Below are 113842 nucleotides of genomic sequence, written 5' to 3' on the forward strand. Positions count from 1 at the left end.
TCTCAAGACGTGGGAGAGTAGGTCACCGCCAAACCTAGCGAAATTCCCAATAACTCTCGACGATCGTCGCAAAATCCAAACCAACAAAACACAACGCCCTAGGATAGTCATCCCAAGGCTGGCCAGTATCGAACCGCGCCGAAATGCCAAAGGTCCTTAAGCCAGACTGACCCACCCAAACGGATCCGGACCAAGTTTTCCCAAAGGTCCGCGCATCGTGCACCCCCCGGCTATGTTCGGGACTGATCCCAAATCCGGACTTGGCAAACCCCGTTCCCGACGGATACTTTTGCGAAAGTTCAATCCTCTTGCGGCCCGCGGGTGCGGGCTCAACCGGCTCTCGGTTGCCACCGGCAAGCGGTTTTGGGTCGCACTGGAAACGAATGGATCAGGCATGACCCGCACCTCCCTTCTTGTATTCATGGCCATTTCTATCCTGACAGCACCCGGCAGGTCTGTCGCCGAGACCAGCCAACAGGCTCTTGTTGACAGCGGCAACCGGCTTGCAGCGCTTTTGCGCGCAGGTCGCAGTGTGATCTCGGAAAACCAGGCGCTGATCAATGACCCCGACATCGCCGACAAGGGACTTACCCCGGAGGTCTTCCTCGATCAGGTTGTCGCGGTCTTCGAGGCGCGCAATGGCGCGCCGCCGCTCGGGCCTGATCTGACCGAGATGCAGGCGCGCCTGACCGAAGCCCAGCTTGCCGCAATGGCGGGCGTGATCGCCGATGCGCAGGGCCTGATCAATACCGAGGGGTTGGGGTTCAAGGGCTTCATCCCGGCGGTTTTCGCGCGGCTGACCAACGAACGCTTCGGCGAGGCGGTGGGGGGGCTGGCCAGCGTCAAGGTCACGGCGCCGCCCGAACTGGTGCGCAACCGTACCGCACGTCCGGACCCCTGGGAAAAAGCGGTGATCGTGGAACGGTTCCTTGCTCCCGACTGGGTGAAGGGCGCGGCCTATTTCGAGGAAACCGACGGGGCCGACGGGCCGGCCTTTCGCATGTTGATCCCGGAGTATTACAGTCCCTCGTGCCTTAGTTGCCATGGGCAACCGAAGGGTGAGGTGGACGTCACGGGCTTTCCCAAGGAGGGCGGAGCCGAGGGCGATCTTGGTGGTGCGATTTCCATCACGTTGAAGCCTTGAGCCCGACCTCGACCCTGCGCCGGATCACGGCGAACCGGATCCCCTGGCGCATCGGGTCGCTGACCGCGATCCTGCTCGGCGCGCTTGTGGTTTCGACCCTTGTCGTCGCGCTTGAATTCACCGCCAATCAAGGGCGCATTGCCGAGGCCACGCAACGGTTCCACCGGCTGCAGATCGCCGCCGAGGCGGAACGAAATTTCGGTGCAATGCGGTACTGGTTGACCGAACTGGCGGTCAGCCTGCTGACTCTGTCCGAGACAAAGGCGCACGAGGCCCGTGACAGGCTTGAATCGAGCCTCGAAAACCTCGGCAGCTTTGCGCCGGAAACCGCCGGGCAAATCGGCAGCGCGGTCGATGGCTATTGGGACACCTCGATCGCTGCGGTCGACGCCTATACCGACGGCAACCGGATCATCGGCAACACGCTCGGGGCGCAGGCACGTCAGCAAGGCGCGGCGGTGAACGAGGCTTTTACCGCGCTGGTCAACGACCTTGCCAGAGAGGCCGACGCCGCCAATGCGGTGTCGGCCGAGGCCTCGCGCGCGGCCAAGACCCGGGCGGTGCTCGTCTGCCTCGCCATTGTCGGACTCGGCGCGTTGCTGACGGTTCGGGTGCTGCGCCAGATCCTCGGTCCGCTGCGCCGGATCAATGCTGCGATGTCCGATGTCCAGGAGGGGCGCCCACCGCAGGATCTGCCTCCCGATGGCCCGGACGAATTCGGCCGTCTGGCGCATACCTTGCGCGATCTCTACGAAACCCAGCAGGCGCGCCGCCAGCTTGAAGCGGCGGCGGCCGAACAGCGGCGCACCGTGGTGACGGCAATCGAGACCATCCCGGACGGCTTTTCGCTCTACGATGCCAATGACCGGCTGATGCTGCGCAACCAACGCTTCCTCGAGATGTTCCCTGCCGCGGCCAACCTGCCCGAGGGGGCAGGCTATGGCGATTTCCTCGATGCAGCGATCGCGACCGGAGAGGTGGATCTGGGCGATCGTGACCCCGGCGCCTGGAAGGCCGGACGAATGAAGATACATGCCGATCCGGCCGGATCGCGCAAGGAGATGCCCTATGCCAGCGGCTGGATGATGGTCACCCGGCGCAAGACCCCCGATGGCGGCACGGTCTGTGTCTATTCCGACATCACGGAACTGCGCCGGCGCCAGACCGAACTGGAGGTTGCGCGGGCGGAGGCAGAGGCCGCCAACGAGTCGAAAAGCCGTTTTCTCGCATCGATGAGCCACGAATTGCGGACGCCGCTGAACGCCATCATCGGCTATTCCGAGATGCTGATCGAGGATAGCGAGGATGAGGGCAACACGGCGATGGTGCCGGATCTGGAGAAGATCATGGCCTCGGGTCGGCATCTTCTGGCGTTGATAAACGACATTCTCGACCTGTCGAAGGTCGAGGCCGGCAAGATGGAGCTGCATCTGGAGCGGATCGACCTGACCGCGCTGCTGCGCGAGGTCGAGGCGACAGTGGCGCCGCTGGTCGCGCGCAATGGCAACCGGCTGCAGGTCACCCTTGGCCCCGATCTTGGCGACATCGAGAGCGATCGCACCAAGCTGCGGCAGAACCTGTTCAACCTGCTGTCGAACGCGGCGAAATTCACCGACCACGGACAGATCGAGCTCGAGGTGCGCCGGGAGGACGAGGCGGTGCGCTTTGATGTGCGCGACGACGGGATCGGCATGAGCGAGGAGCAGATGGCGCGATTGTTCCAGCCGTTCTCGCAGGCCGAAAGCTCGACTGCCAGCACCTATGGCGGCACCGGACTGGGGCTGTCCATTGTCCGCAGCTTCACCGAGATGATGGGCGGCGAGGTCACGGTGCGTTCGGCGCCCGGCAAGGGCGCGTGCTTTACCCTGACCCTGCCGGCGCGGTCCGAGGCTGCCGTCGTCGGGCGCGACGCGCATTTCAAGGTCCTGATCATCGACGACGACACGGCGGCGCTGTCCTCGCTGGCCGAATTCGTCCGCGGCGAGGGCTATACCGTCTTTGCCTCCTGCGACGGGCAGACAGGGGTCGATCTGGCGCGGACGCACCATCCCGACGTGATCCTTCTCGACGTCATCATGCCCGAACGCGATGGCTGGTCGGTGCTGCGCGAGTTGAAGCAGGACCCGGTCCTGTGCGAGACCCCGGTCATTCTGGTCACCGTGGTTGCCGACCGCGACATGGGGCTTGCCTTTGGCGCCGTCGATCACATGATCAAGCCGGTCGATCCCGAACGCCTGATCGACCGCATCCAGCGTCTGGTGGGCGACCGGGCGCGCGAGGTGCTGGTGGTGGACGACGACCCGGCGACCCGGGCGCTGTTCCGCCGGCTGCTGGTGCGCGAGGGATGGGCGGTGCGCGAGGCATCGGACGGCGCGCGGGCGCTGGCGCTGATCGCCGAACATGCCCCGGGGCTGGTGATTCTCGATCTGATGATGCCGAATATCGACGGGTTCGAGGTGCTGCGCCACCTGCGCAGCGCGAGTGACTCGGCCGACATCCCGGTTATAGTTGCCACATCCAAGGATCTGACCCGGCGCGAGATCGACTGGCTTGGCGCGCATGCCCGCGACGTGGTGCGCAAGGGGGCCGACGGGCGCGGCGATCTTCTTGCGGCGATCCACAGACATGTCGGCGGGGCGCCCGCCACGCAGAAAGGCACCGACGAATGACGAAGGTCCTGATTGTCGAAGACAATGAAATGAACCTCGACATGCTGTCGCGGCGGTTGTCGCGCAAGGGATTCACGGTGATCTCGGCGCGCGACGGCGAAGCCGCGGTCAGGACGTGCCGCGAGGCTGTGCCGGATGTGGTGCTGATGGACATGAGTCTGCCGGTCATGGATGGCTGGACCGCGACCCGCGCTCTGAAGGGCGATCCCGCGACCGAGGGTATTCCGGTGATCGCGCTGACCGCGCATGCCATGGAGGCCGACCGCGAAAAGGCGCTGGCCGCTGGCTGCGACGCATTTGCGACCAAACCCATCGACCTGCCCGACCTGCTTGCGACCATCGACAGCCTGCTGTCCGGCTGATCCATGGCCGTTGAGGACAAGATCCGCCGCAGGGCGATGTCGATCCGCATCGCGCAGCGGCTGTTCGGACCGGCCGAGGCAATCGCCGGGTTTCAGGACATCGTGCTGGAGGAACTGCGCAAGTCTGGCCCGGACGAGGCGCTGGCCGATGCCTTGAAGGTCCAGGCCGCCGCACATGATCTGCTGGCGCTGGTCGCCGCACTAAAGAACGGCGAGGTCGAGCCCGGCGACAAGACGCGGCTTCGCCACGATCTGCGCACGCCGGTCAATGCGATCCTCGGTTACTCAGAACTGATCGTCGAGGATTTCGGCGACCGCATCGCGCCCTCGGTTCTGGCCGACATCCGCACCGTGACCGGCGAATGTGCCATCCTCGTCAGTCAGATCGACCGCGTTCTCGACACCAACCCCGATACCGCCGAGACAACCATCGACGCCCTGACCGCGCGGTCGCTGGAACAGACGCTGTCGCTGAGCCGGACCGAGCAAAGCGCGCTTTGCGGCCGGATCCTGGTGGTGGACGACACTGCCCAGAACCGCGATCTGCTGAAACGCCAGCTGGTGCGGCAGGGCCACGAGGTGACGCTGGCCGCCTCTGCCACCGAGGCGCTGGCGCTGGTCGAGACCGGGGATTTCGATCTGGCCCTGGTCGATATCCTGATGCCGGATCTGAACGGCATCGAGCTGCTCGGCCGGCTGAAGGCGCATCAGGACTGGCGCCAGATCCCGGTGATCATGGTCTCGGGCCTGAACGAGATCCGCGCCGTCACCCGCTGCATCGAGGCGGGCGCCGAGGATTATCTGGAAAAGCCGGTGGACCCGGTGCTGCTGGAAAGCCGCGTCAGGGCCTGCCTTGAACGCCGCCGGTGGCAGCTGCGCGAGCGCGAATATGTCGCCCGGATCGAATACGAACGCGACCGGGCCGATGCGCTGCTGCATGCCATGCTGCCTGCGCCCGTCATCCGCCGGTTGCGCGACGGCGAAGATGTCATCGCCGACCGTTTCGAGGTCGCCACCATCGTCTTTGCCGACATCGTCGGTTTCACGCCGCTGGTGGCCAGCATCGATCCCGCGGAACTGGTGCAACGCCTGACCGCGGTGTTCCTTACCTTCGACGATATCGCCGACCGGCACGGCGTCGAAAAGATCAAGACCATCGGCGATGCCTATATGGCCGCCTGCGGTGTGCCCGTGCCGCGCCGTGACCACGCCCACCGCGCATTCGATTTTGCCCGCGACATGATCCGGGCAACCGAGGCCGGGCACGGCGGCGGGCTGTCGATCCGGGTCGGGTTGCACTCGGGCCCCGTGATCGCCGGCCTCGTCGGGCGTGTGCGCTTCGTCTATGACGTCTGGGGCGCGACGGTGAACCTCGCCAGCCGGCTCGAGGCAAGCGGCGTGCCGGGGCGCATCCATCTGTCGGGCGACGCCCGCAGGCTGCTGGCCGACCGTCTGATAGGCGAGCCCGAGGCGCGCACCCAAAACATCAAGGGGGTAGGGGTTATGACGACCTATCTGGTCGACTGAACGCCGCCGCAGCCGCTTTTACATATCCCCGCCCGGCATGACCAGCATGCGCAGGTTCAGGTTGACCATGATCCAGATCGTGCCGGCGACCATGATGATCAGAAGCAGCAGCGAGAACAGGATCAGGTGCAACTCGTCCCGCTTGCCCGGGCTCAGATCCACATGCAAAAAATACCGCAAGTGGACGCCGAACTGGACGATGCCGCAGCCAGCGATCACCGCGATCGTGGCGACAGCCGAAAGACGCCCGGTCGCCACCGCCCAGAATGGCACGGCGGTCAGCAGCGCGGCGATCAGGAATCCGCTGAGATAGCCGCGCAGGCCGCGGCGGTACCCGTCGTCGTTCGACTGCGGGGCGGGGTCTGACATCAGGCGAGCCCTCCAAGATAGACGACCGAGAAGATCCCGATCCAGATCAGGTCGAGGAAATGCCAGAACAGCGCCAGCCGCGCCGCGCCGGCCCTGACCCGGCCGGTAACACCCTGTGTGCCCATCTGCACCAGAAGGATCGTCAGCCAGATCACCCCTGCGGTGACATGCAGCCCGTGCAGCGGCACCAGACCCCACAACGCCGAAAGATACCCCGACCGCTGTGGCACAGCGCCGATATCGAGCAGCCGGGCGAACTCGCGCCCCTCGAGCCCGAGGAACACGAGCCCCAGCGCCAGCGTCACCAGAAGCCAGCCCATCGCCTGCGCCCGGCCCCGGCCATGGGCGATGGCCAGCGAGGCAAGGCCGAAGGTGAAGGTGCTGGTCAGCAGCGCGCCGGTTTCGAACGCGGCACTTCTGAGTTCGAGAATGTCTTTCGGTCCTGGCCCACCGGCAATGCTCATCGGTGTCAGCATGGTGGCATAGGTGGCGAAGAACAGGCTGAAGATGATCAGATCGCTCATCATGAACAGCCAGAAGCCCGAGATCGCCTTGCCCGGATCGTCGTTGTGCATGGTCGGGGTTGCGTCAAAGCTGAACCCTGTCTGCGCGATGTCGCTCATGGCCGAAGGTCCCTGTATTCGGGCGCCGCCATGCCGCGATTGGCCGGGCTACGCTCCTGGGTGCGGGGCGCCGCGGGCAGGGCGCGGATGCGCGCCAGCCAGGCGCGGTGTTCGGCCGCGACCTCGGCGGCGGGGATCACCCTGGGATGCCTGTCGCCGCGGATCGCCCGCCCGATCAGCGTCACCGCAATGACCGCGAAGGACAGCGCCGCCAGCCACCACATGTACCAGATCAGCCCGAAGCCCAGCGTCGTGCCGAAGATCGCCATGACCAGCCCGGTCCAGGTCGGCCCCGGCAGATCGATGTCGGCATAGGACGCAGGCTCGGGATAGCCGGCGCCCGCCGCCTTCGCGCTGGCAAAGGCCTCGCGGGAATGGACCCGGGGGATCACGGCAAAGTTGTACTCGGGCACCGGCGAGGGTGTGGCCCATTCCAGCGTCCGTCCGTCCCAGGGGTCGCCGCCGATGTCGCGGGTCTGCTCTCGGTTGCGGATCGAGACCCAGAGCTGCACGCAAAGGCTGGCAAGCCCGGCTGTCAGCAGCGCGGCACCGACGCCCGCGATATGGAACCAGATCTGAAACGCCGGTTCGGCATAGGCCATGGTGCGACGGGTCATCCCCATGGCGCCAACGACATAAAGCGGAAAGAAGGCCAGCATGAACCCGGCGATCCAGTTGAAGGCCGCGATCCGGCCCCAGACCTCGTTCAGGCGAAAGCCGAAGATCTTGGGAAACCAGTAGGTATAGCCCGCGAACAGACCGAACAGCACCCCGGGGATCAGCATGTTGTGGAAATGCGCGACCAGAAACAGCGTGTTGTGAACCTGGAAATCGACCGCCGGATTGGCCAGCAGGATGCCGGTCAGCCCGCCGAGGACGAACAGCATCATGAAGGCGAGCAGATAGATCACCGGCACCGTAAACCGGATCCGCCCGCGAAACAGCGTCGCCATCCAGTCATAGATCTTCACGCCCGTGGGCACGCCGATCAGCATGGTGGCGATGCCGAAGGCGGCGTTGACATCGGCCGACTGACCCATGGTGAAGAAATGGTGCAGCCAGACGGTGAACGACAGCAGCGCGATCACCATGGTCGCCGCGACCAGCGACCCATAGCCATAGAGCCGCTTGCCGGAGAAGGTCGAGGCAACCTCGGAATAGACCCCGAAGGCGGGCAGGACCAGGATATAGACCTCGGGGTGGCCGAACAGCCAGAAGATGTTGGCATAGTTCATCATGTTGCCGCCAAGGTCGTTGGTGAAGAAATGGAACCCCAGATAGCGGTCGAGCACCAGCATCGCCGACGAAACGGTGACCGCGGGCATGGCAAAGATCATCATGATCGCGGTGCAAAGTGCCGTCCAGGTGAACATCGGCATCTGCATGAACCCCATGCCGGGTGCGCGTTCCTTGTAGATCGTGACCACGAAATTGATGCCGGTGAGGGTCGATCCAACCCCTGACAGGATCACCGCCCACAGCCAGTAATCCGGCCCCACCCCGGGCTGGAACACGCGGCCGGTATAGGGCGGATAGGCGGTCCAGCCGCCGGTCGAGAATTCGCCGATCACCAGCGAGATCATGATCAGTGCGGCGCCCGCAGTGGTGAAGCCAAGACTGACCGAATTCAGCATCGGAAAGCTGACGTCGCGGGCCCCGATCTGCAGCGGCACCACGATGTTGATCAGGCCGGTCAGGAACGGCATCGCCATGAACAGGACCATGATCGTGCCGTGGGTGGAAAACAGCTGCCCGAAATGGTTGGCCGACAGGAACCCGCCGGTCAGCCCGTCCGCCTGCTGGGCGCGCATCACCACGCCCTCCAGCACGCCGCGCACCAGCATCACCATGGCAAGCACGATGTACATCACCCCGATCTTCTTGTGATCGACGCTGGTCAGCCAGTCGCGAAACAGCGGCCGCCAGGCCCGGAAGATCGTCAGCAGCGCCACTACGGTGACCGCGCCAAGGATCACCACCCAGGCCGCGCCCGACAGGATGTCGTCGTTCTCGGACGGGGCATAAAAGGCCTTCAGGAAATCGAGCGCGTCGACGTCGAGCCGACCGAGGGCCAGTGACCAGAGTTCCTGCGATGTCATTCCGGCATTTCCACCTTATTCGCCCGACGTTTGGGGGTGATAGTCCGGCGCGCCGGGCTGTGCGGCATCGGCCAGCGCCCGGCCCGACATATAGCGGCCGAGAACGCCGTCGAAGAGTCCGGGCGCGATGCCCGAGAAATAGGTGACGTCTTCGGGCATTCCTGCGGTGCCAAAGCCCTTGCGGACCTCGGCTGGCGTCGACTGCCCGGCCAGCCTTGCATAGGTGGCGGCATCGAGCGGCACGCCTTGGTCCTTCACCTCGGCCACCCAGGCGTCGAACGCCGCCGGCTCCATCGCCCGCGCCGCGAACCGTTGCTCGTGAAACCCCTTGCCGTTGTACTGGGTGTTGAAACCGGCGAAATCGCCGGTCTGGTCGGCGGCAAAGTTCAGCTTCGTGCGCATTCCCGGCATGGCATAGATCTGACCGACGAGTTGCGGGATCATGAACGACTGCATCACGGTGTCGGTGGTCAGCTCCAGCGACACCGCGCGATCCTGCGGGAATGCCAGCTCGCCCACCGTCGCGATGCCTTGTTCGGGGTAGAGGAACAGCCACTTCCAGTCGAGCCCCACCACCTGAACCTGCAGCGGCGGCGTCGGGCCGGCAATCGGGCGATAGGGGTCGAGTTTGTGCGTGTCCTGCCACAGGAAGGTGCCCAGCACGACGACGATGCCGGCCGGCACCAGCCACATCACCCATTCAAGCGGGCGCGAGAGGTCCCAATGCGGGGCATAGCGGGCACGGGCATTGCCATGACGATAGCGCCAGGCCAGCAGCGGCACGCCCAGCAGGACCGGCACCACCACGATCATCGTTATCACTATGATCCGCCAGAACTGCTCGCGTTGCAGCGCCGCAACCGGCCCTTCGGGCGACAGGAACCCGATCCCCGCCTGCGCGCTGCCCGCCATCAGGGCAATCGCCATCGCAAGTGGAATGGCCGCGGTCATTGCGGGCTGCGGCCGGGGCGGGGGCATGGCGGCTCCTTGCGGGGGGACGTTACCGTGATCGGTGAGTTCAGGCCTGGCAACGCTAGCATCCGGTCGGTGCCGCGAACAAGCCGTCACAGCCATGCCAGCCCCCGGCGGGCCCGAAATCCACAAAGCGCCCGCAGGCCGTGACCGCGGGCAGAAGGCCGGAGTCTCCGGGTGCGGCCGCCTCACTCCATAGACGGGAAGATCGTTGCCCAGTCGTTCTTCATGCTGATGATGTTCCAGCCCTGTTTCCCGGCGTCGTCCATCAGGTCCTGCGGGAAAGTGCCGAATTTTGTGTCAGGCTCGCCATTGGCCGGGCCATAGGCATATTCGCGGTCGGCATCGTCGTGAAACACCAGCATCATCAGCCGCGCGCCGTCGCCGTCTTGGGTCCATTCCAGCATCTGACGGTCGCCGGCCGAGTTGCCGAAGGCCGCAATCGGACGCCGGCCGATGTGCGAGTTGATCCCGACCGGCTTGCCGTCCTTGTCATCGATAAAGTCGACTTCGGCCAGACGCATCAGCACCGGCTTGCCATCGACCATCTTGAACTCGGTCTTGATCGAGGATCCGACGACCTGCTCGGGCGGGATGCCATAGACCTGTTCCGTCCAGGGCCGCATGAATTCGATCCCGCCGCCCGAGACGATGAACGTCTTGAAATCGTTGTCCTGCAGATACCCCAGCAGTTCCAGCATCGGCTGATAGACCAGATCGGTATAGGGGCGGTCGAATTTCGGATGCTTCGCCGTCGCCATCCAGTCGCGAACGATCGTCTCGAAATCCGCGGTACTCATGCCCGCATGCGTGGCGGCGACGATCTGCATCAATCCGTGCTCGCCCGACGCGGCCAGCGCCTTGATGTCGCCCTCCAGCACTGCCTGGAATGGCTGGGTCGTCTGCCATTCCGGGTGGTCGGGGGCCAGCGCCTTCACCCGGTCGAGCGCAAAGGCGAGCTGGGTATACATCGGGTGTTCTGTCCACAGCGTACCGTCGTTGTCGAAAGTGGCGATGCGCGCCGCCGGGGGCACATAGTCGGCGCCCGACGCGTCCGTTACGGTCTGCACGAAGCTGACGATTGCCGCCTTGGCATCGCCATCGTTCCAGGACGGCAGCGGATCGTCCTGTGCGAGCGACGGGAAGGCAAATGCGAGAACCGACAGGGCGGGGATCGCACCGCGTGCGACAAGCAACGACAAGTTCATTCGATTATCCTCTCTGGCGGAGATTTCACCTGACACTGGGCGCCTGTGAAAGGCCGGGCCCGTTTCGGGGCCCGGCCAGGTCTGGCGTGTCGGGGTCAGTTGCCCGTGGGCATGCCGATGTTGACGCCATCCTTGGCAAGCGCGTCTTTCGCCCACTGGAACCGCTGATAGTTCGTGATGGTGATCGGGCCCGAATAGCTTTCGCTCTGAAGCTTGCGCGGCGGATACTGGACATAGGTCTTCATGAGGTTGGTGATCGAGTCGTTGGCCTGCACCATCGCCCAGGTCGTCTCGGTCCAGTTGGTCATGAAGATGTCATAGCGCTCCTGCGGATCTTGCAGCAGGTCGAACACCTGCGGAACCGTCGCGACATAGCTTTCCGGCCCCTTCCAGCCGCGGTTGGTGTCGACCGCCAGACCGCCGGTCTGGGCGCCGTCGTCGCCGCGCAGGTTGAAGACATACTTGAACTGGCCGACACGGGCCGCGCCGGGGCTCAACTCGTTCTCGGTGAAGTAGAACCAGCTCTTGCGATCCGACGGGCCGGCGCCGGTCCAGACCGGGGTCATGTCATAGCTGTCGAAGATGATCGGCTGGCCGTCGCGGTCGTTCTCGGGCAGCTTCTCGCCCGCAATCGAGGCGAAGGTTGCCATCAGGTCGAGCCCGCCGAGGATATCGTCGCTCTTCGAGCCCGGCGCCACATGTCCGGGCCAGCGCACCATGGTCGGCACCCGGTTGCCGCCTTCGCGAACCGTGCCCTTGGTGCCGCGGAACGGGGTATAGCCGGCATCGGGGTAGACATCCTGCCAGGCGCCGTTGTCGACGGTGTAGAAGACCACGGTATTGTCTGCCAACCCGAGTTCACCGAGCTTGGCCAGCACATTGCCGACCCTTGTGTCGAGTTCGACTACGGAATCGGCATATTTGGTTTTCGAGATCGACTTGCCCTCGAATTCCGGTGCCGGCATGTTCGGCTGGTGGTTCTTCATGAAGTTGACGTTGATGAAGAACGGCGTGTCCGGGGCTTTGGCGGCGTCTTCAAGGAATTCGACCGCGGCCTTTTCGACGTAGGCGTCGAGGAAGGGGATGCCCACGACGCCCTTGTCCGGGGTGTCGACATATTCGCCGTTGACCATGAAATCCTGCTTGACCGGCTCGCCGGCATTGCCCGACAGCGCGCCCTTGGTCGCCTTGACGAAGACCTCGCGCAGGTCGTCCGACATCTCCGGAAACCACTTCGGGTCGGCATAGGTATAGGCGTTGAGGTGATAGAGAAAGGCGTACTTCATCACGTCATAGCCCTGGGCATTCGGCAGCGCATAGTCGCTTTCGCCCAGATGCCACTTGCCGGTGAAGTAGGTCTTGTAGCCGGCTTCCTTCAGCACCGACCCGAGCGTCCATTCCGCGGCCGGCAAGCCGCCGCCCTGGCCCTGGAACGCGACGGTCGTCATGCCCGAGCGGTTCGGGATGCGCCCGGTCTGGATCGCCGCGCGGCCCGGCGTGCAGCTTGGCTGACCATAGAAATTGGTAAAGATCATTCCGTCTTCGGCCAGCTTGTCAAAGTTCGGCGTCGGCATCCCGCGCGCGGCACCACCGAGATAGGGGCCAAGATCCCCCCAGCCGGTGTCGTCCGAGACGATCAGCAGAATGTTCGGTTTGGCCTCTGCTGTGGCCTCGGTCTGCGCCGAGGCAGAAAAGGCAAAAGACCCGCCGATGCCGGTGGCGACCACAAGGACGGCGGTCAGCGACAGTCGCCAGCCTCCGCTCAAATCCCGGCTGTTCGGCCATGAATTCGTCATATGTATTTCTCCCAGTTCGCTATTCGTTTCCCGACCGGGCGATGAAAAGATCGCCGTCTGACCGCGCCGTCCCTAATTGCGCGGCGGGTGCAGGGATATTGCAACCCACTGCTCAATGGTACCGCAAATCCCCAATCGGCTCACCAGAAAAGTTCCCGAAAAACGCCTGGTCGTCCTGCGGCCAACGGTCCGCGTCCGTGCCGTTGCCTCAATCCGGGCAGGCGAAGCCCTTGATTCGCGGCGCTCTGGCCGGACCCTGCGCGAATACGGGCAGAGCCTCGGGAAATATGCGGCGAGAATGTGCAAATCGCTGCTGTATCCTTGAAGGAACTGGACGGCCCCGAAAATCTGCGCTGAGGTACGAGACATGGATTGATCGATCCCGCTATGGCAGGGTCGGTTGGCAGTCGCCCCTGACAGCAGGGTACGGCGCAGGGTCGGCAGGGGGTGCGTTTGACGTGACGACAAACGGAAACGGCAATGCGGCAGTTGCCCTCGAGGTCAACGAAATCCACAAGACCTTCGGTACGCATGAGGTCCTCAAGGGGATCTCGCTGACCGCGCATGACCACGATGTGGTCGCGATCCTTGGCTCGTCCGGTTCGGGCAAGTCGACGTTCCTGCGCTGCATCAACCTGCTCGAGACCCCGACCAGCGGCGAGGTCCGCGTGAAGGGCGAACAGATCAGGATGACGATCCGGCGCGGCGAGCCGGCTCCGGCCGACATGAAGCAGGTCGACCGCATCCGCTCGAAGCTCGCCATGGTGTTCCAGCAGTTCAACCTCTGGCAGCACATGACGATCCTCGACAATGTGGTTGCGGGTCAGGTCCACGTGCTCGGCCGCGACAAGCACGAGGCCACCGCCAAGGCCGAGGAAATGCTCAAGAAGGTCGGCGTCTCGGACAAGGTCGGCCACTATCCCAGCCAGCTCTCCGGCGGTCAGCAGCAGCGCGTCGCGATCGCCCGTGCGCTGGCCATGGATCCGGAGGTCATGCTGTTCGACGAACCAACCTCGGCGCTCGACCCGGAACTGGTGAATGAAGTGCTCAAGGTGATGCGCGGGCTGGCCGAAGAAGGACGGACCATGCTGGTCGTCACCCACGAGATGGGGTTTGCCCGCGAGGCCGCCAACCGGCTGATGTTCCTGCATCAGGGGCTGGTCGAGGACGAGGGCGACCCCCGAGAGGTGATGAAGAACCCCAATTCGGAACGCTTCCGGCAATTCCTGACCGGAAGCCTGAAATAACACAACGCCGGCGCCGACAGGCACCGCGACCAGACAGGCCGGGCGCCCGTGGCGCCAGGATCAGACCAGCCGGCGCTGAGGCGTCGAAACCAAAACCAAACGGGGAGCCGTCATGAAGCTGAAGATTGCCACGCTATTCGGAGCCGCCCTTGTGGCACTGGCCCTGCCCGCGATGGCGCAGGACAAGATCAGGATCGGAACCGAGGCAGCCTATCCGCCGTTCGCCTTTGTCCTGCCGTCGGGCGAGTTGTCCGGGTTCGACGTCGATATCGCGGTCGCGCTTTGCGAACAGATGCAGGCCGATTGCGAGATCATCAACCAGTCTTTCGACGGTCTGATCCCGGCGCTGAACGTCAAGAAGATCGACGCCATCATCGCCTCGATGTTCATTACCGAGGACCGGCTGAAGGCAATCGACTTTGCCGGCCCCTATTATGTCACCCCGGCGCTGTTCATCGGCCCCAAGGGATCCGAGCTCGACCTGAGCGAGGCGGGGCTGAAGCGCAAGACCATCGGCCTGCAGCGCGGCACGACCATGGCCGACTATGTCTCGGCCAAGTTCCCGAAAGCCCGCGTCCAGTATTATGACACGATCGAGGCTGCGAACCTCGATCTGGTCAGCGGCCGCGTCGATCTGGTGTTCGCCGACTCGGTGGTGATCGAGGAGTTCCTCGCCTCGGCCGATGGCGCCAATTTTGAACAGGTGGGCGAACCCGTCTTCGATCCGCTTCTGGGCGAGGGCGCGGGCATCGGCCTGCGCAAGGGCGACGACGCGTTGAAGCAGAAGTTCAACGATGCACTGGCGGCGCTGATTGCCTCTGGGAAATACAAGGAAATCAACGACAAGTACATGGCCACCAGCATCATGCCGCCGCAGTAGGCCACCGCAGTAAGCCAGCCACGGCGGGCCGCCCCGGCGGCCCGCCCCGGCCCTTGGGACAAAGACCGCACGAATGGCACATGTGACCGAATACCTGCCGCTCCTTCTTGCGGGGCTGCGCACGACGCTACTGCTCGCGATCTCGACCATGGTGGTGGGGCTCATACTCGGCATGCTGCTTGCATTGGCGAAGCTGTCGAAAAGCCCCTGGCTGTCGCGGCCGGCCTATGCCTTTACCAATTTCATGCGCGGCATCCCCGAATTCCTGGTGCTGCTGCTGATCTACTTCGGTGGAACGCAGGTTCTGAACGGGATGCTTCCGGAAGGCGGGTTCGAGGTATCGCCCTTCGGGGCCGGTCTGGCAGCCTTGTCGGTAATCTTCGGCGCCTATGCCTCCGAGACGTTCCGCGCCGCCTTTCAGTCCGTGCCCAAGGGCCAGATCGAAGCCGGCCGCGCCTATGGCTTCTCGACCTGGAAGACCTTCCGCTACATTCAGATCCCGCAGATCTGGCGGGTCGCGATCCCCGGCCTTGGCAATCTGTGGCAGGGGTCGGTCAAGGACACGGCGCTGGTGTCGATCGTCGGGCTCGACGATCTGATGCGCAAGGCGCAGCAGGCGTCCCAGACCACCCGCGAACCCTTTACCTTCTTTTTCGTCGCCTCGCTGATGTTCCTTGCGATTACCCTCGTCTCGATGTGGATCATCGCCCGGCTGGAAAGACGCGCCAGCCGCGGCTTTGCAGGGGCGCGCTGAGATGCAGATCCTTGTCGACATCCTCTCGCGCTATGGCTGGGACTTCGTCTCGGGCACATGGCTGACGATCCAGCTGGTCACGATCTCGGCCATTCTGGGGGTTCTGCTGGCGATTCCGGTTGCGCTGGGCCGGCTGTCGCCGAACCCGTTCGTCTCGGGCATTGCCGCGGCCTATTCGCTGTTCTTTCGCGGCACGCCGCTGCTGGTGCAGATCTTCCTGATCTATTTCGGCCTCGGCCAGTTCGATTTCGTCCGCGATTCCATCCTGTGGCCGATCCTGCGCGAGGCCTATGTCTGCGCGCTGATCGCCTTTGTCCTGAACACCGCCGCCTATTCGGGCGAAATCGTGCGAAGCGGCATCCTTGCCGTACCCCGCGGCGAGATCGAAGCGGCGCACGCCTGCGGGATGTCGGCTGTCACGACATACCGGATGGTGATCCTGCCGCGCGCTTTCTCGATCTGTCTGCCGGCCTATTCCAACGAGGTGATCATCCTGCTGAAGGGCACCTCGCTTGCCTCGACCATCACGCTGATGGAGCTGATGGGGGTCTCGCGGCTGGCCGCCTCGGCCACCTACGAGCCGATCCAGGTCTTCGCCATCGCGGGCGTGATCTATTACCTGCTGACGCTGGTCATTACCCGGATCTTCCGGCTGCTGGAAAACCGCTACAACCGCTATATCCTTCACGCCCGCTAGGGCAGGTTCGTCGCGCCGAACGGGGCCGCCCCGCCCGGCGCGGCCGGAAGCCGGTTGTTCAATCGTCGTCGTCGCGCGGGCATTCGAGGTCGAGCCAGGCCGTGCCGCCCTCGGCGTCGCCCGGCCGCACAGCGACCCCGGGAATGCCCGAGTTCTGGCCGCCGACCGCCGCGCCTGCCTCTGTTGCAAGCCCCGAGACCAGGCGCGCCAGCAAGCCGGTGATGACATCGGTCACCGGGGATGCACGGTTCACGACGCCGGTTCGCAGATCTACGCTGTCGCCGGGGCCCAGCACCGTCAGCCGGACGCCATTGGCGACAAAGCTGTCGCTTTGCAGGATCAGCTGCATCGGGTCGATCTCGACCAGGATGAATCCGTTGCGGCCGACGGCTTGCAGGTGCATTCCGGCGCTGGTGGCGATGACGGCGCTGTCCTCGAAAACGCCGATGCCGAAACGCTCGCTCTCCTCGGCACATGCGACGACCAGACGGCCCAGTCGCTTGCTGCCGATCAGGTTCTGATCGACGATCCCGCCGGCGAACAGACCGACCCCTTCCTGGATTGCCAGCCCCTGATGCCCGACGTCCGAGGACACGCCATAGCGCAGCGCCTCATAGGTCGATCCACCCGCGATCATCACGCCCGACAGCGCCGAGGCGGCGCCGCTCGCGGCGATCAGCGGCACGCCCTTGGCATGCGCCCGCGCGATGGCGCGCAGCAGCGCGCTTTCCTCGCCCCGGTGCAGCAGGGTCTCGACCAGCCGGGTCTGGTTGCCGCCGCACATCAGGATGCCCGACATCGTGTCGATGCTTTCCAGCATTTCGGTGTCGTGGGCGGTGAATTCCACCGTGTCGATGCTGACCCCCAGATCGACCCCACGGATGCCATATCGCGCCAGCAGCTCGACATGCTCGCGTGCGACTGCGCGCGGCTCGGACGAGGCGGCGGCCAGCACCGCGACCGGCCCCTCACCGAGAAGCCCGAAGGTCTGGTCCAGCATTTCCTTCGCGGAATTGAGCGGTGAGGAGCCGAGGAAGACGATCCGCGCCTCGGCCTTGGGATCCATGCCATAGGTGCGGGCGGGCCGGCCCATCCGGTCGGCGATCCGCGTGGCGCTCAGCACCTCGCTGTTGATCGTGGCGCGGAAATTCAGCGCCGTCATCCTCAGCCCCGCCTCGGGGGTCGCGATCAGGCAGCGGGTCTCGCCCGAGATCCGTTCCAGCAGCACCGAGACGTTGATACCCGACCGGGCATCGAAGGCCTCGACCCGGTCCTCGCCATAGACCCGCGGATCCCCCAGCACCAGCCGCGCCATCAGGTCATAGAGCGTGTAGGCGCCGAAGGCATTGCGCCGCGACCGGACCCTGGCCCGATAGGCGACGTCGCGCATCAGCACCCGGCGCTTGCCCTCGCCCGGAAACACGCTGCATCGGCGCAGGTCGATGGTATCGCCGTCGTCGAGATAACTGAGGCCGAAATCCTGGAAGGTGCGGCCGCGGCGGTCGGTCCTGGAATGTTTCAGGTCGATCATCATCACGCCGTATTCGCCGACGACCTTGCCGGCCGCGCCTTCGACGATCAGGGCGGTGTTCTCGTCGATGCCGAATCCCAGCGGCTGCCCGGCGGCGGTCATTGCCACGACCATCCGGCCAAGGCGTCCACGCTTGATGAAATGCTGGTCGACCATGCCGAAGGGAAAGAACCCGAGGCCGTCGCCCACCAGCAGGCCCGGCTGGTCCGGGTCCTTGGTGACGCCATGGATCACCGCCTCGAGCGATGTGCCCCCGAGCAGCATCGGTTGCGACATCATCGCCGCACCCGCGCTTGACCCGGCCACCAGCCCGCCGTGCTTCTGGGCCTTGCGGATCGCATTCAGCGCCGGGCTTGGGACACCTCCAGGGGCCAGCGCCTGCAGGATCTTGGCCTGATCGCCGCCAGTGAAATAGCAGCTGCCAAAACGCCCGATCTGGTCGATCAGCGCCGGGTCTGACGACCGCGCAGCCGCATTCTTGCCGTGAAGCGGCGCGATCTCGACCTCGAATCCGTGCGCGCGAAAGACCTCTGCGCTTTCGTCGCCGACCTCTTCGGGGACCGAAGACGCGGTTGGAAAGATCAGGATGCGGCCGCCCGACAGCCGGTGCATTTCGGAGTAGATGGCAGTATTGTCATCCTCCAGCCGCCCACCGATCACCGCAAGCTTTCTGCCCCCCTCAGCCTTGTGAGCTGCCCGGGACGGAACTCTAACCATTTCTCACTATCCGATCAGACGTCTGGAACGAGGCGCACGCCACGCTCGTCGCTGGTCAGCCTGTAGCCTGCGGGAACATCGAATCCCGCGGCCGCGACCTTTTCTTCGGCCGGAACCGGCTGTGCCGGAACCGTCGGCTTGAAGTAGATGATCTCCTTCCAGGACCGGGTGATGCCATCGCAGAAGATCAGCAACAGGTCGCTCGGACGTGCCATCTCCAGCCCGGTTCGCACCGATTTCTCTTCCTCCGGCACGACCTGGATCGCGTCTTCGGGCACGCCGTTCGCGATCAGTTCGGCCTTGATCATCTCGGGCACCTCTTCGGGGGTGCGGCCGCGCGGGTTATCGTCGCTGTGGCAGAGGTAGAAATCGAAGTGCCCGGCCACCTTGCGCGCGATGGCCCTGACGTCCTCGTCGCGGCGGTCGCCGGGGCAGGTGACGCAGACGATCTTGCGCCCGGCCGGGTTCAGGCGGTCGACGAGATCGACCATCGAGCCGACCGCGGCCTCGTTGTGGCCATAATCGAGGATCACCCGGAAGCCGTGTTCGTCATAGACGTTCATCCGCCCCGGGCTCTGGAAGAAGGTATTGTCGAAGGTGCGCAGACCGGTGCGGATCTGGTCGAGGCTTAGCCCCAGCGCATAGGCCATGGCGGCGGTGAACATCGCATTCTCGACATTGTGCAGCGCCTTGCCTTCCAGCGTTGCCGGGATCAGATGCGTCCACATCAGCGGCATGTGCGCGCCATGATCGAAGATCACGATCTGGCCGCCGTTCAGGCCCTCTTCCAGCACGACGGCGCGCTTGCCGAGCTTGATATGCTCGCGCACCAGCGAATTGTCGGGATTGCGGGTGACATAGCAGATGTGCTTGGCATCGGTGAAGGCCGCCATCTTCAATGTGTGCTCGTCGTCGGCATTCAGCACCGCGCAGTCCTTTGCGACCTCGACGACCAGCCGCTTGACCTCGGCCAACCCCTCGACGGTATCGACACCGCCAAGGCCCAGATGGTCCGAGGTGACGTTCAGCACCGCCCCCACATCGCAGAAGTTATAGCCGAGTCCGGCACGCACGATGCCGCCCCGCGCCGTTTCCAGCACCGCCATGTCGACGGTCGGGTCGCGCAGCACCATCGAGGCCGCCATCGGCCCGGTCATGTCGCCCTTCACGGTGACGTTGCCATCGACATAGACCGCGTCGGTCGATGTCTGCCCGACGGTGAAGCCCGCCATCTTCATCACATGCGCCAGCATCCGCGCCGTGGTGGTCTTGCCGTTGGTGCCGGTCAGCGCGGCAATCGGGATCCGCGCAGGTGCGCCTTCGGGAAACAGCATGTCCATGACCGCGCCGCCGACGTCGCGGCCCTTGCCTTCGGAGGGCGCGATGTGCATCCGCATGCCGGGGCCTGCGTTGATTTCGCAGATCGCACCGCCGGTCTCGCGGAAGCTCTGGGTGATATCGGTGGTCAGGAAATCGACCCCGCCGAGGTCGAGCCCCACGGCGCGGATCGCGCGCTCGGCCATCAGCTTGTTATCGGGGTGGATCACGTCGGTCACGTCGATTGCGGTGCCGCCGGTGGACAGGTTCGCGGTCTTGCGCAGATAGACGACCTCGCCCTCCGGCGGCACGCTGTCGTGCGTATAGCCCTTTTCGGCCAGCATCCGGTCTGCGACCTCGTCGAGCTCCAGCCGGGTCAGCATGTTTTCGTGGCCCTTGCCGCGGCGCGGGTCCTCGTTCACCTTTGCCACCAGTTCGGCGATGCTGTCGCTGCCGTTGCCGACCACATGGCCCGGCATCCGCTTGGCCGCCGCAACGAGTTTGCCGTTCACCACCAGCAGCCGGTGGTCGTCGCCCAGGATCATGCTTTCGACGACGACGCCGCTGCCCTCCTGCTCGGCGATCAGAAAGGCCTCTTCGGCCTGCTCGTCGGTCTGGACGTTGACCACGACGCCGCGGCCATGGTTGCCGTCGACGGGTTTGATCACCACCGGATAGCCGATCCGGGACGCGGCATCGGCGGCGCCTTCGGGATCGCGCACGACCCGCTGTTTCGGCACTGGCAGCCCCAGATCGTGCAGCAGCCGGGTGCAAAGCTCCTTGTCGGCGGCAATCTCGACCGCGATATGCGAGGTCTGGCTGGTCAGCGCCGCCTCGATCCGTTTCTGGTACTTGCCCTGACCGACCTGAATGAGGCTGGCATCGTTCAACCGGACCCAAGGGATGTCGCGCGCCTCGGCGGCGCTGACAAGGGCCAGCGCCGAGGGGCCGAGCGCCCGACGCGAGGCGAAATACATGAAGTCTTCCAGCGCCTCTTCGGTCGTCTCGCGGCTGGTGTCGTCCTCGGGCGCGATCAGGTCGAGGATCAGGTCGCGGGCCAGATCGCCGGCCTCGAGCCCGATTTCCTCATGCTCATAGCCGAACAGCACCTCGACCTCGTCGGGGTAGGCGCCGGGGCGCGAGAACGCGAGCCTGCCCGGAGCGCCCGCCTGACCTTCGAGCGCCAGCGCCACCTGCGCCATCAACTCGCCCAGGCCGCAATCGGCGGCGCTGCGGGCGCGTTCGATGAACGGCTCGCCGGTCTCGGTGACGGCATTGGCAAGCCCCGGAACCATGTCCAGCAACGGGTCGATCAGAACATCGGCATATTCGGAAACCGGCACACCGGCACGCCGGTGCAGATCCACGGTCAAGCGAATCAGGGGCTGTTTCGAATAGATATTGGGACCCACATAGACCGACGTCTTGACGACCTGCATGATACATCTCCGCTGCGGCATTGCCTGTCGCGCGACAGGGCTTTGGCTTCAATAGCTACAGACAAGCCGCGGGCTCGGAAAGCCCTTCTCATCCCCGCATCGCGCCGCTGGCGGCTTCGGCGCCGGCCGGGGGAACCTTTGCCCGTTTTCCTTGCTTGACCCTCATGACCGTCCGCAGGACAGAGAATCAGACCCGATGCCTGAAGCCCTAGGAGCCCAGCCAATGCAGGACCCGCACCCGACCGATTCCACCACCTCCGCCACGCCCGATACCGCAGCCGAGACCCCGCTGCCCGAGGCCCCCACGGCCGATGTGTCCGCGTCCCACCCTGTCTCGAAACCCGCCTCGCAGCCGTCGCCCGTTTCGCGCGATCACCTGGCATTGCCAGCTGGTGGCGCAGGGGCGGAACGCGGGCTCGAAGTTCTGCGCTTCGGTACCCCCGGCGCGCGGCCCAAGGTCTATCTTCAAGCCGGGCTTCACGCCGACGAACTGCCCGGAATGCTGGTCCTGCGCGAGATTGCGCTGCGCCTGCAGGAAGAGGCGGCGCACGGCAAGATCGTGGGCGAGATCGTCGTGGTGCCGGTCGCCAATCCGATCGGGCTGGCCCAACACGGCTTCGGCGTGCTTCAGGGCCGGTTCGAGACCGAGAGCGGCGAGAACTTCAACCGTGGCTATCCTGACCTCGCACCTGCCGTGGCGCAGGCGGTCTCGGGCCAGATCGGGCCCGATCCGGTGGCAAACGTGGCTGCGATCCGGGCCGCGATGCAACGGACGCTGGCCGGGATGACGCCAGAAGGTGCGCTCGACACCCTGCGCCACCACCTGCTGGCGCTTGCCTGTGACGCGGATATCGTGCTCGACCTGCATGCCGACAACCAGGCGCTTGTCCATATGTACACCGGCACCGCGCTCTGGCCTGACGCGCAGGATCTGGCAGCCGAGCTTGACGCCCGCGCCGTCCTGCTCTGTGCGCTGTCGGGCGGCAATCCGTTCGACGAGGCCTGCTCGGGTCCCTGGTGGGCGCTGGCCGAGGCCTTCCCCGACCAGCCGATCCCGCCTGCCTGCCTGTCGGTGACGGTCGAGTTGCGGTCGAACAACGATGTCGCCGAACGGCTGGTGCGCGATGATGCGATGGCGATCCTCAGCTTCCTGCGCCGGCGCGGGGCACTTGCGGGCGAGGCGGGCGTGATGCCCCGGCTGCTCTGCGTCGCGACCCCGCTCGAGGCGATGCAGCAGGTGATCGCGCCGGTCGAGGGCATCGTGCTGTATCACGCGCGGCTTGGCGATACGATCCGGGATGGCGACCTGATCGCGACCATCGTCGATCCGCTTGGCGACAGCACCGAGGTGCGGGCGCATACCGAGGGCGTGCTGTTCGCCCGCCACGACCAGCCCTTTGCCTGGCCCGGCAAGGTGATCGGCAAGATCGCGGGCGCGACGCCCCTGCCGGAACGCACCGGAAACCTGCTGACCGATTGAAGCGCCAGGGGGGGGCGTCCAGCCCCCTCCCGGCCCTGCTGCGCCAGCGGCCGCTAGAGCACGGAGTCGAGCAGGATGCTGGTCTCGCTGTTCAGCACGCCCGGGATCTCGCGGATCGCCCGCAGCACCCGGTCGAAGTCCTGCAGCGACCCGGCGCGCAGATCGGCCACCAGATCCCAGGCGCCGTTGGTCGAGTGAAGCGAGGCGACCTCGGGGATCGCCCGCATCGCCCGGATCACCTGACGCGACAGGCTGCCCTGCAATTGCACTGTCATCACCGCCCGCACCGCCGCCTGCTCGGCGGTGCGGGTGACGATGGTGAACCGGCGGATCGTGCCCTCGGCAACCATCCGCTCCAGCCGTGCCGCAACCGTGGTCCGGCTTATCCCCAGGCGGTCGGCGAGGACTGTGACAGGCACCCGGGCATCCTCGGTCAGGGCGGCCAGTATGCGCCTGTCAGTTTCGGTCAGTTCCACCATGGGCTTGTCATCCTGTCGAATACCGCCGGTCATGTTGCATATCTATATCATAAATATGTGCAAGTTGGCCCTTCGGTTTGATCACGCCTGCCGTCACTCTGGTGGCGAACAGGACACTACATCTCCAAGACATCGAAAGGGCCTTCGTGACCTATCCGAACAGCACGTGCATTCTGGGCGCGCCGGTCGACACCGGCGCCGGGATTTCGGGATGCGCAGAGGGGCCCGGGGCCTGGCGTGCGGCGGGCCTGATTGGCGAGCTGCAACAAAACGGCCGTGCGGTCGTCGATCTGGGCGACGCGCGGCCGCAACCGGGGCCGGCGCTGTCCCATGCCAATCCCGCGCTCAGAAACCTGTCCGAAACCGCCGCGATGATCCGCGGGCTGGGGGCTGCGGCGCGGCAGGCCGGGCGGCGCTGTGCCCTGCCGGTGTTCCTTGGCGGCGATCATTCGATCTCGGCCGCGACCGTGCCCGCGATGGCGGCGCGCGCGGCCGAGGTCGGGCGACCGTTTTTCGTGCTCTGGCTCGACGCGCATCCGGACCTGCACGATCTGCACAGCACGGTCAGCGGCAATCTGCACGGCACGCCCGCGGCCTATTCCCTGGGTCTTCCGGGGTTCGAGGCGTTTTCGCCGCTGCCGGCGCGGGTAAACCCGGCCAATCTGTGCATGATGGGGCTGCGGTCTGTGGATGGCGCAGAGGCGCGCCGACTTGCAGCACTCGGGATCGACGCCCATCCGATGGCCGACCTTCACCGTACCGGGGTCACCGCCCCGCTTGCGGCCTTCCTTGACCGGGTTGCACGCGAAGGCGGCGATCTCCATGTCAGCTTCGATGTCGATTTCCTTGACCCCGCAATCGCGCCCGGCACCGGCACCACCGAGGCCGGGGGCGCGACCGAAGCGCAGGCCGGACAGATCGCTGCCATGCTGCGCGACAGCGGCCTTGTCAGCTCGCTCGACCTCGTGGAACTGAACCCGCGCCTCGATGATCGGGCGTGCACCGCAACCCTGATGTGCCGTCTTGCAGCCGGGCTGCTGCCGCCCGGTGAGGCGCTTCGCCATACCGGATCGTGATGCCATGAACGACATGAAATTCGATATCGACGCGGCCGCCCCGAAGCCGTCGGCGCTGGCCATGGTGCCGTTCGTTTCGGTCGCCGACATGATGCGGCAGGTCAATCAGGCCGGCATCGACCGCGTGCTGCGCGACCTTGCGGCCTATATCGAGGCCGATTTTCGCCGCTGGCCCGAGTTCGACAAGACCCCGCGGGTGGCCAGCCATTCGCCCGAGGGCGTGATCGAACTGATGCCGACCGCGGATGCCGAGGCCTATGGTTTCAAATACGTCAACGGCCATCCGAAGAACATGCGCGAGGGCTTCCAGACGGTGACTGCCTTTGGCGTTCTTGCCTCGGTTGCGACCGGCTATCCGCTGCTGTTGTCCGAGATGACGCTGCTGACCGCGCTGCGCACGGCCGCGACCTCGGCGCTGGCCGGGAAATACCTTGCCCCCGAGGGGGCCGAAGTGATGGCCATGATCGGCAATGGCGCGCAATGCGAGTTTCAGGCCCTGGCCTTCCGTGCGCTGACCGGCATCAACCGGCTGCGGCTCTATGACATCGACACCGAGGCGACCGACAAGGCGATCCGCAACCTCGCCGCGCTCGATTTCCAGATTGCCCGCTGCGCTAGTACGGAAGAGGCCGTCGAGGGCGCGCAGGTCATCACCACCTGTACCGCCGACAAGCGCAACGCGACCATCCTGACCGACAACATGGTGGGGGCGGGCGTTCACATCAACGCCATCGGCGGCGACTGCCCGGGCAAGACCGAGATCCATCCCGACATCCTGCGACGCGCGGCGATCTTCGTCGAATATCCCGAACAGACCCGGATCGAAGGCGAGATCCAGCAGCTCGACGCCGATCACCCGGTGACCGAGCTGTGGCAGGTGCTGACCGGGGCCGCGGCCGGCCGGTCCGATGCCCGCCAGATCACGCTGTTCGACAGCGTCGGCTTCGCGATCGAGGATTTCTCGGCGCTGCGCTATGTCCACGACCGGGTGCGGGCGGGCGCGCCCCACGTCCTTCTCGACATGATCGCCGATCCCGACGATCCGCGCGACCTGTTCGGAATGCTGCGGCGCGCCGAGGGGACCGGCTGACACGAAAACGCCGCCTCAAGGGGCGGCGTGTGGTCTGGTTGCGGGGCTGCCGGTGTGTGGCGCAGATCAGGCCGCCGCCGGAATGACCAACTGCATCTCGCTGTGGGCCATCGCCGATTTTGCCCCGCTTTTGTGGGCAAGGCGGATCATGTCGACATTGGTCATCTGGGTGTAGAAGATCAGGCTCTTGTGTTCGTCCGAACAGACCCGTTCGCGGGCTGCGCGCACCAGCGCCTCGCCCAGACCCTGCCGCTGCCAGTCCTTCAGCACCGAGATCGCGGCCTCGCGCTCGCCCTCGCCGGGAATGTCGCACAGCTCGATCAGGCCGACGATCTTCGATCCCGACATGAAGGCCAGAAATTCGATCTCGGCCCAATTGATCGAGGAGTAGCGCTGCAGCAGCGCGCGCAGCGGCATCTTGCCGTTGAACCGCTGATAGCGTTCCTCGGGCGTCATCTGGGCATAGTGAAGAACGATCGGCACCAGATGCTTGCGGGTCAGAACGACGGGGCCGCGCAGCGGCTCGCGCATCGGAAATCCCAGGCCGGGCCGGAAAAGACGCGAGATCCAGCTGGATCCGTTGCGGCGCCTGCGGAGAGAGGGAAATGCGGACATGACCTGTTCAAAGACCTTTTCCAGAAGCCCGCCGATCTTTCGGCCCTGCTTCCCGATGGCGCCTGTCTGGCGCACTGTTATCGCTTGATATACCTCAGTGAATTGCAACGGAGGCGTTCCGGATTCGAGTTTCCCCCTAGGAACAGAAGATGAATTCTCTCGCGCAGGATATCAATCGGCTGGCGTTGATGATTCGGAATTGCTGCCAGTCTCCTGACGCAAGGACGATGCGGCGGGCGCTGCATGGCAGCGGCGACGGGCAGCGCCAGCAATCTGGCCGGGCGCCGCCGGAGGCGCGCTCAGGAAAACTCGGCCGCGTCGCGGTCGACGGCGTTCAGCATGTCGGACAGCAGGTCGGGGTCGGCCGAATGCACCCGGTTCCAGGTCGGGATAAACGGTGTCTCGGCCAGATTATCGAGGAAGATCGAGCCTGCGACCACGATATTGCGGGCGAACAGTTCGATCGACTGTTCCTCGCGGTGCCGGTCGATGGCAAGGCCGTTCATCTTGGCGTCGTTGTAATACCCCTCCAGCAGATCCAGTGCCGAGCGGTAATAGGTCGCCTTCAGCGTGCGGAACATCTCTTCGGTGAAGATCGTGCCATCCGCTGCAAGCTTGCGGAAGATCGCCTTGCAGATGTCGATCGACATCCGCGACAGTCCTTCCGAGGCATCCTCTTCGCTCAAGGGCTGGTGTTTGTGGTCGTAGCGGTCGGAGATTTCGACCTGACAGACCGACTTGGGAGCAAGGTTCCGCCAGGCTTCCGACAGGATCCCGATTTCCAGCCCCCAGTCCGAGGGGATGCGCAGATCGGCAAGCGTGCCAGCCCGCATGGCGAATTCGCCCGACAGCGGATAGCGGAATTCGCGCAGATAATCGATATAGTCGCGATCCCCGATCACCCGTTTCAGCGCGATCAGCAGCGGCGAGACCAGCAGTCGCGTTACCCGGCCGTTCATCCGTGTGCCGTCGGTGCGGGGATAGAACCCCTTGGCAAGCTGATAAGGAAAGCTCGGGTTGGCGACCGGATAAACGAGCCGCGCCAGCATCTCGCGGGTATAGGTGACGATGTCGCAATCGTGCACCGCCACCACCGCGGTGTCCTGGCAGGCCAGCACATAGCCAAGGCAGGTCCAGACGTTGCGGCCCTTGCCGGGTTCGGCCGGACCCAGCCCCAGCGCGCGCAGCCGGTTCTGGATTTCGAGCATCCGCGGGCTGTCGTTCCAGATTACCACGTGGTTCTGGGGCAGCCGGCCAAAGAACTCCCGCGCGTGGCGGAACTGTGCCTTGTCGGCGCGGTCGAGCCCGACGATGATCCGGTGCAGGAACGGCACCTGGGCAAGTTCCTCGAGGATATTGGGCAGCGCGTCGCCCTCCAGCTCGGAAAACAGCGAGGGCAGGATCAGGCTGATTTTCCGGCTGTGGCCGAAATTGGTCAGCTCCTTCGACAGCGCCTCGCCAGAGGTGGTGCGCAGGTTGTGCAGGGTGGCAATATTGCCGTTCTGGTGAAAGTCGGCCATGTCGGCATCCCGTTCCTAAAGGTTCATCTCGTCAAGCAGTGCTGTGACAGCATCGTTCCAGCCCTCGGGGCCGGGGGCAGCGGTTCGGCGGATCTGTCCGGTTGCCTCTCCCGGCAGGGCGGGCAACGGCGTGCCGTGGGGATTTGCGACGATGACGCCATGCGTGGCGGCGGCGATCATCTCGGCATCGTTCGGGGCGTCGCCAAGCGCAAGGCTGGTCGGCGTGCCATACCGGGCGGCGATCGCGGCCATGCGGTCGGCCTTGGTGCCGCCGAAGGACAGCGTCAGGAACCGCCCGCCGTGACGCGCCGAAATGCCAAGGGCCGCAAGGCTGGTGCGAAAAGACGCGAGCATCGCCGCGTTGCCCTTCCAGAGCCCGGGTTCCGAAAATTGTCGCCGCGCCGCAAGCCGTGCCGCCGCGGGCGGCAGGCCGGTGGCGCGCGCGACGCCCGCCGCGCCCATGTCGCCAAAGCCGGTGAACTGCGCCCGCAACGCAGGCGGCACCTCGTCGAGCGCGGCGCGCAGCCGGTCGTAGGTGCCGGTATCGGCGTCTGGCGTCGCCTCGAGGATGCCGGCGCCATTCTCGACAATGGCGGGAAAGGCGCGGCATCCGATCTCGTCGCGCAACAGATCGATCTCGGCCGCGGTCTTCGACGAGGCAAGGATCAGCGGGATTCCAAGCCGCGCCAGCCGGTCCAGCGCCGGCCGGGCAGCTTCGGGAGAATAGCTCCGGTGATCCAGCAGCGTGCCGTCGAGATCGGTGAAGACGATCAGCGGAGGCTGGCTCATGGCAGGGTCCTTCGGGGTGCGACGAAAGCCATGGTAACGGCATAGCGCGATCCGTCCCCGGCGACGAGGCCGTTAGTGCCGCGGCCGGGGCGCGAAGAGCTGTCAAGGCTCGAATAGCGCCCGGAGGTTCCCGCCTCAGAGCGTGATCCGATAGAGTGCAAAGCCGTCCGACCCGTCTCCGGCCGGCTCGATCTTCACTGCCTTGACGTCGGCGATATGCTCGTCCGCCCCGGGCCCGGTCTCGAACAGGACGGTGGTGCCCGGCATCGGCGCGAAGGACCAGTTGCTGTCGGCCGTCGGGCTGATCGTGCCCTTTTCGACGATATAGCGTACGATCACGTCGCGGTTGGTGTCGGGCGCCTCGAGGATGATCGTGTCGCCCGTCGCGCCGGGAAAGTCTCCGCCGCCCGAGGCGCGATAGTTGTTGGTCGCGATGACGAATTCCATGTCGTCGGTCACCGGCTGACCGTTCCAGCTCAGATCGGCGATCCGGCTGGCGTCCGGGGCGATCACTGCCCCCTTGGCGTCAAAGCGCGAGGGCTGGCTGAGGTCGATGCGATAGCTCACCCCGTCGATCACGTCGAAATTATAGCTGGGGAAGTCGGGGTTGAGCAGCACCGCATCCTGGCTGCCCGGGGCGATCCGGTTGAACATCCCGGCCGAGCGTTCGAGCCAGCCGCGCAACTGTGCCCCGTTCACTTTCACCGCCCGCACCGTGTTGGGGTAAAGGTACAGATCGGCGACGTTCTTGATCGCCACCGCCCCGACCGGCACGTCGGTGTAGTATTCCGGCCCGCCCCGGCCGCCGGCCTTGAAGGGCGCCGCCGCCGACAAAAGCGGCAGTCCGGCATAGGCGGTGCCCTCCAGCAACTGGCCGACATACCAGCGCTGCGCGTTCGACACGACCTGCACCGAGGGATCGTCGGCCACCAGTGCGAAATAGGAATAGAGCGGCGCGTCGGTCCAGCCCACCGGACGGCGGACATATTCGAGCGTCTGATCGTGAATGTCGGCGATGGAGGCTAGCACCGAGGCATCGTCGTCGACCAGCGCCGTGATCGAGCGGTCCTCGTTGCGCTGCGCGATCGGCCGGGCGGAGGTTTCGAAATTGACCACCCGCCATTCGTTGCCGTCGCGTTCGAGCATCAGGTCGATCAGCCCCATGTGCGATCCCCAGAACCCGGCCATCACCGCAGGCTTGCCGTGGATCGTGCCGGCCTCGGCATCGACCGCGGCAAATCCGGCATAGGTGGGCGAGGGGAAGACCAGATGCGAATGCCCGGTCATCAGCCCGTCGATCCCCTCGACAGCCGCCAGCGGCACCGAGGCGTTCTCCAGCATCCCGGTCCGCTCGGCCGAGCCGATCCCCGAATGCGACAGCGCGATGATCAGGTCGCACCCCGCCTCGCGCATCTGCGGAACCCAGGCCTCGGCGGTCTCGACGATGTCGCGCGTGGTGACGCTGCCTTCCAGGTGCTTGCGGTCCCAGTTCATGATCTGCGGCGGCACGAAGCCGATGATGCCGACGCGGATCGGAATCGCCTGCCCGTCCCCCATGACGACCTCGCGCTCGAGAATGACATAGGGCTTCAGCAGGGTCTGGTCCCGGGTCGGATCGGCGCCGGGCGAGGTGACCACATTGGCCGAAACCACCGGGAATTGCGCGCCCGCGAGCGACGTCATCAGGAAGTCGAGGCCATAGTTGAATTCGTGATTGCCAAGCGTCGAGGCGTCGAAGCCGACCGTGTTCATCGCGGTGATCACCGGGTGCATGTCGCCCTCCTTCATGCCCCGTTCATAGGCGATGTAATCGCCCATCGGGTTGCCCTGAAGGAAGTCGCCATTGTCGAGCAGCATCGAGTTGGTGGCCTCGGCCCGGATGCCGTCGATGATCGAGGCGGTACGGCTGAGCCCCACGGTGTCGACCGGGCGGTCGGAATAATAGTCATAGGGATAGACGTGAACGTGAAGGTCCGTCGTCTCCATGATCCGCAGATGCGCCTGATTGGTGGCGGCGCGGACCGAAAATGGGTGCAATGAGATCAAGCTGGCCCCGGCAAGGCTGCCCGCCATGAAACGACGACGGGAAATTTTGAAGTCGACCGATTGCGGCATGGAGGGCTCCTTGGGGATAGGGCTCTGTCCAGAATGATCCACTCGCGTCACAAGTATGCAAATTCAATATGTCGATCGTGCCCGTGACGCGAGCCAAAAAAGACCCATCTGCCATGATTTCCGCAAGATCACCTTGCCAGGCTGACGCGGGCGTTTGCCTCTGACGCGCGCACATGCCAAATCCGGGCGGAATTGACAGTGGGGTTTCCGATGAGTCTGGACGAGCAGGTGACCTTTGGCGGCGGTGGCCTAGACCGTGCGGCGCAGGTGCGTGGGCAGCGCGATGAACAGGCGCGGATGCTGGCGGATCCTGCGACCCGGATCCTGCCGCTTTGGCAGTTGCGGCCGCTGCTGCGGGGCGAGGATCGGGTGGAACTGGCGCCGGTTGCGCCGGGGGCCGAGGTTCTGTTGCACGCAAGCCGGTCGCCGATCTTTCTGGGCCTTGACGAAGGCGTGGCGTGGTTTGCCGCCGATGTCTCGGCCTGGCAGCCCGAGGATCAGGCGGCGCCGGGCGACGATTTCGCCGACGCGACCGAACAGCGCCATCCGTCGCTGCCCTCGGACCACCGCTTTGCCGAGCTGCGGTCGGTCATGGCACGGCTCGACCCGCGCGAGGCTGAGCTTGTCGCCACTGCCCGCGGCCTGTTCGCCTGGCACGGCAACCACAGCTTCTGCGCCCGCTGCGGTGCCGCCACCGAGGAGGCCGAGGCGGGCTGGCAGCGTCATTGCCCGGCCTGCGGCGCGATGCATTTCCCGCGCACCGACCCGGTGGTGATCATGCTGATCACGCATGGCAATTCCGTTCTGATGGGGCGGGCGCCAAGCTGGGGCGAGGGGTTCTTTTCGCTGCTCGCAGGCTTTGTCGAACCGGGCGAGACCGTCGAGGCGGCGGTGCGGCGCGAAGTCTGGGAGGAAACCGGGGTGCGTGTCGGCCCGGTCCGCTATCTTGCGTCGCAGCCCTGGCCGTTTCCGGCCTCGCTGATGCTGGGGTTCCAGGGCGAGGCCGAGACCACCGAGATCACCGTCGATCCGAAGGAGATCGCCGAGGCGATGTGGGTCAGCCGCGAGGAGATGATGACGATCTTTGCCGGCGACCATCCAAAGATCCGCGCCGCCCGGCCCGGGGCGATTGCGCGGTTCATCCTGCAGAACTGGCTGGCAGACCGGATGGGGTGACCCGCAGGCGGGCTACAACCGCCGCGGGTCGGCCGGATAGACGCCGAGGATGCCGACATGGTCGGTGAAATAGTCGAGCTCCTCCAACGCCAGTTTCACGCCTGGGTCCTCGGGGTGCCCCTCGATATCGGCATAGAACTGGGTGGCGGTGAACGAGCCCTTGACCATGTAGCTTTCGAGCTTGGTCATGTTGATCCCGTTGGTGGCAAAGCCGCCGAGCGCCTTGTAGAGCGCGGCCGGGATGTTGCGGACCCGGAACACGAAGGTCGTGACCATGCCATGGTCGCCGCGTCGGGTGAAGTCGGGCGCGCGAGCCATGATCAGGAAGCGGGTGGTGTTGTGGGCCTGATCCTCGATGTGATGGGCAAGGATGTTCAGCCCATAGGCGTCGGCGGCCAGATCCGAGGCAAGCGCACCCACATTGCGCAGGCCGCGCCGGGCGATCTCGGCCGCGGCGCCGGCACTGTCGGCGGCCGCCTCGCCGCGGATGCCGTAGCGATCGAGGAAATCGCGGCATTGCGGCAGCAGCACCAGATGGGCGCGCACCAGCTCGATTTCCTCCATCGTCACGCCGGGCAGCGCCATCAGGCTGATGTGGACCCGGACGAAGGCCTCGTCGACGATGTTGAGCCCGCTTTCGGGCAGCAGCCGGTGGATGTCGGCGACCCGGCCATAGGTCGTGTTCTCGACCGGCAGCATGGCCAGTTCGGCCGTGCCGTCCTTGACCGCGTCGATCACGTCCTCGAACGTGTGGCAGGGGAGCGGGACGTAATCGGGGCGTGCGTCCTGGCAGGCCTGGTGCGAATAGGCGCCAAGCTCTCCCTGGAAAGCGATGCGCGGATGGTCTGTCATGGCATGTACGACGCGGATTTCAACGTGAGGACGTGGACTTCGGGCGGATGCGGCGTTATAGCTGGCCGACGGCCGAACTATACCTTGCGTGAGGTTTCAGGAAGGCCGATAGATGCGCGAAAAGACCATTTAGCGGGATGCGACATGTTCGACACGATGACTATCACCAAGACCGTAGGCGCGCTTTGCGGCTCACTTCTGGTCTTTCTGCTAGGCAGCTGGGCCGCCGAAGCGATATTCCATGTCGGCCCCAGCGGGCACGGCGCCGATGGTAAGGTCGAGCAGGCCTATTATATCGACACAGGTGGAGACGACGCCGCAGCCGAGACCGAGGCCGCCCCCGTCGACTTCGACACGCTGATGGCCAATGCCGATGTCTCGAAGGGCGAGAAGCTGTTCAAGAAGTGCCAAGCCTGCCACAAGCTGGAAGAAGGCGCCAATGCCACCGGCCCGTCGCTTTACCACGTTGTCGGCCGCCCGGTGGAGTCGGTTGACAGCTTCGGTGGCTATTCCGGCGCACTCAAAGAGGCCGCCGACGTCTGGACGCCCGAGAACCTGTTCGCCTATCTGGAAGACCCCAAGGCCTTTGCCCCGGGCAACAAGATGGCCTTCGCCGGTTTCAAGAAACCCGAGGAACGCGCCGACATCATCGCCTATCTCGAAAGCACCGAGAACTGAGGCAGGACACGGCGCGCGGGCTTCGGCCCTCGCCAGGATTTCGCCCGCAGGCTGCAAGGCCTGCGGGTTTTCCGTTTCAGGGGGCTGGTCGGCGCCGTTGTCCGGCCGGCCGGCAGGGTTGTATCGCGCTGCGCGGCGTCGCATGCAGCCTTGTGCGGCATTGCGGTGCCGGAATCGCGGGCGCGGCGCCGGTGAACTGGACGCAACCCCGTCGATCACGGCCGCTCACGGAATCGCGGCTTGTTACCTCCCGACGCCATCACTAGCGTAACATGGAACGATCACAGGGCCACACGATCCCGGAGGTATGACCCGATGACCTTTCTCGACCGACGTCCGTCTTTCTGCGGCGCCCGCCTTCTGCTCGCCGGGGCCGCGCTCTGGGCCATGGCGGCGGCCGGTCAGGCGGCGCCCGAGGGCTGGATTTCAGCCCACGGCATCTCGACCTTTCCCGGCGAGATGAAATACCCCGCCGACTTCGCCCACCTCGACTATGTCAATCCCGATGCGCCGAAGGGCGGCGAGATCTCGGTCTGGGCCTTTGGCGGGTACGATTCAATGAACCCCTATTCGGTCAAGGGGCGCGGCGAACGGCTGTCCTCGATCCCCTATGAGAGCCTTTTGACCAGCACGGCCGACGAAATCGGTTCGGATTACGGCCTGCTGGCCGAAAGGATCGAATATCCCGAGGACCGGACCGAGGTGATCTTTACCCTCAGGCCCGAAGCGAAGTTCTCCGACGGTTCGCCGGTCACCGCCGAAGACGTGTTGTTTTCCTACGAGATCTTCCGCGACAAGGGCCTGCCGAGCTTCCGCGCCGTGTTGCGCGAACAGGTGGCATCGGCCGAAGTGCTGGACGACCGGCGCATCCGCTATGTCTTTGCCTCGGAAGAGCCCAAGCGCGACCTGATCCAGACCGTGGGCGGGCTGCCGGTGTTCTCGAAGGCGCAATACCAAGCCGAGGGGCTCGACCTCGAAGATACCTCGATGACGCCGTTCCTCGGATCGGGGCCATATGTTCCCGCCGTACTCGACGTCGGCAAGCGCGCCGTCTATCAGCGCAATCCCGACTACTGGGGCAAGGACCTGCCGATCAATGTTGGCCGGAACAACTTCGATGCGCTCCGGGTCGAATATTTCGGCGATTACAATGTGGCGCTCGAAGGCTTCAAGGGCGGCACCTATACCTTCCGCGACGAGGCAAGCTCCAAAAGCTGGGCGACGAGCTATGACTTCCCGGCCGTCCAGGAGGGCTATGTCAAGAAGGTCGAATTGCCGGACGGCACTCTTGCGACCGGCCAGGCCTTTGTCATGAACCTGCGCCGCGAACAGTTTCAGGACCCCCGCGTGCGCGAGGCGATCGGCCTGCTGTTCAACTTCCAATGGTCGAACGAGCAGTTGTTCTATGGCATTTACGAGCGGGTCAATTCGTTCTGGGAGAACTCGGACCTGGCGGCCACCGGCCTGCCGTCCGAGGCCGAACTGGCGCTGCTGGAACCGTTGAAGGACAAGCTGCCCGCGGGTGTGCTGGACGAGCCTGCGGTCATGGCGCCGGTCTCGGGCGCCCGGCAGCTTGACCGCGGAAACCTGCGCAAGGCGTCCGATCTGCTGGATCAGGCGGGCTGGGTCGTCGACCAGGAAGGCACCGGCAGCGACGGATTGCGCCGCAAGGACGGCAAGACGCTGCGGGTCGAATTCCTGAACGACAGTCAGACCTTCGATCGGGTGATCAATCCCTATGTCGAAAACCTGCGCCGCGCCGGCATCGACGCCGTGCACAGCCGGGTCGATCAGGCCGAGGCGACCAATCGCGAACGCAACTTCGATTTCGACATCATCACCGACCAGTTCCCGATGGGGTATATCCCGGGCGCCGGGTTGAAGCAGTATTTCGGCTCGGAGACTGCGGATACCTCGGTCTTCAACTCCATGGGGCTGAAATCCGAGGCAGTGGATTCGCTGATCGACACCATCATCGCCGCCGAGACCCAGGAAGAGATGCAGGTCGGCGTGCGTGCGCTCGACCGGGTTCTGAGGGCCTATCGGTTCTGGGTGCCGCAATGGTACAAGAACGTGCATACCGTTGCCTACTACGACATGTACGAGTATCCCGATCCGCTGCCGCCCTATGCCCTCGGCAACCTCGACTTCTGGTGGTACAACGCCGAGAAGGCCGAGAAACTGAAGGCGGCCGGCGTACTCAAGTAACGAGCGCAGCAGTCGCACACAGAACCAAGAACGACAGGGGCAGAAAAGCCGTATGGGCGCCTATATCCTGAGGCGAGTGTTGCTGATCATTCCGACCCTGTTCGGGATCATGCTGATCAACTTCGTGCTGACCCAGTTCGTCCCGGGCGGGCCGATCGAACAGATCATTGCCCAGGTGCAGGGCAATGGCGACGTGTTCGAGGGCATCGCCGGCGGCGGCGATTCCGGCGGTGGCAGCGGTGGCGCCCAGGGTGCCAGCGACGGCTATCTTGGTGCCCGCGGCCTGCCGCAGGATTTCCTCGACCAGCTCGAGATCGAGATGGGCTTTTCCCGGATCGTTTGCGATGCGGGCTTTGCTGGGACGCCCAGCGTCAAGGACCCGGCCTGCCACACCGAGAAGATCGCCATCGCCGAGCGGTTCTTCATCATGATCGGCAACTATCTGCGCTTCGATTTCGGCGAGAGCTATTTCCGGTCGATCTCGGTGATCGATCTGGTGATCGAGAAGATGCCGGTGTCGATCACACTCGGTCTGTGGTCGACGTTGATCGCCTATATCGTCTCGATCCCGATGGGCATCCACAAGGCGGTGCGCGATGGCCAGCCCTTCGATACCTGGACCTCGGGCTTCATCATCGTGGCCTATGCGGTGCCGGGGTTCCTGTTCGCGATCCTGCTGCTGGTGCTGTTCGCCGGCGGATCGTATTGGCAGATTTTTCCCTTGCGCGGTCTGGTCAGCGACGGCTGGCACGAAATGAGCGTACCGGGAAAGATCCTCGACTATTTCTGGCACATCACCCTGCCGGTGCTGGCCTCGACGATATCGAGCTTTGCGACGCTGACGCTGCTGACCAAGAATTCGTTCCTTGACGAGATCAAGAAGCAATACGTGATCACCGCCAAGGCCAAGGGCCTGTCCGAGCGTCGCGTGCTCTATGGCCATGTGTTCCGCAACGCCATGCTGATCGTGATCGCGGGGTTTCCGGCGGCCTTCCTGTCGGTGTTCTTTGGCGCCTCGATCATTATCGAGACGATCTTCTCGCTCGACGGTCTCGGGCGGCTCGGGTTCGAGGCGGCGGTGGCGCGCGACTACCCGGTGGTTTTCGGCACGCTCTATGTCTTTGGCCTCATCGGTCTGCTGATCGGGATCCTGTCGGACATGATGTATGTGCTGGTCGATCCGCGGATCGATTTCGAAAGCCGGAAGGTGTGAGATGGCGATGAACGATCCCGCCCTCCCCGAAACCGCGCCCGCAGGCAAGCGGCCCGAGGTCATGGTCCCGGCGGCGCCGCGGCGCAAACGCTTCACGCTGTCGCCGCTGAACCAGCGGCGCTGGCGCAATTTCAAGCGCAATCGCCGGGCCTATTGGTCGCTCGGGATCTTTGCGGTGATCTTCGTGCTGTCGCTGTTTGCCGAATACATCGCCAACGACCGGCCGATCGCGATCAATTTCCGCGGCGAGATGTATTTCCCGATCCACCGCTTCTATCCCGAAACCGCCTTTGGCGGCGATTTCCCGACCGAGGCGGTCTATCGCGACATTGAGGTCAAGTGCCTGATCGTGACGGGCGGGATCGTCGATTGCTTTGACGATCCCGACACGATCATCGACGAGGTGCGGAACGGTGCGACCGAGATCAACGGCGAAGCGGTCGTGCGCGGCTGGATGATCTGGCCGATCATTCCGTTCAGCTACAACACGCCCAACACGCTTGGCCAGCCGGCCCCGTCGCCGCCCGATTCCGTGCATTGGCTGGGCACCGACGACGCGACCCGCGATGTGCTGGCACGGGTGATCTATGGCTTCCGGCTGTCGATCCTGTTCACGCTGATCGTGACCGTCCTTGCCTCGGTCATCGGCGTCGTCGCGGGGGCCGTGCAGGGGTTCTTTGGCGGCTGGGTCGACCTGACATTCCAGCGCTTCATCGAGATCTGGGTGTCGACGCCCTCGCTTTACATCATCATCATCATGTTCGCGATCCTCGGGCGAAGTTTCTGGCTGCTGGTGTTCCTGACCGTGCTGTTCGGCTGGCCGGCGCTGGTGGGCGTGGTGCGGGCAGAGTTCCTGCGGGCGCGCAACTTCGAATATGTCCGGGCGGCGCGCGCGCTCGGCGTCTCGAACGGCAAGATCATGTTCCGCCACATGCTGCCGAACGCCATGGTGGCGACCCTGACCATGCTGCCCTTCATCGTCACCGGCACCATCGGATCGCTCGCCTCGCTGGATTTTCTGGGCTTCGGGCTGCCATCCTCGGCGCCATCGCTGGGCGAACTGACGCTGCAGGCCAAGCAGAACCTGCAGGCGCCATGGCTTGGCTTCACCGCCTTTTTCGTCTTTGCGATCATGCTGTCGCTGCTGGTGTTCATCTTCGAGGGCATCCGCGATGCCTTTGACCCGAGAAAGACCTTTCAGTGATGGCGCCGATGACAGTGGCAGGGACGGGGGGCTGTCTGCCCCCCGCCGCGCCCCGAGGGGCGCGCGCCCCGAGGATATTTTCCAACAGAAGAAATCCGGGCATCGGGGGAGCGGCGCATGGCTGAGCAGACCCTTCTGACAGTGCGCGACCTGCGCGTGTCCTTCCGCCAGGACGGACGGGACATTCCGGCGGTGAAGGGCGTGTCGTTCGAGATCGCGAAGGGGGAAACTGTGGCGCTGGTGGGCGAGTCCGGTTCGGGCAAGTCGGTGACCGCGCTGTCGACCGTGTCGCTGCTGGGCGACAACGCGACGATCACGGGCTCCATCGACTACAGGGGCCGGCAGATGGTGGGCGCGGCGGAGAAGGATCTGCTGGCGGTGCGCGGCAACGACATCAGTTTCATCTTCCAGGAACCGATGACCTCGCTCAATCCGCTGCACACGCTCGAGCGCCAGTTGACCGAGTCGATCGCGCTTCACCAGGGTCTGGTCGGCGCCCCGGCACGGGTTCGGGTGCTGGAGCTGTTGACCAAGGTCGGGATCCGCGATCCCGAGAGCCGGCTCGACGCCTATCCGCACCAGTTGTCGGGCGGTCAGCGGCAGCGGGTGATGATCGCCATGGCGCTGGCCAACGGTCCAGATCTGCTGATCGCGGACGAGCCGACGACCGCGCTCGACGTCACGATCCAGGCGCAGATCCTCGAACTGCTGAAGCAATTGAAGGATGCCGAGGGGATGAGCCTTTTGTTCATCACCCACGATCTTGGCATCGTGCGGCGGATCGCCGACCGGGTCTGTGTGATGAAGGATGGCGAGATCGTCGAGTCGGGTCCGGCGGACGAGATCTTTGCCAACCCGCAGCATGCCTATACCAGAAAGCTGCTCGAGGCCGAGCCCGAGGGGATCATGGCCCCGCTCGAAGGCGACCCCGAAGAGATCGTGGCGACGGATGCCTTGCGGATCTGGTTCCCGATCCAGCGCGGGTTCCTGCGCAAGACCGTCGGCTACGTGAAGGCCGTGAACGACGCCACGCTGTCGGTCCGTGCCGGCGAAACGCTCGGGATCGTCGGCGAGAGCGGGTCGGGCAAGACCACGCTGGCGCTTGCCATCATGCGGCTGATCGCGTCCGAAGGGCCGATCGTGTTCATGGGCGAGGATGTGCAGGGCCAGTCGCAGCGGGCGCTGCGCGACCTGCGCCGGCACATGCAGATCGTGTTTCAGGATCCCTATGGCAGCCTTTCGCCGCGGATGACGGTCGAACAGATCATTGCCGAGGGTCTGGGGGTGCACCGCGTCGACCGGACCCGCGGCCCGCGCGAACTGGTGGCCGAGATCATGGTCGAGGTCGGGCTCGATCCCTTGACGATGGACCGCTATCCCCACGAGTTCTCGGGCGGTCAGCGCCAGCGGATCGCGATTGCGCGGGCGATGATCCTGCGGCCGCGGCTCGTCGTGCTCGACGAGCCGACATCGGCGCTCGACATGACCGTGCAGGTGCAGATCGTCGATCTGCTGCGGCGGCTGCAGGCGCGCTATGGGCTCGCCTATCTGTTCATCAGCCACGATCTGCGCGTGGTCCGGGCGCTGAGCCACAAGGTCATCGTGATGCGGAACGGCGATATCGTCGAAAGCGGGACCGCAGTCGAGATCTTCCGGAACCCGCGCAGCGACTATACCCGCGAGTTGATGGCGGCGGCGTTCAATCTGGGCGAGGCGCTGCCAGAGACCGCGTAGACGGCCGGGTCCCTGCGGCAGGCCGTAACAAAGCCCCGGATGGGGCCAGATTGTTCGAGAATCGTGGGGATTGGACGGTCAGCCGTCGCTATGACCCCGGCAAGATTAACTATTTTTAATGAAACTCTTTGAACTGCCCGGCTGGATCCGGCAGGTTGATCTCAGGTGAACGGTCCTGGTCCGGACGATATGTCCGGATCCTGCTGTCGAAGCGCAGCACGAGAGAGATGACCCCCGAAAGCGGGTGGTCCCCCGGACAACGGAGTATCAGATGAAATTCATTAAATCGGCTGCGGTCGCCGCAGCGGCCACTATCTTTTCCATGGGCGCCGCCAATGCGCTGACCTATGCGACCGCGGTCGACTGGAATCCTGGCGCCGGTGCCGGAACGCCGGGCCGGTCGGACATTGCGAATGCGCTTGGCGCGACCGACGGCAGCTTTCTGTCGCTCGGCCTTGGCGGTACGGCGATCTTCGAATTCGGCACCGACTTCACCTCTCCGGGGGCGGTGGTCGAGGTGACCTTCGGCAATGTCGGCGGCTATCCGGAATCGGTCGCTGTCTTTGTCGGCAACAGCTACAACAATTATGGCGATGTGCTGTCCTGGCAGAGCGCGGGCGTGCTGTCGAATGCCGATGCCCAGTCGGGCGGCGCCATCGCCTTCAGCGGCAACTGGAAGTACCTGGCGCTGGTCGACACCACAAGCGGCGGGCCCAGCACCGATGGCTTCGATGTCGATTCGGTCGGCGTCTCGGCGGTGCCGCTGCCGGCCGGCGGGCTGCTGCTGCTGTCGGGCCTCGGCATTGCGGCGTTGCGCCGCCGCCGCAAGTGACCTGCGAGCGGACCTGAACGAAGACGACCCGGCGGAGCCCTCCGCCGGGTCGGTTCTTTCAGCGATGGCGCGATGTCGCGCGATCAGATGGCGTGGCTGTGGCCCATCTGGGCCATCTCGTAGCTGTCGAAGCTGCGCGCGATCATCCGGGTCAGCGGTCGGCCTTCGGGCGGGATTTCGAACCCTTCGGCGGTGATCTGGACGAAGTCGCCGAAGCGCTGCCGGACATCGCAGAACATTCCGTCAAGCCGGTCGCCGGTGATGTCGAAATCGCGCAGGATCTCGGCCCTGTCGATGCGGAAGTCGCACATCAGCGCCTCGATCAGCCTTGCCCGCATCAGATCTTCGCCGGCGAAGGTGTGGCCGCGTCCGGTGGCGAACCGTCCCTCGCGGACCTCGCGGGTATAGTCGCCGGTGCCCGATAGGTTCTGCGCATAGCCTTGCGGGAAGCGCGATATCGCCGAGGCGCCCAGCCCGATCAGCGCCGGCGCCGGATCGACGGTATAGCCCTGGAAGTTGCGCCGCAGCGTGCCCTCGCGGGCCGCCGTTGCCATGCTGTCGCCGGACCGTGCGAAATGGTCGATGCCGATCTCGTCATAGCCGTCCCACAGCAGCAGCCTGCGCGCGGTGTCGAACAGGTGCAGCCGCTCTTGCGGGGTCGGAAGGGCATCCGACGGGATCAGGGTCTGGCGTCGCGCCATCCAGGGAACATGGGCATAGCCATAAAGCGCCACCCGGTCGGGAGAGAGCGACAGCAGCTTCTGCGCGCTTTCCGTGATTCGGGCCCGGCTCTGCTGTGGCAGGCCGTAGAGGATGTCGACATTGAGGCTGTTGACGCCGCGGGCGCGGATCCCGTCGACGGCGGCCTGCGTCACTTCGAAGCTCTGTTCGCGGCCGATGACCTTCTGGATCTCGGGGTCGAAATCCTGAACGCCGATCGACGCACGGGTGATGCCCGCCGCAGCCAGCGCGTCCAGTCGCTCGTCGTCGATCTCGTTCGGGTCGATCTCGACCGAGAACTCGCCGCCCGGTGCCATCGGCAGATTCGACAGAATCGTGTTGGCGAGATCGGTCATCATGCCGGCATCAAGAAGCGTCGGCGTGCCGCCGCCCCAGTGCAGTGCAGACAGCCTGACCCCTGACGGCAGCTGCGAAACAAGCAGATCGATCTCTGCCTTCAGGGTCTCGAGATAGGCCGCGACCGGCTTCAGGCTGGAAGTACCCTGGGTTCGACAAGCGCAGAACCAGCAGAGTCTTCTACAAAACGGAATATGTATATAGAGTGACACATCCGAATCGTCCGGCAGGGACTTGACCCAGCCGGCGAATTGGTTCGGTCCCACATCGTTGGCGAAGTGCGGCGCCGTGGGATAGCTGGTGTAGCGTGGCACCCGGGCGTCGAACAGTCCGAGCTTCGCGAGTTGTTCTTCAGTGTTCATGCGCCTACATTTATTGTGCGGAAGCTTAGGGGACCTTGATTGAGATCAAGAGGGCACATTCGGATGGAGACGCCGGAGTTGGGAACGACACACGTGGAGTGTGAGGAATGTCCGATTCGGCATCGTGCAGTCTGTGCCCGATGCGATGACAGGGAACTCGGGCTTCTTGAGGAAATCAAGTACTACCGCAGCTTCGACGCGGGGCAGACCATTGCCTGGACCGGCGACAAGCTCGATTTTGTTGCCTCGGTGGTCAGTGGCATCGCAACGCTCAGCCAGACGCTGGAGGACGGCCGCACCCAAATGGTCGGCCTGCTGCTGCCGTCGGATTTCATGGGGCGGCCCGGGCGCGAGACGGCTGCCTATGACGTGACCGCGACGACCGAGGTCGTGATGTGCTGTTTCCGCCGCCGACCCTTTGAAGAACTGATGAACCGGACCCCGCACATTGCCCATCGCCTGCTCGAGATGACGCTGGACGAGCTGGACGCGGCGCGGGAATGGATGCTGTTGCTTGGCCGAAAGACCGCGCGCGAGAAAATGGCGAGCCTGCTTGCGATCATCGCCCGGCGCGACGCGGCGCTGAGGCCGACGACCATGGGGCGGACGCTGGAGTTCGATCTGCCGCTGACCCGCGAGGCGATGGCCGATTATCTCGGGCTGACGCTGGAAACGGTGAGCCGCCAGGTTTCGGCGCTGAAACGCGAGGGCGTCATCTCGCTGGAGGGCAAGCGTCACATCTGCGTGCCCGATTTCGACCGGCTGCTGGTCGAGACCGGCGATGACGCCGACGGCGGGATGCTGGTCTAGCCCCCGGGGATCGACTGCCGCTTCGCATCGAAACGGCAGTCGATATTGCAACATCACTCCATTACCTGCCCGACGCCATTGTCGGGCGCCGTACGTACAGCGGCCGGATCAGGCGGCGCCAGGCAAGCGCGAGCCCGGTCCAGACCAGCACCGCGGCGGCAAGCGAGGCCAGTGCCGCGATGGCCTGTCCGACGACCCCATAGACCTCTCCGGTATGGACGAATCGCAACCAGATCCGCGCCCGCGTGGCCGGCGTCTGGTCGGCGATGCCTTTCTGGCCCAGCAGCGTGCCATCGGTCGCGGCGAAGGTCAGCGTGGTCTGGCGCGCGGGCTGGTGCCCGGTGCCGGTGTCGGCCATCACGGTGATCTTGTCGTCCCCGGCCTTTGGCAGGGTCAGGGTCAGCCGGTTCCAGTCCGGCACCTGGCTGGCGGCATTGTCGAGCGCGGCTTGCAGCCCGACACCGGGCGCAATCACGGCCGGCGCACCGCCGCCCGGGGCACCGCCAGGGCGCCCGCCACCGGCCGAGGCGGTCTCGCCATAGGCGGCAAAAACCAGGCGGCTCGCCCAGGGATAGCTGATCACCACACCCGACAGCACGATCAGGACCAGCGGGATTGCGGCCCAGGAGGCCAGAACGTGATGCCAGTTGTAATCGCGCGCCTTGGCGTTCGGCAGTCCGTGGCGAAACAGGATCTGGTTGCGCAAAAGCCGCGCCTTCCAGGCACGCGGCCACCAAAGCACGACGCCCGATACCAGCAGGAACAGGAACAGCAGGTTCGCGGCGCCGGTGATCGCGCCGCCGGTTTGCCGATCAAACAGCGGCACCAGCCAGCGATGGATCTGGGTGACGGCGCCGAAGAAGGCGTGGACCCCTTCCGGGCCAGCGCCGAGCGCGGCGCCGGTATAAGGGTCGAGCAGGATCTGCTCGCCGCGTCCCCAGCCCGCGGCTGCCGGTCGGGTCGCGTCGGCAGACAGGGTGAGCGTGCTTGCCTTGCCGCCAGATTCGGCCAGCGCGATGGCGCCAAGCGCCTCGGCCGGCAGCATTGCAGCGGCGGGCGTGACTTTGGGGTCGGCCCAGCGGGTGATCTGGGTCTCGAAGGCGAGGAGGGCGCCCGTCACCGACATCACCAGAATGACAAGACCTGCAGCCACCCCGGTGACGAGGTGGCTCCAGAAAACGACGCGGCGGATACGCATGAGATACTCCGTAAAAACCTGCAAGGGACGAGGCTCTTACGGTCGTGAGGCGGCGTTCCGTCGCCGCCGCGGCGGGATCAGTGGCTCATCAGCACCGGAATTTGCGCGGCTTCCAGCATGTCGCGGGTCGCCCCGCCCATGATCGCCTCGCGGAACCGGGAATGACCATAGGCGCCCATCACCAGCAGATCGGCCTGCTGATCCTCGCAATGCCGGGCGAGCACATCGGAGGTGCGCGGCATGGTGCCCGCGATCACCGAGATCTCGGCCCGAATGCCATGGCGCGCCAACATCTGCGACAGCATCCCGCCCGGATCGGACCGGTCCGGGGCATGGCGCGGCGGATCGATGATGACGATGTTCGTGGCCTGGGCCTGTTGCAGCAAGGGCATCGCGCTGCGGATCGCATCCATCGCCTCGGCGCTCTGGTTCCAGGCCAGCACCACCTTCTGCGGCCGGCCAAGGCTGACCCCGCGGGGCAGCACCAGCACCGGGACGTTGCCGGCAAAGAGCGCGGCCTCGACCACCGCTTCGTCGACGATCCCGCGGTCGTCTCCATAGGGCTTGCTCAGCACCACGAGGTCCGAGAACCGGGCCCGGACACCGACCAGATTCTGGATTGTGCCGACCTGGGCAATGCCGGATTCGGTCGACGATCGGCAGTCGGATTTATCGAGCACGGCCCGCGCCGCGGATTCGATTGCCGAAGCTTCTTCACGCGCCCGGTCGAGCGTTGCCTGCTCGATCAGCGCATTTGTCCCGGCATAGTAGTAGCCAGGCGTCGAGTGGTCGATGCCAAGTGCGAGCACGTCGACATGGGCGTCCTGGGCCCGGGCCATGGCCAACGCGCCCTCCAAGGCGCTTTGGGACAGGTCCGGATTGGTGATCACTGTAAGTAAGGACTTGTACGCCAAGGCTGTAGCCTCCCATTGGTCTTTCGTTGATACCGTAAATCTATAGCATTCGGGAGACATTGACCTGTCTCAACCTGTTCCTGCGACGACATTGACCTAGATCAAGGTGTTCCCCTACCCGTAACATCACAAGCAACCAAGAAACGACGTGGGGGAATCCGCGCCCCCACTATGTTTAACTTCACTGTAGGGACAATACATGTTGAATTTCGCCAAGATCGCGGCATGGGGGCTTGTGGCCGTAGCGGCCGCGATGGCCGCGAACTATGCCCGCGACGGAGCCTATCTCGTCCACGCGCTCATTATCATGGTCATTGCCGCCGGAGCCTTCTTCTGGAGCGTGCGCCAGGTTGAGGAGCATCCGGACAAGGAGGCTGCCGATCCCGGCGCCACAGGCGTCACCTACCTGGACGGCCCGATCCGCTATGGCGTGATCGCGACCTGTTTCTGGGGCGTGGTCGGCTTTGCCGCGGGTACGTTCATCGCCAGCCAGCTTGCCTTCCCCTCGCTCAACTTCGAATGGGCCCAACCCTACATGAATTTCGGCCGGTTGCGGCCGCTGCACACCTCGGCGGTGATCTTCGCCTTCGGGGGCAATGCGCTGATCGCGACCTCGTTCTATGTGGTCCAGCGAACCTCGGCCGCCCGGCTTTGGGGCGGCAACGCGGCGTGGTTCGTGTTCTGGGGCTATAACCTGTTCATCGTGCTGGCGGCGACCGGCTATCTGCTGGGCGCGACCCAGTCGAAGGAATACGCCGAACCCGAATGGTACGTCGATCTGTGGCTGACCATCGTCTGGGTCGTCTATCTGATGGTGTTCCTCGGGACGATCCTGAAGCGGAAGGAAAAACACATCTATGTGGCGAACTGGTTCTATCTGAGCTTCATCGTCACCATCGCGATGCTGCACATCGTCAACAACCTGTCGATCCCGGTCTCGATCTTCGGCTCGAAATCGGTGCAGGTGTTCGCGGGCGTGCAGGACGCCATGACCCAGTGGTGGTACGGCCACAATGCCGTGGGCTTCTTCCTGACCGCCGGCTTCCTCGGCATGATGTACTACTTCGTCCCGAAACAGGCCGAACGGCCGGTGTTCAGCTACAAGCTGTCGATCATCCACTTCTGGGCGCTGATCTTCCTGTACATCTGGGCGGGTCCGCACCACCTGCACTATACCGCGCTGCCCGACTGGGCCTCGACCCTCGGGATGGTGTTCTCGATCATGCTGTGGATGCCCTCCTGGGGCGGCATGATCAACGGCCTGATGACGCTGTCGGGGGCCTGGGACAAGCTGCGAACCGACCCGATCATCCGGATGATGGTGGTCTCGGTCGGCTTCTATGGCATGTCGACCTTCGAAGGGCCGATGATGTCGATCAAGGCGGTGAACTCGCTGTCGCACTACACCGACTGGACCATCGGTCACGTCCATTCCGGCGCGCTTGGCTGGAACGGCATGATCACCTTCGGCGCGCTCTACTTCCTGGTGCCGCGCCTGTGGCATCGTGAGCGGCTGTATTCCATCGCGGCCGTCTCGTGGCACTTCTGGCTCGCCACCATCGGTATCGTGCTTTACGCGGCGTCGATGTGGGTCTCGGGCATCATGCAGGGCCTGATGTGGCGCGAGGTCGATGCAAACGGCTTCCTTGTGAACTCGTTTGCCGACACCGTTGCGGCGATGCATCCGATGTACGTGACGCGCGCCTTTGGCGGTCTGCTTTACGTCGCCGGCGGGATCATCATGGTCGTCAACCTCTGGCTCACCGCGACCCGCGGCGAGCCCAAAGCCGCAGCGACCCCGGTCGCCGCGCCTGCCGAATAAGGGAGGGCACGACAAATGGCTCTTATCGACAAACACAAGTTGATCGAGACCAACGCGACGCTGCTGCTCGCGTTGAGCTTCCTGGTGGTGACCATCGGCGGCATCGTCGAGATCGTGCCGCTGTTCTATCTGGAAAACACGATCGAGGATGTGGACGGCGTGCGTCCCTACTCCCCGCTCGAGCTGACCGGGCGGGACATCTTCGTGCGCGAAGGCTGCTATGTCTGCCACAGCCAGATGATCCGGCCGTTCCGCGACGAGGAAGAGCGCTATGGCCACTACTCGCTGGCGGCGGAGTCGATGTATGACCATCCGTTCCAGTGGGGGTCAAAGCGGACCGGGCCGGATCTGGCACGGGTCGGCGGCCGGTATTCGGATGCCTGGCACGTGGATCACCTGACCGACCCGCAGTCGGTTGTGCCGGAATCGGTGATGCCGAAATACGGCTTCCTGTTGCGGCAGCCGGTCAGCGACGAATACATCGTCGACGTGATGAAGACCAATCGCACGGTCGGCGTGCCCTATACCGACGAGATGCTCGAAAACGCGCGTGCGGACTTCGCCGCCCAGGCCGATCCGGACAGCGATTATGACGGGTTGCTGGCGCGCTATCCCAAAGCGGTGGTGAGCAACTTCGACGGTCAGCCCGGGATCAGCGAGATGGACGCACTTATCGCCTATCTGCAGATGCTTGGCACGCTCGTCGACTTCTCGACCTTCGAACCTGTCGCCAGCCGATAGGGGCTGCATAGGATGGATCATTACTCCTTCCTGCGAGAGCTTGCAGACAGCTGGGCGCTGCTGGCTCTCGTACTCTTCTTCGTTGGCGTGATCGTCTGGGTGTTTCGCCCCGGCAGTGCCAAGGCGCAACGCGACAGTGCAAATATCATCTTCCGTCACGACGACGCTCCGGCGGCCGCGGCGGAACTCGACCCCAAGGAGGATCGGGAATGAGCAGACAACCCGTTAAGAAGCAGCCCGAGGTGGAAACGACTGGCCACAGCTGGGACGGGATCGAGGAACTGAACAACCCGTTGCCGCGCTGGTGGCTCTGGACCTTCTATGCCTGCATCGTCTACGCGCTGATCTATTCGGTGTTGTGGCCGGCCTGGCCGCTGGTGCATGGCGCGACGCCGGGTCTGCTGGGCAAGTCGACCCGCGCCGACGTGGCCGTCGAAATGGCCCGGTTCGAGGCGGCGAATGCCCCGATCCAGGCCCGGCTGGTTGCAACCGACCTGAACGAGGTCGCCAACGATCCCGAACTTCTGAGCTATGCCCAGAATGCCGGGGCGGCGGTGTTCCGCGGCTGGTGCGCCCAATGCCACGGCTCGGGGGCGCAGGGGGCGCAGAACCTCGGCTATCCCAGCCTTCTGGATGACGACTGGCTGTGGGGCGGGACGCTGGACGACATCTACTACACCGTCACCCATGGTGTCCGTAACGAACAGGACCCGGACGCCCGCTATTCGCAGATGCCGGCTTTCGGGCGGGACGAGCTGCTGACCGGCGACGAAATCAACCAGGTGGTCAATCACGTGCTGCAGATTTCGGGACAGGAATACGATGCAGACCTGGCCGAAGCGGGCGCGACGGTCTTTGCCGACAATTGTGCGGCCTGCCATGGCGAGGACGGCACCGGCGATCAGACCCAGGGCGCGCCAAACCTGACGGACGCGATCTGGCTTTACGGCGGCGATGCGGCGACGATCCACGAGACCGTGACCAACGCGCGATTCGGCATCATGCCGCCGCAGGGCGGTTCGCCCAAGACCGCGGTCGGCGACGCCGAGCGTCGCGCGGTTGCGCTCTACGTCTATGGGCTTGGTGGCGGCGTGCAGGCCGACTAGCGCCGACATCAGCCAATTCTCAGCGTTCCAGCGCCCCGTCCCCGTCCCCCGGGGGCGGGGTGTTCTTTTGCGGTGGCGGAGAATTTTTCTGCGTTGCCGCGAAGAAAATGCGCATCCACCAAGCACATTTGATCTGGATCAAGGTGGCCTCTGGCCGGTGGTCATAAACAGACTTCACGGCACCGGTTGAACCGCCAGCAAGACGGAACGGCCGAGCCAACGAAACACCGAGTTTCCAGTGGGTGTCCTCCCCTGGAATATTCGCCCCGATCCTTCGTCCTGTTCGCGCGTTTCCTAGGAGGATCGGGGCGCCTTTCGTTTCTGGCGCCCAGCACACGCTCAATTTACCACCTCGCGACACGCGGGCGCAGTTTATGTCTCGGCCCGATTTGCTATCAGGGCTGTGCTTGCGGTGGGCGGTTCGAATTGATGTAAGTCAAAGACGCCTTTTCCCAGCTGCCTGAAGAAGGGCGAACACTAATTCACTCAGCCACCGGAGACCCATCCGTGAGCGACACCGACAGCCAGCCTGAACAGCTATATTCCGCAAGGGAACCGATCTTTCCCCGAAGGGTCAGCGGCAAGTTCCGCAACCTGAAATGGGTCATTATGATCGTGACCCTTGGCATCTACTATCTGATGCCCTGGATACGCTGGGATCGTGGCCCGAATCTGCCCGATCAGGCGGTGCTGGTCGATCTTGCGAACCGCAGGTTCTTCTTTTTCTGGATCGAGATCTGGCCGCACGAGTTCTATTTCGTGGCCGGCCTGCTGATCATGGCCGGGCTCGGGCTGTTCCTGTTCACCTCGGCGCTGGGGCGGGTCTGGTGTGGCTATACCTGCCCGCAGACGGTCTGGACCGACCTCTATATCCTGGTCGAACGCTGGATCGAGGGCGACCGCAACGCCCGCCTGCGGCTGCACCGCCAGGAAAAGATGGATGCGCGAAAGCTGCGTCTGAGAGTCACCAAATACGCCTCCTGGCTTGCCATCGCGGTCGCCACGGGCGGTGCCTGGGTGTTCTATTTTACCGACGCGCCGACGCTCTTGAAGGATCTGGTGACCTTCAACGCCCATCCGGCCTCCTATACCTCGATCGCGGTGCTGACTTTCACCACCTTCGTCTTTGGCGGCTTCATGCGCGAACAGGTCTGCATCTACATGTGCCCCTGGCCGCGGATCCAGGGCGCCATGATGGACCCCGACACGCTCACGGTGGCCTATCGCGACTGGCGCGGCGAACCGCGCGGCAAGCTGAAGAAGGGCGCGCCATTGGCCGAGGCGCTGCTGGCCGGCGACTGCATCGACTGCATGGCCTGCGTCAATGTCTGCCCGATGGGGATCGACATCCGCGAGGGCCAGCAGCTGGAGTGCATTACCTGCGCGCTCTGCATCGACGCCTGCAACGACGTCATGGACAAGATCGGCAAGCCGCGCGGATTGATCGGCTATCTGGCACTCAGCGACGAGGTGCGCGAGCGCGACGGCAAGACGCCGATTTCGGTCTGGCGGCACGTGTTCCGGGTCCGCACGGTGCTTTATACAGCGCTGTGGTCCGCGGTCGGCATCGGCCTTGTCGTGGCGCTGTTCATCCGGCCCGACATCTCGGCCACTGTCCATCCGGTTCGCAATCCGATGTACGTGACGCTGTCGGACGGGACGATCCGCAACAACTTTGACTTCGGCCTGCGCAACAAACACGGCGACGACCGCCGGTTCCGGATCTCGCTGAAAGGCGATCCCGACATGCGGCTGTCGATCGAGGGCACGCCCTACGAATCTTTCATCGTGCCCGCCAACGCGACCGGCAAGCAGCGCGTCCATGTGATGGCGCCGAAGGGCAGTGCGGCGGCAAACGCAGAACGGACCGCGGTCCGGTTCTGGATCGAGGATCTGGCCAGCGGCGAACGGGTCTTCAAGGACAGTACATTCTTCGGGAACGGGACAAAGATAGATGGTGCTCACGGGCCGTAAGGTACTCATAATCACGGTTTCTTTCTTTGCCGTTGTCATCGGGGTGAACCTGTCCCTCGCGTTTCTCGCGGTGGACACGTTCCCCGGGCTTGAAAGCCACAACTCCTATGCGGATTCGCAAACCTTCGATGCGGATCGTGCGGCGCAGAAGGCGCTTGGCTGGACCGCCGAAGTCGAGGTCGACTACGGCGTTCTGGTCCTGACCTTCAAGGATCGCGACGGCGACCCGATCGAGGTGGCGACGCTTGACACCCTCGTCGGCCGTCCGACCCACACGCGCGATGATATTCGCCCCGAACTGAGCTATCACGACGGCGTGTACCGCGGCCCTGTGGACCTTGGTGCCGGGCACTGGGATATTCACATCGTGGCGACCGCAAGCGACGGCACCAGATTCAAGCAGCGCATTCCGCTGCACATCGTTAAATGACGGGGAATGACTGACAGCACCTTTCCCGAGGCTCCCGCAGCCTCTGCCTGCCCTGCCTGCGTCGCCGCGCCGATGGCGCGGCGTATCGCTGCAAGCGGCGCACGCGCGGACGGCGCCGAGCGGGGCGCGCTGATGCTGTCTTTGCCCGACATTCGCTGTGCGGCCTGCATCACCATCGTCGAGAAGGCGTTGGAGCGGCATCCGGGTGTGCGCTCGGCCCGGGTCAACCTGACCCTGAAGCGGGCAATCGTCGATACCGATCCCGGGATCACGGCCGAGGCGCTGATCGATACCGTCGCATCCGTCGGCTATACCGCACACGAGCTCGATCCCGCGGCGCTCAGTGCCACCGCGACAGACCGGCAGGGCCGCGAGCTGCTGATGCGGCTGGCGGTTGCGGGCTTTGCGGCGATGAATGTGATGCTGCTGTCGGTCGCCGTCTGGTCGGGCGCCGAACATGCTACGCGCGACATGTTCCACTGGATCTCGGCGCTGATTGCGGTGCCGGCCATCGCCTTTGCCGGGCAGCCGTTTTTCCGCAGTGCCTGGGCTGCGCTGCGTCACGGGCGGCTGAACATGGATGTGCCGATCACGCTGGCGATCCTTCTGGCGCTTGGCACCTCGCTCTATGAGACTGCGCATTCGGGCGAGAATGCCTATTTCGACGCGGCGATCTCGCTGACGTTCTTCCTGCTTGCCGGGCGTTATCTGGACCACCGGACCCGCGCCATCGCACGCTCGGCGGCCGAGGAACTGGCCGCGCTCGAGGTGCCGCGGGCCGAGCGGGTGACGCTGGACGGCACCGAAACCGTCGATGTCGCCACGCTGGTTGCAGGCGAGACGATCCTGGTTCGTCCGGGCGGGCGGATGCCGGTCGACGGCGTGATCGCATTGGGCACGAGCGAGCTTGACCGGTCGCTGCTGACGGGCGAGACCCTGCCTGTCTTCGCCGGTCCCGGACAGGCGGTCAGCGCTGGCGAGGTCAACCTGACCGGGCCGCTGCGGGTCACCGTGACGGCGGCGGGGCGCGACAGCTCTCTGCACCGGATGGCCGATCTGGTGGCGATCGCCGAAAGCACGCGCAACCGCTATACCTCGCTCGCCGACAGGGCCGCCGGTCTTTATGCGCCGGGCGTCCACATCCTGTCGTTTCTCGCGGGTGTCGGCTGGTATGCCTATACCGGCGACGCGCGGCTGGCGATCAACATCGCGGCCGCGGTCCTGATCATCACCTGCCCCTGTGCACTGGGGCTTGCGGTGCCTGCCGTGACCACGGCGGCCTCGGGCCGGCTGTTCCGCCGCGGCCTGTTGATCAAGGACGGCACGGCGCTGGAGCGGCTGGCCGAGGTCGACACCGTTGTGTTCGACAAGACCGGGACGCTGACACTCGGCACGCCGGTCATGCTGTCGCCCGAAACCGCCGATCCTGCGCTGCTTGCGCTGGCCGCGGGGTTGGCCGCGGGGTCGTCGCATCCGCTGTCGCGGGCGGTGGCGGATGGCGCTGCGGTGGTCGGTGTCGTGCCCGAGACGGTCGAAGACCTGCGCGAGGTGCCGGGATACGGCACCGAGGCGGTCTGGCGCGGCCGCCGGGTGCGTCTGGGACGGGCTGCCTGGGTCGGGGCCGAGGCGGCAGAACAGACCTCGGCCTGGCTGGGGGTAGAGGGGCAGGCGCCCACCGCCTTCCTGTTCGAGGATCGTCTGCGGCCCGGCGCCGAAGCCGCTGTCGCGGGCCTGCGTGAGGCGGGGCTGACGGTCGCGATGATCTCGGGCGATTCGGGCCCGGCGGTGCGCCGCTTTGCCGAACGGCTCGGTATTTCAGACTGGACAGCCGAGGCGCTGCCCGAAGACAAGGCGGCGCGGATTGCAGCGCTGTCGGCCGAGGGGCGGCGGGTGCTGATGGTGGGCGACGGTCTGAACGACACGGCGGCGCTCGCCTCGGCCCATGTCTCGATCTCGCCGGCGACGGCACTCGACGCCGCGCGGGTCGCCTCGGACATCGTTCTGCTCGGCGAGGATATCGCGCCGGTGGCCGAAGCGGTCAGGACGGCGCGTCGTGCAGTGCGCCGGATCCGCGAGAATTTCCGGATCGCGACGGTCTATAATGTGGTTGCGGTGCCTTTGGCGATCGCGGGCTTTGCCACGCCGCTGGTTGCGGCGCTGGCCATGTCGGCCTCGTCGATCACGGTCTCGCTCAACGCTTTGCGGCTGAGGTGATACGATGCAGATCCTGACGATCCTGATCCCGGTCTCGCTGCTGCTTGGCGGCGTCGGGCTGGCCGCTTTCTTCTGGATGGTGCGCCACAACCAGTTCGACGATCCCGAAGGCGACAGCCAGCGGATCCTGTCGAAGGAATTCGACGACCAACCCAAGCAATAGGCGCGTGTGCGGGCCTGTGTCCCAGTCCGGGATTCGAACGGCTGCGCTGCAATCAGCTGGCAGGGCAGGGGACGGGCGCCGGTCTGCGGCCGAACCCGGCCGCCAGGCTCCGGTCAGGAGCCGCTGGGGCCGAAGGTCGAGCAGTCGTTGCCGGCGGCCGAGATCCGCTTGCAGGCAAGCACGGCCTGTTCGGCGCTGAGCCCGACGAAATTGGCATCGAACCCGGTCTTGCCGCGCTGGACCTTGCGCAGCGCGCCGTCAAGCGTGCCCATTTCCTGCAGCGCGGTCATCAGCAGGACACGCTCGGCCTTGGACTGAGAATTGTAGCGGCCGATATTGATCCCCCATTGCCGGCCACCGGAGGTGGAGGCGCGGCTGACCACGACCGGTTCGGCCTTGGCCGAGGCCGGGATCGCGGCAGGGACGGTCGCGGTGAAGTCGATGCGGCGCGGCTGGGCACGGGGCGCCTTTGACGGGGCAACGGGCGAGGCGGAGGCAAGCACGACCTGCGCGGGCTGCGGCGCGGGTTTGGCCTGAGGCTCGATCACCGGTTCGACGGAGGCAATGGCCTGCGGAGCGGCGACGGGCTGCTGCGCCAGGGCAACGGCGGTGGCGATCGCCGGGGCCGGCTGGCTGCGGCCGGGTGCCGGTGGCGGTGGGCTGACTGTGGCGGGGGCGACCGCTGACGCGACGACCAGCGGCTGGGCGGCTGCCTGCGCGACGGCCGCCTGAACGGGGGGCACGGCCGCAATGGCTGCGGTCGATGCCGCGGCCACGGCGGCGTTGATCCCCGATTTCATGGCGGCCACCTGGACTGCGGCGGCCGTGCCCTGGCCCGGGCGGCCAAGCGGGCGAATCGACTGCGCGACGCTCAACGTGGCAGTGGCGACGGTACTGGCCGCCCCGGAGGTGGCGTCGGCCACCAGCACCCTGCTGCCGCTGCCCTGATAGGCCGGGCGCGCCGGTGCCGCGACCCTGACCTTGCGCGGCGCCTTCTTGAAGCCGAGGTCCATCAACTCGGCCACGCGGGCATTGCGCGCGGCACTCGACGGCGCGCCCATCACGGTGGTGATGATGCGCACGTCGCCGCGCTGTGCCGATGCGACGAGGTTCGATCCCGCCGCCGAGGTATAGCCGGTCTTGATGCCGTCGGCGCCCTTATAGGCGTCGAGGAAGCGCCGGTTGGTGTTCTGCACCATGCGGATCTTGGCGTCGGTGGTCCGGCGGGAGAACAGGTTGTAATATTGCGGGTAGTCATAGAACAGGTGCCGGCCGAGGGTCGACATGTCGTTGGCGGTCGACATGTGGCCATCTTCGGTCAGCCCGTTGGCGTTCTTGAAGGTGGTGCGCGACATCCCCAATGCCTTGGCGGTGCGGTTCATGCGCCGGGCAAAGGCGGCCTCGCTGCCCTCGATCGCCTCGCCGATGGCGGTGGCGGCGTCGTTTGCCGACTTCACCGCTGCGGCGCGAATCAGATAGCGCAGCTCGATCTTCTGGCCAGCTCGCAGGCCGAGCTTGGAGGGCACCTCGTTCGCCGCATTGCTGGAGACGGTGACCATCGTGTCGAGACCGATCTCACCATGCTCGATCGCCTCGAAGGTGATGTAGAGCGTCATCATCTTGGTCAGCGAGGCCGGATGGACCCGGGTATTCGCGTTCTGGGAATAATAGACCTTGCCGGTCCGGGCATCCATCACCATGGCCGCCGACGTTGCCGCGCTTGCCCGCAACGACGTGCCCAGAAGTACAACGAATGCCAAAAGAAATAGCACGGAAAAGACGAGGGCCGTGCGCCCACGATTGCTCGTCATCTCGAATCCTGCCTAACACTGCCTCTTGCCGCCCTGTTTTCAGAGTCGGCGCTTTTGCTCGGGATCAGCCTAGCACGGTTCTTGATCTCCGAAAAGTGTTGAGATTCAATGTCTTTCCGGGCGACTTTCGGGCCACATCGCAACATGTGGCCCAAGTCGATGGAATCTGTACAAGATTCAGCCGATTTCCGCCACGAGATCGGGCAACCCGCTGAGGTCGGGCAAGGTGCGGAACCGCAAGTGGCCGACCGGCGGTTCGGCATGTTCCAGCGCCCAGGCCAGATGGAACGGCACGTGGACCGCCCAGGATCCGGCCGCGATGGCGGGTAGAATGTCGGATTTCATCGAGTTTCCAACCATTAGCGCGTGATCCGGCCCCGACCCGAACTCGGCAAAGATCCGGGCATAGACCGCCGGTGTCTTTTCGGACACGATCTCGATGCCCTCGAAGAAGTCGCCCAGTCCCGACTGCGCCAGCTTGCGCTCCTGGTCGAGCAGGTCGCCCTTTGTGATCAGGACCACGTGGTGGCAGGTCTGGGCCATCGCTTCGACTGCAGCGCGGGCATGGGGCAAAAGCTCGATCGGATGCTCGAGCATCTCCTGGCCGATCTCGAGGATCTGGCGGATCACGGTGGCGGGCACGCGCGCCTCGGTCACCTCGATCGCGGCTTCGATCATCGACAGCATAAAGCCCTTTATGCCATAGCCATAGCGGACGAGGTTGCGCTTTTCGGCCTCGAGCAGACGCTCGTCCAGATGATCGCGCGAACTGAAATCCTTCAACAGATCGGCGAATCGTTCTTGCGTGAGGACATAGAAGCGCTCGTTGTGCCAGAGTGTGTCGTCGGCATCGAAGCCGATTGTGGTGACATTCATGAGGCGGTTCCTCGCGCAGGGCGTCTGAACTCTTTTCAGATCACGTCTGGCGACTATATAACGCCTCTCAACACTCTTCTATCCACCAGCCACGGAGAGCGGCGCCACTTGCAACGTAGATGTGACCACAGAATGTCAGGGGGCGACGGGGATCGGCCCGACGGGGGAACAGGTGTCATCACCAAGACCCGGTCGAAGACCGAGCGGCCGCCGCTGTACAAGGTGTTGCTGCTGAATGACGACTACACGCCGATGGAGTTCGTCGTGCATATTCTCGAGCGGTTTTTCGGCATGACCCATGCCCAGGCCTTCGAGGTGATGCTGGTGGTGCACAAAAAGGGCGTTGCAGTGGTCGGCGTGTTCAGTCACGAGGTGGCCGAGACCAAAGTGGCGCAGGTGATGGATTTTGCCCGCCGCCATCAGCATCCGCTGCAATGCACCATGGAAAAGGAATAGGGGCGCTGACCGCGTGACCCGAACGTATCCCCAATCAGGAGCGGGCCGGAATGCCGGCTAGCCGCCTTGCCCTCGCGCTCGAGGCAGGCGCCGTACACCTGCCGTCTGCGGGTCCCATCGCCGTGTTCCGGCCGCGAGCCGATGCCGACCTTTCGCCCTTGCCGCGCGAGCGGGTGGAGATCGTGCAGGGCAACAAGGCCGATCACGATGCCTGGATGCGGCGCGGATATGCCGTCAGCACCGCGACCCCGCAGGATTTTGCCGCGGCCCTGGTCGAGTTGCCGCGCGCCAAGGCAGAGGCGCGCGCGCTGGTCGCCGAGGCCTCGGCCGCGGGCGGGCCGGTGATTGTCGAGGGGCAGAAGACAGACGGGGTCGATTCGATCCTGCGCGAGATCCGCGCCCGCGTTGCCGTCAGCGAAGCCTTCGCCAAGGCCCATGGCAAGATTTTCCAGTTTCAGGCCGCGCCCGCGACCTTTGGCGACTGGGCCTTGCCCGCGGTGCAGCGGCTGGCCAACGGCTGGGTCACCGCGCCGGGGCTTTTCTCGGCCGACGGGCCCGACCCGGGCTCGGTCGCGCTGGCCGCCGCGTTGCCGGAAAAGATGCCGGGGCGGGTCGCCGACCTTGGCGGTGGCTGGGGCTATCTCGCGTTCCATGTGTTGCAGCGGCGCGGCGTCACCGAATGCGCGCTGGTCGAGGTCGAACATGCGGCGCTGGAGGCTGCGCGGCAGAACGTCGTCGACCCGCGCGCCCAGTTCCATTGGGCGGATGCGCTGAGCTGGTCCGATCCCGAACCCTTCGATCATGTCGTCGCCAATCCGCCGTTTCACGTCGGCCGCGCTGCCGATCCGGGGCTTGGCGCCGGCTTCATCGCCGCCGCGGCGCGCCTGCTAAGCCCGCGCGGAACGCTCTGGCTTGTGGCGAACCGGCATCTGCCCTATGAGGGGGCGCTCAATGAGGCCTTCCGCGAGATCCGCGAACTCGACGGCACGCCGGGGTTCAAGATCTATTCCGCCCAACGGCCGCGAGTTCCCGCAACCAGGCGCCAAGGCCGCTGAGCGGCCCAACACTCCCGATACGACTTCACAGGACAGGAACGATGACCTTCTCGATTGCAGGAAAGACTGCCATTGTGACCGGTGCCGCGCACGGCATCGGGCTCGCCATCGCCCGCCACTTCGTGGAGAAGGGCGCCAACGTCATGCTGGCCGACATGGACGAGGCACGGTTGTGCGACGAGGTCGGCGGATCGAATGGCGAAAGCGGCCGCGGCACCGCGCGTGCCTTTGCCGGCGATCTGCGCGAACGGCTGACCATTGCCAACCTTCTGTCCGCGACGCTCGACAGTTTCGAACGTGTGGACATCCTGGTCAACGCCTGCCGGCAGGTCATGCCGTCCGACCCGCTCGATCCCGACAGCGACAATGTCGAGACCTTGCTGCAGCAGAACCTGATCGTGGCGCTGCGGCTAAGCCAGGCAACGGCGAAACGGTTCATCAAACAGGCCGAAGGCAAGGACCTGGCCGAAGAGCAGTCGATCGGGGCGATCGTCAACCTGTCGTCGATTGCGGCGCGGCGCAGCAATCCAGGCCTGCTCGGCTATTCGATCTCGTCGGCAGCACTTGACCAGATGACGCGGAGCATGGCGGTCGGTCTGGCCCCGCACCGGATCCGGGTGAACGGCATCGCCTTCGGTTCGGTGCTGTCCGACAGCCTGAAGGTCGCGCTGAAACAGAACCCCACCTATCGCGCCGAGGTTCGGGATCACACGCCGATGAAGCGGATTGCGAAGCCGAGCGAGGTTGCCTCGGCGGCCCAGTTCCTGGCCTCGGACGGCGCGGCCTTCATGACCGGACAGATCGTGACCGTGGATGGTGGACGCACACTCGTCGATCCGGTCGCCGTACCCGCCTACTGAGCCGGCCCACCGATCGCGGCCCGCATGGGGACCGAACGCGCGGGGGCGCCGTGCTATCCGAGGGGGAACTGCGCCTCGCAGCTCTTCAGGCTCAACTCGGCCCGCGTTGTCGCCTTGGCGCGGCTCTGCTTCAATTCCGCCAGCTTGCGCTGTTCCGACACCCTGTCGATCGGTACCGGCACCGCGCGATAGCGGGTCTCGACCTGATTGCAATACCCCCAGCCAACCCCTACCAGGCCGCCATTGATCGCGCCGTAGCCGCTGCCGAGGCAGAGATCGAGGCCCGAGGTCACATAGGGTTCCTGCCGGATCGCATAGCCGCGGGCGAGGTTGCCCTCGACTTCGGCAATCAGACCTTCGAGGACGGCCACGTCCCGCGTCGCCTGTTGCAGGCAGGCCTGTCGCGGCGACACGCAGGCCGCAAGCAACAGCAGCAATACGAGGGGAATCAACCGCTTCATCGCCAGAGCATAGCGTGGACGCGACCTGCCGCCAATGATAGCTCTGGCTGGCGTTCAGGGCAGGAGGAACAGCGCATGTCAGAGGGGATGGAGGACCGCAAGGCGCAGGCAGCGGCGTGGTTTCGCGAGCTGCGCGACCGCATCGTCGCGGCCTTCGAGGCGCTCGAGCAAAGCCAGACCACGGGACCGACAGCGGCCCTTCCGGCGGGACGTTTCGAGGTGAGCGAAACCCGGCGCGCCTCGGACGATGGCAGCGATGCCGGTGGCGGGCTGATGAGCGTGTTGCGCGGCGGCCGGGTGTTCGAGAAGGTGGGCGTCAACGTCTCGACCGTCCATGGCCTGCTCGGCGAGGCCGCGCAAAAGGCGATGGCGGCCCGCGGCGTGCCGGGGATTACCGCGGACCCGCGGTTCTGGGCCTCGGGGATCAGCCTTGTCGCACATATGCAGAACCCCCATTGTCCTGCGGTGCACATGAACACGCGGATGTTCTGGACGCCGAACGCCTGGTGGTTTGGCGGCGGGTCCGACCTGAACCCCTGTATCGAATATCCCGAGGACACCGCGGCCTTTCATGCGGTGCTGCGGGCGGCCTGCGCGCGCCATGGTGCGGGGTATTACGACCGCTTCAAGGCCTGGGCCGACGAGTATTTCTTTGTCCCCCATCGCGGCCGGGCCCGGGGCGTCGGCGGTATCTTCTATGACGATCACAACACCGGCGACTGGGATGCGGATTTTGCCCTGACCCGCGACGTCGGTTCGGCCTTCCTGCCGGCCTTCCTGCCGATCACCGAACGCCGAAGGGACCAGCCCTGGGGCGAGCCTGACCGCGACGTGCAACTGATCCACCGCGGGCTCTATGCCGAATACAACCTCGTCTATGATCGCGGCACGAAGTTTGGCCTTGCGACCGGGCACGACGCCAATGCCGTGCTGATGAGCCTGCCGCCGCTGGCGAAATGGGTCTGACCCAGCGCCCCATGCGGCCCATTCTTGCCCGCCGGGCCAGATTCTGACGATTTTGTGTGCCCTGACGACAGCTCTGCGGTCAGCGGAACCCGGGTTCTGTGTTAGCCTTGCCAGACTGGCCCTGTCACGGGACCGCCCGCTCTGCCGGGGCCGTATCCGTCGCGGGCGCGCGCAGGAGGAGGAGCGTCAATGGTCAAGACTATCGGGAACCCTCTGTCATGGTCGGCCAATGCGGTCGGGGCGACAGGATCGGCCGTCGCGGGCAGCATCGCCCATATCGGCGGCGACGGCATGGCCGCGCCAAAGGTGCGTCATGTCACCACGGCGGATGTGCGCAGTGCGCTCAGAAAGGGCGTCGATGACGCCATGGCGTTTCGCAGCGATGTGCCCTTCGTCGTCGTGATGTATCCAGCGATCGGCATCCTGCTGGCGATCTTTGCCTCGCACCTGACGCTGTTGCCGTTGCTGTTTCCTGTGGTCGCGGGCTTTGCGCTGATCGGGCCGGTTGCCGCAATCGGGCTGTATCAGATGAGCCGGCGCCGGGCGCTTGGCGAACCTGCCGGCTGGCAGGATGCCTTTGCGCTGGGCCGTTCGCCCGCCTTGGCACCGCTGCTGATGTTCGGGCTGCTGCTGATGGCGCTGTTCTTCCTGTGGCTCGGGGCGGCGGCGGTCATCTACGATCTGACGCTGGGGCCAGTGCCGCCACTGTCCCACACGGGTTTCCTTGGCGCAGTCTTCGGCACCGCAGCCGGTTGGGCGATGATCGTGCTTGGCTGCGGGGTCGGGGCGCTGTTTGCCGGGCTGGTTCTGTCGGTCAGCTTTGCCGCGCCGCTTCTGGTCGACCGCAACGTCGGATTCGTCACGGCCGTTGTAACATCGGTGCGGATCTGCCGCGAAAGCCCGCGCACCATGGTCGTCTGGGGGGCAATCGTGGCGGGCAGTCTTTTTCTGGGCATGCTGCCGCTGTTCCTCGGCCTGATCGTGGTGCTGCCGGTTCTGGGCCATGCGACCTGGCACCTCTATCGCGCCGCAACCGTTGATCCGGACGCCGTCAGTGACACCGTGGCCTAGGCTTTCCCTGCGCGCGGGCGCGGTGCGGGGTTCCGCATTGCCGCCGTTCCGGTTTATCACCGAAGGGCGGCACCAGCGCAGTGTCGCATGCAGCGGGAGGGCGCGATGCGTGGAAGATGTACCTGTGGCGAGGTTGTCTATGAACTGGCCGAGCGGCCGATGTTCGTGCACTGCTGCCATTGCCGCTGGTGTCAGCGCGAGACCGGTGCTGCCTTTGCGCTGAACGCGATCATCGAATTCGACCGGCTGCGGGTGCTCGCCGGCACGCCCGAGGTGATCGACACACCGTCGGAGAGCGGACGCGGCCAGAAGATCGCCCGCTGCCCGACCTGCAAGGTGGCGCTGTGGAGCACCTATTCCAGCCCGGCGTTCCGATTCGTCCGGGTCGGCACGCTCGACGATCCCGACGCCTGCCCGCCCGACATTCACATCTTCACCGAAAGCAAACAGCCCTGGATGGTGATCCCGGAGGGCGCCATGGCGGTCCCGGTCTATTATGACGTCAAGAAGTGCTGGCCGGCCGAAAGCCTGCTGCGGCGCAACTTGGTGAAGGCGCGGCTCAACCCTTCCTGATCGTCTCGACCATCAACGCGACGTTCTCGGGGTCGGCATCGGGGGTGATGCCGTGCCCGAGGTTGAAGATATGCGGTCCCTTGGCAAAGGCGCGGACCACGGTGCGGGTCGCCTCGACCAGTGCCGGGCCGCCCGTGACCATGTGGGACGGGTCGAGGTTGCCCTGGACGCAGCCGTCGACCTGCACCTTGGCAGCGGCCCAGGGGGCACTGACAGAATTGTCGACTGCGACGCAATCGGCGCCGGTGGCCCGGGCGAACCCGACATAGCGGGGCCCCGCCTCGCGCGGGAAGGCGATAACCGGCAGGCCCGGGTGGCGCGCCTTGAGCGCCGAGATGATCCGGCGGGCGGGTTCCAGCGCATAGCGGTCGAAATCCTCGCCATTCAGCGAGCCTGCCCAGCTGTCGAACAGCTTCACCACCTCGGCGCCGGCCTCGACCTGCGCCGAAAGGTACTCGATCGTCGCTTCGGTCAGCCGGTCGATCAGCGCCTCGAACAGCGGGCGGTTTTCGGCGATCAGCGCATGGGCCGGGCCCTGGTCGGGGGTGCCGCGGCCGGCGATCATATAGGTCGCGACGGTCCAGGGGGCGCCGGCAAAGCCGATCAGCGTCGTCTCGGCGGGCAGTTCGCGCGCGAGGATGCGCACGGTCTCATAGACCGGGGCGAGGTGGTCGTGGATGTCGTCCTTGCCCTTCAGCGCGTCGAAATCGGCCTGCGAGGCGATCGTCGACAGCCGCGGCCCTTCACCTGTGGCAAACCACAACTCGGCGCCAAGCGCCTGTGGTACCAGAAGAATGTCGGCAAACAGGATCGCCGCATCAAAGCCAAAGCGGCGAATCGGCTGCAGGGTGACTTCGGCCGCCAGATCGGGGGTATAGCACAGCGACAGGAAATCGCCCGCCTGCTCGCGTGTCGCGCGGTATTCCGGAAGGTAGCGCCCGGCCTGCCGCATCATCCAGATCGGCGGCGTTGGCAGGATCTCTCCGGCTAGGCTGCGCAGCAGCTTTTTGGTCTCGGTCATCATTACCCCCCTCACCAATCGCGTCCGTTGGGTGCGGTCTCTGCGACGGAAAGTCAAGCCGAGGGGGAGTTGCCAGTCAGCGGGGCGGCAATTATTCACCAGTGTCATGAAACAGCCTCTCCCCTCCCCCGTATCGCCCCTGAAGATCGGTACCCGCGGCTCGCCGCTGGCGCTGTTTCAGGCCAATGAGACAAGGGCGAGGCTGGCATCGGCCTTCGACCTGCCGCTCGACGCCTTCGAGATCGTCGTGATCCGAACCACCGGAGACGACCGCGCGCTGATCGCGGCCGACAAGCCGCTGAAGGATATCGGCGGCAAGGGGCTGTTCACCAAGGAGATCGAAGAGGCCCTGCTGGACGGCACGATCGACATTGCAGTGCATTCGATGAAGGACATGCCGGTCGATCAGCCAGACGGGCTGACGCTCGACTGCCATCTGCCGCGCGAGGATGTGCGGGATGCTTTCGTCACGCTCGACGGCCGGGCGCTGGACGATCTGCCGTCGGGCGCGATTGTCGGCACGTCGTCGCTGCGCCGGCGGGCACAGTTGCTCTATCGCCGGCCCAACCTGCAGGTCGTCGAATTCCGCGGCAACGTGCAGACCCGGATGCGCAAGCTTGCCGAGGGCGTGGCCGATGCGACGTTTCTTGCCTGCGCCGGGCTGAACCGGCTGGGCCTGACCGAGGTCGCCCGGGTGCCGGTCTCGCCGGAAGAACTGTTGCCGGCGGTGGCGCAGGGCGCCATCGGGATCGAACGGCGCACCGACGACCCGCGGGTGGCGTCGATGCTGGAAGCGATCCACGACACGCCCACCGGGCAGCGGCTGGCCGCCGAAAGGGCCTATCTGGCAGCGCTTGACGGCTCCTGCGAGACGCCGATTGCCGGGTTGGCAGAACTTGACGGTGGAACGATCCAGCTTCGGGGCGAGATCCTGCGCCCCGATGGCAGCGAATGCCTGGCCGATGCCGGCAGCGCGCCGATCGAGGATGCTGCCGACCTGGGGCGCGAACTTGCGCTGCGGCTAAAAAAAGAAGCAGGTGATGGTTTTTTTGACTGGCGTACCGGCTAAACGCCTGCAGGCGCAGCGCGCCTGTACCTGAAGTATCTTTTTCTATCCTTCGATGCTTTACATCGAGACTGTGGTACCCATATTCCAGTCTTGAGGTGTATTTTTGCAAGAAGGAGAAGGACTATGCATCCATCCCACGGATTTCAGATGCTGATGAAAGAACGTCCCAACCGTCATCGTACGACATTGTGGACGGTGCTGCGGCGGAACTGGTTTCGCTGATCCATTGACGCGACGGCCGGACGCGGTTTGACCCCGGCCTGGAATATACGGCGCCCGCCCGAGAGACCGGACGGGCGCCCTTGCGTTTTGACACAGCCGAGCGCGAGTGGATCACTGGCTTGCGGGTGGGGCGGCATCAATCCGCGCCAGCAGCGCTTCGACCTGCGGCCCAAGCGAGCGCACCATCAGCGCGACGCCGGCGGGGTTCGGGTGCAGCCCGTCGGGCTGCAGATAGGTCTGGGCCAGCGTTTCGCGATCCGGTTGATCGCTGAGGCCCGACAGGAAGCTTTCGGCATAGAGCGTGTGGTGGGCAGCGGCGAGATCGGGGAAGATCGCATCGAAGGCCGCCTTGTAGTCGGGGCCGTAATTGCCCGGCGCCTCCATCCCCACCAGCAGGACCTCCACGCCACGCGCCTCGGTCGCCGTCAGGATCCCGTCGAGGTTGGCGCGGCTGACCGCCGGGTCGATCCCGCGCAGCATGTCGTTGCCGCCAAGCGCGACGATCATGCCCTGCACTTCGGGCGTCAGGGTCCACTCGATCCGGGACAGCCCGCCTGCCGTGGTGTCGCCCGAGACCCCGGCATTGACCAACACCACATCGTGGCCGCGGTCGCGCAGCCAGGATTGCAGTTGCGGAACCAGACCCTCGCCATCGGGAAGGCCATAGCCCTGGGTCAGGCTGTCGCCGAAGGCAACCAGCGTGATGGGCTCGGCGCTGGCGGGCAGCGCGGACGACAGCCCGATGCCCCAGATGCCAAGACACGCGACGGCAGTCGCCATCCCGCCCGCCTTGCGGATCGAGGCGGCAACCCCATATGAAACCCTGCGCAACAGACCGGAGGCCAGCCCCGTGCATGACCCTATCCTGTCCCTCCGGGACGTATCGCTGACGCTTTCCGGCAATACCGGCCCGGTCGAGATTCTGGGTGGCATCACGCTTGATGTCGCGGCGGGCGAGACATTGGGACTGGTCGGGCCGAGCGGATCGGGCAAGTCATCTCTCCTCATGCTCATGGGCGGGCTCGAACGCGCCACGTCCGGCACGATCCACGCCGCGGGGCAGGACCTGTCCGCCATGGGCGAGGATGCGCTGGCGCGCTTCCGCCGCCACAATATGGGGGTGGTGTTCCAGTCTTTCCACCTTATCCCGACGATGACGGCGCTTGAAAACGTGGCGACGCCGCTGGAACTTGCCGGCGCGCGCGATGCCTTCGAGCGTGCCGCGGCCGAACTGTTGGCGGTGGGGCTGGCCGACCGCGCCGGGCATTATCCCGCGCAACTGTCGGGGGGCGAACAGCAGCGGGTGGCGCTGGCGCGGGCGGCAGCGCCCCGGCCGCGGATCCTGCTGGCCGACGAGCCCACGGGCAACCTCGACGGCGCAACCGGGACCACGATCATGGAACTCCTGTTCGATCTTCGCGACCGGCACGGCGCGACGCTGGTGCTTGTCACCCATGCGCCCGAGCTTGCGGCGCGCTGCGACAGGGTGGTGCGGTTGAGCGACGGGCGGCTGGACGGCGTGGCGAGGGCCGCGGAATGAGCCTCGCGGTCGCCGCCCGGATCGCGCGGCGCGAGTTGCGGGGCGGCTTGCGCGGCTTCTGGGTGTTTCTCGCCTGTCTGGCGCTCGGCGTTGCCGCGATTGCGGCGGTGGTCTCGGTGCGCGAAGGGATCACGCGCGGGCTCGCACGTGACGGCGCGGCGCTGCTCGGTGGCGATGCCGAGATGTCCTTCACCTATCGCTATGCCGCGCCGGACGAGCGTGCCTGGATGGTGGGTGCGGCCGAAAAGGTCAGCGAGATCGTCGATTTCCGCTCGATGGCGGTGATCGGCGCCGGGACCGGCGAAGACCGGGCGCTGACTCAGGTCAAAGCCGTGGACGCCGCCTATCCGCTGCGCGGCACGCTCGCGCTGGACCCGCCGATGCCGCTCGCGCAGGCGCTGGCGACCGAGGACGGTCTGCCGGGCGGGGTGATGGACCGTGTGCTGGCCGACCGGCTGGGGCTGTCACCGGGCCGCACGTTCCGGCTTGGCACCCAGGACTTTCGCCTGACCGCCGTCATCGTGTCCGAGCCCGACCGGGCAAGCGATGGCTTTGGCCTTGGGCCGCGGACGCTGGTGCGCACCGCGGATCTGGCCAATTCCTCGCTGCTGGCACCCGGCACCTTGTTCACCACCCACTACCGGCTTGCGTTGCCGCAGGGCAGCGATCTTGACGCGCTGGAGCAGGATGCGCAGCAAAGGTTCCGCGACAGCGGGATGCGCTGGCGCGACGCCCGCAACGCCGCCCCGGGCGTGTCGAGCTTTGTCGACCGACTCGGGGCGTTTCTGGTGCTGGTGGGGCTTGCCGGGCTTGCCGTCGGCGGGGTCGGGGTATCCTCCGCCGTGCGCGCTTATCTTGAGGGCAAGCGCGAGGTGATCGCGACGCTGAAGACACTCGGCGCCGAATCGCGGACGATCATGGCGGTCTACATGATCCAGATCGTTTTGCTCGCCACGCTCGGGATCGCCATCGGGCTGGTTCTTGGCGGGCTCGCGCCGGTGCTGCTTGCCCCGCTGATTTCGGCGCGGCTGCCGGTGCCGGGCGAATTTGCGATCTATGTGAAGCCCTTGTTGAAGGCCGCGACCTATGGCGGGCTGACCGCACTGCTGTTCTCGCTCTGGCCGCTTGCGCGCACCGAGGAGGTTCGCGCCGCCGCGCTCTATCGTGCCGCTATCGACGCGCCGCGGGGCCTGCCGCGGCCGGTCTATATCGTCGCCACCGCGGTGCTGCTGGCGCTGCTGGTCGGTGCGGCCGCGCGGTTCACCGACGCGCCGCGGCTGACGCTTTATGCGGCGGGCGGTATCCTTGGCTCGCTGGTGCTGCTGGTGCTGGCGGCGGCCGGGATCGGCCGGGCAGCGCGCTGGCTGGGGCGTCTGGCGATCCTGCGCGGGCGGCCGGTGCTGCGGCTTGCCCTTGGGGCGGTGGGCGGGCCGGGCGGCGAGACCGCCGCGGTCGTGCTTTCGCTCGGGCTTGGGCTGACGGTGCTGGCCGCTGTGGGGCAGATCGACACCAACCTGCGCAACGCGATCGAACGCGATCTGCCCGACGTCGCGCCGTCCTATTTCGTGGTCGATATCCAGCCCGACCAGCTTGACGGTTTCCTTGCCCGGGTGACGGGCGATCCGGGCGTGACGCGGGCCGAGACCGCGCCGATGCTGCGCGGCATCATCACCCGGATCAATGGGCGCCCGGCGCGCGAGGTCGTGGGCGATCATTGGGTGCTGAACGGCGACCGTGGCGTGACCTATTCGGCCGAACCGCCACCCGGCACGACGCTGACGGCCGGCGAATGGTGGCCTGCCGATTATGCCGGACCGCCCCTGATCAGCTTTGCCAGCGACGAGGCCGAGGAGATGGGGCTGCAGCTTGGCGACGAGCTGACCGTCAACATCCTCGGACGGGACATAACGGCGACGATTGCCAGTTTCCGGGTGGTCGACTTTTCGACCGCGGGCATCGGGTTCGTCATGGCGATGAACCCCAAGGCGCTGTCCGGGGCACCGCACAGCCACATTGCCACGATCTATGCCGATGCGGCGGCCGAGGCGCCGCTGTTGCGCGACCTTGCCCAGGCCTATCCCAATATCACCGCGATCCGGGTGCGCGATGCCATCGACCGGGTCAGCGGCATCCTGTCGGGCATCGCCGCGGCGATCACCTATGGCGCCGGGGCGACGTTGTTGACCGGGGCCGTGGTGCTGATCGGCGCGGCGGCCGCAGGGCAGCAGGCGCGGATCTATGAGGCGGCGGTGTTGAAGACCATCGGCGCGGTCCGCGGTCAGATCCTTGGCTATTTCACGCTGCGTTCGGCGCTGCTTGGGGCCGCGGCGGGGCTGGTCGCGATCTTCTGCGGCGGGTTGGCGGGCTGGGCTGTCACGACCTTCGTCATGAAGACCGAGTTCACCTTCGAGCCGGTATCGGCCATCGCAATCGTACTCGGCGGGGTTGTTGCAACCTTGCTTGCAGGCCTCGCCTTTGCCTGGCGGCCGCTGGCGGCACGCCCGGCGCGAGTGCTGCGGGCGCGGGAATAACGCCGCATCCTGCAGGCGGTCGTGCGACCTTCGTCTGTGCGTGGAAGATATGGATGCGGCGGATGGAGTGGGAGCGACCCCATCCGCCGCAAGATGCCGAACCGATGTGCGGGCCGATCTGATTTGCCCGCATGGCCCAGGGGATAGGGCCGTTTCAGTCGGCAGGAGTCTCGGGGAACGTCCTGAGATCAGAATAGCGCAGCTGACGGCCCTGGGAGGTATCCGTTGCAGGCCGCCATCGTGCTTCGCGGCGGGCTGCGAATTCTTTCAGCGAAAATCGTTGGCGATGGCGGGAAACCGTGCGGGCATGGATCGCTTCCCGCCGTGGTGGCGACTTTCCCAGCGACGCTTGCTGCGGTATGAGAGCCTGCCATGGCCCATGACCTGCCCGATATTACCCAGCCGCTTGTCCTGCCGTTCGACTCGGTGATCGATGTCCGGTCGCCGGCCGAATTTACCGACGATCATATTCCGGGCGCGATCAGCCTGCCGGTCCTCGACAACGACGAGCGGGCGGTGGTGGGAACCATCTACAAGCAGGAAAGCCCGTTCAGGGCGCGCAAGGTCGGCGCGGCGCTGGTCGCAATGAATGCCGCGCGCCATATCCAGGGGCCGCTTGCCGACATGGACGGCAGTTGGCGGCCGCTGGTCTATTGCTGGCGCGGCGGGCAGCGGTCGAACTCCTTCGCCTCGATCCTGTCCCAGATCGGCTGGCGCGCCGACGTTCTGGCGGGCGGTTATCGCAGCTATCGCCGGGCGGTGGTCGAGATGCTCTACGACGGCACGCTCGCGCATCGCATGGTGGTGCTCGACGGCAATACCGGGACGGCCAAGACCGAGCTTTTGCAGCAGGTTGCGGCGCGCGGCGGGCAGGTTCTGGATCTTGAGGGGCTGGCCAATCACCGTGGATCGGTGCTGGGGCCGCGGCCGGGCGGGCAGCCCGCGCAGAAGATGTTCGAAAGCCGGCTGGTCGCGGCGCTGGCGGCGCTGTCGCCCGACCGGCCGGTTCTGGTCGAGGCTGAAAGCTCCAAGGTCGGGGACCTGCTGGTGCCGCCGGCAGTCTGGGCCGCGATGTGCGCGGCCCCCAGAGTGCAGTTGAGCGCGAGTGTCGAGGACAGGGCGCGCTATCTGGCGCGCACCTATGCCGACATCAGCGCCGACCGCGAGGGGCTGAAACAGATCCTGTCCCTGCTGATCCGGTTGCAGGGCCACGCGCGCGTCGAACACTGGCAGTCGCTGGTCGATCAGGGGGCGTTCGAGACGCTGGCGCTGGAACTGATCACCGAACATTATGACAGCCGTTATGCCAAGTCGCGCGACACCCACGTGACGCCGTCGCGTGTGCTGCCGCTGAGCCTCGACCCCGACGGGCTCGCGCGCGCGGCCGACTGGCTGTCGGTCGAAGTCACGGCGCTTGCCGGCTGATTGCCGGGCAAGGGCGCTTGCGGTCAGAGGATGGTGACGAACGGCGGGCCGTCGACGATCCGACCGATCCGGGCGGCGGCAAAGCCCAAGGCCCGTAGCCGTTCGAGCCGGTCTTCCGCGGTCTCTGGCGCAACCGCTGCCAGAAGCCCGCCCGCAGTCTGCGGGTCGAACAGCAGATCGGCGCGCGGTCCCTCGGGCAGGGTCATCCGCGCGGCGACGGCGCGGTTCGCCGGATAAAGGGTCGACCGGATCCCACCGGCCGCCAGCGCCTCGGCGCCGTCATAAAACGGGATCGCGTCCAGTTCGAGTTCGGCACCCGTGCCTGATGCGTCGCAGATCGCCATCAGATGTCCGGCCAGCCCGAACCCTGTGACATCGGTCATGGCGCGTGCACCCGTCAGCACCGCGGCTGCGTCCCCCTGCGGACGGCGCATCGCGGCAAGCGCGGCCAGCACATCCGCACCCCGCGCCTTGCCCTGCATTTCGCCGGCAAGGATCGTGCCGCTGCCGATCGGCTTGGTCAGCAGCAGGACGTCGCCCGGACGGGCGCCGCCCAGCGTAATCGGCGCGGCGGCGGCAAGGCCCGTCAGGGTGAAGCCAAGGGTCAGTTCGGCCCCGATGCTGGTGTGGCCGCCGACCAGATCGGCGCCTTCGGCGCGGAATACCTCGGTTGCGGTATCGAGGATCTCGCGCAGGGTCGCGGCCTGCATCTGCTCGGCCATCCGTGGCAGGATGATCTGGGCAAGCGCTGCCTGCGGGCTTGCCCCCATGGCCCAGATATCGCCAAGTGCATGGACCGCGGCGATCCGGGCGAAGGTAACCGGATCTTCGGTGAAGGCGCGCAGATGGTCGGTGGTCAGCACCTGGGTTTCGCCGCCGATCCGCAGAACGGCCGCATCGTCGCCGGGCCGGGTCAATACGTCGGCGCGCAGGGGCGGCGGCAACCGGTCGAGCGCAAATTTCAGGCTGGCGCCCGCAAGCTTTGCGCCGCAGCCGCCACAAAGCGGCGTGTCGCCCAGAACCGCCTCGATCCCTCTGGCGCGCGGGCTCGGCAGGGCAGGCTCGGCCATCGCGGGCAGGGCGCGGAACTTATCCATGAACCTGCGGTCGATCCTGTCCTTCCACAGCCACAGACCGGGGAGGGACAGGCTGCGCCCGCCCTTGTCGGCAAGCGCCGATTTCCCGCCAAGCGAGATCAGCTTCAGGTAATCCTTTTGCGGCCGGAACCGGCGCGGGCGCGTGCCGGCAAGCTCGGCCCTGAGGTTCGCAAACAGGATCGGGGCGGCCCGCACCGCATAGACCCCTGCCTTGGGACGCGGGGCAAAGCCGAGATGGGCGCAGTCGCCGCTGGCAAAGACCGCGGGATCGGAGGTGCTACGCAGGTGTTCGTCGACGCAGATATAGCCCTCGTGGCTGTCGAGCCCGAGCCTGCCGATCCAGTCGTGCGGCCGCGCGCCGGCGGCACCCAGAACGAAACTCGATGGAATGAGCCGACCGTCGTCGAGCACCACGCCCTCGGCGGTGACCTCGCGGAGCGCGCAATGTTCGATCAGCCCGATCCCGCGTCTGGTCAGCATGGCACGCAGTCGGGTGCGGGTTCCGGGCGCAACGGCGCCAAGCGCCTCTGCCGCGTCAAGCAGGGTGATCTCGGGGCGAACGCCCCGCGCGGCGACGCGGTGCTGCATGGCAAGTGCAAGCTCCACGCCGGCGACGCCAGCGCCGATGATATTGATCTGCGGCGCCACGGTGCCTGAGGTCAGCCGGGCAAGCCAGTCCTCCCAGGCGGCAACGAACCGGTCCAGCGGCTTTGCGGCCACGGCATGGGCGACAAAACCGGGCAGATCCGGCAGCGACGTTGTAATGCCGACGTCGATCGACACTACGTCATACCGGATCTCGGGCCAGCCTTGCGCGCGCACCAGCTTGCGCTGGAGGTCGATGCCGAAGACCGGCGCGGGCACGAACCGCGCCCCGGCAAAACGGGCGAGCCTGACGAGGTCGATATCGAGCTGTTCCAGCCTGTAGTGCCCGGCGATATGCCCCGGCAGCATCCCCGAATAGGGCGCGGTCGGCCCGGGGTTCATCAGCGTCAGCCGCACGCCGGGCAGCGGATTCATCCCCCACATTCGCAGCAACAGCGCATGGCTGTGCCCGCCGCCCACAAGGACGAGATCGCGGATCAGGGGAAGTGCGCCTTGCATCCGTGCCTCCGAAGTCTGGCGCGACAAGACCAGAGCATGGCGGCATGGTAAAGTGCCCCGAACCAGCGGCATCGCAGGCGCCGCGAAATCCCCCTTCGGTCTGCCGCTTTGCCCTTGACGGCCCGCGCCGGCTCCTTTACCTCCCGCCCACGCCTCGGGGCGGAGTAGCTCAGTTGGTTAGAGCAGCGGAATCATAATCCGCGTGTCGGGGGTTCAAGTCCCTCCTCCGCTACCATCGCTTTCATTTTGGAAATCAGACTTCATCGCCAGGCACTTTCCGGCGGTTTGTCGTCCGATTTGGAATCCTCGTTCTCAATCCCTGCGCTTCCAGTCGGCGAACGGCGCCACAGTATGGCGCGGCGTGCGTGATTGCACGGTTTGACGAGCGCAGTTGCATTGTGCCCAGCACCGTCAACCTCTGATAGCGCGCGCGGGCATTCTGGCGAAGCAGCGCGAATAAGCGGAGACGGACCCGCCCGACCTTGAAGCCATCCTGGATCAGCCATCCCTGCGGCATCCGGCTGCCCGCATAGGGAAACTCCCGCTGCAGTTTGTCGATGCGGTGCATGACGTCCAGTCCGGCATCCGAGACAGGGTGCGGCTTGGAACAGACCGCCCCCGGCTGATCCCCGGCACTATCGCCTGACGACTGACGCTCGGCTTTGCGGACATTCTTTTGCGCTCGGTAACAGACCCGCCCGGAAACTGAAGATTGCCGCATGAACTCCATGGATGCGCCCCGCTGGGAATGAGGGATTACTCCGAGCCCGCGCAGCGTGATTGCGTCGCCGGAAGGCAACGATGGACGCGATGATTCTCGTAGTGCGATTTACGGTCGTGACATTCGGCAACGGATGCTGAGACTCTGATACGAAGCGGTGGAATAGCCGCCAGAGCGTGCCGGAGACGACCGGCCGGGACCGGACACATGGCGACGCCACCCGTCGCGGTCAGGTCGGAAGATGCGGAAACACGATGCCTGCGACCTCCACGCCATCACACTCCCTGACCGTCGCGACCGAGGCCGAGGCGCTGGTCCTTGCGGGTGCGCTGACTGTGTGGACCATCGACAAGCTGCCCGCCGTTTCCGACCGCCAGACCCGTGTCGAGCTTTCAGGGGTCGATCTGCTGGATACCGCCGGGGCCTGGTATCTTGCCTGTCAGCGACAGGCAGGGGCAGAGCTGCAAGGTCTGGCAGAGGCGCAGGCTCGTTTGGTCGACGTGGTTGCCGCGGCACTTCCGGTACCGGAACCGGCTCCCCTCGTCGCCGCCGGTCTGAGGGCCTTTCTGGATCGAACCGGGCGGAACGTGGTCGACATATTCCGCAATCTGGCGGAACTGGCCGAATATGTCGGGCGCTTCATTGCCTCGATTGTGCGTGCCTTGCGCCACCCTTCGGAATTCAGCCTGACATCGCTTGTGCATCACTGCGAGGAAACCGGGATCAAGGCCCTGCCGGTCGTGACGCTGATGGCATTTCTGATCGGCATCGTGCTGGCATTTCAGGGCGCTGCACAACTGCGCAGCTTCGGGGCCGAGATATTCGTCGTCGATCTGATCTCGATCTCGATCCTGCGCGAACTTGGCATCCTGTTGACGGCGATCGTGGTTGCGGGGCGCACCGCCTCGGCGCTGACCGCGTCGATCGGCGCGATGAAGATGCAGGAAGAGATCGACGCCATGCGAACTCTCGGGCTCGACCCGGACATGGTGCTGATCCTGCCGAGGGTTCTGGCGCTGGTGCTGATGCTGCCGGTGCTTGGGCTGATTGCCGATGTTGCCGGTCTGGTTGGCGGGGCGCTGATGTCCTGGGTCGAACTCGGGATCTCGCCGGCGATGTTCACCACGCGTCTCGTTGCCGAAACCAGCGTCGACAACGTGATCGTCGGGCTGTCGAAGGCGCCGGTCTTTGCGGTCGTCATCGGCATCATCGGCTGCCGTGCCGGGATGCAGGTGCAAAACGATGCGGAATCGCTGGGGACGATGACCTCCAGTTCTGTCGTGCAGGCGATTTTTGCAGTGATTGTCATCGACGCACTGTTTTCGATCTTCTTCGCCGAGGTCGGGCTGTGACCGGCGGCACGGCCAGCGGGCCCGCCGACAACGTGATCGAGGTGCGCGGTCTGATCACCCGCTTTGGCACCCACACTGTGCATGACGGGCTCGATCTCGATGTGCGGCGGGGCGAGATCCTGGGGATTGTCGGCGGCTCGGGCACTGGAAAGTCGGTCTTGCTGCGCGCCATCGTCGGGCTGCTGCAGCCGCAGGGCGGCACCATACGGGTCTTTGGCAAGACCGTTGGGGATCTGTCCGTCGATGACCGCCAGATGCTGGAACGGCGCTGGGGCGTGATGTTTCAGGACGGCGCGCTTTTTTCGGCGCTGACCGTCTGCGAGAACGTCGAGGTGCCGCTGCGCGTCGTTCCAGACCTTGGCGACGCCTTGCGGGTGGCGCTGGCGCGGCTGAAGATCTCGATGGCGGGGCTGCCGTGGACGGCCAACGACAAATACCCCTCGGACCTTTCGGGCGGGATGCGCAAACGCGCAGGGCTTGCCCGGGCGCTCGCGCTCGACCCCGAAATCGTGTTTCTCGACGAGCCGACGGCCGGGCTCGACCCGATCGGGGCCGATGCCTTTGACCGGCTGATTGTCGAACTGCGCGATTCGCTCGAACTGACTGTTGTTCTGGTTACCCACGATCTGGACACGCTGCACGCCTGCTGCGACCGGATCGCAGTACTGGCCGAGAAAAAGGTACTGACGACGGGGACCATGGCGGACATGATGCAGGTCGATCACCCCTGGGTGCACGAATACTTCCATGGCCCGCGTGCCCACGCCGCAATGCAAAGCGGACGACGGAAGGAATAGCCGATGGAAACCAAAGCCAACTACGTGCTGGTCGGTGCCTTCACCGTCGCGGGGTTTCTTGGCATCCTGATGTTCATCGTCTGGTTCGCCAAGATCCAGATCGACCGCCAGTTCGACTATTACGACATCTTCTTCGCCGATGTGACCGGGCTCAGCGTCTCTTCGGATGTGCGATTTGCCGGGCTTTCCGTTGGCAAGGTGATCGCCATGGAGCTTTCCGACAGCGGCGATGGCACGGTCCGGGTGCGGATCGAGATCGCCGAAGATACCCCGATCCGCGCCGATTCCGTCGCCTCGCTGGAACCGCAGGGGGTGACGGGGGTGAACAACGTGTCGATCTCGGCCGGCAGCCCCTCGTCGCCGATGCTGCGCGACGTCGGCGACAATGGCACGCCGGTGATCAAGTCGGGGCTTTCGATGCTGCAGGCGCTCAGCGATCAGGGTCCGAAGATGATCGAGCGGCTTGCCGATGTCGCCCGGCAACTGACTGAACTGTTGGGCGAGGCAAACCAGACCCGGGTGAGCAACATTCTCGACAACGTCGAGGAGTCGACCGGCAATCTCGACAAGGCGCTTTCCAACGTCTCGCACGCGACCGATTCCATCGCCACGGCCGCCGACGCAATCGCCGATTTCGGCTCGCAACTGACCGGCCTTGGCGATGCGGCACGGAACACGCTGACCACCGCGGACACCACGCTGAATGCCTTCACCCGGACCGCCGGAGAGGCCGAGGACTTCCTCAAGGCGGGCACCGAAACCGTGACCGGGGTCGGGGACTATGTCGCCGGCGATCTCAAGTCGCTGACCGGCCATGTCGACGAGACGGCCCAGACGCTGCGCGATGCGGTCCCGGGCCTTGCCGATCAGATGCAGGCCAGCCTTGGCAAGCTCGATGACACGCTTGATCTGGGGCAGGGCGCGCTGGACTCGGCCGACCGTGCCTTTGACGGGATTGCCGGTGTGATCGACACCGATGTGGGTCCGGTGGTCGGCGACCTGCGCCAGGCGCTTCAGACCTTCGACAGCACACTCGGCAAGGTTTCGGGCGATCTGCCCGAGATCACCGGAATGCTGAAGGATGCCGCTGACTCGGCCAGCGCCGCCTTCGCCAGCCTGCGCACGATGGTCGAGGGGGCGAACGCGCCCGTTCAGGTCTTTGCCCGCGATGGCCTGCCACAGATCACGCGGGCGGCCTTCGACATGCGGGGGCTGATCGACAATGTGAACCAGCTTGTGTCGGCGCTGCGCCGCAACCCGTCACAACTGATCTCGGGGCCCAAAGAGCCCGATTTTCGCCGCTGAGGAGCCCGCGACATGCGCCTGAACATGACCGTCCTGACCGTCCTTCTCGGCTTTTCGCTTTCGGGCTGCGGCGCGCTTTCGGTGCTGCAGGGAGAGCCGAACCGCGATGTCTATGAGCTGCTGCTGCAGAACGATACGCCGTTGCGCTGCGGGCGCGGCCGGATCGCCGATCTGGTGGTCGAGACGCCAAAGACCCGCAGCACGCTCGACAGCGATCGCATCATGGTCCGCCCCTCGACCCTGCAGGTCGCCTATCTGCCCGATGCGCGCTGGGGCGATACGGTCCCGACCACGCTGCAAACCCTGCTGATCCGCAGCTTCAGCCGATATGACATCTTCAGCCACGTCGGCAGCGCGCCGCTTGGGCTGTCTGCGGACTATGCCCTGATCAGCACCATCAACGACTTCAACGCCGACGCCTATGGCGAGGCGCCGCAGGTCCGCCTGTCGGTCGACGCGCAGATGGTCCGCGAAAGCGATGCCAGGGTGGTGGCGCGGGGCAGGTTCGAGGCCAGCCGGACCGCCCCGAGCACAAAGGCCCCGGATCTGGCAAGTGCCTTCGATCTGGCCGCACAGGACCTGGTAGGCCAGATGACCGGCTGGGGGCTTGGAGCGCTCGGCGTCGCAAAGACGTCTTGCACCCCGGTGTCGGGCCAACGGTGACAAAGACGCCGCCCGATCCTTGCAGGGCCTGTTGTGCGCCACCGGCATCAAGGGTCGGCCGCCGCGTTCCGGCAAGGCAATCCTGATGCCGCGGAGTTCGGGGCCAACATTGTCCCGGAAAGACCTGCCGCGCATAAAACCGGCATCGGCCCGGCACAGCGAGACCGGTGTCCTGGTTGGCGTGCAATGACGGCCCCTTGCCAAAGTGCACGTCTGGTGGTTTTTATGTAGCTATCCGTCGTTGCGGGACTTTGCTGCGGCCCCGTCCTCAGGTTCATCGGAACCGAACCGGGGACGTCGCTTCGGAAAAGGCAGCCTCTCATCATCACAGACCCGGACCCCTGACACGGCATGAACTTCGTCATCTTCGTCAATGGGCTTCTGTTGCTGGGAATGGGCGCATTGATGGGCCTGACCGCGCTTGCGTTTTCCGCAACCCGGGGCATCTTCCTTGAAGCGGCGATCATTTTGCTGTTCACCGGGGGCTGCCTGTGCCTTGCCTCGGGCGCACATATGGAGCGCTTGCACCGGCTTCATTCCTTCATCCTGACCAGCAGTGCATGGGTCGTCGCGGCCTCTGCGGGCGCACTTCCGCTTTGGCTGTGGAGATTGTCCCCGACGGATGCGTTTTTCGAGGCCATGTCGGGCATCACGACCACCGGTTCGACCGTCATCACCGGGCTCGACGGGATTGAACCCGGCATCCTGATGTGGCGCGCGATCCTGCAGTGGATCGGCGGCGTCGGATTCATCATCGTCGGCATCGCCATCCTTCCGATCATGCGGGTGGGCGGCATGCAGCTGTTCCAGACCGAAAGCTCGGAGCGTGGCGAGAAGGCGTTTGCCAGCGCGGCGCATTTTGCGTCGGCCACGATCTGGGTCTACCTCGGCATCACCGGACTGTGCATCCTTGCCTATGCCGCCGGCGGCATGACCGAGTTCGAGGCGATCACGCATGCTTTCGCGACGGTCTCGACGGGAGGATATTCGACCTCTGACGCCTCCTTCGGGCATTTCGACAGCGCCTATCTGCAGTGGATGGGCACCGTCTTCATGCTGGCCGGGGCGCTGCCCTTTGCCTGGTATATCCGGGTGTTGCACCGTCGCGTGATCCGAAGCGAGCAGGTTCAGGGACTGGTTTCCATGCTGGTCGTCGTGGTCCTCCTGCTCACGGCCTGGCGCGTGCTGTCAGGCGGCCAACCGATCCTGGAAAGCCTGCGGCTTGTCGCCTTCAACGTGGTGTCGGTTGTCACCACAACCGGTTTTGCGACCGCCGACTACACCACTTGGGGCCCGGTTGCCGCCGTCGCCTTCTTTCTACTGACCTTCATCGGCGGCTGCACCGGATCGACCGCGGGCGGCGCCAAGATGATGCGCTGGATCGTCTGCATCCGAAGTGTGAACGCCCAGATGAAGCGCGTCGGCTATCCCAGCGGGGTTTTTACCCCCAGGTACGAGAAACGGGCCATCGAACCGGATGTCGAAAGCGGGGTCACGACCTTCTTCGTTCTGTATTCTGCGACGATCTTCGCGATCGTGGTCGTTCTCGATCTCTATGGCCTCGACTTCTCGACCTCGATCAGCGGCGCGGTGACGGCGGTTGCCAACGTCGGACCGGGGATCGGCGACATCATCGGACCGGCCGGGAACTTTGCGCCGCTGCCGGACGGGGCGAAGTGGACGCTGGCCTTCGGCATGTACGCCGGCAGGCTCGAGATGCTGACGGTCTATGTTCTGTTCATGCCGAGGTTCTGGGCCGCGCTGAGCTGATACGGTTTGCGACGGCGCATGCGGGCCCTTCCTGCGGAAGAAGGATCAGGCGGCGGGGAAATCCGACGCGATCCGCCGCAGCTCTTCGCGGTCCGTCACGGGGAACCGCGCCACGTACCGCGTCTTGAACCCGACCCGGCCGCGGCGGATGCCGAAATTCTCGCCATGGTTGACGATGTAGGTCACCGCCTGTTGGCGCAGCGGGGCAAGGGGGCGGCCTGCGAGCGCGGCAAGATAGGGGAACATGCGATGTTCATGGGAGGTGAGCGTCGCCAGCCATGCGGCGTCGCAGACACCTTGCGAGAAATCGACCCGGAAGGCCGCGCAACTGCCGCACATCTTCCAGAACGGCTTGCGCCCCGGCGCCAGCACAGTTTGCGGAGCGCATAGGCCATAGGCGCCGCTTTGGGCATCGCGCACCAGACCCTGGGTGACGAGATAGCCATTCGGGTCGGCGCGTGTCACCATTTCCTTCACCGCGTTACGGTTCAGCAGGTCGTCGGCGTCGAAGGGCATGGCATAGCCGCCCTCCGGGCATAAATCCGGCAGGAAGCGGCTGAGCGTGCCGAGCTTGGCCCATTTGTCATTGCCGCTGAAGGCACGGGTGAAGCGCAGGAACCGGACCTGATCGTCGAACGCAATGCCGTCCGGCCGGGTCTGGCCGCAGATCAGCGCCCTCCAGCGCGGACTGGTCTGCCCGCGGAAACTGGCGATGGTGTCGGCAAGTCGGCGTTCGACGTCAGCCCAGTTGCCGACGTGATGGCTGCCAACCAGCGGGATCAGGAACACCACCACCGGATCCTTCGGCGGTGCCGGGCGTGGCTGAAGACGGGTCTGCAGGGCGGCGGTTTCCGATGCCTGCAGGCGCATGTGCTCGAGGCACCACTGCGGGCCGAGCGTCGCCGCGGCAAGCCGGATCAGCACGCGGCGGGATTTTGGTGTTGCGGGTACCTGGGCCATGTCTCTATCCCCTCAGAGGAAGGTATCGGGACAGATCGCGGAAAAGGTCAAGGCGTTCGTCGTCCGACAGGAAGGCGCCGATCTCGACCTCGCGGCCGGCGCCGCGCAGGGTGACATAATCCGCGACCGGCCCGCCGTGCGGATGCAGCCGCACCTCGACCCAATGGGGATTGGCCTCCCACCGGCGCGGTGGTTTCAACCGCTGGTGACGATCGAGCCGCACGTGGTCGGACCAGATCCTCAGCACCTCGACGATCTCGCCATCGCGATAGCTGCGCATGAGGAAGTAGTAGAGCAGCCCGAGCGTTCCCATCACGAAGGGCAGCAGCCCCCAGAGCACCGGCGAGCCAAGGGCCGGAGCAAGCGGGACCAGCAGCAGGACGAACGTGGTGCCGATGAACCAGACGAAGCCGCGTTTGGGCAGCGAGCGATGCGGCCAAACGTGCAGCTCGGCCCAGGGCGCGGCACCCGCCCGATGCGAAAAGGCCCCGGTTTGCACCGGGGCCCCTTCTGGTCTGATTACCCAGTCCACAGGCATGTCAGTGGGCGTGGTCCCCGCTGTGGCCATGGTCCCAGTCGCTCTGCTTCGGCAGCGTCTCGAACGTGTGTTCGGGCGGCGGGCAGGGCAGGGTCCATTCCAGCGTGTCGGCCCAGGGGTTCCAGTAGTTGTTCTCGGTGATCCGCTTGCCGTGGCGGAGCGTGTAATAGACGATGCCGAAGAACAGCAGGAACGAGGCAAAGGACAACATGGCGCCAAGCGAGCTGACGTAGTTCCAGGTCGCGAAGGCCTCGGGATAGTCGACATACCGGCGTGGCATGCCCTGACGGCCAAGGAAGTGCTGCGGGAAGAAGGTCAGGTTCACGCCGATGAAGAACAGCCAGAAGTGCAGCTTGCCGAGCGCTTCGGGATATTGCCGCCCCGACATCTTGCCGATCCAGAAATAGATCCCGGCAAAGATGGTGAACGCCGCGCCCATCGACATGGTGTAGTGGAAGTGCGCCACCACGTAATAGGTGTCGTGATAGGCCCGGTCGACGGCCGCCTGAGACAGCACGACGCCGGTCACGCCGCCCACCGTGAACAGCAGCAGGAAGCCCATGGCAAACAGCATCGGCGTCTTGAACTCGATCGAGCCGCCCCACATCGTGGCGATCCAGCTGAAGATCTTGATGCCCGTGGGCACCGCGATCACCATGGTCGCCAGCATGAAATAGCTCTGTTGCGACAGAGACAGGCCCACGGTGTACATGTGGTGCGCCCAGACGACAAAGCCCAGAACCCCGATTGCGACCATCGCATAGACCATCGGCAGGTAACCGAAGATCGGCTTGCGCGAGAAGGTGGCGATCACCTGGCTTGCGATGCCGAATCCGGGCACGATCACGATGTAGACCTCGGGATGGCCGAAGAACCACAGGATGTGCTGGTAGAGGATCGGATCGCCGCCGCCCGCGGGATTGAAGAAGGTGGTGCCGAAGTTGCGGTCGGTCAGCAGCATGGTGATCGCACCGGCCAGAACCGGCAGCGCCAGCAGGATCAGCCAGGCGGTCACGAAGATCGACCAGGCAAACAGCGGCACCTTGTGCATCGTCATGCCCGGCGCGCGCATGTTCAGGAAGGTGGTAATCATGTTGATCGCGCCGAGAATGGAGCTTGCCCCCGACAGGTGCACGGCGAAGATCGCCAGATCCATCGAATAGCCGCCCTCGTTGACGCTGAGCGGCGGATAAAGCACCCAGCCCACGCCAGACCCGAGCTGGCCGTTGCCGCCCGGGCTGAACACCGAGGCGACGGCAAGCGAGGAGCCCGCGACATAAAGCCAGAAGCTGAGGTTGTTCATCCGCGGGAACGCCATGTCAGGCGCCCCGATCTGCAGCGGCATGAAATAGTTCCCAAAGCCGCCGAACAGCGCCGGGATGACCACGAAGAACATCATCAGGATGCCGTGGCCGGTGATGAGCACGTTCCACAGATGCCCGTTCGGGGTGCAGCCGTCGGTGCTGGAGGCGAACAGCCGGAAGCCTTCGGCGCACATGTGCTGCACGCCGGGGGTCATCAGCTCGATCCGCATCAGAACGGTAAAGAAAACCGCAACGAAGCCAAGCGCGGCCGAGACGATCAGGTAGAGTATCCCGATGTCCTTGTGGTTGGTGGACATGAACCAGCGGGTAAAGAACCCTCGCTCGTCCTTGTGCTCATGCCCATGGATGGCTGCATCGGCCATACGAATCCTCCCGGAGAGATTGTCCTGTCTGGCGGCATGTCGCTGCTGTCGGCATACCGTCGCGTCCAGAAGTCACCGTATTGTGTTGCCGCGCACCGGGCAACATTCAATCCCGGGCCAAAAGGGAAAATCGCGGGCCCCTTGGTCGGTCGCTGGCTCAGGGCGCATCGGTTTCCTGCGTCGCGCCAAACCGCTGCTCGAAACACCAGCGCAGCGCGACGTCGAGATCGGCCATGGTGACGGGCAGGCCGAGATCGACGAGGCTTGTGACCCCGTGGCCGGTGATTCCGCAGGGCACGATGCCGCCGAAATGGTCAAGATCCGGTTCGACGTTGATCGCGATGCCGTGGAAACTGATCCATTTGCGCAGACGGATACCGATGGCGGCAATCTTGTCCTCGCGCGGGCTGCCGTCGGGCAGCAGCGGCTTTTCGGGGCGCGCGACCCAGACCCCGACGCGGCCGGGGCGGATCTCGCCACGGATGTTGAAGGTGTCGAGCGTGTCGATGACCCAGTTTTCGAGCGATTCGACAAAGGCCCGCACATCCCGGCCGCGCCGGTTGAGGTCGAGCATGACATAGACCACGCGCTGCCCCGGGCCATGATAAGTATATTGTCCGCCGCGCCGGGTCTCAAAAACCGGGAACCGATCGGGGTCTATCAGGTCCTGGCCGCGTGCCGAGGTGCCGGCGGTGTAAAGCGGGGGATGTTCGAGAAGCCAGACCGCCTCGTCCTCGGTGCCCGCGATGATGCCGGCCACAAGGGCCTCCATCTCTGCCACGGCCTGCGGATAGGGCACGAGACCTTCGCGAATGATCCAGTTCACCATTGGCACGGCCTCCCAAGGCTCGCTCGAATCGGTTCAGGGAGTGATCCATAGCCTGCATTTTCGAATCGGGCCATGGCCCGGGATGGAAACCCCCGCGGTTTTCGCCATCCTTTTCCTCGAGGCTTGTCCTGACGCGACACCGGCCCCCCGCATCCGCATCATTCGTCGCCATGATCCCGATCGCAGCGGCCACCGCCGAGGCCCGTCCGCGATGAAAACGTGCCGTTCGAACCGGAAACTCGGGGCGCGGCGGCCCCCAAACGGGTCTGCGCCGGCGCGCGCTCGGGCTCTTTTCGATCCCTCGCAAAGCGGCGCCATAAATCAGCGGCACGGGCAAAGAAACTGCTTTTCAATGTCTCGGGCCTTCGCTATCTACGCCCGGCCTACCTGATCACGTGCGGTCGTGGCGGAATTGGTAGACGCGCAGCGTTGAGGTCGCTGTGGGGTAACTCCCGTGGAAGTTCGAGTCTTCTCGACCGCACCAGACATTTTACGGAAAGACGAAGACCGATGCAGGTGACCGAGACCCAGAACGAGGGCCTGAAGCGGGCCTATCAGATTACAATCACCGCGTCGGAACTCGATGCCAAGGTGAATGAGAAGCTGGCCGAGGCGCAGCCCGAAATCGAGATGAAGGGCTTCCGTAAAGGCAAGGTTCCGATGCCGCTGCTGAAAAAGCAGTACGGCACCCGTCTTATGGGCGAGGCCATGCAGGAAGCGGTCGATGGCGCGATGACCGAGCATCTGCAGAACACCGGCGACCGGCCGGCGATGCAGCCCGAGGTCAAGATGGAAGGCGAAAACTGGACGGAAGGCGACGACGTTGTCGTGGCGCTGTCCTATGAAAAGCTTCCCGACATCGACCAGCCGGATTTCAGCACCGTCAAGCTCGAGAAGCTGGTGGTGAAGGCCGACGACGAGGCCGTCGAGGAAGCCCTGAAGGGGCTGGCCGAACAGGTCAAGAATTTCGAGGACCGCGACGAGGGTGCCGTGGCCGAGTCGGGCGATCAGGTGACGATGAATTTCGTCGGCCGGGTTGACGGCGAGGCCTTTGAAGGCGGCTCTGCCGAGGACTTTCCGCTGGTGCTGGGCTCGGGTCAGTTCATCCCCGGCTTTGAAGAGCAGCTGATCGGCGCCGCCGTCGGCGAAGAGCGTGACGTGACCGTGAGCTTCCCCGAAGCCTACGGTGCGGCTCATCTGGCCGGCAAGGAAGCCGTCTTCGCCTGCACCGTCAAGGCGGTGAAGGCACCGGTGAAAGCCGAGATTGACGACGAGGTTGCCAAGCAGTTCGGGGCCGAAAGCCTCGATGCGCTGAAGGAGCAGATCCGCGAACGTCTGGAAGCGGAATATGCCGGTGCTGTTCGGGCGGTGATGAAGCGCGGCCTGCTCGACAAGCTCGACGAACTGGTTGACTTCGAGCTGCCGTCGAACCTGGTCGAGGCCGAAGCGCAGCAGATCGCGCATCAGTTCTGGCATGACGAAAATCCGGACGTGCACGGCCACGACCACCCCGAGATCGACGTGACGGACGAGCACAAGCGTCTGGCCCAGCGTCGGGTCAAGCTGGGGCTGCTTCTGGCGGAACTCGGCCAGAAAAACGAGATCACGGTCTCGGATGCCGAAATGACCCAGGCGGTCATGAACCAGGCGCGTCAGTATCCGGGCCAGGAGCGCGAGTTCTTCGAATTCGTCCAGAAGAACGGTCAGATGCAGCAGCAGATCCGCGCGCCTCTGTTCGAGGAAAAGGTTGTCGACTATATCTTCGAACTGGCCCAGATCGAAGAGGTCGAGGCCGACAAGGAGACGCTGAAGGAAGCCGTGGACAAGCTCGACGAAGAGTGACCCGCCGGAACCTTCCGCTGAAGTTTGAAACGCCGCCCCTCCGGGCGGCGTTTTCGTTCCGGGGCCAATGCGACGCCAGCGGGGCCGACTATGGCAATGTCTCTTTTCAGTCACCCTTCGGTTGATATTTCCACCAGGACGTTCGCCGTCGTGGCGATATTCCGATGCGCGGCACTACGATTGCCCTGGCCCATAGATAAGGCGAGAATAGCAGCGGGGCGTGTGTCATGCTTTTCCGAAGCCACTGCCGACTGACAGGTTTTCCCCTTTTGGGCTGTGTCCTGGGCGGGATATTGTTCTGTCTCGGGGTCATGCCGCTTCTTGCGCAGGAGGTGCCGCCTGCGGCCGCCGAACCCGCGCAGGCGAATGATGACATTACCTATCGGGTCGGCATCATCGACAGCCCGCCATTCGTGATGAATGCGACCACCGACCCATCGGGCATCGCCATCGAGTTGTGGGAGAGCGTCGCCAAGGATCGGGGCTACGAGTTCAACTACATTGTCTATCCGTCGATCCGCGAGATCCTGCGCGCGACGCGGGCCAGCGAGATCGATGTCGCCGTTGCGGACATGACGATTACCCGCGAGCGCGCCGAGACGATGAACTTCACCCAGCCGTGGTATGACGGCGGTCTGCGGATAATGGTCGATGAACCGTCGCAGGGCGGTTTGCGGCGTCTGTTCAACGGCCTGCGCGATGCCGGATTCCTGCGCTACTACGCCTGGATCGGTGGCCTGATCCTTGTCGGAACGCTGGGGCTCACGCTGTTTGACCGCCGCTATACCCCGAACTATCCCGCCCGCTGGCGCGACGGCCTGGCCGAAAGTTTCTACAACATCATGTCGATCGCGACGAGCGGCAAGATGCCGAACCGCGCCCATCTATTCGGTTGGATCGGGCGGGTCTGGCAGGCCATATGGCTGGTCGGCGGTGTCGCTGTCGTGGCCTTCGTAACCTCGTCGGTGACGAGCGTGATGACGACCCAGTCGCTGGAACGCCAGATCAACAGCCTGGAGGACCTGCCGGGCAAGACTGTGGCGGTGCTCGATGGCAGCGTGGCCGAGGATGTCGCCTATGAGCGGGGGCTGGACGTTGTGGTCTATAACACGATGGGAGAGGCGACCGAGGCGCTTCACACCGACGCGATCGACGCACTGGTCGGCGACGCCCCGCTGCTGGAATACTATGCGGTATCGCACCCCGAGGATTCGCTCGATGTTGTCGGACCCATCTTCCATCCGGTCAAATATGGCTTTGCTGTGCCGCTCGACAGCCCGCTGACCCGAGACCTGACGCTCGAGGTTCTCGACGCGCAGGAGGCGGAGGAGGTTCAGGCGCTTCAGAACGAGTATTTTGGACCGCGCGACTGAGGAGGCGCAGCGTTGCGTTCGGCAGCGCTCCGATTCAGGTGATCCGGCGTCCGGCAGAAATGAAACGGGCCGCACCGAGTGTTCGGTGCGGCCCGTCTGATTGCGATGTCGAAAAGCCTCAGTCGGAGCTTTCCGGGGTCTGGACGAGGTTGTCGTCCGAATCTTCGTCATCGAGACCGGCGGCCCCCATATCGTCAAAGAGCTCGGCAATCTCGAATTCGGCCGCGGCCTCTTCCTCGGCTGCCAGTTCCTGGATCGACTTGCCCGAGGACTGTAGTTCTGCCTCTTCGATCGAACGGGCGACGTTGAGAACGATCACCACTTCGACTTCCGGGTGCAGGTTGACGTGCACGTCGTGCAGGCCCAGTTCCTTGATCGGACGGGCGAGCGCGACCTGCTTCTTGTCGAGGCTGAAGCCGTTTTCGGTCGCAGCATCCGCAGCATCGCGCGGGGTCACCGAGCCATAGAGCGCGCCGGCGTCCGATGCCGAGCGAATCAGCACGAACTTCTGGCCGTCGAGACGGGCCGCGAGCTTTTCGGCTTCGGCCTTCGTTTCGAGGTTGCGGGCCTCGAGCTGGGCGCGCTCGACGTCAAAGCGCGCCTTGTTGGTTTCCGAGGCGCGCAGCGCCTTGCCTTGCGGCAGCAGGAAGTTGCGGGCGTAACCGTCCTTGACCGAGACGACCTCACCCATCTGGCCAAGCTTGGCCACACGTTCGAGAAGAATGACATCCATGATCAGGACTCCTTACTTCACGGCATAAGGCAGAAGGGCCAGGAACCGTGCGCGTTTGATCGCACGGGCCAGCTCGCGCTGCTTTTTGGCCGAGACGGCGGTGATGCGGGAGGGCACGATCTTGCCACGTTCGGAAACGTAGCGCTGCAGCAGACGCGTGTCCTTGTAGTCGATTTTCGGCGCATTATCACCCGAGAAGGGGCAGACCTTGCGGCGGCGGAAAAACGGTTTTGTAGCCATTTGTTACGGTCCTTTCCTGAGGTGATGGATCAACGACGTTCGCGGCGGTCGCCACGATCACCACGATCTCCGCGGTCGCCCCGGTCACCACGATCCCCGCGGTCGCCACGATCTCCGCGGTCACGTTCGTCGCGCTTCTGCATCTGGACCGAGGGCCCTTCGACGTGCTCGTCGACCTTGATGGTCAGAACGCGCATCACATCGTCATGCAGCCGCATCAGGCGTTCCATCTCCTGCACGGCCGGCGCGGGCGCGTCGGTCCTGAGGAAGGCATAATGGCCCTTGCGGTTCTTGTTGATCTTGTAGGCCATGGTCTTCACGCCCCAGTATTCCTGGTCGATGACCTTGCCGCCGTTGTCGGAAAGGATGGCACCGAAGTGCTCGATCAGTCCTTCGGCCTGCGCAGAGGAAAGATCCTGGCGCGCAATGAAGACATGCTCGTAAAGCGGCATGTGTGCTCCTGTCATTTCTATAGCGGCCTTCATAGGACGGGGCCGGTCTCCGCTTCCCGTCCACGAGAGGCGCCGCTGGTCACGTAGCTTGCGGAGATGGGCGCTGTTACGTCAAAGCGCGCGCCGATGCAAGCTGCTTTGGCCCCTCTGGCGCGGTCGGACAGGATTGCTGCGGGATGCGCGCGGGCGCCTATGCTGCTGTGCGGCAGTGCGGAATTTCACATCCGGACGCATGCGGCCATGTCCAGTGCATCGTTTTAAAAACTGCAAAGGACCTGCACGAATGACCTTCCCCCTCCGGACCACAGCGCTTGCCGCGATCGTCTCGCTTGCCGCAACGATGACCGCTTCCGCCGAGACATACGATCTCGATCCAAGCCACAGCCAGATCGTGTTCACCTATTCCCACCTCGGCTTTTCGACCACCACCGGCATGTTCTCGGGCTTCGAGGGCACGATCGACTGGGACAAGGAAGATCCGTCGAAAAGCTCGGTCGAGGTTACGCTGCCGGTCCTGAGCATGTTCACCGGATGGGAGGCACGTGACGAGCATTTCATGTCCGGCGACTTCTTTGGCGCCAAGGAAGGCGACATGATCAGCTTCAAGTCGACAGGCATCGAACTGACGGGCGAGAACACCGGCAAGATTACGGGCGTGCTGGCCATGAACGGTGTCGAGAAGGACGTCGTGCTGGATGCCAAACTGGATCAGGCCGGCATGCACCCGATGGAAAACAAGGAATGGGCCGGGTTCAGCGCCACGACCACGGTCAAGCGGTCGGACTATGGCCTTGGGCTTTATGCGCCCTACATCAGCGACGATGTGCAGGTCGCGATCTCGATCGAGGCGATGAAGGCCGAGTAATCGCTGCCTGAATTTGAAACGGAAACGGCCGCCGGAGCGATCCGGCGGCCGTTTGCATTTGGGGGCAGGGCGTCAGCGCACGCGATGTGCGGTCAGCGCGATCTCGACGGCCACATCAAAGCCCAGCGTCGTGTCTGCAGCCTGACTGTCGCCGATGTGGAATGTCCGCCGGTCAAGCGTGGTGGCGCCCGCCATCACTGCGGTGTCGCCGTCGATCTGGAGTGTGAACGGCAATGCGACCGGCACCTCGACCCCGCGCAGGGTCAGGCTGCCCTCTGCCAGATAGGTGCCATCGGGTCCGGGCAGCAGGTCGGCGCGGAAGGTTGCGGTCGGGAACTGCGCAGCGTCGAAATAGTCGGCGCCGAGCGCCTGGCTTGTGACCGAACCGAGGCTGAGCGAGCCGATGGCTATCGTGACCTCGGCGGTTCCGTGCGTGCCGTCTGTCGCCGTTTCGTCGAAATCTATTGCGGCTGTCCAGTCGGCGAAGGAGCCTGCGACCTCGGACCCCATCTGGCGCACGACGATCCCGAGCGTTCCTTCCTGAACCTGCCAGCCGGTTGCGACGTCATCGAGTGCGGCTGTCTGCGGTGGCTGCGCCTCGGGTGCGAATGCGCCGCCGAGGGCCGCGACGCCGAGCGCTGCGACGATCGCGGTCAGGACAATCGCCCCGGCCGGGCGGGCATGACGGGGGGCGGGATGGGCCGGCGCGGCGCGGTCGCCGCGCAGCATCCGCCGCAGCGTCGCGTCGCGGTCGATCACGTGGTGCTTGAGGGCGCCCGCGACATGCAGTCCGAGCGCGAGCACCAGCAGCAGGACAAAGACCAGATGCAGGCCCGAGAAGGCGGCAGAGACGGCTTCGGATTTCGGCACCAGTGGCAGCGACTGTCCGAAGGGCCACCAGATCGGCGCAAAGCCCGCGGTGGCGGCGTGGTGGATCCAGCCGGTCAGTGGCGTGGCGACAAGACAGACATAGAGCAGCCAGTGCACCGCCTCGGCCAGCGTGCTTTCAAGCCGCTTTTCGCCATTCAGAAGCGCCGGCCGCGGCTGCGTCGCGGCCCAGAGAATTCGGGCGAGCGCGAGGAAAAAGACGGTGACGCCAAGTGTCTTGTGCAGGCTGAAGAGCTGCGCCTTGGCTGCAAGCTGTCCGGCGGTCGCATAGGGCCACTGATCCGCAACGAGACCGAGAGGCAGGAGCACGAGGATCAGGAGGGCGACGAGCCAGTGCAGCGCGCGCGCGACGGCGCCATAGCTGCTGGTCGTGTTGCGAAGGGACATGGGGACTCCGGGAGTTGGGAACTTTGGAACTTTCCTGACGATACTGCGATGCAGCATCCCGGCCCACGCCCCTGCGCGCACAGGCAATGTGCGCGTGGCCCGTCGCTTGTGAGGCGGCGCCCGAAACGTTAGAGGGGGCACAACATGAAGGAAGGGAGTGAGTATGAGCCGAGCATTCGTGTTTCCGGGCCAGGGCGCGCAGACAATCGGGATGGGCAAGGCGCTGGCCGAGATCTATCCGGCGGCCAGGGCCGTCTTCGATGAGGTCGACACAGCCCTTGGCGAACCGCTGTCAAAGCTGATCTGGGAGGGCGATATCGCCGAGCTGACGCTGACCGCGAATGCCCAGCCCGCGCTGATGGCGACCTCGATCGCGGCGATGCGGGCGCTTGGCGAGGAAGGCGTGGAGGTTACCGCGGCGGCCTTTGTGGCCGGGCATTCGCTGGGCGAATATTCGGCGCTTTGCGCGGCAGGCGCCCTGGGACTGGCCGATACGGCACGGCTGCTGCGAATCCGCGGCAAGGCAATGCAGCAGGCGGTGCCCGTGGGCGAGGGCGCGATGGCCGCGATCCTGGGGCTCGGGCTGGCGGAGGTGATCGAGATTGCGGCCGAGGCGGCGCAGGGCGAGGTCTGTGCTGCGGCGAATGACAACGACCCGGCCCAGGTGGTGGTCTCGGGCACCAGGGCGGCCGTGGAACGTGCCGCGGTGATCGCCAAGGAAAAGGGCGCCAAGCGGGCGCTGATGCTGCCGGTGTCCGCGCCCTTCCATTGCGCACTGATGCAGCCCGCGGCCGAGGCGATGGCCGAGGCGTTGGCGGGGGTTGAAATCGGGACGCCCCGCGTGCCGCTGGTCGCCAATGTGCGGGCCGAGGCGGTGAGCTATCCCGAGGAAATCCGCGCATTGCTGGTCGAGCAGGTGACCCATTCGGTGCGCTGGCGCGAATCCGTCCAGTGGATGGCGGCGCAGGGTGTGACCGAAATCTGGGAAATCGGCGCCGGCAAGGCGCTGAGCGGCATGGTGAAGCGGATCGAGAAATCTATCGTTGTGCGCGCCGTGGGCAGCCCCGAGGATGTGGCCGCGGCGGCGGCAAGCCTGGACGGCTGAGCCGAAGGGCGGTGCCGCCCGTGGCAGCGGCCGCGGGGGTTTTGCACCCCCGCACCCCCGCAGGATATTTTGAAACAGAAGAAGGCGCGGTGGCGCAGGCAGGAGATGACGATGTTCGATTTGACGGGAAAGTCGGCGTTGGTGACGGGCGCCTCGGGCGGGATCGGCGGAGCAATTGCGCGGGCGCTGCATGAGGCAGGGGCGGTTGTGGCGCTTTCCGGGACCCGGGTCGAGCCGCTGGAGGCGCTGGCCGCGGAACTGGGGGAGCGGGCGCATGTGGTGCCATGCAACCTGAGCGACAGTGCGTCGGTCGATGCCTTGCCGAAACTTGCGGCGGCGGCGATGGGCGGGCTCGATATTCTGGTCAACAACGCCGGGGTGACGCGCGACCAGTTGTTCATGCGGATGTCGGACGATGAATGGGCGCATGTGATGGAGGTCAATCTGACCTCGACCATGCGGCTCTGCCGCGGCGCGATCCGGCCGATGATGAAGGCACGGTGGGGGCGGATCATCAATATCTCGTCGATCGTCGGGGCGACCGGCAATCCCGGGCAGGCCAATTATGCCGCATCGAAAGCGGGGATGATCGGCATGACGAAATCGATTGCCTGTGAAGTGGCAAGCCGGGGAATCACCGTCAATGCCGTGGCGCCGGGTTTCATCCGCACCGCGATGACCGACAAGCTGACCGAGGACCAGAAGGCCGCGATCAACACCAAGATCCCGGCCGCACGGATGGGCGAACCCGAGGAGATCGCTGCGGCCGTGCTGTATCTGGCAAGTCCCGAAGCGGGCTATGTCACAGGCGCGACGCTGCACGTGAACGGCGGCATGGCGATGCTGTAAGCCCGGGGCCGCAAATATCGCAGGGAAAAACACCTGTGCCGGGCTTGCGCTGCACGTAGGCTCCGCCCATGTTGCGGAGCACAGAATCGCTCGAGTCATTGGGTGGCATCGGGTGCGGCCAAAGCGTTTGCATTTGCAGGGGAACATGCTAAAGGCGGCGCAGTTTTCGGTCCAGACCCCGCCTTTGCCGGCGGTAAACGGGCAGAAGCCCCGCGCGAGACCGGGCTATGGCGCGCCCCGTCGGGGCAATGGGTCGCCCGGACGGGCACGGAGCAAAAACGGGGCTTGAAACCCCAGTGAATGAGGAACTGACATGAGCGAGATCGCGGATCGCGTGAAGAAGATTGTTGTGGAGCACCTGAGTGTCGAAGAGGACAAGGTGACCGAGAGCGCGTCGTTCATCGACGATCTGGGCGCCGACAGCCTGGACACCGTGGAGCTGGTGATGGCGTTCGAAGAAGAGTTCGGCATCGAGATCCCAGACGATGCTGCCGAGACGATCCAGACCTTCGGCGATGCGGTCAAGTTCATCACCGAAGCTGCCTGAAACCCCGGGCTGTCGGACTATCGAATGGCGCTCCCTTGGTGGGGCGCCGTTTTCGTTTCGGCGCTCTGGCGGGGGGCCGCTCGGTCAGGTCGGGGCGTGTTGCGCGGTCGTGCCGGCACGTGTATCACCGCGCAAAGACTGAATAGAACCGAGGTGTGGAAATGCGGCGAGTGGTTGTCACCGGCTTGGGGATGGTTTCGCCTCTGGCATGTGGCGTCGAGGAGACCTGGGCGCGACTTCTGGCCGGAGACTCCGGCGCCGGCCCCATCACCCGTTTCGATGCATCGCGATTGGTGACGGCCTACGCCTGCGAAGTTCCCTATGGCGACGGAAGCGACGGCACCTTCAATCCCGACGACTGGATGGAGCCGAAGGATCGGCGCAAGGTTGGCGATTTCATCCTTTATGCCGTTGCGGCGGCCGATCAGGCCGTGCGGGATTCGGGCTGGATGCCGGAGGACGAGGAAAGCAGGGAGCGGACCGGTGTGATGATCGGTGCCGGGATTGGCGGGCTGACTTCGATCGCCGAGACAGCGGTGCTGATCAAGGAAAAGGGTCCGCGGCGGGTTTCGCCCTTCTTCATCCCCGGCGCGCTGATCAATCTGGCCAGCGGCCATGTCAGCATCCGCTTTGGGTTCAAGGGGCCGAACCATGCCGTGGTGACGGCCTGTTCGACCGGAGCGCACGCAATCGGCGACGCATCGCGGCTGATCATGCTGGGCGATGCCGACGTGATGGTCGCAGGCGGCACAGAGAGCCCGATCAGCGAGATCGGGATCGCCGGGTTCAACGCCTGCAAGGCGCTGTCGACCAAATACGCCAACGACCCGAGCAGCGCGAGCCGGCCGTGGGATGCCGACCGCGACGGGTTCGTCATGGGCGAGGGGGCCGGGATCGTGGTGCTGGAGGAATACGAACACGCGCTGGCGCGCGGCGCCAAGATCTATGCCGAAGTGCTGGGATACGGGATGTCGGGGGATGCCTATCACATCACCGCGCCGGCCGATGATGGCAACGGCGGCTTCAGGTCGATGACCGCGGCCCTGACGCGGGCCGGGCTGACGCCGGGCGACATTGATTATATCAACGCCCACGGGACCTCGACCATGGCCGACACGATCGAGTTGGGCGCGGTGGAGCGACTGCTTGGGGATGCGGCGAGCAAGGCCACCATGTCCTCGACCAAATCCTCGATCGGGCATCTGCTGGGCGCGGCCGGGGCGGTGGAGGCGATCTTCTCGATCCTTGCGATCCGCGATCAGGTTGCGCCGCCGACGATCAACCTCGATACTCCGCCCGACGGGGTGCGGATCGATCTGGTGGCCAATGCGAAGCGCGAGCGCGAGATCAACACCGTGATGACCAACAGCTTCGGCTTCGGTGGCACCAATGCCACTCTGGTGCTGGGAAGGGCTGTGGCCTGATGGCCAGGTCCATCGCGTCGAATGCGCTGACGATCTTTGTCGTCCTGCTGCTCGGGGTGGCCAGCGCGGTAATCTGGGGCAATCGTGAATATTCCGGCTCTGGTCCGCTGGCCGAGGCGATTTGTGTTCAGGTGCCCACGGGTGCCTCGCTGGGCTCGGTCTCGCAGGCGCTGAAGGCGCAGGGTGCGATCAGCAGCCCGACGATCTTTCGGCTGGGCGCGGAATACAGCAAGCGGTCGGATCTGTTGAAAGCAGGCAGTTTCGTGGTGCCTGCCCACGCCTCGATGGAAGAGATCATCTTAGCCATCACGGCGAGCGGTCGCAGCACCTGTGGCACCGAAGTGAATTATCGGATCGGGGTGGCGATGGCCGATATGATCGTGCGCGATCTCGACCCGGCGACCCAGAAGTACGAGGAAGTTGCGGATATCGACATCGGAGTCGATCCGGTACCGGCGGAAGTCCTCGACATTCTGGCCGAGCCGAGCACGCGGATCCGTGTCACGCTGGCCGAAGGCGTGACGAGCTGGCAGGTGGTCGAGGCGCTGAAGGCGGCGCCGTTCCTTTCCGGCGAACTGGCGACGGTGCCGGCCGAGGGAGCGCTGGCGCCCGACAGCTATGAGGTCGGGCGCAATGCCGACCGTGCTGCGCTGGTGGCGCAGATGGAGACGCGACAGGCGGATATTCTGGGCGATCTTTGGGCCGCGCGGGCGCCGGGGCTGCCCTACGAGACGCCGGATGAGGCGCTGACCATGGCCTCGATCGTCGAGAAGGAAACCGGCGTTGCCGAGGAACGTCCGCTGGTTGCGAGCGTCTTCGTCAATCGTCTGGAGCAGGGCATGCGGCTGCAGACCGACCCGACGGTGATCTATGGCGTCACCGGAGGCAAGGGCGTGCTGGGGCGCGGGTTGCGGCAGAGCGAACTGGCGAAGGCCACGCCCTACAACACCTATGTCAATCGCGGGTTGCCGCCGACGCCGATTGCCAACCCGGGCCGGGCGTCGATTGCGGCGGCGTTGAATCCGGCCGAGAGCGACTATCTGTTCTTCGTGGCCGACGGCAGCGGCGGGCACGCCTTTGCCGCGACGCTGGTCGAGCACAACGCCAACGTCAACCGTTGGCGGGCCATCGAGGCGCAGCGGGCCAACCAGTGAAAGTGTTTAATATTCAGTAACCTGGCGTACGCTGCCCAATGCGGACGGTGCAAAGTTCGCTTGACTTTGCGAACGGTCCAATGTAGAAAACAAGCAAGCTGGAAGACGTGGGCAAGCGCCGGACCGATGGTCCCGGCGCTTTTCTGTTTGTCCCATTTCGCTCGTGCGGAGGAGCATGAGAAAGAGCAGGTTCAATCAATGGATAATTCTATGGCGCCCGTGCCGGCGGGCGATGACGCTGGTCAGTTTTTCGACCAGGCCGTCGAGCTTTATCGCAGCAGCTCGCGGGAGCTGACCGAGATCATTCGCGAGGTCGGCCTGGGCAAGACCGAGCGCGCCAGGAAGCTCTCCCCGGTTCTGTCCGAGATCCGGAAGGCATCGGTCACCATGATGGAGGAGGCAAGGCATGTCGAAGACCTTCGCCGCAGACTCGTCGGGAATGTTCATCAGCAGGCTCTCGACCTTGCCGGGGCCCGCGATGAGATCGGGAGCCGAATGGCTCGTCTGCGCGCCGCACGAGGTGCAGCAGGAATTTCTTGACGGGCTGAGCGGCAACGCATTGTGTGCACTGCCCTGGCTGTTCGAGTTCTGGGCCATGCCCCACCAGTTGCCCCCCCGGGGCGACTGGAAGACATGGGTGATCCTTGGCGGGCGCGGCGCGGGCAAGACCCGCGCCGGGTCGGAATGGGTGCGAAGCCAGGTCGAGGGGGCGGGCCCGGACGACCCGGGTCTTTGCCGGCGCGTCGCGCTGGTTGGCGAGACGGTCGAGCAGGTGCGCGAGGTGATGATCTTCGGCGACAGCGGGATCCTTGCCTGTTCGCCGCCAGATCGCCGCCCGGAATGGCAGGCGACGCGCAAGCGGCTTGTCTGGCGCAACGGGGCGGTCGCCCAGGTGTTTTCGGCCCATGATCCCGAGAGCCTGCGGGGCCCGCAATTCGACTGTGCCTGGGTCGACGAACTGGCGAAGTGGAAAAAGGCCGAGGAGGCCTGGGCAATGCTGCAGTTCGGACTGCGGCTGGGGGAGAACCCGCGGCAATGCGTGACCACGACACCGCGGGATGTCGCGGTCCTGAAGGAGCTGTTGGGGCGGGCATCGACAGTCGTCACTTCGGCCCCGACCGAGGCGAACCGGGCCAATCTGGCGGCGAGTTTTCTTGAAGAAGTCCAGGCGCGTTATGCCGGGACGCATCGCGGACGGCAGGAACTGGACGGCGAGCTGATCGAGGAGGTCGAAGGGGCGTTGTGGACTGCCGCGGCCATCGAGGCTGGGCGGGTCGACCGGGCGCCAGAGCTTGACCGGATCGTGGTCGCGATCGATCCGCCGGTCACGGGCCACAGGGGGTCGGACGAGTGCGGCATTGTCGTCGTTGGCGTCGTCATGACGGGCAGGCCGCGGGATTGGGAAGCCTATGTGCTGGAGGATGCAAGCCTGAGTGCTGCCTCGCCGCTGGCCTGGGCGCATGCCGCTGTTGCGGCGCGAGACAGGCATGGCGCCGACAGGCTGATCGCTGAGGTCAATCAGGGTGGCGATCTGGTGCAGGCATTGTTGAACCAGATCGACCCGATGCTGCCGTTCCGGGCGGTGCGGGCGCAGTTCGGCAAGGCGGCTCGGGCCGAGCCTGTTGCCGCGCTCTATGAGCAGGGACGGGTGCACCATCTGCGCGGGCTTGGCGTGCTTGAGGACCAGATGTGCCGGATGAGGGTCAGGGGCTACGATGGCAGGGGCTCGCCCGACCGGGTTGACGCGCTGGTCTGGGCGCTGACCGAGCTGATGATCGAGCCGGCCGGAGAGTTCCGCCGGCCGGGGATCCGGGCGCTTTAGGCCGGTCTGCTCCGGCCGGTCGCGGGAGAGGGGGCGCTGCCCCCGTCCCGCGGTGCGGGACTCCCCCGGGATATTTTTGAACAGAAGAAGCCTGAATGGAGTGCGAGCGCGGGGCGCGGTCGCGCCACGGCGGGGTCGTGGACGCGCAGGCAGGTCTGCTGGCGTTCGCGATGGCGGGGATCCCGGGTGCAGTCCTGCGGGGCGGCGCCCTGTCCCTGCGCGACCGCCCCCCTGCCATCTGGAAGGGGGCCGGGCGAGCTCATCCGGGGTCCGGCCCCGGCGGAAAACGAGGAGTGAGAGCGCATGGTACTGGAATTCCTGCGAGGGTCCCATAGGTCCGGCCCGGCCGAACTGCCCGAACGCAAGGCCTCGGCCACCGGCCCGGTGATCGCCTGGCAAGGTGCCGGGCGGGCGGTCTGGTCGCCGCGCGATACGCCGGCGCTGACGCGGACCGGCTTCATCGGCAATCCGGTGGGGTTTCGGGCGGTCAAGCTGATCGCGGAAGCGGCGGCGGCCCTGCCGTTGGTCTGTCAGGACGCCAGATGCCGCTATGACACGCATCCGGTGCAGAGCCTGTTGGCACGACCGAATGGGGCGCAGGGCAGGGCCGAGCTGTTCGAGGCGCTCTATGGCCAGATCATGCTGTCGGGCGACGGCTATGTCGAGGCGGTGGGCGACGGCGGCCTGCCGTTCGAGTTGCACGTGTTGCGCAGCGACCGGATGAGCCTGGTGCCCGGTGCCGATGGATGGCCTGTCGCCTATGAGTATTCAGTGGGCGGGCGCAAGCATCGGTTCGAGGTTTCGGGCGAGGTGCCGGCAATCTGCCATATCAAGAGCTTTCATCCGCTTGACGACCACTATGGTCTGTCACCGATGCAGGCGGCGGCGACGGCGATCGATGTGCACAACTCGGCGACGCGCTGGTCGAAGGCGCTGCTCGACAATGCTGCGCGGCCATCTGGGGCGATCGTCTATCACGGTTCGGACGGGCGGGCCGGAACGCTTGCGCCCGATCAGTACGACCGGTTGCTGAGCGAGATGGAGACCTATCATCAGGGCGCACGCAATGCCGGGCGGCCGATGTTGCTGGAAGGTGGGCTCGACTGGAAACCGATGGGGTTCTCGCCGTCCGACATGGAGTTTCAGCAGACCAAGGAGGCGGCGGCGCGCGAGATCGCGACCGCCTTCGGGGTGCCGCCGATGCTGCTCGGGATCCCCGGCGACATGACCTATGCGAATTATCAGGAGGCAAACCGGGCCTTCTATCGCCTGACGGTGCTGCCGCTGGCGGGCCGCGTTGTGGCGGCGCTGTCGGGCTGGCTGGCGCGGTTCACCGGCGACGAGGTGCAGATCGGTCCCGATCTGGACCGGATTCCGGCGTTGAGTGCCGAGCGTGAGGCGCAATGGGCACGGATCGGGGCGGCGGATTTCCTGACCGCCGGCGAAAAGCGCAGCCTGCTGGGGCTGCCGCCGTTGGCCGAGGATGGCCGGTACGACGCAAGGGAGTAGCGTGATGGATGATCTTCTCGTGGCCGGGTTGGAGCGCAAGTTCTGCCAGCTTGATGCTGCACTGACCGTGACGGATGGCTCGGTGATCGAAGGCTATGCCTCGGTCTTCGGTCTGGCGGATCAGGGGGGCGATGTTGTCCAGCCGGGCGCCTATGCCGCCTCGCTGAGCGCTTTGGCGCAGGCGTCGCGGCGGGTGAAGATGCTGTGGCAGCACGATCCGGGGCAGCCGATCGGGGTCTGGGACGAGGTGCGCGAGGATAGCAAGGGGCTGTTCGTGCGTGGCCGGATCCTGACCGATGTCGCCAGGGGCCGCGAGGCGGCGGCGCTGATCGAGGCCGGGGCCATCGACGGGCTGTCGATCGGGTATCGCACAAGGCGGGCCGAGAAGGACAGCAGGGGCCGGCGGCTTTTGCATGATCTGGAGCTTTGGGAAGTGTCGCTGGTGACCTTTCCGATGCTTCCCGAAGCGCGGGTGGGCGCCAAGGGGGAGAGCCCCGAAGCCTGTCTGATGCGTGCCATGGCGGAAGCTTTCGAGCAGGCCCGCCTTGACCTGGCGGACGACTAGGCCCGCCGGTTTTCACGACCTCTCAGGAAGGACCCAAGCGATGAACGATGCCGAGACCAAGGCTCGGGCCGGGAAAGACGTGCCTGACGTCCAGACCGCCATGACGGGGTTTCTGAACGATTTCAGGAACTTTCAGGCAGACATGAAATCCAAGATTCTCAACCAGGAAGAGCGACTGAACATGCTGGATCGCAAGACCACCTTCGCCGGGCGCCCGGCGCTTGCCACCGCGGCCGAGCCCATGGGCGCGCCGCACCAGAAGGCTTTCGAGGCCTATCTGCGGTCGGGCGACGTCGATGCGCTGCGCAGCGTCGAGCTGGAAGCCAAGGCCCTGAGCACCGCGGATGGCGACGGCTATCTGGTCGGGCCGGATACCGCCGAGACGATCCGGGGCATCCTGCAGAGCGGGGCATCGTTGCGCGCGGTCTCGAACGTGGTGGCGATCGAAGGCTCGTCGTTCGAGGTCTTCATCGACGAGAACGACCTTGGGTCGACCTGGGCCAACGAGGCCAGCACCATCGTCGACACCGAGTCTCCGGTGATCCATCGCATCCAGATCCCTCTGCACGAGCTTTCGGCGATGCCGAAGGTCAGCCAGCGGCTGCTCGACGACAGCGCCTTTGACATCGACACCTGGCTTGCGACCCGCATTGCCGACAAGTTCGCCCGCGCCGAGGCGGCGGCGTTCATCAATGGGGATGGCGTCGACAAGCCGAAGGGCTTTCTGGATTATCCGCTGGTCGCCAACGATGCCTGGGCCTGGGGCAGCGTGGGGTATATTCCCACCGGGTCGAACGGCGGTTTCAGCACTGCCGATCCGCTGATCGACCTGGTCTATGCGCTGGGGTCGCAATATCGCAGCCGCGCCAGCTTCGTGATGAACTCGAAGACCACGGGTGTGGTGCGCAAGTTGCGGGACGGCGACGGCCGGTTCCTGTGGGTTGACGGCATGGCATCGGGCGAGCCGGCGCGCCTGTTGGGGTACCGTGTGCTGATCTCGGAAGACATGCCCGACATGTCGAGCTTGGGCGGCGCCATTGCATTCGGCGATTTCTCGGCCGGCTATACCATTGCCGAACGGCCCGACCTGCGGGTGCTGCGCGATCCGTTCTCGGCCAAGCCGCACGTGCTGTTCTATGCGACCAAGCGGGTTGGCGGCGACGTCAGCGACTTTGCCGCGATCAAGGTCCTGAAGTTCTCGGCCGCCTGAGGCCGGTCGAGATCGGCGGCTGGCGCCCTGGTGCCGGTCGCAGTCAGGTATGCGCCCGAAGCCTGCTTCAACCGCGTCGTCCAGCTGCTCCCCCTCCGTCCGAGCGACGCGGGGCGCGTGCCTGTCACTTGCTTCAGGGGCAGTTCAATCCGGAGAAACATGAGCATGATGTTGGTCGAGCAGACCTCAGCGCCTGCGGCGGCTCTGCCGGTTGCGGATTTCAGGAACCACCTGCGCCTTGGCACAGGGTTTGCCGACGAGGGAGCCGAAGACAGCCTGTTGGAGACCTTCCTGCGGGCGGCCATCGCTGCGGTCGAATCCTGGACCGGCAAGGTCCTGTTGCAGCGCGACTTTTCGCTGACGGTGGCGGGGTGGCGCGACAGCCGGGCGCAAAGCCTGCAGTTGGCGCCGGTGTCGGCGATCCGCGCAGTCAGGATCGTCGATTGCCTGGACTGGGAGAGCGTTGTCGATCCGGCCAAGTACCGGTTGCAGCAGGATACCCATCGCCCGGCGCTGATCGCGCGCGGGCTGCTTTTGCCGACGATCCCGCCTCAGGGGTCCGCGGTGATCGATTTCACCGCCGGGTTCGGCGCGGCCTGGGCGGATGTGCCGGCGGATCTGGCGCAGGCGGTGATGCTGCTTGCGGCCTATTACTATGAATATCGTCACGAAATGCGTGTCGGGGGATCGGTCATGCCCTATGGCGTCGCCTCGCTGGTCGACCGCTGGCGCAATCTGCGGGTCGGCGGCGGGAGGGGGCGATGAGCGGCTCTGACCCGGTGCTGAACCGCAAGCTGGTTCTGGAGACGCCAGTGCCGGTGTCTGACGGGGCCGGGGGTGCGCGCCAGAACTGGTCGTCCCTGGGCGTTGTCTGGGCCGAGGTTCGGGCGAGTTCTGGAAGGGAAGCGGAGGAGGGCGCGGTGGCGGTTTCCTCGGGCGCCTACCAGATCACGGTACGCGCGGCACCGCCAGGCCGATTGAACCGGCCGCGGCCGGACCAGCGATTTCGCGAGAACGAGCGGGTGTTCCGAATCCTGGCTGTTGTCGAGACCGGCACCGATGGCCGGTTTCTGACCTGTTTCGCCCGTGAAGAGGAGATCGCCCCATGAGCTATGGCGCCGCGGCCGCATTGCAGGCGGCCGTCTATTCGCGGCTGATGGCGGACCCGGGTCTGACGGGGCTTGTCAACGGCGCGATCTTCGATGTGCCGCCGGCCGGTGCCGTGCCCGAAACCTATGTCAGCATCGGACCCGAGGAGGTCTATGAAGCTGACGACGGCACGGGTGTGGGCGCGCGACACCGTTTCACGGTCAGCGTGGTGACGGCCGAGGCGGGGTTTCACGAGGCAAAGCTCGTCGCCGCGGCGGTGTCGGATGCGCTGCACGGCGCGAGGCCTGCGCTGTCGCGCGGCCGTGTCGTCTGGATCACGTTCCAAAGGGCGGTCGCACGGCGGTTTGGCGCCGGCAACCGCCGCCGGATCGACCTGAGGTTCGAGGCCCGGGTCGATCTGGACTGAGACATATCGCGGGCCGCGTCCCGCAAACCTGAACATGGAGAACGGATATGGGTGCACAGGCGGGCAAGGATCTGCTGATCAAGATCGACATGACGGGCGGCGGAAATTTCACGACCGTGGCCGGACTTCGCGCGACCAGGGTCAGCTTCAACGCCGAGACAATCGACGTCACGAGCCTTGAGAGCGCGGGCGGGTGGCGCGAGCTGCTGGCAGGGTCGGGGATGCGATCGGCGACGATCAGCGGCTCGGGCGTGTTCAAGGATGCCGCGACCGACGAACGCGCGAGGGCGATCTTCTTTGCCTCGGAGACGCCGGACTTTCAGGTCGTGATCCCGGATTTCGGCATCGTGGAGGGACCGTTCCAGGTGACCTCGATCGAATATGCCGGAAGCCACAATGGCGAGGCGACGTACGAATTGGCCATGGCGTCGGCGGGCGTGCTGGCTTTCACTGCGATCTGAGCCATGGCCAATCCTTGGACGGGCGAGGTGACGCTGGAACTCGACGGGCGGCCGATGGTCTGCAAGTTGACGCTGGGCGCGCTGGCGGAACTGGAGGCCGGGCTCGATGAGGGATCGTTGATCGACCTGGTCGAGCGGTTCGAGGCCGGCCGGTTTTCGGCCCGTGACGTGCTGGCCTTGATCGTGGCGGGGCTGCGCGGCGGCGGTTGGGTTGGAACCGCGGCCGAGCTGCGTGCCGCCGAGATCGCGGGCGGGCCGCTTGAGGCGGCACGAGTGGCGGCCGAGATGCTGGCGCGCGCCTTTTCGCTGCCGGAGGCGTCTGCGCGATGAGGCTCGACTGGGCGGGGTTGATGCGACTGGGGCTGACCGGGCTCGGCCTTCGACCGGTCGAATTCTGGCGGCTGACGCCCGTCGAACTGATGGTGATGCTCGGCCTCGATGCGGCCGGCCCACCGATGACCCGCGCGCGGCTGGACGAGCTGGCGCGCTCTTTCCCGGACCGGACAGAGGGGTGATTCATGGACATCGAAACCGACGATCTGGAGAATTTCGACCGCCAGGTCGAAGCGCTGAATGCCAGCCTGAGCGGTGCAGGGAACATGGCGAGCGCCTTCGACGCAGAATTGAAAAAGATGCAGGAAGGGCTGACGCGGACCGGATCGAGTGTCGGATCGCTGTCGTCGAGCATTGGCAGCGGGTTGCGGCGCGCCTTTGACGGGCTTGTTTTTGACGGGATGAAGGCCTCGGATGCGCTGAAGCTTGTGGGCCAGTCGATCGTCAATGCCACATATTCGGCGGCTTTGAAGCCGATCACCAACCAGCTTGGCGACATGGTCGGCGGCGGGATCTCGAACCTGCTGGGCTTTGCCAATGGCGGCTCGTTTGCCCAGGGGCGGATCATGCCCTTTGCCAAGGGCGGCGTGGTGACCGGGCCGAGCCTTTTTCCGATGCGCAACGGCACCGGGCTGATGGGCGAGGCGGGCGCCGAGGCGATCATGCCCCTGACCCGCGGAGCGGACGGACGGCTTGGCGTCAGGTCCCAGGGCGGCGGGCAGCAGCCGGTCAACGTCGTCTTCAACGTCTCGACACCTGACGTGGCCGGGTTCCAGCGCAGCCGGTCGCAGATTGCCGCGCAGTTCGGCCGGGCGCTGGGCCGCGGGCAGCGGAACCGCTGAGAGCAACAGGGAGGGTGAACATGTCATTTCACGAGGTCCGGTTTCCGGCGGCGCTGAGCTTTGGTTCGAGCGGCGGGCCATCGCGGCGCACCGATATCGTGGCGCTGGCCAACGGCTTTGAGGAGCGCAACACGACCTGGGCGCATTCGCGGCGGAAATACGATGCCGGCGTGGGGGCAAGGTCGCTTGATGACATCCATACGCTGATCGCGTTCTTCGAGGCGCGGATGGGGCAGCTTTATGGTTTCCGGTGGAAGGATTGGGCTGACTTCAAATCCTGCAAGCCGTCCGAAACCGTCGGGCCGCTTGATCAGACCATCGGTGTCGGGGACGGCACGGCGACCGAGTTTCAGTTGACCAAGAGCTACGTCTCGGGGGGCGCTGCCTATGTGCGACCGATCCGGAAGCCGGTGGCGGAAACTGTGCGGGTGGCGCTTGACGCGACCGAGGTTGCGGAAGGATCCGGGTGGGAGCTTGACCCGGCAACAGGGCTTGTCCGTTTCAGTGTTGCACCAGCGGATGGGGTGATCGTGACGGCGGGGTTCGAATTCGACGTTCCGGTCAGGTTCGATACCGACACGATCCAGACCTCGGCCGTGAGCTTTCAGGCGGGCGAGGTGCCCGACGTGCCGGTGATCGAGGTGCGCTCATGACACTCGAGTCCGATCTGGCCGAACAGGCGCTGCATGCACACCTTGCTACAGGGGCGACCACGGTCTGCAGGTGTTGGCGGCTGGCGCGGCGCGATGGCGTGACCCTCGGTTTCACAGACCATGACGAGGATCTGGTGATCGAGGGCCTGAACTATCGCGCGAACACCGGGTTTTCGGCCCGGGCTTTCGAGCAGACCACGGGGCTTGCCGTCAACAACGGCGAGGCGCTGGGCGCATTGAGCGACGTCGCACTGGCTGACGCGGATATCACCGCCGGGCGGTATGATGGAGCGGAGGTCCGGGTCTGGCTGGTGAACTGGCGCGATCCGGCGATGCGATATGTCGAGTTTGCCGGAACGATTGGCGAGGTTGTGCGGCGCGGCGACACGTTCGACGCGGAATTGCGCGGCCTGACCGAGCCCCTCAACCAGCCTCAGGGGCGGGTCTTTCAGAGCCAGTGCTCGGCGTTGCTTGGCGACCGGCGGTGCGGCGTGGTCATGGCAGCCCCTGGCATGTCGGTCGAGGCGGTGATCGATACCTGCGAGGGGGAACGGGTTCTGGGGTTCAGCGGGCTTGGCAGTTTCCAGGCGGGTTGGTTCACCCGGGGGCGCGTCGAATTATTGAGCGGGGCGGGGCGGGGGCTGGTCGGGCTGGTAAAGGCAGACCGGAGTCTGGGGGCGTCGCGCCAGGTCGAACTGTGGCAAAGCCTTCGTGCGGGTGTGGCCGTGGGCGATACCGTCCGCCTTGAGGCCGGTTGCGACAAGCGTGCCGCGACCTGCAAAGCGAAGTTCGCCAACTTCCGAAATTTCCGCGGCTTCCCGCACATTCCGACCGAGGATTGGCTGGCAGCCTATCCCAAACAAAGCGGCATGAACGACGGCGGCAGCACGAACGGTGCGGGTGGCACGGTGTGGGAGGTTTGACGGCCATGCGGGACGACATCGTGGAGATCGCGCGGGGCTGGATCGGAACGCCCTATTGCCACCACGCCTCGCGCCGAGGGGCGGGATCCGATTGTCTCGGGCTGATCCGTGGGGTCTGGCGCGAGTTGTTCGCACGGGAACCGGAGGCCGTGCCGCACTACACATCGGACTGGGCCGAGGCGTCGGGTGAGGAAAGGCTGTGGAGTGCTGCTGGGCGTCATCTGGTTCTGCGCGACCCCGGAAAACTCCCGGATCCCGGATCCGTCGTCCTGTTTCGCATGCGTTCGGGGGCCGTTGCCAAGCATCTGGGGATCGCGGCGTCGCGGGATGGCGCGGCAAGCTTCATCCACGCCTATGTCGGTCACGGTGTCGTGGAAAGCGCGCTTTCGCAGCCGTGGCAGCAGCGGATCGCCGCCTGTTTCGACTTTCCCCAAGGAGGGAACTGATGGCCACACTCGTTCTTTCGGCGGTCGGCGCGGCCGCCGGCAATGCGCTGGGCGGTTCGGTCCTGGGCCTGTCGACCGCCGTGATCGGCCGTGCGCTGGGCGCGACGCTCGGCCGGGTGATCGACCAGAGGCTGCTGGGCGGCGGCAGTCAGGTCGTCGAGACCGGCCGCATCGACCGCTTTCGCATCACCGGCGCCGGCGAGGGCGGCCGGGTCGACAACATTTATGGCCGGATGCGGACCGGCGGGCAGGTGATCTGGGCTACCAACTTTCGCGAGCATGTGGATACCGAGGAAGCTGGTGGCAAGGGTGGCGGGATGCTGGGCGGCGGTGGCGGTGCGACGACGCGCAGCTACAGCTATTCGATCAGTCTGGCGATTGCGCTTTGCGAAGGCGAGATTCTGACGGTCGGGCGGATCTGGGCGGATGGCGAGGAGATCGGCCGCGACGAATTGGACATGCGGGTCTACAAGGGCGCCGAAGACCAGCTGCCCGATCCCAAGATCGAGGCCGTCGAGGGCGCCGGGAACGCGCCGGCCTATCGCGGGCTTGCCTATGTCGTCCTGGAGGATGTCGAGCTTGGCCGGTTCGGCAACCGGGTGCCGCAATTCTCGTTCGAGGTCATAAGGCCGACCAGCGCAGAGTTCGTTCCCGATCATGCGCGCAGCCTGTCGCAGATCATCCGCGGGGTCGCGCTGGTCCCCGGTACGGGCGAGTACGCGCTGGCCACCACGCCAGTCCATTATTCCACGGGCCTCGGGTGGAACCGGTCGGCCAACGTCAACTCCTCCAGCGGCAAGACCGATTTCCGCACCTCGCTGGAACAGTTGAGCAACGAGTTGCCGGTCTGCCAGACCGTGTCGCTGATTGTGTCCTGGTTTGGCGACGACCTGCGCTGCGATCGCTGCCAGATCAAACCCAAGGTCGAGCAGAACGGGGTCGACGGGGCGAGCATGCCGTGGCGCGCCGGCGGCGCTGTTCGTGACGATGCTGGGGAAATCGCCAAGGTCGACGGTCGCCCTGTCTATGGCGGCACGCCGACGGACCAGTCGGTCGTGGAAGCGATCCGCGCATTGCGAAACGCGGGCAAGGCGGTGACGTTCTATCCGTTCCTGTTGATGGAGCAGGCGCAGGGCAATTCCCTTGTCGATCCCTGGTCGGGAGCTGTTGGCCAGCCGCCCTTTCCCTGGCGGGGCAGGATTACCACATCGCTGGCGCCGGGCGTCGCGGGATCTGCTGATGGCACGCTTGCTGCCCGCGCGGAAGTGCGCGCATTCTTCGGCGATGCCATGGTCGATGACTTCCCGGTTGCCGGGGACGAGGTCGGCTATTCCGGGCCGGCCGAGTGGTCGTTCCGAAAGTTCATCCTGCATTATGCGCATTTGTGCGCGGTGGCCGGAGGTGTCGACGCCTTCTGCATCGGATCGGAGATGCGCAGCCTGACCCAGATCCGGGCCGAGGCGAACAGCTTTCCGGCCGTGGAGGAGCTTCGCCAGCTCGCGGCAGAGGTGCGCGCGGTTCTCGGTCCCGAAGCAAAGATCGGCTATGCCGCCGATTGGAGCGAGTATTTCGGCTATCACCCCGAAGATGGCAGCGGTGACGTGTTCTTTCACCTCGATCCCCTTTGGGCAGACCCCGCGATCGATTTTGTGGGGATCGACAATTACATGCCGCTGTCGGATTGGCGTGACGGGGGCGATCATGCCGACGCGTCCTATGGGTCGATCTATGACGTGGCCTATCTGAAGTCGAACGTTGCCGGCGGCGAGGGGTTCGATTGGTACTATGCCGACGAGGCCGGCCGCGACGCCCAGGATCGATTGCCGATCACCGATGGCGCCCATGGCGAACCCTGGATCTATCGTTACAAGGACTTGCGAAGCTGGTGGTCGAACGCTCATCACGACCGCGTCGACGGTGTGCGAGGCGCTGCACCAACGGCGTGGATCCCCGAGAGCAAGCCGATCTGGTTCACCGAGATGGGCTGCGCGGCCGTCGACAAGGGCACCAACCAGCCCAACAAGTTCATCGACCCGAAGTCGTCGGAATCGAGCCTGCCCTATTACTCGGATGGAACGCGGGACGACTTTGTTCAGGCTCAGTACCTGCGGGCGATGTATTCGTTCTGGGGCGATCCCGTGAACAACCCCGCTTCCGGCATCTATGGCGGTGCGATGGTTGATCTGTCGCGTTCGCTGGTCTGGGCTTGGGATACGCGGCCCTTTCCGCATTTCCCGCTTAATTCAGAGCTCTGGAGCGACGGCGAGAACTATTTCAAGGGTCATTGGCTGAATGGGCGCACCTCGTCGGAATCGCTGGCTGCGGTGGTCGCCGAAACCTGCGGGCGCGCGGGTCTTCCGGAGGTCGATGTGAGACGGCTGTATGGCAGCGTCCGCGGCTATACTCTGGCAGAGGCGAGCCATGCGCGGGCGGCAATCCAGCCATTGATGCTGGCACATGGGTTCGATGCCTCGGAGCGCAACGGCGTCTTGCATTTCCGCAGCCGAACCGGGCTGACGGATTTCACCATCAATGCGGATGCGCTTGCCGTCACCGAAGAGGTTGGGCCGGATGTGGAAACGCAGCGCGTGCCCGAGGTCGAAATCGCCGGGCGGGTGCGGCTCAATTGTCTGCGCGCCGGCCGCGATTTCGAGGTGATGTCGGTCGAGGCGGCGTTTCCCGACGAGACCAACCCTGCGGTCTCGTCAAGTGAGCTGGCAATGTGCCTGACGACCGAGGAGGCCCGCGCGATTGCCGAGCGTTGGCTGACCGAGTCGCGGGTGGCACGCGATTCCGTTCGCCTGGCGCTGCCTGGCTCGCTGCGCAAAGTCCGGGCGGGCGATGTGATCGAAACCACGTCGCCGAATCGTGAAGGGCGATACCGGATCGACCGGGTCGAAAGCGGTGATGTCCAGATTGTCGAGGCCGTACGCGTCGAAGAGGCAGTCTTTCGGCTGGGAGAGGCGGTCCCAGACGAGATCCGGGCCAAACCCGTGCAATCGCCGGTGCCTGTCTATTCGGTGTTTCTCGATCTTCCGCTGCTGACCGGCAAGGAAGATCCGATTGCGCCTCATGTTGCGATCACGGCCAATCCCTGGCCGGGATCGGTGGCGATCTATTCGTCATCCGAAAACGACGGCTATCGATTGAACAGCCTGATCGGCAAGCGTGCGGTCATCGGCCTGACCGAAACGGTGCTGGAACCGATATCGCCTGGGATCTTCGATCGTGGGGCACCGCTTAGGGTGCGCTTCAGTTCCGGCGCCACCAGCCCCTGTTCGGAAGAGCGGATGCTCAACGGGGCGAATGCAGCTGCGATCGGAGATCCCGCGACCGGGATTTGGGAAGTGTTCCAGTTCGCGGAAGCGACACCGCTAGGTGGCTCGACCTTCGAACTTGGTCACAGGCTGCGCGGACAGCTCGGGACCGACGCGGAAACGCCGATGGCCTGGCCGGTTGGCAGCCACGTTGTCCTGCTTGACGGAGCGCCGGAACAGATCGATCTGGCGGCATCGGCACGGGGATTGGAGCGGCACTATCTGTTCGGCCCGCAGAACCGGCCCTTTGACGATGCCTCGTATCTGCATGAAATCCATGCCTTTGCCGGCGTGGGCCTTCGCCCCTATGCTCCCGTCCATTTGCGGGTCCGCGACGTCGGCGGGGACCTGCAGTTCACCTGGATCCGGCGGACGCGGATCGATGGCGACAGCTGGGAATCGCTCGACGTGGCTTTGGGCGAAAGCGTCGAGCAATACCTTGTGCAGGTGCTCGTCGCCGGCGTGGTCGTGCGCGAGGAATTCGTCGGATCGCCGGTATGGACCTATGACGCAGCGCGGCGGTCGGCTGACGGAGCGGCGGGTGCGTTTTCTGTCCGCGTGGCACAGGTTTCCGACCGCTTTGGGCCGGGACAATTCAGAAGGATCGACATCCATGAGTAACACAGCCTCCTTGGGGTTACCCCTGATCCAACCCAGTCAGGCTCAGAAACACGTCACGGTGAACGAGGCGCTGGTACGTCTGGACGGGTTGGCCCATCTGGTATTGCGGTCGCGCAGTCTGCCCGCGCCGCCGGTGACGTTTGCCGATGGCGATTGCTATGCTGTCCCGAGCGCAGCGTCCGGTGTTTGGTTCGGCCACGGCGGAGACGTGGCGATTGCGAGCGGCGGCGGATGGATCTTTGTCCCGCCGCGGGATGGCTGGCGCGGCTGGATTGAGGATGAATCCTGCGAGGCGGTGTTCTTCGGCGGCGCTTGGCAGGAGGGGGTTCTGGCCCTGTCCCCGAATCTTGCAGTGTCACGGTTTGTCGTCGTCGAGGCCGAGCATGCCGTGGTCGCCGGTGGCGCCCAGTCGGTCGCTCTCGACATTCCGGCCAATGCGATGCTGTTTGCCTGCTCGGCGCGGGTAGTCGAGGATCTGACGGGCACGGCCAGCGCCTGGAGCCTTGGGCTTGGTGGCGAGGCGACGAAGTTCGGAACCGGGATGGGCACCGGGGCGGGGTCGTATTGCACCGGGATCCTGTCGCAGCCGACGACCTATTATTCCGCTGTTCAGCCGCTTCTGTCACCCGTCGGGGGCGCGTTCGTGGCGGGACGGCTTCGTGTCGCCGCTCACTACTATTCGATCCGGCTGCCCGATTGACCCGGTGAAAGGTGCCGGTCCCGCGGCCCGGTTACCTTTTGTCGACGATCATCACTGGAGAGTGACGTTCTGTCGACGAGGCGACGGAAACAGTCAGGGTTTCGGTCCCGGACGGCTTCAGGTAAGAATGGTCAAAACCGAACTCCATTCCGGACCCGATCGGGAGCGACGCATGATGCTTGGTACGATGGACCAAATTGCCACTCTGGACCCTGTGTGGGGCCGGATCACGCAGGAAGCCCGTGTGGCCGTGGCCGATGAGCCGCTGCTGGGCGGGTTGATCCATTCGAGCGTGCTGCACCATCCGACGCTGGAGCGGGCGCTGGCCTATCGGATTTCGATGAAGCTTGCGTCAAGCGAGATGTCCGAACAGATCCTGCGGGAGATCGCTGACGAGGCCTATGCCGCGGATCCCGATCTCGGCGCCGCGGCGCGAGCCGATCTGGTGGCGACATTCGACCGCGATCCGGCCTGCCACCGGTTGCTGCAGCCAATCCTGTTCTTCAAGGGTTTTCAGGCACTGCAAGCCTATCGCGTCGGCAACTGGTTGTGGCGTCAGGACCGTCGCGATTTCTCCTATTTCATTCAGATGCGGGTTTCCGAAGTCTTTGGCGTCGATATCCATCCGGCGGCCGTGCTTGGCCGCGGGATCATGATCGACCACGCGCATTCGATCGTCATTGGCGAAACCGCAGTGGTCGGCGACAATGTCTCGATGCTGCATTCGGTCACGCTTGGCGGGACTGGCAAGGAGGATGGCGACCGTCATCCGAAGGTCCACAACGGCGTCATGATCGGCGCCGGGGCAAAGATCCTCGGGAATATCTCGGTCGGGTCGTGCAGTCGTATCGCAGCGGGATCGGTCGTGCTGGAGGATGTTCCGCCGAAAGTGACCGTTGCCGGCGTGCCGGCACGGATCATCGGCAAGGCGGGATGCTCTCAACCCTCGATCTCGATGGATCAGATGCTGTCCGGACGCAGTTCGTCTGCGGGGGAATAGGGGCTTTGATGCGGCGTGATGGCCAAGGCGTCACCGCCGTATCTTGCCGTGGATTGACCCGATCTTCCGCAGGCGTCATCAACGCTGCATGACGTTCGCAAATCAAATCGTTCGCGTCCCGATCCCGTTTGACCCGGAGGCGGGAACGGATATGGCCGCCGGTCTGCCGCCATTTGCGCCTGAGATCCGCGAGCTTTTGCTGGGGGCAGGAGGCTGCAGCTCTTACCTTCGGGGGCTTATCCAGAAGGAGGCCGAGTGGCTTTCGGAAGCGCTCGAGCGGGATCCTGGCGAGATTCTTCCGGAACTGACCGCCCCCGCGGCGTTGGCGCCGCAGGAGGATGTGAAGCGCGGACTGAGGCGGGCCAAGGGCCGGCTCGCGCTTTATACCGCCCTTGCGGATCTTGCGGGCGTCTGGTCGCTGCGGGAGGTCACCGAGGCGCTCACCGTCTTTGCGGACTATTCTGTTGATCGGGCGCTGAAGACTTCAATTGCCATTGAGATCGAAAAGAAGAAGCTGCCCGGCCTGTCCGCGGACGCAGTCGCGACTGGCGGCGGCATGTTTGTGCTGGCAATGGGCAAGATGGGCGCCCTCGAGCTGAACTATTCCTCCGATATCGACCTGATCTGCCTGTTCGACGAGACCCGTTTTGCGGACAAGGACTATCTGGACGCGCGCGCGACGTTTATTCGAGCAACGCGGCGGGCGATGGCGATTCTGAGCGACAAGACCGAGGATGGCTATGTCTGGCGCACCGATCTGAGGCTTCGTCCAGATCCTTCAGTCACGCCGGTCTGTCTGTCCATGGATGCCGCTGAGCGATACTATGAATCGGTCGGACGCGCCTGGGAACGGGCTGCCTTTATCAAGGCACGCCCCTGTGCCGGGGACATCGACGCCGGCGAACGGTTCCTTGAGCATATCCGGCCATTTGTCTGGCGGCGCCATCTGGACTTTGCCGCGATCCAGGATGCCTACGACATGCGGCTGAAAATCCGCGCACACCGGGGACAATACGAGACCGGCAGTCTGACCGGCCGAAACGTGAAGCTTGGCCCCGGCGGCATTCGCGAGATCGAGTTCTTCACCCAGACCCAGCAGATCATCGCGGGCGGCCGGGACCCTGACCTTCGGGTCCGCGGAACCGTTCAGGCGCTGTCCTGCCTGTCCGAGGCAGGCTGGATTCCAGCGCATGTCGCCGCGGAGCTATCCGATCACTACAGCGTCTTGCGAGAAATCGAGCACAGGCTGCAGATGGTTTCGGACGCACAGACCCAGATACTGCCGACGAATGACGAAGGCTTTGACCGTATCGCCCGGATGTGCGGCGAGGCGGACACTGCCCGGTTCAAGGCGCGTCTGCAGGAGCGGCTGACGGCTGTGCGGGACAGGACCGAGGAGTTTTTTGCCCCCGGATTGAAGGGGGCAGAAGAGAGCCCCGCAGTTGCAGACCCCGAGATCGTTGAACGCTGGCGTGGCTATCCGGCACTGCGGTCGAGCCGCGCGCAGGCAATTTTCGAGCGGCTGAAGCCCGATCTGCTGGCCCGCTTGAACGCGGCCCCTCGTCCGGAAGAGGCGCTTTCGGCCTTTGACGGGTTCCTGTCCGGATTGCCGGCGGGAGTGCAGCTGTTTTCGATGTTCGAGGCCAATCCCAATCTGCGCGCTTTGATCGTTGATATTGCCGCGACTGCACCGGCGTTGGCACGGTATCTTTCCCGGAACTCCCAGGTTCTGGATGCCGTGATCGGTGGGTCATTCTTTGATGAATGGCCCGGCCCGGCGGCATTGTCTGCGGAGCTCTCGCAGCGACTTTCCGAAAGCTCCGACTACGAACGACAGCTCGACGCCGCGCGCCATTGGCACAAGGAATGGCACTTCCGGATCGGCGTGCATCTGTTGCGCGGCGTTATCGACGTTCCCGAGGCGGGGCGGCAATACGCCGATCTGGCCGAGGCCGTTCTAAAGGCCCTGCTTCCGGTGGTCGCGGCCAACTTTGCACGCGCGCACGGCCCCTTGCCCGGCCGCGGCGGTGTCGCGCTCGGGATGGGGTCTCTCGGTGCGGGCTGGATCAATTCCCAATCCGATCTCGACCTCATCATGATCTATGATGCCGCGGGTATCGAGGCTTCGGAGGGGCCGCGTCCTCTGTCCGTTGCAACCTACTATGCCCGGCTGACCAAGGCGATTGTGACCGCCCTGAGCGCTCCGACGGCCGAGGGCAAGCTTTATGAGGTCGACATGCGGCTTCGCCCCTCGGGCAAGCAGGGGCCGGTTGCTACTGCGCTTTCGGCCTTCGAGAGTTACCAGCGAACAGATGCCTGGACCTGGGAGCATCTGGCGCTGACCCGCGCGAGGCCTGTTGCCGGTTCGGCCGCGGTCGTGGGGGACGTCGAACGGATCCGGTCCGAGGTTCTTTGCCTGCCGCGAGATCCGGCAAGGATCCTGGCCGACGTACGCGACATGCGGGCCCGTCTGGCCGAAGCGAAGGCGCAAGCCGGGCCGTTCGACGTGAAATCGGGGCCGGGTGGCCTGCAGGACATCGAACTGGCGGCGCAGACCGCGGCACTTCTACAGGGATCACAGGCGCGCACCACGGCGCGACAACTGCTTGCGGCGGCTGCGGGGGGCTGGCTCACCACGGACGAGGCTGATCAGCTGACCGCAAGCTATCGGCTGGCGCGCTCGGTTCAGAGCATCGGCAAGCTGATCGTCGATGGTCCGTTCGAGCCAGACAGTCTGGGACTGGGCGGCTGGGAGGTGATGGCACGCGAGACCGGGGCGCCGGATGTCGAGGCTCTGATCGAAATGATTGCCGGGCGTCGGCAGACCGCGGCCGAGATCGTTGATCACATGCTTGCCCGTACCGGACCCCAAAAGGTAGACGGCTGACGACGCAAGCCCGGGTTCAGAACCGGTAACTGTCGGGTCTGTCGTATCGACGGACCTGACGGGGTTGTGGCCCGCCGATCCCCTTTCGATCTGTACCCCGGATGCAGAAGGCGACCCGCCAGTCTGTGCAGGACGCCGCCGGCCGGAGTAGAGGCGCCGCGATCAACAGCGCCGCTTCCCCGAAACGGCTATCCCCGGTCGGCCATCAGAGGGCGAGCTTGGTCGCTTCCCGGGCCAGGGCTTCGATTGCGTCCCAGTCCTCGGCATCGACCAGATCCTTTGGTGCGACCCAGCTTCCGCCCACGCAGATCGTGTTGCTGAGCGCCAGGTATTCCCTTGCGTTCTTGGGGCTGACACCACCCGTCGGGCAGAAGGTGACCTGGGGCAGGGGCGCACCGATCGCCTTCAGGGCGGGCACCCCGCCATTGATCTCGGCCGGGAAAAACTTCTGTAGTGTATAGCCGCGCTCGAGCAGGGCCATAACTTCAGTCACTGTCGCCGCTGCAGGCAAAAGCGGCAGGTCGGCCTCCTCGCAGGCCGACATCAGGCGGTCGGTGGCGCCGGGCGAGACGCCGAACATCGCGCCGGCGTCCTTGGCCGCGGCGACGTCAGCGGGGGTAAGCAGGGTGCCTGCGCCGACGACCCCGCCCGGCACTTTGGCCATCTCGCGGATCACCTCGAGCGCTGCGGGAGTGCGCAGTGTGACCTCGAGCGCGGGAAGCCCGCCGGCCACCAGCGCCTCGGCTATCGGCCGCGCCTTTGCCGGATCCTCGACCACGAGGACCGGAACCACAGGCGCCAGACGGCAGATTTCGGCGGCACGTTTGCTTGCTTCTTCGGGTGTCATCAGTTCATTCCTCCGCAGCGCGGGTTGGCGGGTAGATCCGCGGGTGTTGTTGCAGCCATCGCGTGCGGTGACAACGGGTCAGAGCACCGCGCAGGCCCCGGTGGTCGACGGCCCCGCGTTGCGGCGGAAATTGGCAAAAAGCTCGCGCCCCATCCCGAATTCGTTGCCCGACAGGTCGATCACGACCGGTGCGCGTTCGGCGAAGCCGTCCTCCAGAACGTCGAGCGTCCCGGCCAGCGAGTCGACCCGAACAAGGTCACCGTCTCGCAGGCGCGCAATTGGTCCTCCGGCGGCGGCCTCGGGACTGACATGGATCGCTGCAGGCACCTTGCCGCTGGCCCCCGACAT

Annotated in this window: 103 protein-coding genes and 2 tRNA genes (1 of these 105 cut by a window edge); 71 read left to right on the top strand and 34 right to left on the bottom strand. The window is 65.2% G+C overall.

Annotated features, from left to right (window positions below; all coding sequences use genetic code 11):
• The first annotated feature begins 394 nt into the window (after positions 1-394).
• Genes DQG17_RS14745 through DQG17_RS14760 form a run of 4 tightly spaced genes read left to right on the top strand, consistent with a single transcriptional unit; the run spans position 395 to position 5702 of the window.
• On the top strand, positions 395-1144 hold the full coding sequence (locus DQG17_RS14745) for a DUF3365 domain-containing protein (RefSeq protein WP_198666149.1): 750 nt from the start codon (positions 395-397) through the stop codon (positions 1142-1144).
• Entirely contained in the window at positions 1141-3813 is a 2673-nt protein-coding gene (locus DQG17_RS14750; RefSeq protein ID WP_116133631.1) for a response regulator, read from the top strand. The genes DQG17_RS14745 and DQG17_RS14750 overlap by 4 nt, the downstream gene beginning before the upstream one ends.
• Positions 3810-4175 (top strand): response regulator, encoded by a 366-nt coding sequence (locus tag DQG17_RS14755; protein WP_116133632.1) that lies wholly within the window; start codon positions 3810-3812, stop codon positions 4173-4175. The genes DQG17_RS14750 and DQG17_RS14755 overlap by 4 nt, the downstream gene beginning before the upstream one ends.
• Before the next feature lie 3 nt (positions 4176-4178).
• Positions 4179-5702: an adenylate/guanylate cyclase domain-containing protein gene (locus tag DQG17_RS14760; protein ID WP_157973626.1), complete on the top strand. Its 1524-nt coding sequence runs from the start codon at positions 4179-4181 to the stop codon at positions 5700-5702.
• Between the two features lie 18 nt (positions 5703-5720).
• Here DQG17_RS14760 and cyoD read toward each other — a convergent pair whose 3' ends face one another.
• From cyoD to DQG17_RS14790, 6 genes are all read right to left on the bottom strand, one after another.
• Positions 5721-6071 (bottom strand): cytochrome o ubiquinol oxidase subunit IV, encoded by a 351-nt coding sequence (gene cyoD / locus DQG17_RS14765; RefSeq protein WP_116133634.1) that lies wholly within the window; start codon positions 6069-6071, stop codon positions 5721-5723.
• Positions 6071-6694: a cytochrome c oxidase subunit 3 gene (locus tag DQG17_RS14770; RefSeq protein ID WP_232829453.1), complete on the bottom strand. Its 624-nt coding sequence runs from the start codon at positions 6692-6694 to the stop codon at positions 6071-6073. Before DQG17_RS14770 ends, cyoD begins: the two co-directional genes overlap by 1 nt.
• Entirely contained in the window at positions 6691-8793 is a 2103-nt protein-coding gene (locus DQG17_RS14775; protein WP_116133635.1) for a cbb3-type cytochrome c oxidase subunit I, read from the bottom strand. The genes DQG17_RS14770 and DQG17_RS14775 overlap by 4 nt, the downstream gene beginning before the upstream one ends.
• A 15-nt stretch (positions 8794-8808) precedes the next feature.
• A complete protein-coding gene (locus tag DQG17_RS14780; protein ID WP_232829454.1) occupies positions 8809-9771 on the bottom strand; it encodes a cytochrome ubiquinol oxidase subunit II in 963 nt (320 codons plus the stop codon).
• A 182-nt stretch (positions 9772-9953) separates the two neighbouring features.
• Positions 9954-10973 (bottom strand): HAD family phosphatase, encoded by a 1020-nt coding sequence (locus DQG17_RS14785; RefSeq protein WP_116133636.1) that lies wholly within the window; start codon positions 10971-10973, stop codon positions 9954-9956.
• Positions 10974-11068: 95 nt separating this feature from the next.
• Positions 11069-12769 carry an arylsulfatase gene (locus DQG17_RS14790; RefSeq protein WP_116133637.1) on the bottom strand — a complete coding sequence of 567 codons (1701 nt, stop codon included), beginning with the start codon at positions 12767-12769 and terminating at the stop codon, positions 11069-11071.
• A 458-nt stretch (positions 12770-13227) separates the two neighbouring features.
• Here DQG17_RS14790 and DQG17_RS14795 point away from each other — a divergent pair, with 458 nt between their 5' ends.
• The 4 genes from DQG17_RS14795 (at position 13228) to DQG17_RS14810 (ending at position 16347) form a co-directional block, all read left to right on the top strand.
• Positions 13228-14016 (top strand): ABC transporter ATP-binding protein, encoded by a 789-nt coding sequence (locus DQG17_RS14795; RefSeq protein WP_232829455.1) that lies wholly within the window; start codon positions 13228-13230, stop codon positions 14014-14016.
• 112 nt (positions 14017-14128) lie between these two features.
• Entirely contained in the window at positions 14129-14896 is a 768-nt protein-coding gene (locus tag DQG17_RS14800; RefSeq protein ID WP_116133639.1) for a transporter substrate-binding domain-containing protein, read from the top strand.
• A 73-nt stretch (positions 14897-14969) separates the two neighbouring features.
• Positions 14970-15650 carry an ABC transporter permease gene (locus tag DQG17_RS14805; protein WP_116133640.1) on the top strand — a complete coding sequence of 227 codons (681 nt, stop codon included), beginning with the start codon at positions 14970-14972 and terminating at the stop codon, positions 15648-15650.
• A 1-nt stretch (position 15651) separates the two neighbouring features.
• Positions 15652-16347, top strand: a complete 696-nt coding sequence (locus DQG17_RS14810) for an ABC transporter permease (RefSeq protein WP_116133641.1) — start codon at positions 15652-15654, stop codon at positions 16345-16347.
• 58 nt (positions 16348-16405) lie between these two features.
• On the opposite strand, the gene DQG17_RS14815 is transcribed toward DQG17_RS14810, so the two are convergent.
• Complete coding sequence (locus DQG17_RS14815; RefSeq protein WP_116133642.1) at positions 16406-18595, bottom strand: cyanophycinase; 2190 nt, start codon at positions 18593-18595, stop codon at positions 16406-16408.
• Between the two features lie 14 nt (positions 18596-18609).
• The gene (gene cphA / locus DQG17_RS14820) at positions 18610-21351 is read right to left on the bottom strand and encodes a cyanophycin synthetase (protein ID WP_116133643.1); all 2742 of its coding nucleotides are present in this window, start codon (positions 21349-21351) and stop codon (positions 18610-18612) included.
• Between the two features lie 223 nt (positions 21352-21574).
• Here cphA and DQG17_RS14825 point away from each other — a divergent pair, with 223 nt between their 5' ends.
• Positions 21575-22831, top strand: coding sequence for a succinylglutamate desuccinylase/aspartoacylase family protein (locus DQG17_RS14825; RefSeq protein ID WP_116133644.1), 1257 nt, complete (start codon positions 21575-21577; stop codon positions 22829-22831).
• Between the two features lie 53 nt (positions 22832-22884).
• On the opposite strand, the gene DQG17_RS14830 is transcribed toward DQG17_RS14825, so the two are convergent.
• A complete protein-coding gene (locus tag DQG17_RS14830) occupies positions 22885-23343 on the bottom strand; it encodes an Lrp/AsnC family transcriptional regulator (protein WP_232829456.1) in 459 nt (152 codons plus the stop codon).
• A 113-nt stretch (positions 23344-23456) separates the two neighbouring features.
• Between DQG17_RS14830 and DQG17_RS14835 the strand changes: the two genes are divergently transcribed.
• Together DQG17_RS14835 and DQG17_RS14840 are read left to right on the top strand one after the other, a co-directional pair.
• The gene (locus DQG17_RS14835; RefSeq protein ID WP_116133646.1) at positions 23457-24386 is read left to right on the top strand and encodes an arginase; all 930 of its coding nucleotides are present in this window, start codon (positions 23457-23459) and stop codon (positions 24384-24386) included.
• Positions 24387-24390: 4 nt separating this feature from the next.
• A complete protein-coding gene (locus DQG17_RS14840) occupies positions 24391-25476 on the top strand; it encodes an ornithine cyclodeaminase (protein WP_304466274.1) in 1086 nt (361 codons plus the stop codon).
• 66 nt (positions 25477-25542) lie between these two features.
• Here DQG17_RS14840 and DQG17_RS14845 read toward each other — a convergent pair whose 3' ends face one another.
• The 4 genes from DQG17_RS14845 to DQG17_RS14860 form a co-directional block, all read right to left on the bottom strand.
• A complete protein-coding gene (locus tag DQG17_RS14845) occupies positions 25543-26007 on the bottom strand; it encodes a GNAT family N-acetyltransferase (protein WP_157973627.1) in 465 nt (154 codons plus the stop codon).
• A 383-nt stretch (positions 26008-26390) separates the two neighbouring features.
• Positions 26391-27611: a glycosyl transferase gene (locus tag DQG17_RS14850; RefSeq protein WP_116133648.1), complete on the bottom strand. Its 1221-nt coding sequence runs from the start codon at positions 27609-27611 to the stop codon at positions 26391-26393.
• Positions 27612-27626: 15 nt separating this feature from the next.
• On the bottom strand, positions 27627-28400 hold the full coding sequence (locus DQG17_RS14855) for a mannosyl-3-phosphoglycerate phosphatase (RefSeq protein ID WP_116133649.1): 774 nt from the start codon (positions 28398-28400) through the stop codon (positions 27627-27629).
• Between the two features lie 135 nt (positions 28401-28535).
• Positions 28536-30515 carry a bifunctional 2',3'-cyclic-nucleotide 2'-phosphodiesterase/3'-nucleotidase gene (locus DQG17_RS14860; RefSeq protein WP_116133650.1) on the bottom strand — a complete coding sequence of 660 codons (1980 nt, stop codon included), beginning with the start codon at positions 30513-30515 and terminating at the stop codon, positions 28536-28538.
• 210 nt (positions 30516-30725) lie between these two features.
• Between DQG17_RS14860 and nudC the strand changes: the two genes are divergently transcribed.
• Positions 30726-31691 (top strand): NAD(+) diphosphatase, encoded by a 966-nt coding sequence (gene nudC / locus DQG17_RS14865; RefSeq protein WP_116133651.1) that lies wholly within the window; start codon positions 30726-30728, stop codon positions 31689-31691.
• A gap of 12 nt (positions 31692-31703) precedes the next feature.
• Here nudC and DQG17_RS14870 read toward each other — a convergent pair whose 3' ends face one another.
• The gene (locus DQG17_RS14870) at positions 31704-32543 is read right to left on the bottom strand and encodes a prephenate dehydratase (protein ID WP_116133652.1); all 840 of its coding nucleotides are present in this window, start codon (positions 32541-32543) and stop codon (positions 31704-31706) included.
• A gap of 144 nt (positions 32544-32687) precedes the next feature.
• On the opposite strand from DQG17_RS14870, the gene DQG17_RS14875 reads away from it, so the two are divergent.
• The 6 genes from DQG17_RS14875 (at position 32688) to DQG17_RS14900 (ending at position 40412) form a co-directional block, all read left to right on the top strand.
• Entirely contained in the window at positions 32688-33221 is a 534-nt protein-coding gene (locus DQG17_RS14875; protein ID WP_116133653.1) for a cytochrome c family protein, read from the top strand.
• 315 nt (positions 33222-33536) lie between these two features.
• Positions 33537-35429, top strand: a complete 1893-nt coding sequence (locus DQG17_RS14880) for an extracellular solute-binding protein (protein WP_116133654.1) — start codon at positions 33537-33539, stop codon at positions 35427-35429.
• A 52-nt stretch (positions 35430-35481) separates the two neighbouring features.
• The gene (locus DQG17_RS14885; RefSeq protein ID WP_116133655.1) at positions 35482-36642 is read left to right on the top strand and encodes a microcin C ABC transporter permease YejB; all 1161 of its coding nucleotides are present in this window, start codon (positions 35482-35484) and stop codon (positions 36640-36642) included.
• 61 nt (positions 36643-36703) lie between these two features.
• Positions 36704-37846 (top strand): ABC transporter permease, encoded by a 1143-nt coding sequence (locus DQG17_RS14890; RefSeq protein WP_232829472.1) that lies wholly within the window; start codon positions 36704-36706, stop codon positions 37844-37846.
• 117 nt (positions 37847-37963) lie between these two features.
• Complete coding sequence (locus DQG17_RS14895; RefSeq protein WP_116133657.1) at positions 37964-39580, top strand: ABC transporter ATP-binding protein; 1617 nt, start codon at positions 37964-37966, stop codon at positions 39578-39580.
• 271 nt (positions 39581-39851) lie between these two features.
• Entirely contained in the window at positions 39852-40412 is a 561-nt protein-coding gene (locus DQG17_RS14900) for a hypothetical protein (RefSeq protein WP_116133658.1), read from the top strand.
• Positions 40413-40495: 83 nt separating this feature from the next.
• Here DQG17_RS14900 and hemN read toward each other — a convergent pair whose 3' ends face one another.
• Positions 40496-41851, bottom strand: coding sequence for an oxygen-independent coproporphyrinogen III oxidase (gene hemN / locus DQG17_RS14905; RefSeq protein ID WP_116133659.1), 1356 nt, complete (start codon positions 41849-41851; stop codon positions 40496-40498).
• A gap of 63 nt (positions 41852-41914) precedes the next feature.
• On the opposite strand from hemN, the gene fnrL reads away from it, so the two are divergent.
• Positions 41915-42661, top strand: a complete 747-nt coding sequence (fnrL, locus tag DQG17_RS14910) for a transcriptional regulator FnrL (RefSeq protein ID WP_116133660.1) — start codon at positions 41915-41917, stop codon at positions 42659-42661.
• Between the two features lie 61 nt (positions 42662-42722).
• Here fnrL and DQG17_RS14915 read toward each other — a convergent pair whose 3' ends face one another.
• Positions 42723-43859: a PepSY domain-containing protein gene (locus DQG17_RS14915; protein ID WP_116133661.1), complete on the bottom strand. Its 1137-nt coding sequence runs from the start codon at positions 43857-43859 to the stop codon at positions 42723-42725.
• A 77-nt stretch (positions 43860-43936) separates the two neighbouring features.
• The gene (locus DQG17_RS14920) at positions 43937-44773 is read right to left on the bottom strand and encodes a universal stress protein (RefSeq protein WP_116133662.1); all 837 of its coding nucleotides are present in this window, start codon (positions 44771-44773) and stop codon (positions 43937-43939) included.
• Positions 44774-44972: 199 nt separating this feature from the next.
• Here DQG17_RS14920 and ccoN point away from each other — a divergent pair, with 199 nt between their 5' ends.
• The 8 genes from ccoN (at position 44973) to ccoS (ending at position 53223) form a co-directional block, all read left to right on the top strand.
• Positions 44973-46595, top strand: a complete 1623-nt coding sequence (ccoN, locus tag DQG17_RS14925; protein ID WP_116133663.1) for a cytochrome-c oxidase, cbb3-type subunit I — start codon at positions 44973-44975, stop codon at positions 46593-46595.
• 15 nt (positions 46596-46610) lie between these two features.
• A complete protein-coding gene (gene ccoO / locus DQG17_RS14930; RefSeq protein WP_116133664.1) occupies positions 46611-47336 on the top strand; it encodes a cytochrome-c oxidase, cbb3-type subunit II in 726 nt (241 codons plus the stop codon).
• 12 nt (positions 47337-47348) lie between these two features.
• Positions 47349-47549: a cbb3-type cytochrome c oxidase subunit 3 gene (locus DQG17_RS14935; RefSeq protein WP_116133665.1), complete on the top strand. Its 201-nt coding sequence runs from the start codon at positions 47349-47351 to the stop codon at positions 47547-47549.
• On the top strand, positions 47546-48442 hold the full coding sequence (ccoP, locus tag DQG17_RS14940) for a cytochrome-c oxidase, cbb3-type subunit III (RefSeq protein ID WP_116133666.1): 897 nt from the start codon (positions 47546-47548) through the stop codon (positions 48440-48442). Before DQG17_RS14935 ends, ccoP begins: the two co-directional genes overlap by 4 nt.
• A gap of 507 nt (positions 48443-48949) precedes the next feature.
• A complete protein-coding gene (gene ccoG / locus DQG17_RS14945) occupies positions 48950-50416 on the top strand; it encodes a cytochrome c oxidase accessory protein CcoG (protein ID WP_116133667.1) in 1467 nt (488 codons plus the stop codon).
• Complete coding sequence (locus tag DQG17_RS14950; RefSeq protein ID WP_116133668.1) at positions 50397-50846, top strand: FixH family protein; 450 nt, start codon at positions 50397-50399, stop codon at positions 50844-50846. The genes ccoG and DQG17_RS14950 overlap by 20 nt, the downstream gene beginning before the upstream one ends.
• A gap of 6 nt (positions 50847-50852) precedes the next feature.
• Entirely contained in the window at positions 50853-53060 is a 2208-nt protein-coding gene (locus tag DQG17_RS14955) for a heavy metal translocating P-type ATPase (protein WP_369908048.1), read from the top strand.
• A gap of 4 nt (positions 53061-53064) precedes the next feature.
• A complete protein-coding gene (gene ccoS, locus DQG17_RS14960; RefSeq protein ID WP_116133669.1) occupies positions 53065-53223 on the top strand; it encodes a cbb3-type cytochrome oxidase assembly protein CcoS in 159 nt (52 codons plus the stop codon).
• A gap of 113 nt (positions 53224-53336) precedes the next feature.
• On the opposite strand, the gene DQG17_RS14965 is transcribed toward ccoS, so the two are convergent.
• Positions 53337-55034: a D-alanyl-D-alanine carboxypeptidase family protein gene (locus tag DQG17_RS14965; protein ID WP_116133670.1), complete on the bottom strand. Its 1698-nt coding sequence runs from the start codon at positions 55032-55034 to the stop codon at positions 53337-53339.
• Between the two features lie 177 nt (positions 55035-55211).
• A complete protein-coding gene (locus DQG17_RS14970) occupies positions 55212-55910 on the bottom strand; it encodes an HAD family hydrolase (protein ID WP_116133671.1) in 699 nt (232 codons plus the stop codon).
• Positions 55911-56042: 132 nt separating this feature from the next.
• On the opposite strand from DQG17_RS14970, the gene clpS reads away from it, so the two are divergent.
• Genes clpS through DQG17_RS14985 form a run of 3 tightly spaced genes read left to right on the top strand, consistent with a single transcriptional unit; the run spans position 56043 to position 58281 of the window.
• Positions 56043-56366 (top strand): ATP-dependent Clp protease adapter ClpS, encoded by a 324-nt coding sequence (gene clpS / locus DQG17_RS14975; RefSeq protein ID WP_116133672.1) that lies wholly within the window; start codon positions 56043-56045, stop codon positions 56364-56366.
• A gap of 50 nt (positions 56367-56416) precedes the next feature.
• Complete coding sequence (locus tag DQG17_RS14980; RefSeq protein WP_116133673.1) at positions 56417-57421, top strand: class I SAM-dependent methyltransferase; 1005 nt, start codon at positions 56417-56419, stop codon at positions 57419-57421.
• A 41-nt stretch (positions 57422-57462) separates the two neighbouring features.
• Positions 57463-58281 (top strand): SDR family NAD(P)-dependent oxidoreductase, encoded by an 819-nt coding sequence (locus DQG17_RS14985; RefSeq protein WP_116133674.1) that lies wholly within the window; start codon positions 57463-57465, stop codon positions 58279-58281.
• Positions 58282-58334: 53 nt separating this feature from the next.
• Here DQG17_RS14985 and DQG17_RS14990 read toward each other — a convergent pair whose 3' ends face one another.
• Entirely contained in the window at positions 58335-58742 is a 408-nt protein-coding gene (locus tag DQG17_RS14990) for a hypothetical protein (RefSeq protein WP_116133675.1), read from the bottom strand.
• Between the two features lie 75 nt (positions 58743-58817).
• Between DQG17_RS14990 and hemF the strand changes: the two genes are divergently transcribed.
• From hemF to DQG17_RS15005, 3 genes are all read left to right on the top strand, one after another.
• Positions 58818-59708, top strand: coding sequence for an oxygen-dependent coproporphyrinogen oxidase (gene hemF / locus DQG17_RS14995; RefSeq protein WP_116133676.1), 891 nt, complete (start codon positions 58818-58820; stop codon positions 59706-59708).
• A gap of 189 nt (positions 59709-59897) precedes the next feature.
• A complete protein-coding gene (locus DQG17_RS15000) occupies positions 59898-60779 on the top strand; it encodes a DUF2189 domain-containing protein (protein WP_116133677.1) in 882 nt (293 codons plus the stop codon).
• Positions 60780-60884: 105 nt separating this feature from the next.
• A complete protein-coding gene (locus DQG17_RS15005) occupies positions 60885-61352 on the top strand; it encodes a GFA family protein (protein ID WP_116133678.1) in 468 nt (155 codons plus the stop codon).
• Here DQG17_RS15005 and hemE read toward each other — a convergent pair.
• Positions 61339-62373: a uroporphyrinogen decarboxylase gene (gene hemE, locus DQG17_RS15010; protein ID WP_116133918.1), complete on the bottom strand. Its 1035-nt coding sequence runs from the start codon at positions 62371-62373 to the stop codon at positions 61339-61341. The two genes, DQG17_RS15005 and hemE, sit on opposite strands and share 14 nt — an antisense overlap.
• 106 nt (positions 62374-62479) lie before the next feature.
• Here hemE and hemC point away from each other — a divergent pair, with 106 nt between their 5' ends.
• Entirely contained in the window at positions 62480-63442 is a 963-nt protein-coding gene (gene hemC / locus DQG17_RS15015) for a hydroxymethylbilane synthase (protein WP_116133679.1), read from the top strand.
• Between the two features lie 333 nt (positions 63443-63775).
• Here hemC and DQG17_RS15020 read toward each other — a convergent pair whose 3' ends face one another.
• Positions 63776-64444 carry an arylesterase gene (locus DQG17_RS15020; protein ID WP_232829457.1) on the bottom strand — a complete coding sequence of 223 codons (669 nt, stop codon included), beginning with the start codon at positions 64442-64444 and terminating at the stop codon, positions 63776-63778.
• Between the two features lie 70 nt (positions 64445-64514).
• Between DQG17_RS15020 and DQG17_RS15025 the strand changes: the two genes are divergently transcribed.
• From DQG17_RS15025 to mnmH, 3 genes are all read left to right on the top strand, one after another.
• Positions 64515-65204: an ABC transporter ATP-binding protein gene (locus tag DQG17_RS15025; protein ID WP_116133681.1), complete on the top strand. Its 690-nt coding sequence runs from the start codon at positions 64515-64517 to the stop codon at positions 65202-65204.
• The gene (locus tag DQG17_RS15030; RefSeq protein WP_116133682.1) at positions 65201-67735 is read left to right on the top strand and encodes an ABC transporter permease; all 2535 of its coding nucleotides are present in this window, start codon (positions 65201-65203) and stop codon (positions 67733-67735) included. Before DQG17_RS15025 ends, DQG17_RS15030 begins: the two co-directional genes overlap by 4 nt.
• Before the next feature lie 372 nt (positions 67736-68107).
• On the top strand, positions 68108-69160 hold the full coding sequence (gene mnmH, locus DQG17_RS15035; protein WP_116133683.1) for a tRNA 2-selenouridine(34) synthase MnmH: 1053 nt from the start codon (positions 68108-68110) through the stop codon (positions 69158-69160).
• Between the two features lie 23 nt (positions 69161-69183).
• Here mnmH and selD read toward each other — a convergent pair whose 3' ends face one another.
• Positions 69184-71361: a selenide, water dikinase SelD gene (gene selD / locus DQG17_RS15040; protein ID WP_116133684.1), complete on the bottom strand. Its 2178-nt coding sequence runs from the start codon at positions 71359-71361 to the stop codon at positions 69184-69186.
• Positions 71362-71519: 158 nt separating this feature from the next.
• On the opposite strand from selD, the gene DQG17_RS15045 reads away from it, so the two are divergent.
• Positions 71520-71596: transfer RNA gene (locus DQG17_RS15045), tRNA-Met, on the top strand.
• An 18-nt stretch (positions 71597-71614) separates the two neighbouring features.
• On the opposite strand, the gene DQG17_RS15050 is transcribed toward DQG17_RS15045, so the two are convergent.
• Positions 71615-72091 (bottom strand): hypothetical protein, encoded by a 477-nt coding sequence (locus DQG17_RS15050; RefSeq protein ID WP_157973628.1) that lies wholly within the window; start codon positions 72089-72091, stop codon positions 71615-71617.
• A gap of 245 nt (positions 72092-72336) precedes the next feature.
• Here DQG17_RS15050 and DQG17_RS15055 point away from each other — a divergent pair, with 245 nt between their 5' ends.
• From DQG17_RS15055 to DQG17_RS15075, 5 genes are all read left to right on the top strand, one after another.
• Positions 72337-73434, top strand: coding sequence for an ABC transporter permease (locus DQG17_RS15055; protein WP_116133686.1), 1098 nt, complete (start codon positions 72337-72339; stop codon positions 73432-73434).
• Positions 73431-74231, top strand: coding sequence for an ABC transporter ATP-binding protein (locus DQG17_RS15060; protein ID WP_116133687.1), 801 nt, complete (start codon positions 73431-73433; stop codon positions 74229-74231). The genes DQG17_RS15055 and DQG17_RS15060 overlap by 4 nt, the downstream gene beginning before the upstream one ends.
• Before the next feature lie 3 nt (positions 74232-74234).
• Positions 74235-75536 carry an MlaD family protein gene (locus DQG17_RS15065; protein ID WP_116133688.1) on the top strand — a complete coding sequence of 434 codons (1302 nt, stop codon included), beginning with the start codon at positions 74235-74237 and terminating at the stop codon, positions 75534-75536.
• A gap of 12 nt (positions 75537-75548) precedes the next feature.
• On the top strand, positions 75549-76199 hold the full coding sequence (locus DQG17_RS15070) for an ABC-type transport auxiliary lipoprotein family protein (RefSeq protein WP_232829458.1): 651 nt from the start codon (positions 75549-75551) through the stop codon (positions 76197-76199).
• A 351-nt stretch (positions 76200-76550) separates the two neighbouring features.
• Positions 76551-77969, top strand: coding sequence for a TrkH family potassium uptake protein (locus tag DQG17_RS15075; protein WP_116133689.1), 1419 nt, complete (start codon positions 76551-76553; stop codon positions 77967-77969).
• Positions 77970-78014: 45 nt separating this feature from the next.
• Here the strand turns inward: DQG17_RS15075 and DQG17_RS15080 are convergent, their stop codons facing one another.
• From DQG17_RS15080 to lipB, 4 genes are all read right to left on the bottom strand, one after another.
• Positions 78015-78929 carry a hypothetical protein gene (locus DQG17_RS15080; RefSeq protein WP_116133690.1) on the bottom strand — a complete coding sequence of 305 codons (915 nt, stop codon included), beginning with the start codon at positions 78927-78929 and terminating at the stop codon, positions 78015-78017.
• A 4-nt stretch (positions 78930-78933) separates the two neighbouring features.
• Entirely contained in the window at positions 78934-79467 is a 534-nt protein-coding gene (locus DQG17_RS15085) for a DUF2244 domain-containing protein (RefSeq protein WP_116133691.1), read from the bottom strand.
• Position 79468: 1 nt separating this feature from the next.
• On the bottom strand, positions 79469-81154 hold the full coding sequence (gene ctaD / locus DQG17_RS15090; protein ID WP_116133692.1) for a cytochrome c oxidase subunit I: 1686 nt from the start codon (positions 81152-81154) through the stop codon (positions 79469-79471).
• Positions 81155-81311: 157 nt separating this feature from the next.
• On the bottom strand, positions 81312-81983 hold the full coding sequence (gene lipB, locus DQG17_RS15095) for a lipoyl(octanoyl) transferase LipB (protein WP_116133693.1): 672 nt from the start codon (positions 81981-81983) through the stop codon (positions 81312-81314).
• 397 nt (positions 81984-82380) lie between these two features.
• On the opposite strand from lipB, the gene DQG17_RS15100 reads away from it, so the two are divergent.
• The 3 genes from DQG17_RS15100 (at position 82381) to DQG17_RS15110 (ending at position 85198) form a co-directional block, all read left to right on the top strand.
• Positions 82381-82467, top strand: a tRNA-Leu gene (locus DQG17_RS15100).
• A gap of 26 nt (positions 82468-82493) precedes the next feature.
• The gene (tig, locus tag DQG17_RS15105) at positions 82494-83825 is read left to right on the top strand and encodes a trigger factor (protein ID WP_116133694.1); all 1332 of its coding nucleotides are present in this window, start codon (positions 82494-82496) and stop codon (positions 83823-83825) included.
• Between the two features lie 311 nt (positions 83826-84136).
• Entirely contained in the window at positions 84137-85198 is a 1062-nt protein-coding gene (locus tag DQG17_RS15110) for a transporter substrate-binding domain-containing protein (RefSeq protein ID WP_116133695.1), read from the top strand.
• Positions 85199-85316: 118 nt separating this feature from the next.
• On the opposite strand, the gene rplI is transcribed toward DQG17_RS15110, so the two are convergent.
• From rplI to rpsF, 3 genes are read right to left on the bottom strand one after another with little or no spacing between them, the layout of a single operon-like run.
• Positions 85317-85931 carry a 50S ribosomal protein L9 gene (rplI, locus tag DQG17_RS15115; RefSeq protein WP_116133696.1) on the bottom strand — a complete coding sequence of 205 codons (615 nt, stop codon included), beginning with the start codon at positions 85929-85931 and terminating at the stop codon, positions 85317-85319.
• Positions 85932-85943: 12 nt separating this feature from the next.
• Entirely contained in the window at positions 85944-86171 is a 228-nt protein-coding gene (gene rpsR / locus DQG17_RS15120) for a 30S ribosomal protein S18 (protein ID WP_116133697.1), read from the bottom strand.
• Between the two features lie 29 nt (positions 86172-86200).
• The gene (gene rpsF / locus DQG17_RS15125; protein ID WP_116133698.1) at positions 86201-86623 is read right to left on the bottom strand and encodes a 30S ribosomal protein S6; all 423 of its coding nucleotides are present in this window, start codon (positions 86621-86623) and stop codon (positions 86201-86203) included.
• Between the two features lie 283 nt (positions 86624-86906).
• Here rpsF and DQG17_RS15130 point away from each other — a divergent pair, with 283 nt between their 5' ends.
• Positions 86907-87488, top strand: a complete 582-nt coding sequence (locus DQG17_RS15130) for a YceI family protein (RefSeq protein ID WP_116133699.1) — start codon at positions 86907-86909, stop codon at positions 87486-87488.
• Positions 87489-87560: 72 nt separating this feature from the next.
• Here the strand turns inward: DQG17_RS15130 and DQG17_RS15135 are convergent, their stop codons facing one another.
• Positions 87561-88763, bottom strand: a complete 1203-nt coding sequence (locus DQG17_RS15135) for a cytochrome b/b6 domain-containing protein (protein WP_116133700.1) — start codon at positions 88761-88763, stop codon at positions 87561-87563.
• Between the two features lie 163 nt (positions 88764-88926).
• On the opposite strand from DQG17_RS15135, the gene fabD reads away from it, so the two are divergent.
• The 24 genes from fabD to DQG17_RS15250 all read left to right on the top strand — a co-directional run bounded on the left by fabD (position 88927) and on the right by DQG17_RS15250 (position 112647).
• A complete protein-coding gene (gene fabD, locus DQG17_RS15140; RefSeq protein ID WP_116133701.1) occupies positions 88927-89868 on the top strand; it encodes an ACP S-malonyltransferase in 942 nt (313 codons plus the stop codon).
• A 111-nt stretch (positions 89869-89979) separates the two neighbouring features.
• Positions 89980-90717: a 3-oxoacyl-[acyl-carrier-protein] reductase gene (gene fabG, locus DQG17_RS15145; protein ID WP_116133920.1), complete on the top strand. Its 738-nt coding sequence runs from the start codon at positions 89980-89982 to the stop codon at positions 90715-90717.
• A 313-nt stretch (positions 90718-91030) separates the two neighbouring features.
• On the top strand, positions 91031-91264 hold the full coding sequence (locus tag DQG17_RS15150; RefSeq protein WP_116133702.1) for an acyl carrier protein: 234 nt from the start codon (positions 91031-91033) through the stop codon (positions 91262-91264).
• A gap of 161 nt (positions 91265-91425) precedes the next feature.
• A complete protein-coding gene (gene fabF, locus DQG17_RS15155; protein ID WP_116133703.1) occupies positions 91426-92688 on the top strand; it encodes a beta-ketoacyl-ACP synthase II in 1263 nt (420 codons plus the stop codon).
• Positions 92688-93842 (top strand): endolytic transglycosylase MltG, encoded by a 1155-nt coding sequence (gene mltG / locus DQG17_RS15160; protein ID WP_116133704.1) that lies wholly within the window; start codon positions 92688-92690, stop codon positions 93840-93842. Before fabF ends, mltG begins: the two co-directional genes overlap by 1 nt.
• A gap of 126 nt (positions 93843-93968) precedes the next feature.
• A complete protein-coding gene (locus DQG17_RS21705; RefSeq protein ID WP_157973629.1) occupies positions 93969-94382 on the top strand; it encodes a hypothetical protein in 414 nt (137 codons plus the stop codon).
• Positions 94321-95664 carry a DNA-packaging protein gene (locus DQG17_RS15165; protein ID WP_116133921.1) on the top strand — a complete coding sequence of 448 codons (1344 nt, stop codon included), beginning with the start codon at positions 94321-94323 and terminating at the stop codon, positions 95662-95664. Before DQG17_RS21705 ends, DQG17_RS15165 begins: the two co-directional genes overlap by 62 nt.
• Positions 95665-95967: 303 nt before the next feature.
• On the top strand, positions 95968-97173 hold the full coding sequence (locus tag DQG17_RS15170) for a phage portal protein (protein WP_116133705.1): 1206 nt from the start codon (positions 95968-95970) through the stop codon (positions 97171-97173).
• Positions 97174-97177: 4 nt separating this feature from the next.
• Positions 97178-97738 (top strand): HK97 family phage prohead protease, encoded by a 561-nt coding sequence (locus tag DQG17_RS15175; protein WP_116133706.1) that lies wholly within the window; start codon positions 97178-97180, stop codon positions 97736-97738.
• 40 nt (positions 97739-97778) lie between these two features.
• A complete protein-coding gene (locus DQG17_RS15180; protein ID WP_116133707.1) occupies positions 97779-98948 on the top strand; it encodes a phage major capsid protein in 1170 nt (389 codons plus the stop codon).
• Positions 98949-99107: 159 nt separating this feature from the next.
• Entirely contained in the window at positions 99108-99713 is a 606-nt protein-coding gene (locus DQG17_RS15185; protein ID WP_369908049.1) for a hypothetical protein, read from the top strand.
• Complete coding sequence (locus DQG17_RS15190; protein ID WP_116133708.1) at positions 99710-100057, top strand: head-tail adaptor protein; 348 nt, start codon at positions 99710-99712, stop codon at positions 100055-100057. Before DQG17_RS15185 ends, DQG17_RS15190 begins: the two co-directional genes overlap by 4 nt.
• Positions 100054-100464, top strand: a complete 411-nt coding sequence (locus DQG17_RS15195; RefSeq protein ID WP_116133709.1) for a DUF3168 domain-containing protein — start codon at positions 100054-100056, stop codon at positions 100462-100464. The genes DQG17_RS15190 and DQG17_RS15195 overlap by 4 nt, the downstream gene beginning before the upstream one ends.
• 47 nt (positions 100465-100511) lie before the next feature.
• Complete coding sequence (locus tag DQG17_RS15200; protein ID WP_116133710.1) at positions 100512-100925, top strand: phage major tail protein, TP901-1 family; 414 nt, start codon at positions 100512-100514, stop codon at positions 100923-100925.
• 3 nt (positions 100926-100928) lie between these two features.
• On the top strand, positions 100929-101255 hold the full coding sequence (locus tag DQG17_RS15205; RefSeq protein ID WP_116133711.1) for a gene transfer agent family protein: 327 nt from the start codon (positions 100929-100931) through the stop codon (positions 101253-101255).
• Positions 101252-101440, top strand: coding sequence for a rcc01693 family protein (locus DQG17_RS15210; protein ID WP_116133712.1), 189 nt, complete (start codon positions 101252-101254; stop codon positions 101438-101440). The genes DQG17_RS15205 and DQG17_RS15210 overlap by 4 nt, the downstream gene beginning before the upstream one ends.
• 3 nt (positions 101441-101443) lie before the next feature.
• Positions 101444-102100, top strand: a complete 657-nt coding sequence (locus DQG17_RS15215; RefSeq protein WP_116133713.1) for a phage tail tape measure protein — start codon at positions 101444-101446, stop codon at positions 102098-102100.
• Positions 102101-102120: 20 nt separating this feature from the next.
• Positions 102121-102753: a DUF2460 domain-containing protein gene (locus tag DQG17_RS15220; RefSeq protein WP_116133714.1), complete on the top strand. Its 633-nt coding sequence runs from the start codon at positions 102121-102123 to the stop codon at positions 102751-102753.
• Positions 102750-103676, top strand: a complete 927-nt coding sequence (locus tag DQG17_RS15225; RefSeq protein ID WP_116133715.1) for a DUF2163 domain-containing protein — start codon at positions 102750-102752, stop codon at positions 103674-103676. The genes DQG17_RS15220 and DQG17_RS15225 overlap by 4 nt, the downstream gene beginning before the upstream one ends.
• Before the next feature lie 5 nt (positions 103677-103681).
• Positions 103682-104122 carry a peptidase gene (locus DQG17_RS15230; protein WP_116133716.1) on the top strand — a complete coding sequence of 147 codons (441 nt, stop codon included), beginning with the start codon at positions 103682-103684 and terminating at the stop codon, positions 104120-104122.
• The gene (locus DQG17_RS15235; protein ID WP_116133717.1) at positions 104122-108060 is read left to right on the top strand and encodes a glycoside hydrolase/phage tail family protein; all 3939 of its coding nucleotides are present in this window, start codon (positions 104122-104124) and stop codon (positions 108058-108060) included. Before DQG17_RS15230 ends, DQG17_RS15235 begins: the two co-directional genes overlap by 1 nt.
• Positions 108053-108760 carry a DUF2793 domain-containing protein gene (locus DQG17_RS15240; RefSeq protein ID WP_157973630.1) on the top strand — a complete coding sequence of 236 codons (708 nt, stop codon included), beginning with the start codon at positions 108053-108055 and terminating at the stop codon, positions 108758-108760. The genes DQG17_RS15235 and DQG17_RS15240 overlap by 8 nt, the downstream gene beginning before the upstream one ends.
• A 175-nt stretch (positions 108761-108935) precedes the next feature.
• Complete coding sequence (gene cysE / locus DQG17_RS15245) at positions 108936-109760, top strand: serine O-acetyltransferase (RefSeq protein WP_116133923.1); 825 nt, start codon at positions 108936-108938, stop codon at positions 109758-109760.
• 88 nt (positions 109761-109848) lie between these two features.
• The gene (locus DQG17_RS15250; protein WP_116133719.1) at positions 109849-112647 is read left to right on the top strand and encodes a glutamine-synthetase adenylyltransferase; all 2799 of its coding nucleotides are present in this window, start codon (positions 109849-109851) and stop codon (positions 112645-112647) included.
• 205 nt (positions 112648-112852) lie between these two features.
• Here DQG17_RS15250 and eda read toward each other — a convergent pair whose 3' ends face one another.
• Both eda and edd read right to left on the bottom strand, forming a co-directional pair.
• Positions 112853-113494: a bifunctional 4-hydroxy-2-oxoglutarate aldolase/2-dehydro-3-deoxy-phosphogluconate aldolase gene (gene eda / locus DQG17_RS15255; RefSeq protein ID WP_116133720.1), complete on the bottom strand. Its 642-nt coding sequence runs from the start codon at positions 113492-113494 to the stop codon at positions 112853-112855.
• A gap of 78 nt (positions 113495-113572) precedes the next feature.
• Positions 113573-113842 carry the end of a phosphogluconate dehydratase gene (gene edd / locus DQG17_RS15260; RefSeq protein WP_116133721.1) on the bottom strand. It continues 1536 nt past the right edge of the window, so only the last 270 of its 1806 coding nucleotides appear in the window; the start codon falls outside the window, past its right edge — the gene reads right to left on this strand; it ends in the stop codon at positions 113573-113575.

Origin of the sequence: Tropicimonas sp. IMCC34043 (assembly GCF_003390845.1) — a bacterium.
GTDB lineage: Bacteria > Pseudomonadota > Alphaproteobacteria > Rhodobacterales > Rhodobacteraceae > Tropicimonas.

What these genes read in the sequence shown, in the direction of transcription:
- DQG17_RS14770 (WP_232829453.1), bottom strand. Translation starts at nt 6,694, where the DNA reads ATGAGCGACATCGCGCAGACAGGGTTCAGCTTTGACGCAACCCCGACC.
- DQG17_RS14915 (WP_116133661.1), bottom strand. Translation starts at nt 43,859, where the DNA reads ATGCGTATCCGCCGCGTCGTTTTCTGGAGCCACCTCGTCACCGGGGTG.
- DQG17_RS14990 (WP_116133675.1), bottom strand. Translation starts at nt 58,742, where the DNA reads ATGAAGCGGTTGATTCCCCTCGTATTGCTGCTGTTGCTTGCGGCCTGC.
- lipB (WP_116133693.1), bottom strand. Translation starts at nt 81,983, where the DNA reads ATGGTGAACTGGATCATTCGCGAAGGTCTCGTGCCCTATCCGCAGGCC.
- fabF (WP_116133703.1), top strand. Translation starts at nt 91,426, where the DNA reads ATGCGGCGAGTGGTTGTCACCGGCTTGGGGATGGTTTCGCCTCTGGCA.
- rpsR (WP_116133697.1), bottom strand. Translation starts at nt 86,171, where the DNA reads ATGGCTACAAAACCGTTTTTCCGCCGCCGCAAGGTCTGCCCCTTCTCG.
- DQG17_RS15185 (WP_369908049.1), top strand. Translation starts at nt 99,108, where the DNA reads ATGAGCATGATGTTGGTCGAGCAGACCTCAGCGCCTGCGGCGGCTCTG.
- DQG17_RS15210 (WP_116133712.1), top strand. Translation starts at nt 101,252, where the DNA reads ATGAGGCTCGACTGGGCGGGGTTGATGCGACTGGGGCTGACCGGGCTC.
- selD (WP_116133684.1), bottom strand. Translation starts at nt 71,361, where the DNA reads ATGCAAGGCGCACTTCCCCTGATCCGCGATCTCGTCCTTGTGGGCGGC.
- mnmH (WP_116133683.1), top strand. Translation starts at nt 68,108, where the DNA reads ATGGCCCATGACCTGCCCGATATTACCCAGCCGCTTGTCCTGCCGTTC.
- DQG17_RS14745 (WP_198666149.1), top strand. Translation starts at nt 395, where the DNA reads ATGACCCGCACCTCCCTTCTTGTATTCATGGCCATTTCTATCCTGACA.
- DQG17_RS15220 (WP_116133714.1), top strand. Translation starts at nt 102,121, where the DNA reads ATGTCATTTCACGAGGTCCGGTTTCCGGCGGCGCTGAGCTTTGGTTCG.
- DQG17_RS15075 (WP_116133689.1), top strand. Translation starts at nt 76,551, where the DNA reads ATGAACTTCGTCATCTTCGTCAATGGGCTTCTGTTGCTGGGAATGGGC.
- DQG17_RS14785 (WP_116133636.1), bottom strand. Translation starts at nt 10,973, where the DNA reads ATGAACTTGTCGTTGCTTGTCGCACGCGGTGCGATCCCCGCCCTGTCG.
- rpsF (WP_116133698.1), bottom strand. Translation starts at nt 86,623, where the DNA reads ATGCCGCTTTACGAGCATGTCTTCATTGCGCGCCAGGATCTTTCCTCT.
- DQG17_RS14875 (WP_116133653.1), top strand. Translation starts at nt 32,688, where the DNA reads ATGTTCGACACGATGACTATCACCAAGACCGTAGGCGCGCTTTGCGGC.
- DQG17_RS14885 (WP_116133655.1), top strand. Translation starts at nt 35,482, where the DNA reads ATGGGCGCCTATATCCTGAGGCGAGTGTTGCTGATCATTCCGACCCTG.
- rplI (WP_116133696.1), bottom strand. Translation starts at nt 85,931, where the DNA reads ATGGATGTCATTCTTCTCGAACGTGTGGCCAAGCTTGGCCAGATGGGT.
- DQG17_RS15195 (WP_116133709.1), top strand. Translation starts at nt 100,054, where the DNA reads ATGAGCTATGGCGCCGCGGCCGCATTGCAGGCGGCCGTCTATTCGCGG.
- DQG17_RS15130 (WP_116133699.1), top strand. Translation starts at nt 86,907, where the DNA reads ATGACCTTCCCCCTCCGGACCACAGCGCTTGCCGCGATCGTCTCGCTT.
- DQG17_RS14775 (WP_116133635.1), bottom strand. Translation starts at nt 8,793, where the DNA reads ATGACATCGCAGGAACTCTGGTCACTGGCCCTCGGTCGGCTCGACGTC.
- DQG17_RS14900 (WP_116133658.1), top strand. Translation starts at nt 39,852, where the DNA reads ATGAAATTCATTAAATCGGCTGCGGTCGCCGCAGCGGCCACTATCTTT.
- DQG17_RS15000 (WP_116133677.1), top strand. Translation starts at nt 59,898, where the DNA reads ATGGTCAAGACTATCGGGAACCCTCTGTCATGGTCGGCCAATGCGGTC.
- DQG17_RS14840 (WP_304466274.1), top strand. Translation starts at nt 24,391, where the DNA reads ATGAACGACATGAAATTCGATATCGACGCGGCCGCCCCGAAGCCGTCG.
- DQG17_RS15190 (WP_116133708.1), top strand. Translation starts at nt 99,710, where the DNA reads ATGAGCGGCTCTGACCCGGTGCTGAACCGCAAGCTGGTTCTGGAGACG.
- DQG17_RS14860 (WP_116133650.1), bottom strand. Translation starts at nt 30,515, where the DNA reads ATGCCGCAATCGGTCGACTTCAAAATTTCCCGTCGTCGTTTCATGGCG.
- DQG17_RS14830 (WP_232829456.1), bottom strand. Translation starts at nt 23,343, where the DNA reads ATGACCGGCGGTATTCGACAGGATGACAAGCCCATGGTGGAACTGACC.
- cysE (WP_116133923.1), top strand. Translation starts at nt 108,936, where the DNA reads ATGCTTGGTACGATGGACCAAATTGCCACTCTGGACCCTGTGTGGGGC.
- DQG17_RS14790 (WP_116133637.1), bottom strand. Translation starts at nt 12,769, where the DNA reads ATGACGAATTCATGGCCGAACAGCCGGGATTTGAGCGGAGGCTGGCGA.
- DQG17_RS14955 (WP_369908048.1), top strand. Translation starts at nt 50,853, where the DNA reads ATGACTGACAGCACCTTTCCCGAGGCTCCCGCAGCCTCTGCCTGCCCT.
- nudC (WP_116133651.1), top strand. Translation starts at nt 30,726, where the DNA reads ATGAGTCTGGACGAGCAGGTGACCTTTGGCGGCGGTGGCCTAGACCGT.
- DQG17_RS15180 (WP_116133707.1), top strand. Translation starts at nt 97,779, where the DNA reads ATGAACGATGCCGAGACCAAGGCTCGGGCCGGGAAAGACGTGCCTGAC.
- ccoP (WP_116133666.1), top strand. Translation starts at nt 47,546, where the DNA reads ATGAGCAGACAACCCGTTAAGAAGCAGCCCGAGGTGGAAACGACTGGC.
- DQG17_RS15235 (WP_116133717.1), top strand. Translation starts at nt 104,122, where the DNA reads ATGGCCACACTCGTTCTTTCGGCGGTCGGCGCGGCCGCCGGCAATGCG.
- DQG17_RS15085 (WP_116133691.1), bottom strand. Translation starts at nt 79,467, where the DNA reads ATGCCTGTGGACTGGGTAATCAGACCAGAAGGGGCCCCGGTGCAAACC.
- DQG17_RS14825 (WP_116133644.1), top strand. Translation starts at nt 21,575, where the DNA reads ATGCAGGACCCGCACCCGACCGATTCCACCACCTCCGCCACGCCCGAT.
- DQG17_RS15050 (WP_157973628.1), bottom strand. Translation starts at nt 72,091, where the DNA reads ATGGAGTTCATGCGGCAATCTTCAGTTTCCGGGCGGGTCTGTTACCGA.
- DQG17_RS14890 (WP_232829472.1), top strand. Translation starts at nt 36,704, where the DNA reads ATGGTCCCGGCGGCGCCGCGGCGCAAACGCTTCACGCTGTCGCCGCTG.
- DQG17_RS15005 (WP_116133678.1), top strand. Translation starts at nt 60,885, where the DNA reads ATGCGTGGAAGATGTACCTGTGGCGAGGTTGTCTATGAACTGGCCGAG.
- cyoD (WP_116133634.1), bottom strand. Translation starts at nt 6,071, where the DNA reads ATGTCAGACCCCGCCCCGCAGTCGAACGACGACGGGTACCGCCGCGGC.
- DQG17_RS15020 (WP_232829457.1), bottom strand. Translation starts at nt 64,444, where the DNA reads ATGGCGACTGCCGTCGCGTGTCTTGGCATCTGGGGCATCGGGCTGTCG.
- DQG17_RS14935 (WP_116133665.1), top strand. Translation starts at nt 47,349, where the DNA reads ATGGATCATTACTCCTTCCTGCGAGAGCTTGCAGACAGCTGGGCGCTG.
- DQG17_RS15240 (WP_157973630.1), top strand. Translation starts at nt 108,053, where the DNA reads ATGAGTAACACAGCCTCCTTGGGGTTACCCCTGATCCAACCCAGTCAG.
- DQG17_RS14810 (WP_116133641.1), top strand. Translation starts at nt 15,652, where the DNA reads ATGCAGATCCTTGTCGACATCCTCTCGCGCTATGGCTGGGACTTCGTC.
- cphA (WP_116133643.1), bottom strand. Translation starts at nt 21,351, where the DNA reads ATGCAGGTCGTCAAGACGTCGGTCTATGTGGGTCCCAATATCTATTCG.
- fnrL (WP_116133660.1), top strand. Translation starts at nt 41,915, where the DNA reads ATGGAGACGCCGGAGTTGGGAACGACACACGTGGAGTGTGAGGAATGT.
- DQG17_RS14855 (WP_116133649.1), bottom strand. Translation starts at nt 28,400, where the DNA reads ATGAGCCAGCCTCCGCTGATCGTCTTCACCGATCTCGACGGCACGCTG.
- DQG17_RS15135 (WP_116133700.1), bottom strand. Translation starts at nt 88,763, where the DNA reads ATGTCCCTTCGCAACACGACCAGCAGCTATGGCGCCGTCGCGCGCGCG.
- DQG17_RS15250 (WP_116133719.1), top strand. Translation starts at nt 109,849, where the DNA reads ATGACGTTCGCAAATCAAATCGTTCGCGTCCCGATCCCGTTTGACCCG.
- eda (WP_116133720.1), bottom strand. Translation starts at nt 113,494, where the DNA reads ATGACACCCGAAGAAGCAAGCAAACGTGCCGCCGAAATCTGCCGTCTG.
- DQG17_RS14850 (WP_116133648.1), bottom strand. Translation starts at nt 27,611, where the DNA reads ATGGCCGACTTTCACCAGAACGGCAATATTGCCACCCTGCACAACCTG.
- DQG17_RS15150 (WP_116133702.1), top strand. Translation starts at nt 91,031, where the DNA reads ATGAGCGAGATCGCGGATCGCGTGAAGAAGATTGTTGTGGAGCACCTG.
- DQG17_RS21705 (WP_157973629.1), top strand. Translation starts at nt 93,969, where the DNA reads ATGGTCCCGGCGCTTTTCTGTTTGTCCCATTTCGCTCGTGCGGAGGAG.
- DQG17_RS15070 (WP_232829458.1), top strand. Translation starts at nt 75,549, where the DNA reads ATGCGCCTGAACATGACCGTCCTGACCGTCCTTCTCGGCTTTTCGCTT.
- DQG17_RS15030 (WP_116133682.1), top strand. Translation starts at nt 65,201, where the DNA reads ATGAGCCTCGCGGTCGCCGCCCGGATCGCGCGGCGCGAGTTGCGGGGC.
- ccoS (WP_116133669.1), top strand. Translation starts at nt 53,065, where the DNA reads ATGCAGATCCTGACGATCCTGATCCCGGTCTCGCTGCTGCTTGGCGGC.
- DQG17_RS14870 (WP_116133652.1), bottom strand. Translation starts at nt 32,543, where the DNA reads ATGACAGACCATCCGCGCATCGCTTTCCAGGGAGAGCTTGGCGCCTAT.
- DQG17_RS15230 (WP_116133716.1), top strand. Translation starts at nt 103,682, where the DNA reads ATGCGGGACGACATCGTGGAGATCGCGCGGGGCTGGATCGGAACGCCC.
- ccoO (WP_116133664.1), top strand. Translation starts at nt 46,611, where the DNA reads ATGGCTCTTATCGACAAACACAAGTTGATCGAGACCAACGCGACGCTG.
- DQG17_RS15055 (WP_116133686.1), top strand. Translation starts at nt 72,337, where the DNA reads ATGCCTGCGACCTCCACGCCATCACACTCCCTGACCGTCGCGACCGAG.
- DQG17_RS15200 (WP_116133710.1), top strand. Translation starts at nt 100,512, where the DNA reads ATGGGTGCACAGGCGGGCAAGGATCTGCTGATCAAGATCGACATGACG.
- DQG17_RS15175 (WP_116133706.1), top strand. Translation starts at nt 97,178, where the DNA reads ATGGATGATCTTCTCGTGGCCGGGTTGGAGCGCAAGTTCTGCCAGCTT.
- DQG17_RS14815 (WP_116133642.1), bottom strand. Translation starts at nt 18,595, where the DNA reads ATGGTTAGAGTTCCGTCCCGGGCAGCTCACAAGGCTGAGGGGGGCAGA.
- DQG17_RS15205 (WP_116133711.1), top strand. Translation starts at nt 100,929, where the DNA reads ATGGCCAATCCTTGGACGGGCGAGGTGACGCTGGAACTCGACGGGCGG.
- tig (WP_116133694.1), top strand. Translation starts at nt 82,494, where the DNA reads ATGCAGGTGACCGAGACCCAGAACGAGGGCCTGAAGCGGGCCTATCAG.
- hemF (WP_116133676.1), top strand. Translation starts at nt 58,818, where the DNA reads ATGTCAGAGGGGATGGAGGACCGCAAGGCGCAGGCAGCGGCGTGGTTT.
- DQG17_RS14950 (WP_116133668.1), top strand. Translation starts at nt 50,397, where the DNA reads ATGGTGCTCACGGGCCGTAAGGTACTCATAATCACGGTTTCTTTCTTT.
- ccoN (WP_116133663.1), top strand. Translation starts at nt 44,973, where the DNA reads ATGTTGAATTTCGCCAAGATCGCGGCATGGGGGCTTGTGGCCGTAGCG.
- DQG17_RS14845 (WP_157973627.1), bottom strand. Translation starts at nt 26,007, where the DNA reads ATGCGCGAGCCGCTGCGCGGCCCCGTCGTTCTGACCCGCAAGCATCTG.
- DQG17_RS14760 (WP_157973626.1), top strand. Translation starts at nt 4,179, where the DNA reads ATGGCCGTTGAGGACAAGATCCGCCGCAGGGCGATGTCGATCCGCATC.
- hemE (WP_116133918.1), bottom strand. Translation starts at nt 62,373, where the DNA reads ATGACCGAGACCAAAAAGCTGCTGCGCAGCCTAGCCGGAGAGATCCTG.
- DQG17_RS15165 (WP_116133921.1), top strand. Translation starts at nt 94,321, where the DNA reads ATGAGATCGGGAGCCGAATGGCTCGTCTGCGCGCCGCACGAGGTGCAG.
- DQG17_RS15110 (WP_116133695.1), top strand. Translation starts at nt 84,137, where the DNA reads ATGCCGCTTCTTGCGCAGGAGGTGCCGCCTGCGGCCGCCGAACCCGCG.
- fabG (WP_116133920.1), top strand. Translation starts at nt 89,980, where the DNA reads ATGTTCGATTTGACGGGAAAGTCGGCGTTGGTGACGGGCGCCTCGGGC.
- mltG (WP_116133704.1), top strand. Translation starts at nt 92,688, where the DNA reads ATGGCCAGGTCCATCGCGTCGAATGCGCTGACGATCTTTGTCGTCCTG.
- DQG17_RS14800 (WP_116133639.1), top strand. Translation starts at nt 14,129, where the DNA reads ATGAAGCTGAAGATTGCCACGCTATTCGGAGCCGCCCTTGTGGCACTG.
- DQG17_RS14880 (WP_116133654.1), top strand. Translation starts at nt 33,537, where the DNA reads ATGACCTTTCTCGACCGACGTCCGTCTTTCTGCGGCGCCCGCCTTCTG.
- DQG17_RS14895 (WP_116133657.1), top strand. Translation starts at nt 37,964, where the DNA reads ATGGCTGAGCAGACCCTTCTGACAGTGCGCGACCTGCGCGTGTCCTTC.
- clpS (WP_116133672.1), top strand. Translation starts at nt 56,043, where the DNA reads ATGTCAGGGGGCGACGGGGATCGGCCCGACGGGGGAACAGGTGTCATC.
- DQG17_RS15080 (WP_116133690.1), bottom strand. Translation starts at nt 78,929, where the DNA reads ATGGCCCAGGTACCCGCAACACCAAAATCCCGCCGCGTGCTGATCCGG.
- DQG17_RS15170 (WP_116133705.1), top strand. Translation starts at nt 95,968, where the DNA reads ATGGTACTGGAATTCCTGCGAGGGTCCCATAGGTCCGGCCCGGCCGAA.
- DQG17_RS14980 (WP_116133673.1), top strand. Translation starts at nt 56,417, where the DNA reads ATGCCGGCTAGCCGCCTTGCCCTCGCGCTCGAGGCAGGCGCCGTACAC.
- DQG17_RS14965 (WP_116133670.1), bottom strand. Translation starts at nt 55,034, where the DNA reads ATGACGAGCAATCGTGGGCGCACGGCCCTCGTCTTTTCCGTGCTATTT.
- DQG17_RS14780 (WP_232829454.1), bottom strand. Translation starts at nt 9,771, where the DNA reads ATGCCCCCGCCCCGGCCGCAGCCCGCAATGACCGCGGCCATTCCACTT.
- DQG17_RS14755 (WP_116133632.1), top strand. Translation starts at nt 3,810, where the DNA reads ATGACGAAGGTCCTGATTGTCGAAGACAATGAAATGAACCTCGACATG.
- DQG17_RS14985 (WP_116133674.1), top strand. Translation starts at nt 57,463, where the DNA reads ATGACCTTCTCGATTGCAGGAAAGACTGCCATTGTGACCGGTGCCGCG.
- fabD (WP_116133701.1), top strand. Translation starts at nt 88,927, where the DNA reads ATGAGCCGAGCATTCGTGTTTCCGGGCCAGGGCGCGCAGACAATCGGG.
- hemN (WP_116133659.1), bottom strand. Translation starts at nt 41,851, where the DNA reads ATGAACACTGAAGAACAACTCGCGAAGCTCGGACTGTTCGACGCCCGG.
- ctaD (WP_116133692.1), bottom strand. Translation starts at nt 81,154, where the DNA reads ATGGCCGATGCAGCCATCCATGGGCATGAGCACAAGGACGAGCGAGGG.
- hemC (WP_116133679.1), top strand. Translation starts at nt 62,480, where the DNA reads ATGAAACAGCCTCTCCCCTCCCCCGTATCGCCCCTGAAGATCGGTACC.
- DQG17_RS15215 (WP_116133713.1), top strand. Translation starts at nt 101,444, where the DNA reads ATGGACATCGAAACCGACGATCTGGAGAATTTCGACCGCCAGGTCGAA.
- DQG17_RS14970 (WP_116133671.1), bottom strand. Translation starts at nt 55,910, where the DNA reads ATGAATGTCACCACAATCGGCTTCGATGCCGACGACACACTCTGGCAC.
- DQG17_RS15225 (WP_116133715.1), top strand. Translation starts at nt 102,750, where the DNA reads ATGACACTCGAGTCCGATCTGGCCGAACAGGCGCTGCATGCACACCTT.
- DQG17_RS15065 (WP_116133688.1), top strand. Translation starts at nt 74,235, where the DNA reads ATGGAAACCAAAGCCAACTACGTGCTGGTCGGTGCCTTCACCGTCGCG.
- DQG17_RS14805 (WP_116133640.1), top strand. Translation starts at nt 14,970, where the DNA reads ATGGCACATGTGACCGAATACCTGCCGCTCCTTCTTGCGGGGCTGCGC.